Raw genomic sequence first — 112,381 nt, 5'->3', positions numbered from 1 at the left:
GGATGTGTTCGATCCGGCAACGGAGCGCCGCACATTCCGGCTGGGCATGTCGAGCGAGGTGGAACTGTTGCTTTTGCCGGATTTGACGGCGCGGCTGCGGGAGATTGCGCCCGGTATCCGTATTCTCGCCCGCAACGGGCAGGAGCAGGAAATCACGGCGATGCTGGATACGGGTGTGATCGACATGGCTGTCGGATGCACCTATTCGAAAGAGCAGCGCCACCATTGCGAACCGCTCTATTCTTCCAGCGTATTCTGCTGTTTCAACCCGGCTTTACTCGATCTGCCCAATCCCGTGGGACTGGACGCCTATGTGGCGGCCAAACATGCGGTCATATCGCAGACGGACAGCCTGCACGGCTGCATCAAGGATGCGCTGGAGCTGAGCGGATTGGAAATCGACGTCGTTGCCGCGGCGCCGGATTTTCTTTCGGTACTGGCAACGGCGCGATCTTCGGCGGTGCTGGCCACCGTGTCCTCGCGTATCGCGCTGCGTTATGCGCCGCTGCTGGGGCTGGAAATAAGCCCGGTGCCGGTGGCGTTGAACTTCCCACCCGTCGCCATGGTCTGGGCCCTGCAGACCGATGCGGATGCCGGGGCCGTGTGGCTTCGCCAGCAGATTCGCGAGGCTATGGGTCGGACGGTCGACGGTGAGGTATCGGTGATCGCGGCTTAGCAGCTTTATGCAATCTAGAAGCGCTTCTCCAGCCAGGTGATCGACTGGCCGCTGGAAAGGGGGCCAAGCGAGCCGATTTTGGTGAAGCCGTAGCGTTCATAGGTTCTCAGGGCATCCGGGTTCATCGTGTCTATATAGGCGCCCATGCAGCCGCGTTTTCTGGCTTCTTCCTCGGCCATTGCAAGCAGCTTGGGGCCCGTGCCCCGACCGCGCATGGTTTCCGGTATGAAAAGAAGCTGCACGTAAAGCCAGCCGCGGGCGGTATGGCCAACCAGACCGCCGGTAACAATGTTTTCGTCGTCACGGATGGTGATGATGAGTTCGCGTTTGTCGCTTTCGCCGAAACGGGCGAGATTATAGGCCACCAGCGGATCGCGGATGGCCTTTTCGGCTTCTGGATCCGCGACGTCGCTCAAAATGAAATTCATGGTTTCTCTCCAGACGCCGGGGTGGCGACCGCTTTCGATTTCCAATCGGAGACGGGAAAGCCCGGCGCTGCCGCCGGGCCGAAACGCCCTTACCGGCCCTCACGCCACCAGAGCGCGGAGAAGGCGAGCAGCAGGGCGGCAAGCCCGGCAAAACCGGCAAAGAGCGGCAGGGTGTTGACGCCTTTCAGCACCGTCTCGTCGGTCATGCGTATCAGCATGCGATCCTCATCGGCAACCCTGATATCGCCGCGGACGGGCAATATATCGGGCAGCGCGATACGGCCGGAACTATCGGCGACACGGTGCACGCTGCCCTTGGTGGCGTCTGCCAGCGGTTTCAGCGTTTCGGTCGTCGAAATCATCGCCTTGAATTCCGGTGCATCCACCGCGCCGACATGGACGAGGGTGGTGAAATCGCCGTTCTTGATTTCGAACAGGCCGGTTTCATCCATGCGGCGCTCGATCCTGTAAAGACCGGGCTCGGCGCTGGTGAAGGCCATGCTTTCCGTTTTGCCGGAAGGGAAACGCACGCTCGCCTGACCGGGATCGTCGCCAATGGTCTGGCGGGTGATCTGCAGGGTGCGGCCGTTGGCGCGCGCCGTCAGCGCCTCTTCTTCAAGCTCCGGCTCCTTCATCAGCCAGTGGGCGATGCGGCGGTAAAGCGCCACATGCGGGCCACCACCTTCGTAACCGCGCGCCCACAGCCAGCCCTGATCCGACAGCAGCATGGCGACACGGCCTTCGCCCTGCCGGTTCAGCACCAGCAGCGGGTCCTGTCCGTCGCCCAGCATCACGGTCTGGCCCTGCGGCGGGTCGACACTGATGGTGCGGAACCAGCGGCCCCATTGCGGCGGCTCGTTGCCCGAGCCTTCCAGCCCGCGGGTGACGGGGTGTTTCTTGCCCGCTTCCGAAAGACGGGGGTAAAAAGCGGCCTGATGCACCTGACCCGTCGGCTGCGCCGGCAGCACGGAGGCCAAAGGCGTCATGGCGATCGAATCCTGACCGGCATGTTCCGGCCCGGCGGCGATCAAAAGCGCGCCGCCCTTTTCGACATATTGGGCGATGTAATCGTAATAAAGGATCGGCAGCACGCCGCGATGCTGGTAGCGGTCGAAGATGATGAGGTCGAAATCATTGATCTTCTCAACGAACAGTTCGCGGGTCGGGAAGGCGATCAGCGAGAGTTCGTTGATGGGCGTGCCGTCCTGTTTTTCGGGCGGGCGCAGAATGGTGAAATGCACCAGATCGACCGAGGCGTCGGATTTCAGGAGGTTGCGCCAGGCGCGTTCACCGGCATGGGGTTCGCCGGAAACGAGCAGCACGCGCAGGTTTTGGCGGATGCCTTCGATCAGGTGAACGGCGCGATTATTGGCGGCCGTTACTTCGCCCGGAAGCTCGGCGACGGAAAACTCCATGACATTGTTGCCGCCGCGCGGAACCTTGAAGCTGAACGGCGTCGGCTGGCCGGGCGTGGCCTGCAGCGTGGCGATTTCTTCGCCATTCATCTTCACGGTCACTTCCGCGGAACCGCCGCCGGCGGGGCGGCCGTCATCGAAGACGCGCAGTGTCAGCTGCTGCTCTTCGTTGACGATGCCGAAGCGCGGAGCGCGGACTATTTCGATACGGCGGTCGAACTCATCGGCCTTGCCGGTGATTAACCCATGGACCGGCGCGCGGAAGCCCAGCGCCTGTTCGGCATTGGGCAAAGCGTTGGGAATATCGTGAATCTGGCCGTCGCTGAGGAAGATCGCGCCGCCGACGCGGGATGGTGAGACATCCGAGACGGCAGAGGAAAGCGCCGAGAAAAGCTGTGTCGAGGGGGAATCGCTCTCACCATTGTCGCGGACTTCCACGATGCGCGGCTCAATGCGCGGGAAGCGCGAGAGCCGGTCTTTCAGCGTCTCCAGCGCGGTATCGGTCATCTGCGGCCGCTCCTGCACGTCCTGGCTCTGCGAGCGGTCGACGATGACGGGCACGATGGTGGAGAGCGGCTCGCGCTCTTCCTGCGTCAGAAGCGGATTGGCGATGGCGGCAAGCAGGGCGGCGAGCGCCAGCCCGCGCAGCCACGCGCCGCGCACGCCGCGCCACAGGCCGATGAAGGAAAGGGCGAGGGCTGCGACTGCCAGAACGGCGATTACGATCCACGGCAGGAAGGGGGCGAAGGTCAATGTCATGTCACTGCCCCAACCGTTCGAGAAGTGCGGGAACGTGGACCTGATCGGCCTTGTAGTTGCCGGTCAGCATATACATCATGATGTTGACGCCGGAGCGGAAGGCGTGTTCGCGCTGCATCTCGTCTGGTGGCACGGTGGGCAGAACCGGCGCGCCCTGCGCATCGACGGCCCATGCGCCGGCAAAGTCATTGCCTGTTATCATGATCGGCGTCACGCCATCACCGGAGGAGGAAAGGCCCGACGTGGTCTTGGCCGCGCCCTGCCGCGATTCCACCCAGAGCGGCGAGCCGTTGTAACGACCGGGGAAATTGGTGAGCAGGTAGAAAGAGCGCGTCAGAACATGGTCTTCCGGCACGGGCTCCAAGGGCGGAATGTCGATATTGGCGAGGATCGCTTGCAGGCGTTCGCCGTTAGGGCTGGTCGCGCCGGTGTCGAGCGAAGAGAACTGGTCGCGCGTATCGAACAGTACGGTGCCGCCGGCGCGCATGTAGGCGTCGATACGCGAGATGGCGGCGCTTGAGGGCATCGGTGCCGTGGCGGAAACCGGCCAGTAGATGATGGGATAGAAGGACAATTCATCCTTGGAAATATCGAGACCGACCGGCTGGCCGGGCTCCAGCGTCGTGCGCCAGGTCAGGAATTCACTGAGACCCTGCAGGCCCTGCTCGGAAATGCGGTCGACATCGTCTTCACCGGTGCGGACATAGGCGAGATGCGTGGTGTCCAGCCGCTCGAATATCTGCTCGTCGCCGGGTTTCGGATCGTCGGCGCGCGCGTCCGTTGGCGACATGGTGGCAAAGGCGCCAAGCGCCAGAAGCAGGGTGGCGGCGGTGGCGCTGCGGGCTTTTGGCAGGCGGGCGAATGCGCCGTTCATGAAGAGCACGATCAGGCTATCGGCAATCAGCATCAGGAAGGCGGCGATGAAGAGGGCGGGGCGCAGGGATTTTGCCGTTTCGCCGATCAGCGCTTCGCTTGACGTGCCGATACCGGCGGCCGACGTGTCGAGGGGGCGCAGCGTCGCACCAGCGGCTAAGAGATTGAGAGCCACGAAACCATCCTCTGTGCCGTAAAGGCCGGGGGGATTGTCGAAACCGGTGCGGGGCGGCTGGCCGGCGCGCATTTCCAGCGGTCGGGCAGTGCCGATTTCGGCCGACAGTGCGCCTTCGGCCGTGAGCAGCCGGAAGGGCGGCAGGGCGGCCGCCGGGGCATTGGCGTTGGCGGAAGCGCCGCCCGCCTTCGACAATTGCACGATACGGCGCAGCATATCGACGAAATGGCCTGAGATCGGCAGGTCGGACCAGCTTGCTTCGGCGCTGACATGGAAGAGCACGATGCGGCCTGCCTCGACGTTACGGGTGGTGACGAGCGGCGTGCCATCGGCAAGGCTGGCCCAGGTGCGCTCAGCCAGATCCGGTGTCGGTTCGGCCAGAACCTGGCGTTTGACGAGAATGCCATCGGCCTTCGGCATGCCGGCGAAGGCGCCAAAACTCGGGAAATCGGCAAGCGGCTGCGGCTCGGCCCAGGAGAGCGCGCCGCCGAGCGCACGTTCGCCCTGCCTGAGTGTTACCGGCACCAGCGGATCGTCGGCTGGGGCCGCGGCAAGGCGCGGTCCGGCAAAACGGATCAGCGTGCCGCCGCCGGCCAGCCACCGTTGCATCGGCTCATAGGTTTCCTGCGGCAGGCGGCCGATATCAGCCATGACGATGACGGAGGGGTTGGATTGCAGGATTTCCGGGATCGCCTGCGCCAGATCGGCCTGCCGCTGCGGAATGAGATCGGCAAAAGGCTGCAGGGCGCGGCTGATATAATAAAGCGGCTGCAGCAGCGGCTGGAAATCATTGCCGGTTTCGCCGGCCAGCAGCGCCACGCGGCGGCGGCGGAAGCCGTCATCGAGAAGATGCACCGCACCCGCCGTCGAGACACCTTCGAGGGAAAGGCGGGCGAAATCGTTGCGCAGTTCGAAGGGCGCTTCCACCGTCGCCGTCGTCTCGGCCTCGCCGGGCGCGAAGCTGGCGGTGCCATTGGCGAGGATGCGGCCCTGGCTGTCCTGCGCATTCACGGTCAGCCGCGCGGCTTCGGCGGTATCCAGCCGTGAAAGCGTGACGCTCATGGCGTCGGCATTGTTGGTGGCGCCTGATATGGCGGTGATCGCCTTGCCATCGCCCTTCACGATGCGGAATTCGGCGGGCGAGAGGCTGGCAAGCGTTCTCATCGCGCTTTCATCCTGCGCACTCTGCACGCCATCGGTGATATAGGCGAGCGTGCCGGGGGGCGTACCGTTCAGCGCTTCGGTGATGGCCTCTGCCGTGCGGATACGATCGGGAACCAGCGGCTTCGGTTTTGCTGCGGCGAGCTTGTCCAGCGCCACGGCTGTCGTTCCCGGCACGGCGTCATGTTCGGCGTCGGCGGTGAAAACGATGGAAACCGGGCGCTCGGCCCGTTCGGCATCTCCGATCAGAGCTTGCGCGGTTGCCACGCGCCGCTCCCAGTCGGGCGCGGAGGCCCAGCTATTATCGACCACGAGCACCAGGGGGCCGCTGCCGGCGATGCTGCTGTTGCGCGGGTTTACCACCGGGTCCGCCAGAGCGAAAATCACGGCGGCGGCGAGCGCCATGCGCAGAAGGGTCAGCCACCACGGGCTTTTCGACGGCGTTTCCTCGCGTTTCAGCACCGTCGCCAGAATCTTCAGCGGCGGAAAGACCTCCGCCTTGGGGCGCGGCGGTGTGAGCCGCAGCAGCCACCAGATGGCGGGCAGCGCCAGAAGGCCGAAGAGGATGTAGGGGCTGGTAAACACGAAAGGCAACGCGCTCATCGATGGCCACCGCCTTGCGCGGGCGCGCCGGAAAGATACATGTGAACGGCGACGAGCGCCTCGGAAGCGAGATGATCGGTGCGGTGGAACACGAAGTTCCAGCCGAGACGGCGCAGCGATGAGGACAAGGCCTCGCGCCTTGCGAGATAGGCGCGGGTGTAGTCCTCGCGAATGGTTTCGGCGCGGCCGGACACGAGTTTTTCGCCGGTTTCCGGATCAGTGAATTCGGTGCGGCCGGAATAAGGGAAGGTTTCCTCGGCCGGATCGGCGATTTCCACCACATGGCCACGTAAGCCCCGCCGCGCGAGCGGCGAAATCCGCTCCATCACATTTTTCGCATCATCGAGAAAATCGCCGATGAGGACGATGTCGCTCGCGCCGCGGATCATGCCCGTTTCCGGCATGCCTGTCGTGAGCGGCGCATGCATGATGGCGGCGGCCAGCCGTTCGGCGGCGTTTCTGGCCGAGACCGGCTCCATGATGCCGGGGCAGCCGATGCGCTCGCCCGAGCGCGCAAGGATTTCCGCCAGCGCCAGCATCAGCACCAGCGCCCGGCTTTCCTTGGAAACGGAGCCGAGGGTGGATTTGAACATCATCGACGGCGACATGTCGGCCCAGAGCCAGATGGTGTGGGCGGCTTCCCATTCCCGGTCACGCACATAGGTATGATCGTCGCGGGCCGAGCGCCGCCAGTCGATGCGCGACAGGCTCTCGCCTTCGGCATAGGGGCGGAATTGCCAGAAATTCTCACCGATGCCGCGCTTGCGGCGGCCGTGCCAGCCGGCGGTGACGGTGTTGGCGATGCGTTTTGCCTCGACCATGCAGTCCGGCACCAGTGCGGCGCGCTGGCGCGCACGCGCCAGAACTTCGCTACCCGGCGTCTTGTCTACGATCTGGCCGATGGATGCCACATGCAGTCCTTTCGCGAACGTGCGTTCAGTTCTTCGCCTGCTCCACGAGTGCTGCGATGACATCGCGCACCGACATGCCTTCGGCGCGGGCCGCAAACGTCAGCGCCATGCGGTGTTCCAGCACCGGCTCGGCGAGCGCATAGACATCGTCCAGCGACGGTGCGAGCCTGCCTTCATAGAGCGCACGGGCGCGGGCGGTCAGCATCAGCGACTGTCCTGCGCGCGGGCCCGGGCCCCAGACAACGTGTTTGTCGGTCAATTTGTTGCCATGGCCGGGGCGGGCGGAACGGACGAGCGAAAGGATCGCGTCCACGACCTTGTCGCTGACCGGCATCTGGCGGATGAGGGCCTGAACTTCCATCAGGCGTTCGGCATCGATCACGCCGCGTGCTTCGCCAGAGGCGGTGCCTGTCGTATCGAGCAGGATCTGGCGCTCCGCGGCAAGTTCGGGATAACCGACATCCACCTGAAGCAGGAAGCGGTCGAGCTGGGCTTCGGGCAGCGGATAGGTGCCTTCCTGTTCCAGCGGGTTCTGGGTGGCCAGGACGTGGAACGGCTTCGGCAGCTCATAGGTCTGGCCGGCCATGGTGATGTGATATTCCTGCATGGCCTGCAGAAGAGCGGACTGCGTGCGCGGGCTGGCGCGGTTGATTTCATCGGCCATCAGCAATTGCGCGAAAACCGGGCCCTTGATGAAACGGAAGGAACGGCGGCCGTTTTCGTCCTGATCCATGACTTCGGAGCCGAGAATATCCGACGGCATGAGATCAGGCGTGAACTGGATGCGGTTGGCATCGAGGCCGAGCACGGTGCCGAGCGTGGTGACGAGCTTGGTCTTGGCAAGGCCGGGAACACCGACGAGCAATGCGTGGCCGCCCGAGAGGATGGCGAGAAGCGTGTTCTGCACCACTTTTTCCTGGCCGAAAATGACCTTGGAGACTTCCGTGCGGATGGCCGCAATGTCGGAAAGCGCCTTTTCGGCCGAGGCGACGATGGCCTTTTCATCGAGGGTTTCGCCGGTATTCATCACGCCCATGTCGCTCTCCTCATACCTTCGCCGCTGTCACAGTCGCATCCCGGTTTTGCTGCCCGCTGGCCGGGACGGATTTTGCGCTGCATATAGCTTATTGCTCTCTTGGCCGCTGACAAGCGCCATTCGAATGACTATGTCGTGACTTAGTATTTCCTTATCGGCAAAGCGAGACTCGAATATGGCAGCGGAGACGATAAATTCGGCAGGTGATGCGGCGGGGCTGGCGGCGATGATTTCCCGCGCCGCCGAACAGACTGGCGATGCCAAACGCGGGCCGGCCCCGGTGGAACGCTGGAATCCGCCCTTTTGCGGCGATCTCGACATGGAAATCCGCGCCGACGGCACATGGTTCTACCTCGGCACGCCCATTGGTAGGGCGCCGCTGGTGCGGCTGTTTTCCACCGTTCTACGCAAGGATGAGGACGGCAAAACCTATCTCGTAACTCCTGTGGAAAAAGTCGGCATCCGGGTCGTCGATGCGCCTTTCGTCGCCGTCGAAATGAAGGTGACCGTGGGTGAGAAGTATGGCGAGCCGCTGCTCACCTTCCGCACCAATGTCGGTGATGTGGTGGAGGCGGGGCCGGAGTATCCGCTGCGGTTTGAAATTTTCGGAGAAAACCGCGAATTGAAACCCTATCTTCTGGTGCGCGGCCGGCTGGAAGCGCTGATCTCGCGGGCGGTGATGTATGATCTCGTCGCGCTCGGTGAAGTGATCGACGTTGATGGTATCGACATGTTCGCCGTACGCTCGGGCGGGATCGTCTTTCCGGTGATGCCCGCCAATGAACTGGAACGGCTTTCGCAATGACTATGACGACAACGGGCCTCAAGGCTTTTACCGCTAGCGATTTCCGCCGCCGGGTGCTGCAGGAAGGCGAGGGCGTGGCCGAGCGCGAAAATGGCGACCATGTGCTCAATCCGGGCGTGGTTCTCTCTGGGAACGGCATCAGGCTGAAGGATGCCGCCGTGCTGGTGCCCGTTATCGATGACGGCAACGATGCGCGGGTGATCTTCACCCAGCGCACCTCCACTTTGCGCAAACATTCCGGCCAGATTTCCTTTCCGGGCGGCGGCATCGATGCCGAAGACCGCACGCCGGAGGAGGCGGCCCTGCGCGAAACGGAAGAGGAAATCGGCCTTTCCAGGTCTTTCGTGGAAACGGTGGGGCGCCTGCCGGACTATATTTCCGGGACGGGTTTTCGCATCAAGCCGGTGCTGTCGGTCGTCCGTCCCGGCTTTGACCTGACGCTTAATCCAACGGAAGTGGATGAGGTTTTCGAGGTGCCGCTATCCTTCCTGATGGACCCGGCCAATCACGGGCGCGGCAGCCGCATCTTTCAGGGGAAGGAGCGGTTTTTCTATGAAATGCCCTATGGCGAACGCTACATTTGGGGCATTACGGCGGGCATCGTCAGGACGATTTACGAGAGGTTTTATTCATGAGCAGCCTTGCCGGGCGGGACTGGTTCGAAAAACCGGCGCTGAAGCGCATCTTTGCGCTTCTGAATGCCGATGGCGGCGAGGTGCGGATCGTCGGCGGCGCGGTGCGCAATGCGCTGATGGACCTGCCGGTCGTCGATGTCGATCTGGCGACGACGCTCACCCCTGACGTGGTGGTGGCGCGGGCGAAGGCTGCGGGCATCAAGGCGGTTCCAACCGGCATCGAGCACGGCACGGTAACGCTGGTGATCGATGGCGAAGGTTTCGAGGTAACGACGCTGCGTCGTGATGTCGAGACCAATGGGCGTCATGCACAGGTGGCTTTCGGCACCGACTGGCAGACCGACGCCGAGCGGCGCGATCTCACCATCAATGCTCTTTATGCCGATGAAAAGGGCGAGATCATCGATCTTATCGATGGGCTGCCAGATATCGAAACCGGAACCGTGCGTTTCATCGGCGATGCGGCGATGCGGATTTCGGAAGATTACCTGCGGATTCTGCGCTTTTTCCGCTTTTTCGCCCACTACGGCTCCGGCCGTCCTGATGCGGACGGTCTCAGAGCAAGTGCGCGGGCCAAGGACAAGCTGGGTACCCTTTCGGCCGAACGGGTATGGAGCGAGCTGAAAAAGCTGCTTTCCGCGCACGATCCCTCCCGCGCTCTTTTATGGATGCGGCAATCGGGTGTGCTGACGGAAATTCTTCCCGAGACCGAGAAATGGGGTATCGACGCCATTCACGGGCTGGTGGCGACGGAACAGGCTCTTGGCTGGGCGGTGGACCCGATGCTGCGGCTTTCCGCCATCCTGCCGCCCGATAGGGACAGGCTGGTCGCCCTTGCCGCGCGCCTCCGGCTGTCAAAGGCCGAAGCTGCCTATCTTACCCATTGGGCTTCGGCAGCGGCGGCTGACCCCGAACTGAAGGAGACGGCGCTTGACCGGCTGCTTTACCGTCAGGGTGTCGAAGGTGTGAAGACACGGCTGAAGCTTGCGCTTGCCGCCGCCCGTGCCGATGTTTCTGCTGGCGACACGGCCATGCAGAAGGTGGCGCGGCTTTCGACCCTGCTGGCGCGGGCGGAAAAATTCCACAGGCCCGGATTCCCCCTGAGCGGCGTGGATGTGATGGCGGCAGGCGTCGAGGCTGGCCCGAAGGTGGGCGAAGTGCTGAAAAGCCTTGAGGAAAAGTGGATCGACGTCAATTTCTCCCTTGACCGGGCAGCGCTGACCGCCCGGCTGAAGGATATGCTGGAGAATTGAAGTCGCAGCAACGAAGGCGTTGCGGCTTACGCCGCATTCGCTTCGTCGCGGATGCGGGATTTGATGTTCTCGATCATGTTTTCGCGGATGACGGTTTCGCCGTGGGCCGAGCGCATGTGCTCCACCGTGCGGCGGACGACTTCAGCGTCGTCATCTGCGCGCGTATGCCAGGCACAGCCGGGCACGAGCGTTCCGCATTCAAAAAGTCTCATGGTCTTGCCTCCCTGTTTCAGCGAAGGACAGCATTGAAGTGACATGCTGTCCTTCGGTCATGAAACGAAAGTTCGCCGCTTATGTTCCAGAGCGGCGTCCTTCAACCCTGTTCGGCGCCCTATTCGGGCCCCCTATTCGGGCATTGCCCAGCACTGGAACACAGAGGATGTGCCAGCTGCCGGAATTTTTGTACGAGGCATTTCGTCATTGGCTGCCCGCCGTGCCGTTTTTTGTCCGGCAAGGGAGCGTTTCACCTGTTCGACATAAAAGGAATGGGGCAGTTCACGATCACCCGTGGCGCGCATTTCCGCTGCCAGGCGGTCGATCAGATCAGGGGTATCGATGGAATGCAGCGCTTCCTCGACGGAAGCAGAGATAGGCATGCTGTTCGAAGTAATCATGACGATAGCTCCTCCAGTACGTCTGCGGGAGGAGACTACCACTGCCTTGATTTTTCCATAAGTCCTAATTTGCGCTATTTGCGACAAAATGGCTGATGAGCGTCAAATTTGCGTGAGGTTTTTTAAGGCCAGCGCACCACCGGCGGCAGCGAGGACAGAATCGATTCAACGTTGCCGCCCGTCTTCAGGCCGAAGATCGTGCCGCGGTCATAAAGCAGGTTGAATTCCACATAGCGACCGCGGCGGATAAGCTGCTCGTCGCGGTCCTCTTCCGTCCAGTTCTGATTGAAATTGGCGCGGACGATTTTCGGATAAACGAGATTGAAGGCGCGGCCGACATCCTGCACGAAGGTGAAATTGGCGTCCCAGCCGCCTTTTTCCTCATCAGGGTGCAGCCAGTCGAAAAAGATGCCGCCGGTGCCGCGTGGTTCATTGCGGTGCTTCAGGAAGAAATACTCGTCGCACCACGTCTTGTATCGCGGGTAATCGGCAACCGGATGGCGGTTGCAGGTGATTTCGAAGGCGCGATGGAAAAGCTGGGTGTCCGGGTCCTGTTCCGTCCGCCGACGACCGAGAACCGGCGTCAGGTCCGCGCCGCCGCCGAACCAGTGGCTGGTGGTGACGACCATGCGGGTATTCATATGTACCGCGGGCACATTGGGATTGACCGGATGGGCGATGAGCGAAAGGCCGGAGGCCCAGAAGCGCGGGTCTTCTTCCGCACCCGGTATCTGCTTGCGGAACTCGGGCGAAAACTCGCCATGGACGGTGGAGGTGTGCACGCCGACCTTCTCGAAGACGCGGCCTTCCATCATCGACATCTTGCCGCCGCCGCCTTCGCCATTGTCGCGCAGCCAGTCTTTCTGCACGAAACGGCCGGGCTCCTGATCGGAAAGAGGGCCGGTAAGATCGTTTTCCAGGGTTTCGAAGGAGGCGACGATGGTGTCGCGCAGATGCTGGAACCAGGCTTCGGCTGTGGCCTTCTTGTCTTCGATGTCCTCGGGCAAGCCCTTCGGCAAGATTGGCCGTTCCATATCTTCTTTCTCCTGCGGTGAAGTCTGTTCCCGCCGCCTCTAGCAGGTGTTTGCGCCGCGCACAAATACGACTCGCCAAGGCGGCGCGCCGACACTATCTTTATCGATGTAGGTGCCAGAGGTGAATATCATGACGAAATTTGCCGGACCGCCGCCCCTTGATGGGCTGAAGCGCAGGATCGCCAATCATCGCAAGGAACACGAAAGCGCCGGCGGTGAACAAAAGCGTGACGGCATGTTCGTGCGCCAGACCTTCTGTCTCGGCCGCGAGGAAGCCCGCGCCAAGGCGCGCGAATGGTTCGACAGCTTTCCCAAAGCGGCCTATTGGACGGAAGTGGAAAGCTGGCGGCAGCTTGAAGGCGACCGCATCGAATTCACCATGCGGCGGCTTCCCTCGGCCGATTGAGTTAGGCGCGGGGTTCGGCGTAACGCAGGCGGCTTTCGATCAGCACACCGCTTTCATCCAGAATGGGATGCGCCACCGAAACGATATGGGCGTTGATCCGTTTCAGGTCGCGCAGCATGTCGAGATGCAGCGAGCTGGTCTGCATGCTTTCCGTCAGCCCGTCGCGCAGCCGCTCCAGATGCCGGTTGGAGGACTGTTTTTCGAGGCGGCGTATATCCACCTTGCTTTCCATCAACCGGCGGGCAAGCTCGAAATCGCCGGTCACAAGAATGCTCTGGGCGGCGCGCAGGTTCTCGATGGTCATGTCGAACAGGGTTTTCAGCTCCTCATAACCGTCATCGGAAAATTTGAAGCTGTTCAGCACCTTCTTGCGGATCTGCTCGCAGATGCCCTTTTCGATGATATCGCCGATATGTTCGAGATTGATCGCGTAATCGATGATCGCGATCGAACGGCGCGCTTCCTCGTCGCTTAGCCCCTTGCGCCCCAGCTGCGACAGATAGACCTTCACCTCCTGCTGACGGCGGTCGACCTTCTTTTCGAGCAGGGAGACTTCCTGAAGCGGCGCCAGATCATTGTGCTTGAAGGCGTTTTCGGCGCGGATCAGCATCCGCTCGATGCTGTCGCCGACGCTCAAGACCTCACGGGTGGCATTGGCAAGCGCGACCACCGGCATATCCAACGCCTGCTGGTCGAGGAAATTCGGGCCGTCTTCAGCCTTCGGATCGCCCGGCACCAGCTTTGCCATCAGGTCGGATATCAGGCCGGAGAATGGCCAGGCTAGGGCCGCCAGAATGACGTTGAAGATGAGGTGGGCATCGACAGGCAATTTTGCGGGCGAAAGCGGTAATTGCTGCAGGAGTTCCGCCCCATAGGAGGCGAGCGGCATGGCAATGAGGCAGCCGATGGTGCGCACGACAAGATTGCCGATGGTGATGCGCCGCGCCGAGGCGGGGCCGGAAAGCGTGGCGATAACAGGCGGAATGGCGCCGCCGAGATTGGCGCCCAGAATGAGAACGATGATGAGGCCGGTGGAAAGCGTGCCGGTGGCGGCCAGCGACAGGATGAGCACCACGACCGCGAGGCTGGAAGAGGAGACGAAGGCGAGTACGGCCGAGAAGATCAGCGCGACGGGCCATGCTCCATCAAGCAGGCCGATAAAGACGCCGAGAGCCGGCGAGGCCCGCATCGGTTCGGTCGCGCCGCTTAGGAGATGCAGCGACAGCAGCATCAGGCCGATGCCGATCAGCGCGGTTCCGCCGCCCTGTCTGGCGTTGGAACTGCCCTTTTTCAGCACGATGCCCGCAAGGATCAAAAGCGGCGACAGCCATTCCACCCCGGCCGCCACGATCCATGCGGTAACGGCGGTGCCGACATTGGCACCGAGCAGCACCACCTGCGCCATGCGCGGCTTGATGAGGTCACGCTCCGCAAAGGAGGCGACGGTGAGTGCGGTTGCCGTCGAGCTTTGCAGCGCCACCGTCGCAAAAAATCCGGAAAAGAAGGAACGGGGACCGTTCTGGGTGCCGGTGGCCAGCACGCTTCGCAGTTTCATGCCGAAAGCGCGGGTAACGCCGTCCTTGACCTGGGACAGACCGAACAGCAGCAGTGCGACTGCGCCGAGAAGGTTGACGATGACAATGGTGGATTGCATGCGACGTCTCCTCACACCCGCCGGGGCATGGTTCCGGCGAGGGCGATTTTTATTGTCCGGCTAAAGAGTATAGGAGCCTCAACGCCCCCGGTACAGGCCGGGTTGCGACAGTTTTGAAGTAAAAACGGTCAAATTTTGTATTTGCCCGAAAAATTGGCGTTAAAGATGGCGCTTACGCCCATGCCGTCTGGCGCAAAGCCTCGCCGGTGATCATCGCCGCCGACATGGCGACGTTGATGGAGCGCTGGCCCGCCACCATCGGGATGATGATTCGCTCATCCGCCTTTTCATGCACATGGTCCGGTACGCCAGCACTTTCACGGCCGAAAAGCAGGATATCATCCGTGCGGTAAGTGATGTCAGTATAGGGCAGGGCGGCCTTGGTGGAGGCGAGAACGAGCCGGCGGCCGGTGGTTGCCCGCCATTGCTCGAAACGGTCCCAGCTGACATGGCGCGTGAGCGCCGCCGCTGCAATATAATCCATGCCCGCCCGTTTCAGATTGCGGTCGGAAATATCGAAACCGGCCGGCTCGATGATGTCCACGCCGAGGCCTAGACACGCGGCCAGCCGCAGGATGGTGCCGGTATTGCCGGGAATATCGGGCTGGTAAAGGGCAATCCTGATGTCGGGCATGGACTTCTCACTGCGGTTGGAGCGTCCGTCCGATTATCACGGGCGCGGGGCGAGCGACAGGTGCGTTGGGAAAAGTCCCTCCCAGGCGTTGTTCCCGAGCGGATATTCATTCGCGTGACACACAGCGCAGCTACCCATTCACCAACACATTGTCAGGTCTGTCCGGACGATCATGAATGGTCGGGACAGGTCATTTCGAGTCGGATTTTCTGCACGCGACAACAGGAGGATTCCATGTCCGAACGGGTGAATTTCGTCCATCTGACCGATCTGCATATTGGCAATCCGCAGGTGCAGGATGATGATCTTTATTCCGAGACCTCGGCCACGCTTTCCGCGACGCTCGCGCAGATCAAGGCGCTCGTGCCGCCGCCTGAATTCATCGTCGTCAGCGGCGATTTGACCAATAGGGGCGATGCCGGCAGCTATGAAGAACTCAAGCGCCTGATGGCGCAAGCCGAACTGGATGTGCCGGTGCTCTTCGCGCTCGGCAATCACGATCGTCGCGATGGTTTTTATCCGGTGATGCTCGGTCGCCATGAGGATCTGGATGAGCCCTATGATCATGCCGAAGTCATTGCCGGCATCCACATCATCGTCATGGATACCAGCGTTCCCGGCAAGGTCGGCGGGGCTTTCGAGCCCGGGCAGATCGAATGGCTCGAGGATGAGCTGGAAAACCACCCCGAACTGCCGAAGCTGCTGGTGATGCACCATGCGCCGGCGCTTGATTTCGACCGTCCCGATGCGGAGTGGGAATCCCTCTCCTTTGACGATACCGAGGTTCTGGACGAATTGCTGTTCGAGCATGATGTCGTCGGCATTCTGGCCGGCCACATCCATTACGACCGCATGTCGCACTGGCAGGGCATTCCCGTCGTGGTCGGCATCGGCCAGCATTTCGCCACTGACCCGCTGTGGCTGCATGAGGGCGTGCGCATGTTGTCCGGCGCGTCTTTCGCCATTGGCACGATAAGGGATACGGGCCTCACCGTGACTTTTGCGCCCCAGCCTAGCGATCGCCGGGAATTGAAGCGTCATACGCAGGCCGGAATGGCCGAGCTGATTGCCGACTATGAAAACGGCGAAGCGCAGGACGCAGCCGAATAAGGCGACGTCCGCATCGTTTAACGGGCGGAGACCCTGCGGGTCATCTCCGCCCGCTCGCCGTATTGGACGCACTTGCGTGTTTTCTCGCGTATTCGGTGTCTTTCCGACTGGTCATTGCTTAATTTTTGCGCTACAAGGCCATGTCTTCAACACCAGCCAAGGGAGGTTCTCATGCCAAATGACATTCGTATTCGCCTCCCGGCCCCAGTAGTGTCGCTGCTGGCCTAGGTGTTACTCTGCGGCCCGGCCGCGTTTCCCATATTTCGACTCACCATGTGGCTGTTGCGGCCATGTTCAAAGACTTTTCCGTTCCGTCGTGAGCCATATTTGTGTCCGCTCACCATGTCACGATGGAGCGATTGATTGCCGGAGCTTGGCCTATGTTTGGCTGGTTTGAAAAACGCCTCGATCCCTTTCCCGCTTCGGCGCCCTCCGTGGCGCCAAGGAAGCTTTTGCCGTTCCTGTGGCACTATGTGAAGCCCGCATGGCCATGGCTGCTGCTGCTTGGCCTGATGTCCATGGGCATCGCCATCGCCGAAGCCATGCTCTATAAATTCCTAGGCAGTATCGTCGACTGGCTTTCCACGGCCAATCGCGAGACTTTTTTTGCCGATGAGGGCTGGCATCTGATCGTCATGGCCGGGCTGGTGCTATTCCTGCTGCCGCTGATGGGCGCGATCCATACCATGACGATGCACCAGACGCTTGCCGGCAATTTCGGCATGATCGCGCGCTGGAAGATGCATCGTTTCCTGCTGCGCCACTCCATGAACTTCTTCGCCAACGAGTTTGCCGGCCGGGTTTCGACCAAGGTGATGCAGACGGCGCTGGCGATCCGCGAAGTGGCGCTGAAGGTGATCGACGTGTTCGTCTACGCGATCAGCTTCGTCGTTTCGATGCTGTTCATGGTTGCGGCGGCGGACTGGCGGCTGGTCATTCCGCTGCTGGTCTGGCTCGGCATCTATATGGGAATTCTTGCTTATTTCGTGCCGAAACTCGGCCGGCTGGCGCAGGAACAGGCCGATGCGCGCTCGATGATGACGGGGCGGATCGTCGACAGCTACACCAACATCTCGACGATAAAGCTGTTTTCCCATGCGGGCCGCGAGGAAAGATATGCGCGCGAGGGCATGAACGTGTTTCTCGGGACCGTTCACCGCCAGATGCGCAAGATTTCCGGCTTCAACATCCTGATCGACCTCAACAATGCGGTCGTGCTGTTTTCCACTGCAACGCTCGGTCTTTATTTCTGGATGCAGGGTTCGGTCACGGCCGGTTCGGTCGCCATCGCCATCAGCCTTGCCATGCGCGTCAACGGCATGTCGCAATGGATCATGTGGGAAGTCACCTCGCTGTTCGAAAATATCGGCACGGTCTATGACGGCATGTCGATGATGACGAAGCCGCACGATATCGTCGATGTTCCCAAGGCGCCTGAGCTTGCCGCCCCGCAGGGCGCCATCCGTTACGACAACGTCCGCTTCCACTACGGCAAGAACAAGGGCGTGATCGACGGGCTGACGCTCGATATCAAGCCGGGCGAGAAGGTCGGTCTGGTCGGGCGCTCGGGCGCGGGCAAGACGACGCTGATGAACCTGCTTCTGCGCTTCTACGATCTGGAAGGCGGCAGGATCACCATCGACGGCCAGGACATCTCGAAGGTGTCTCAGGACAGCCTGCGCGAGCTGATCGGGGTGGTGACGCAGGATACCTCGCTGCTGCACCGCTCGATCCGCGACAACATCGCCTACGGCCACCCCGAGGCCACCGACGAACAGGTGATTGCGGCGGCGAAGCGGGCAAATGCCTGGGACTTCATCGAGACGCTTGTCGACATGCACGGTCGTCAGGGCCTCGATGCCCAGGTGGGTGAACGCGGTGTGAAGCTCTCCGGCGGTCAGCGCCAGCGTATCGCGATCGCCCGCGTCTTCCTCAAGAATGCGCCGATCCTGGTGCTGGACGAGGCGACATCGGCGCTCGACTCCGAAGTCGAGGCGGCGATCCAGGAGAATCTGTTCTCGCTGATGGAAGGCAAGACGGTGATTGCGATCGCCCACCGCCTTTCGACGCTGACCGAGATGGACCGGCTCATCATTCTCGACAAGGGCCGGATCGTGGAAGCGGGCAGCCATGCGGAACTGGCGGCAATGGGCGGCATTTATGCCGACCTGTGGCGGCGCCAGTCCGGCGGCTTCATCGCCGACCATGAGGCGGAAGTGGCCGCTGAGTGAGGAAAAGCGAAAGGGCGGGGAACATTCCCCGCTCTTTTTCATTTGGGCAATGTTACCGAAATATAATCTCTTCCCGCAGCCTCCGCGGCTGTTCCCGCTCCGGGAATCCGCCTATATCCGCATCATGGTTATTACCCGCATCTTCGAGTTTTTCGAGAACTGGATAAAGCCCTTCGCCCGCAAGGACGATTTGCGGCCGCCTGAAAGCACGTTCGCCTTCATCTGGTTCTATATCTCGCAGGCCAAGGCGCCCTTTTTCGCCATGCTGGTGCTGGGCGGGCTGACGGCGGCCATAGAGGCGGCGCTTTTCTGGTTCGTCGGACGTCTCGTCGATATTCTCGCCACCGTGAAGCCGGAAGAGGGCTGGGCAGGGCTGCTTGCGGCCCACGGCGGCGAGCTGGTCGGCATGCTGGTGCTGATCGGCATCGTGCGTTTTATCGTCACCATGGTGACGGCGTTGGTGGACCAGCAGATCATCACGCCCGGCTTTTACAATCTGGTGCGCTGGCAATCCTATATGCACGTGGCGCGGCAATCGCTGACCTTCTTCCAGAATGATTTTTCAGGCCGCATCGTCACCAAGGTCTGGTCGGGCGGGCAGGCGGCGGGCGATCTCGTCACTTCGCTGATGGAAAGCGTCTGGTTCGTCGGCATTTATTCGGTCTCCATGCTGTTCCTGATCGGTGGGCTGGACTGGCGGCTTGCGGTCGTCGTCCTCGTCTGGGTGGCGATCTTCTCGCTGCTGGCGCGTTATTTCGTGCCACGCATCCGCTACCATTCCAAAGAAACGGCGGAAGCCGCCTCCATGCTTTCCGGTCGCATGGTGGATGCCTATAGCAATATCCAGACGCTCCGGCTGTTCGGGCGCGATGATGCCAATGACCGCTACATGCGGCAGGGCTTCGATATTTTCCAGCATGCGACCATGACGTTCACGCGCTTCATCACCGGCGTGCGCGCTTCCATGGCGCTGCTGTCTGGCGTGATGATCACTTCCATGGCGGCGCTCTGTATCGATCTGTGGCTTTCCGGCAGGATCAGTTCGGGTGCGGTCGCCTTCACGCTGGCGCTGGTGCTGCGCCTCAACTTCCTGCTCGGACGGTTGATGACGCAGTTCAACGGCATCATGCGCAATTTCGGCACGGTGCAGAATGCCGCCGAGCTGATTTCGCAGCCGATCGGTCTCGTCGATGGGCCTGACGCGAAGGCGCTGGAGGTCAAGAAGCCGAGCATCCGTTTCGAAAATGTCAGTTTCCATTACGGGCGGGCGAACGGCGTCATCGACCATCTTAATCTCGATATCAGGGCGGGTGAAAAGGTGGGCATCGTCGGGCGCTCCGGCGCTGGAAAATCCACCCTCGTCAATCTCATCCTGCGTTTCTACGATGTCGAAAAAGGCCGTATCCTGATCGACGGTCAGGATATCGCCGGGGTGACACAGGAATCGCTGCGCGCCCATATCGGCATGGTCACGCAGGATACGTCGCTGCTGCACCGTTCTATCAGAGACAACATCATGTTCGGCCGCACCGACGCGACCGAAGCGCAATTGCAGGAGGCGACGCGCCGCGCCAAGGCGGACGACTTCATCGCAAGGCTCGAGGATCAACGTGGGCGCAAAGGGTTCGACGCGCATGTGGGCGAACGCGGCGTGAAACTTTCCGGCGGCCAGCGCCAGCGCATCGCCATTGCCCGCGTGATGCTGAAGGACGCGCCGATCCTCGTGCTCGATGAGGCGACGTCGGCCCTCGATTCGGAGGTGGAAGCGGCGATCCAGAGCAATCTGGATGAGCTGATGCAGGGCAAGACGGTTCTGGCCATCGCCCACCGCCTGTCGACCATCGCGGCTCTCGACCGACTGATCGTGATGGATCAGGGGCGCATCGTGGAACAGGGCAGCCATTCCGATCTGGTCACGCAGGGCGGTCTTTATTCGGAACTCTGGGCGCGGCAGTCGGGTGGTTTTCTCGCTGCGGACGAGGCGGCGCAGTAAGGCCTTCGACTATTTCCCGATCATGAAATCCGCCATCAGGCCATAATGATTGGAACCGAGGCTATCGGGCAGGCGGGTGATTTTCATGAGCGTTGCCGGTTCGCGGGCGAAGATGTGGTCGATGGCGATGCCGAAGCGACCGGCCTCGGTCGGCCATGTGGCGGGTTCGAAGGTGGCTTTCTTCAGGTCGTTGGCGGCGAGAAAGGCGCGCATATCGGGCGCTATGCTGGACGAGTTGAAATCTCCGGCGAGAATGAGCGGGCCGGTGACGCGAAAGAGGATTTCGCTGACTTCATCCAGTTCATCGCGATGATAATCGTCGAAATAGGGCTTGGTGATGTGGCCTGCGGCGAGCGTCAGTTCCGTGCCGTCGAGGTCGATATGGGCGATGGCAAACCGGTCGCGGCGCAGATCGCTGAGACTGTGGAAACGGCCTTCCTGCAATGGTCTTTTTGACAGGATGACCAGATCGCATCCGGATGTGCCTGTGTAACAGCCCAGCCTGTGCGGGTAGGTTTGCTGCAGACGGGGCAGAACCGATTGCAATGCCGCCGCCTCGAAGAGATAGACGGCATCCGCGCCCGATTCGAGAATTTTGTCGGCAATCGCATCCGCATTGGCGGCATTGTCCATCAAGACGTTGAAGGATAGCAGCCGAAACGGCTTTGCATCAGGCGCAGCGGTGGCGGATGTGGAAAATTCCGTCAGCATCGCCACGGCATGGATGGCGAGTGCCAGCGACCAGACCACAAGCAGAGCCGAAACCGCATCGCGCGTCAGCCAGAAGACGAGGCATGACAGCAGGATACAGGCGAGTGCGATGTGAAGCTGGAAACTGGTGACGAAGGCGAGAAGCCAGAAATCGGTGATGTAGCGCAGGCTGGCGATAAACAGAACGGCAGCCACTGCCGTGGAGACCATGCAAGAGAGCTTCGCCGTCATCCGAATCCCTGCTTTCCGAGCTCTCCCTTGAAGTCTCCTAACATGGGGCATGGATGCGCACAATGTTGCCCGCCTGCCAAGGGCGGCGAAAAAATGCGAGCCAAATCGGCCCCCTCCGGCAGAATTACGGCGGCTTTGTGTGCTTTGCTCTTGCCAAGTCGGTCAATATTTTGCGATCAAACAGAGTGACGCGGTTTCTTAATGCCGCAGTTGTGTCCAGGACGATGGGACGGAGTTTGTCCTGGATCAAATCATAGCGGGAGGACTCATGCGATTTACGGCAAAAACAGCGCAGAGGATGGTGTAGCGGTGAGCGAGCACGTAACCAATCACGACGCTTCGGGTGAACCGACCCGTCGCGATTTTCTTTACCTAGTGACGGGAATGGCGGGCGCTGTCGGTGCCGCCGCAGTTGCATGGCCTTTTATTGACCAGATGCGTCCCGATGCATCGACGCTGGCGCTCGCCTCCATCGAGGTGGATGTCACGGCGGTCGAGCCGGGCATGTCGCTCACCGTCAAGTGGCGCGGCAAGCCGATTTTCATCCGCAACCGCACGGAAAAGGAAATCGAGGAAGCCAAGGCCGTCGCTCTCGGCGATCTGAAGGATCCCGTGGCGCGCAATGCCAATGTTGCCCCCGATGCGCAGGCGACGGATATCGACCGTTCCGCCGGCGAGGGTAAGGAAAACTGGATCGTCATGATCGGTTCCTGTACCCATCTCGGTTGCGTTCCGCTCGGCCAGGCCGGCGATTTCGGCGGGTGGTTCTGTCCCTGCCATGGCTCGCACTACGATACGGCGGGCCGCATACGTAAGGGTCCGGCGCCGGAAAACCTCGCCATCCCGACATTTGCATTCACATCCGATACCGTGATCAAGATCGGATAAGGGGACAGTTATTCATGAGTGGTCATTCCAGTTATCAGCCGTCCACCGGCATCGAAAGGTGGATCGATTCGCGGCTTCCCTTGCCGCGCTTGATCTATGACAGCTTCGTTGCCTATCCTGTCCCGCGTAACCTGAACTACGCCTACACCTTCGGCGCGATGCTTTCCGTGATGCTGATCGTTCAGATCCTCACCGGTGTCGTGCTGGCCATGCATTATGCGGCCGAAACGACGGTTGCCTTCAATTCCGTCGAAAAGATCATGCGTGACGTCAACCACGGCTGGCTGCTGCGCTACATGCATGCCAATGGCGCGTCGTTCTTCTTCATCGCAGTTTACCTGCACATTGCCCGCGGCCTTTATTACGGTTCCTACAAGGCGCCGCGCGAAATCCTCTGGATTCTCGGCTGTGTGATCTATCTCCTGATGATGGCGACGGGCTTCATGGGCTACGTTCTGCCCTGGGGCCAGATGTCCTTCTGGGGCGCGACCGTCATCACCGGCTTCTTCACGGCTTTCCCGCTCGTGGGTGAATGGATCCAGCAGTTCCTGCTCGGTGGCTTTGCGGTTGATAATCCGACGCTGAACCGCTTCTTCGCGCTGCATTACCTGCTGCCCTTCATGATCGCGGGTGTCGTCGTCCTGCACATCTGGGCGCTGCATGTGACCGGCCAGACCAACCCGACCGGTGTGGAAGTGAAGAGCAAGACCGACACGGTTCCCTTCACGCCCTATGCGACGCTCAAGGATGCGCTCGGCGTTTCGGTGTTCCTCATCGCCTATGCGTGGTTCATCTTCTATATGCCGAACTTCCTCGGCCACCCTGATAACTACATCATGGCGGACCCGCTGAAGACGCCGGCGCATATCGTGCCGGAATGGTATTATCTGCCGTTCTACGCCATGCTGCGCGCCATCACCTTCAACATCTGGATCATCGATTCCAAGCTCGGCGGCGTTCTCGTCATGTTCGGCGCGATCATCGTGCTGTTCTTCCTGCCCTGGCTCGATACGTCGAAGGTTCGTTCCGCCGTCTATCGTCCCTGGTACAAGATGTTCTTCTGGCTGTTCGTGGTGAATGCCATCATGCTCGGCTGGCTGGGCTCGCGCCCGGCGGAAGGCATCTACGTCATCATGTCGCAGATCGGCACGCTTTATTACTTCGGTTTCTTCCTCGTCATCATGCCGATCCTCGGTTTGGTCGAAACGCCGCGGCGTATTCCGAATTCGATTACCGAGGCCGTTCTTGCAAAGAACGCCGCCAAGACGGGTGCCGCGCCTGCGGCCACAGAAGTCTGAGCGCGAAGGAAGGATGACGACAATGAAGAAGCTTGTAACAAGCATCGCGCTTTTCGCCGCCATCGGCTGTTCCGTCACCGTCGCTTCGGCGGCGGAGGAGAGCCATGATCTCGCCACCAAGACGGAACATGCGATTGCCGGGGGCCACTTCCCGGTCATCAAGCCCGAAGAGCAGAGCTGGTCCTTTGCCGGACCCTTCGGCAAATATGACAAGGGCCAGCTGCAGCGCGGCCTGAAGGTCTATAAGGAAGTCTGCTCCGCCTGCCATTCCATGAGCCTCGTTTCCTTCCGCACGCTGGGGGATCTCGGTTATTCGGACGAGCAGGTGAAGGCTTTCGCCGCGGAATATGAAGTCCAGGACGGTCCGAACGCCGACGGCGAAATGTATAATCGCAAGGCCGTGCCATCAGATCATTTCCCTTCGCCGTTCCCGAACCATGAGGCGGCCGCTGCCGCCAATGGTGGCGCTGCGCCGCCCGACATGTCGCTGCTCGCCAAGGCGCGCGGGGTGGAGCGCGGCTTCCCGCAATTCGTCATCGACATGATCCCGATCATCGGTGGCTATCAGGAAGGCGGCCCGGACTATATCCACGCGCTGCTGACCGGATATCAGGACCCGCCGGCCGGTGTTGAAGTGTCGGAAGGCACGCATTTCAACCCGTATTTCGTCAGCGCGGCGTCGCTGAAGATGGCGCCGCCGATCAGTGCCGATCAGGTGACCTATGACGATGGCGCGCCGCAGACCGTGGACCAATATTCCAAGGATGTCTCCGCCTTCCTGATGTGGGCCGCAGAGCCGCATCTGGAACAGCGCAAGCGCACCGGTTTCATGGTCATGGTGTTCCTGTTCATCTTCACGGCGCTGATCTATCTCACCAAGAAATCGGTCTACGCCAACAAGGAACATTGATAGGTATTCAGATGCCTGCCAATCATCGGCCCCCGCGGTCTTCCGCGGGGGCCTTTTCATGTGTTCAGGGGGAGATGGTGGAAATGACAAAAATCGCAGCGGCGGTTGCCTGTGTGGCTCCATCCGTTTTGAAGTAACGGGCGAGCCCGGCAATCCACACACCTGCTCCTGCGATATCTGCCAGCGGCATTCCGGCGCCCCCAGCCTTGCCTGGGTGGAGTTCGAGAGGGATGCGGTGACATGGACGGGAGAGGGCGGCGCGCCCTCGACTTTCCGATCCTCCGATTATTCCAGCCGGGCTTTCTGCCCGGTCTGCGGCAGCACGCTCGGCGCCATTGATGACGCACCGACCGTCGCGCTGGTCTCGGGAAGCTTCGATGACAGAGATGATGAGGCGTTGCGGCCCCTGTCGTATTCCTTCGAGGATGTCTGCCCGGCCTGGGCGCGGATCAAGGGAATGTCACCCGCGGAGTGAGCGCCGGTCCTTTTTAGTTGGTCCGCAGCCGTCAAGTTGATAGGGTAATCCGAACCTTCTGATCCACTTCCCTTGTCTTAACTGGAAATACCATGACCGTTATCGCTTCGGAGCTTTCCGCTGCCATCCGTTCCATTCCCGACTATCCGAAGCCGGGCATCATCTTCAGGGACATCACGACACTGCTCGGCAATCCACGGGCTTTCCGCCGCGCGGTGGACGAACTCGTGCAGCCCTACGCGGGAACGAAGATCGACAAGATTGCCGGCATGGAAGCACGCGGCTTCATTCTGGGCGGGGCGGTGGCGCATCAGCTGTCGGCTGGTTTCGTGCCGATCCGCAAGAAGGGCAAGCTGCCGCACACCACCGTGCGTGTCGCCTACAGCCTTGAATACGGCGTCGACGAAATGGAAATGCATGTGGACGCGGTACAGCCGGGCGAAAAGGTCATTCTGGTTGACGATCTGATTGCCACCGGCGGCACCGCTGAAGGCGCGGTCAAGCTTTTGCGGCAGATGGGTGCGGAGATCGTTTCCGCCTGTTTTGTGATCGACCTGCCCGATCTCGGAGGCCGCAAGAAGCTGGAAGATCTGGGTGTCGAGGTGCGAACGTTGGTGGAGTTTTCCGGCCATTAAGGCTGAAAGACTGATCAGGGCTGCTGCGGCAGCCCGCTTTTTTCATCCCGTCTTCCGTAAGGCGATCCAAGTCCAGCGGACGCCCAGAGCGCGGTTTCCTGCCTGAATGGAGGCGACTTCTGCCTGGCGGATCAGCGTGAAACCGAGACGGGCGGCTTCGCCTGTCGTTTCCGCCGGTGAAATGGCAAAGGCGCGGCGACCTTCGGGGGCGGGGCCGTGGCGCAGCGACATGATCAGCAAGCCGCCCGTCGCCGTCATTTCCGCAAGGCTCTCCATCGCGGCTTGCCTTGCCTCGTAGTCGACGTGGTGCCAGACGCCGCACAGGACGACCAGATCGAAGACGCCGTGCAGACGGGCTTTCGCGAGGCCGGGTAAACTGTCGTCCAGCCACGTAATCTTATCCGATGGATGTAATTGCATGCCGGGTTCGCGAAGCTCGCTGACGGGCTCGACTGCCAGAACATCGTGACCCTGCGCCGCAAACCAGGCGGCGTCGCGGCCGGTGCCGCTGCCGATATCTGCGATCCGGCACGGTGTCGACGGCAGCAGGTCGATGACGGGCGTGTAAATCTCCCGGCAGTCGAGATTATCGAATCTGGAAATCAGCTCCGGCGTTGCCGCCTCGGCATAACCCTTGAGAATATCATCCATATTGACCTGCCCGCCGTGATGCCTGCTTTGAAGCTATCGCGGCGGGGTGATATGGGCCAGCCCCTATTCGAACTCCAGCACGCCGCTGCGGAAGGTCAGCACCGTGTCTCCAGACTGGTTCACGCCCTCATTGAAGGTCGTGTTCAACCAGATGCCGGCCCTTGATTCCAATGGGCGGGTGTCGAGCAGGGTGACGAAGTAGGTGACATCGTCTCCGGCGAAGACCGGTTTTTTCCATTTGAGTTCGCGAAAGCCGGGGGAGGGGCCGAGTTTTGGCGGCTCCAGGCCCTGTTGCTTCAACCTTTTTACCTCTTTCATCCAGTGAGAGAGAAAACATTTCATCCAGCCTGCACCGGTGTGCCAGCCGGAAGCACAAAGCCCACCGAAAACGCTGTTCTTGGCTGCTTCGGCATCGAGGTGAAAAGGCTGCGGATCGAAATCGCGGGCGAAGCGAATAATGTCTTCGGCGGAAAAATGCAGCGTATCGAGGGTGACGCGTTCGCCGATCGGGGAAAGTTCTGCCAGTTTCATGCCGTAACGCCTCCATTACCGCGCATCAGGAACATGACGGTGTTTTCCCCGTGCGACACCAGAACGCCGCGCTGGTTATAAAGCTCGTGGCGTAATTTCACGAGGCCGATGCCGGGGCGCGAAGCGGAAGGGCGCTGCTCCAGCACGATGGATTTTCCCGAAAGCGTATCACCAGCCAGAACCGGTTTCTTCCAGTCGACGTAGTCGATGCCGGGGCTGCCCTGTGAGGTCGAGTCCGAGATATAGCTGTCGGCCATCATCCGCATCAGCAGGCTGCAGGTGTGCCAGCCGGAAGCGGCGAGCCCGCCGAGAATGCTCTGGCGCCCGGCCTCTTCGGACAGGTGCATGGGTTGGGGATCGAATTCACTGGCGAAAGCAACGATCTGCTCTGCGGAAATCGATTGCGGTCCAAGGGGAAATTCCTGCCCTACGGGAAAATCCTCATAGGCATAAGTCGCGACCGGCGTCATGGCGTCCTCCCTTCGCACAGTCAAGGTCGGCGCATCTAAGATGATTTTTCCCTTTACGTAAAGGTCAAATCTAGGGTGCGGTCATATTCGTGAAGAGGCGTTTGGGCGAGCGGGTGCGCCTTTCGCCTTCTCCCCGAGGGGGAGAAGGTCGCGGCAGCGGGATGAGGGGGCAAGGGTCGTGATATCAGGAGAGCTAGCCCCCTAATCCGACCCTCCGGGCCACCTTCTCCCCGGCGGGGAGAAGAAACGGTGGCGACGCGGTGCCACCCTGGACGTTAAAAGAAACGACTTGGCCTTTCCCTGCTCCGGGCCGGATCAGGTATTAAAGCGGAAGTGGATGACGTCGCCATCCTGAACCACATATTCCTTGCCTTCATCGCGGGCCTTGCCGGCTTCCTTCGCGCCGACTTCGCCCTTGAAGGCGACATAGTCGTTGTAAGCGATGGTGTTGGCGCGGATGAAGCCGCGTTCGAAATCGGAGTGGATGACGCCGGCGGCCTGCGGGGCCTTGGTGCCGCGCTCGATGGTCCAGGCGCGGCATTCCTTCGGGCCAACGGTGAAATAGGTAATGAGGTCGAGCAGCTTGTAGCCGGCGCGGATCAGGCGGTCGAGGCCCGCTTCTTCGAGGCCGAGGGCGGAGAGGAATTCCTTCGACTCTTCATCGGGAAGCTGTGCGACTTCGGATTCGATCGCCGCGGAGATGACGACGGATTCTGCGCCCTGGGCTTTCGCCATTTCGGCAACGGCCTTGGTGTGTTCGTTGCCGTCGACGGCGTCGCTTTCGGCGACGTTACAGACGTAGAGAACCGGATGCGCGGTCAGGAGGTTGAGGCCCTGAAGGATGCGCAGTTCTTCGGCATCGAGCGTGGAGAGCAGGGTGCGGACCGGCTTGCCTTCGTTCAGAAGCTTCAGCGAAGCTTCCATCAGCGGCAGCTGCGCCAGCGATTCCTTGTCCTTGCCGGTGGCGCGCTTGCGGGTCTGTTCCGTGCGGCGCTCAAGGCTTTCGAGATCGGAGAGCATCAGCTCGGTCTCGATGGTTTCGGCATCGGCCACGGGGTTGATGCGGCCTTCGACGTGGGTGATGTCATCATCCTCGAAGCAGCGCAGAACGTGAACCACGGCGTCCACTTCGCGGATATTGGCGAGGAACTGGTTGCCGAGGCCTTCGCCCTTCGATGCACCGCGTACCAGGCCGGCGATGTCGACGAAGGAGATGCGGGTAGGGATGATTTCCTTCGAGCCGGCAATGTCGGCGAGGATTTTCATGCGCGCATCCGGAACCGCCACTTCGCCGGTATTCGGCTCGATGGTGCAGAAGGGATAGTTGGCGGCTTGTGCCGCTGCCGTTTTCGTCAGCGCGTTGAAGAGAGTGGACTTGCCGACATTTGGCAATCCAACGATACCGCATTTGAAGCCCATGGCTTGAAACCTGTCCGTTTGAAAGAATTCGTTGAGGAGCCTTTTGCGGAAAGGGCAGGGCAAGGTCAAGCCCGCGGGCCGATTTGGGTGGGCAAAGCCCCTTTAATGGTGAGGAATTTCGGGCAGGCTTGCCGATGGCGTGGTTGCGGCGCAATATAAGCGGGTCAAGCGATCGATCTTTCGTCATCAACGGGGTTTCCCATGAACAACCGCGATGAGCGACAGGCACGAGCGGCCATGATGAGTGACAGTCCTGTCGATCTCAAGCCAAAACCGAAAGTCAAACCAAAGCTGGAGCGGCCGAAGCTCTACAAGGTCATTCTGCTGAATGACGACTATACGCCGCGCGATTTCGTAACCGTGGTCCTGAAGGCCATCTTCCGTATGAGCGAGGAGACCGGCCACCGGGTGATGATGACGGCGCATCGCTTCGGCAGCGCGGTTGTCGTCGTCTGCGAGCGGGATATTGCCGAGACCAAGGCCAAGGAAGCTACCGATCTCGGCAAGGAAGCGGGATTTCCGCTGATGTTCACCACCGAGCCCGAGGAGTGAGCGTTAATCCTGCCTTATCTGGAAACCCGTCTTGTTCTGCACGAAGCCGCAGCTTTCGTAAAATGCATGGACCTCCGGGCGCTGCCGGCCGGTCAGCAGCATCACCTTGTAGCAATTCGCCGCAAAAGCGACCTCGACGGCATGGCGCACGACCGCCCGGCCATATCCGCGGCCGCGACGGGTTTCCAGCGTCACCACGTTTTCGATAAGGGCATAGGGACGGGCGGCGCGCGTCAGGTTCGGAACAATCTGCAGCGTGGCGGTGGCGACCGCTTCTCCGCCTTCGGTCGCAAGAAACACGGTCAGGCCCGGCTGGGCGAGCATGGTCGCGAAAGCCGTATCTGCTTCTTCTGTCGTCATTTCCGGATCGGACGGATTGAGCGCCCGGTAAAGTTCAAGCAGTCCAGCCAGATCGCCGGCTTGGGCTTCGCGCAGGACGATGGTCTCCGAAGACATTGGTGATCTAGTCCTTCTTGCCGAACATACGCTTCAACATTTCGGCCATCGGGCCGGTTTCCGGCAGTTTTTTCGGCTGGGCGCTGTTGCGTGCCTGATGGATATGGGATTGCGCGGCGGGTTTGGCTGCCTTGGCCGGCTTCTCGGCTTCCGGCTTGCTGCCCGTGGCCAGCGCCAGCTTGTTCATCAGCTGTGAATCCTCTGCTTTCACCAGCATGGCGGCATTGTCGGCAATGGCGTCCAGAAGCGGATCGAGCCAGACGCGGTCGGCCTTGGCGAAGTCCCCGAGGACGTGACCGTGCACCCGCTCCTTGTCGCCGGGATGGCCGACGCCGAGGCGCAGACGGCGGTATTCCTTGCCGCAATGGGCGTCGAGCGATTTCAGGCCGTTGTGGCCGCCATGACCGCCGCCAGTCTTGATGCGGGCGCGGCCGGCCGGCAAATCAAGTTCATCATGAATGGCGATGATGTCTGCGGGTGCAAGCTTGAAGAAGCGCATGGCTTCGCCGACGGATTCACCCGAAAGGTTCATGTAGGTCAGCGGCTTCATCAGCAGGACCTTTTCGCCGCCGATCTCGCCTTCGGAAATCTCCGCCTTGAATTTCTTCGACCAGGGCGCAAAAGAAGGCAGGCGCTGCAGCGCATCGACGGCCATGAAGCCGATATTGTGGCGGTTTCCCGCATATTGCGCGCCGGGATTGCCGAGTCCTGCGATGATCTTCATGGGGCATGTCCGCATGTTGCCAGATGATGCTGTTGTCACCACCCCGAAATCCGCCGGCTGTCAATCTTTTTATGGATTTAGGGCTTTTTATGCAGTTTGGATGGGTCAGGGGCTGACGAGATTGTAGCGGTCGAATATCCGCTGCTGCGTTCCATCGGCGATCAGCCGGTCCAGCCGGGCCTGTAATTTTGCGATGACCTCGTCGGGCACGCTTTTGTTGCAGGCAAGCCCAAGCTGTTGCCGCGTAAACGTTATCACCTCCCTGAACGTATCGGCGGGCAGGCTTTTGAAAGTGCTTTCAGACATGGGCATCAGGTCGATGCGGCCGGCTTCCAGCTTGTGAAGCGTGATCTCGAAATCCGCACCGACATCCACCTGCGGGAAACCGAGCTTTTGCAGCAGCGCTTCAGTGTAGTCGCCACGCTGGGTTCCCACCCGATATTTCCTGGCCTCATCAAGACTGGAGGCTTCGACATTCGCCTTGCGGCGCGCCACGAGGATATTGCGGTCGATATGGATCGGCGTGACCCATTTGAACTGCTTTTCCCGCTCCGGTGTTCTCGCAGCGGCAAAGACGCAATGCATGGCCTGTGTGCTGGCCAACGCAATGGCTCGCGCCCAGGGCATGACGGCGACCTCGTAACTGGTGCCGGTATCCTCGAGCACGATCTTGAGCTGGTCGAAATAGACGCCGCGCACGCTGCCGTCGCTCGCCTGCAGATTATAGGGTGGGTAGACCTCGGTCGTCAGGAAGAGCTTGGCCGCGCTGGCCGGAGCGGCGAGAGCAAGAAAGATCAGACAAAAGCGGATCAATCCCATTGCGGCCCCCTGCCGGTTCACGCTTGCCGCGCCGCAATGCGGCTTTTCCCGGACGCGATGTCGAGGGAGGTGATCAGCCTTTCGACCGGCTGCGGGCGTGCGAAGAAATAACCCTGCCCGAAATCCGCGCCTATATCGGTCAGAAGTTCCTTCTGCTCTTCCGTCTCGACGCCCTCTGCAATGACGACACAATTCATCTTGTGCGAGATGGCCGCGATGCCTTCGACCAGCATGCGGTTTCGCTGCCTGATTTCCATCGTGTCATCACAGATCGAGCGGGTGAAGGACTGGTCGATCTTGACGATATCGACCGGGAAACGGCTGAGATAGCTGAGCGAGGAATAACCCGTGCCGAAGTCATCCAGCGCGATGCGGCAACCGAGCTGATGGATGGCATTGAGGATCGCCCGGATTTGCGGATCGTCTTTCATGATGACGGCTTCGGTGATCTCGATGACCAGTCGTCTGGGAAGAATGCCGTGGCGGTGCAGAACACCGGCGATGCGCGTCGGCAATCCCGGCTCGAACTGCAGCGGCGAAAAATTCACGGCTACATAGGTCTGTTCCATGCCCGGCAGGCGCGACAGTCTGGCGAGATTGGCGATCGACTGATCGAGAATGACATTGCCGATGCGCTGGATGGTGCCGTTTTCTTCCGCGAGGCTGACAATGGCGGCCGGAGAAAGCAGGCCCTTGTCCGGGTGGTTGAGGCGCAGCAGCGCCTCGAAACCAGCCGTCTGGCCGGTTGAAAGATCTTGAATCGGCTGGAAATAGGCCTCGAACCAGTCCTCGGAAAGCGCCTGTGCGATATCCCGCTCCAGTTCTGCATGTTCCCGGGCCCGGTCCATGATCGAGCTGTCGAAGACCTGCGAGCCGTTCTTGCCCGTCCGCTTGCGGGTATACATCGCCATGTCGGCATTCTGCAAAAGCTCTGACGCGCTGGAGGCGTGCAGGGGATAGACCGCCATGCCGATGCTGGCGCTGAGACGTATGCTGTTGTTCTCGATCTCGAAGGGCGTATCCAACATGGTGCAGATACGCTCGCAGAATTGCAGGGCGCGCTCTTCCACCTTGTCGCCGGCCAGAAGAATGGCAAATTCGTCGCCGCCAAGACGCGATGCGCTGTCCAGCGGCGTCAGCAGCGGCTCGAGCTTCAGCGTGAATTGTTTGAGAACAGCGTCGCCTGCGGCATGGCCAAGATTGTCATTGATCGCCTTGAACCGGTCGAGGTCGATGAAGAGGCAGGCGAGTTCGCTGCCGTTGCGGTCCGCATCGCGGATCTGCAGATCGAGAATGGCCTCGAAGCCCTGACGGTTGAAGAGGCCGGTCAGATGGTCGGAAATGGCCTGCTGGCGATTGCGCTTTTCCGACTGGCGCAATTCGGTCACGTCGGTCATGACGCAGAGGCATGTGCTCTGATGCGCCGCATCGCCGGAATCAAGGGCCTTTTCGAGGATGAGTGCGTCCATGACGCTGCCATCCATGCAATGGAAACGCACGGTGATGCCGCTATGCGAGGTATCGGGCAAGGGGTGCGCTGTCTTGCGCTGCTGAAACAGAAGCCGGTCATCGGGGTGGATGAGATCGGCAAAATTCAGCCCGAGTATCCGGGTACGGTCGTAGCCCGTCGCCTGCACCCAATAGTCACTGACGGCGGCGATGCGGTCGTGCCTGTCGAGTGAGAACAGCATGGCGGGCGTGCGGTTGTAGATTTCCGTCTTTCGCTCATGCGCGTTCTTGATCTCCAGCTCTTCCTTTTCGAGCTGTGTCTGCATTTCGTTGAAGCTTTTCGCCAGCCGGCCGATTTCGTCCTTCGAGCGCCAGTCGACGTGATGGCGCGAACCGAGACGCCGCGTTGCCTCTATCGCGGCCGCCAGCCGCATCAGCGGGCGGATGACCATGAAGCGATTGCCGGCGACGGCGGCAAGAACGATGGCGAGGACGGCGAGGATAAAAATCGTGATGAAGGCCAGTTCGTTGCGGCTGAGAGAGGTCAGAAGGCTGATATCGTCATAATAGACCGTGAGTTGCCCGACCGTGACGGAGCCTTTCGTGGTCTTGTAGGTCACCTCACGCGTCGTCGAGGCGGCATCCTGAATGATGTCGCTGCCGGCGGTCTGGACGATATCGAGCTGGCCGGACGTATCCTTGACCTCGACCATGCGGATCACGGGGTCGGAAACGAGGGTGCCGGTAATCTGGTTTATGGTGTCGTCATCAAGGTCCCACAGGGGGCGGGCAAGCGCCTGTGCATTGGTCGACAGCAGAATTTCAAGGTGGTTACGCTGGCTGCGAATGGCTTCGTGGTAGGAAAGCGTCAGCAAAAGCGTGAAGAGCGGGGCGACCACTGTAAGAAGTGCGCCGGAAACAATCGCGATAAAGCGACTTTCGACGGAATGAGCCATGTTCGATTGCAGCTACCCTTTGCCCCAGACTTGCTGCGCCCGTTTCGTCTGTCCGGAGAGGTTTTGCGAAGGTTTTCGGCAAGAGCCTGTTTTCCCATCCCATTTCCTCAGCCCGGCCGGTGTTCCACGACAGCGCAAGGGTATCGTTTCATGGAAGTGTTAATCGACGCTGAAACGGGTTCCGTATCATGCGTGGGCGGCAAGCTTTCTGGTTTTAAAGTTCATAAAAACTAAAAGGCCCGTTCCGAAAACGGAACGGGCCTCATTCTTCAAAGCTATCGGGCCTTGCGGCCGCCGATTATTCCTCGGAAGCTTCTTCAGTCGTTTCTTCTGCGACGCCGCCAGCCGGAGCAACGATCGTTGCGATCGTGAAGTCACGGTCGGCAATAACCGGCGTGATGTTCTTCGGCAGCTTCACATTCGAAATGTGAACGTTGTCGCCGATCTTCAGACCAGCGAGATCAACAGTGATGAATTCCGGAATGTCGTTGGCCGGGCAGTGGAATTCCACCGTGTGACGAACGATGTTCAGAACGCCGCCGATCTTGATGTCCGACTTTTCTTCGTTGACGAAGTGAACCGGAACTTCAACGTTGACGAGCGTGTTGCCCGAAACGCGCAGGAAGTCGACGTGCATGGTGAAGTCGCGGACCGGATCAAGCTGGTAATCCTTCGGGAGAACCTTGATCTTCTTGCCGTCGACGTCGATGATCGCAACCGTCGTCATGAAACCGCCAGCATGGATACGCTTGGTGACTTCGTTGGTCGACAGGGCGATGGAAATGGGGGCCTGCTTGTCACCATAGATGACAGCGGGAATCAAACCGTTGCGGCGAAGTTCACGAGAGGACCCCTTACCAACTCGTTCGCGCGCCTCGGCCTTGAGCTCATACGATTCTTTGCTCATGGCAATTCCTTTCGAGGTTATATGGAGAGTTCATGCCGAACGAAGCGGCCTGAACCGGAGAGGCCAAGGGCCATCCCGCCCGCGTTGCCTCCAAGGGTGTCTACACGGGTGCGGGCGCTATAATACAAACGGAAGCCAAAGACAAGAGTGGCCCCGTTTTCACGGGCGCCGCTTTATAATTTTATTAGTATTCACTAATTCATCCGTGTGTTGCAACTTTTAATATATGCTTATCCATCCACATAAACCGGGTGAAAACTTGGCGAATGATATGGCTGCGCAGAATTCCAATTGCGTAGATGACAATGCTCAAAGTTCTCCAGTGCCTCACCATCGATCACGACTATCGATACACCGTCGCAGCGGTCTTCGTCTGCATGCTGGGTAGTTTCGTTTCGATGCGCCTTTTTTCAAAAGCACGCTTGGCAACGGGGGTGCAGAAGGTCAACTGGCTGTTTCTGGCGGGCGTCAATGGCGGGGCGGCGATATGGACCACCCATTTCGTGGCGATGCTGGGCTATGTCGCCGCGGGTGACGTGGGATACGATCCCTATCTGACCGGGCTATCGCTTCTGATCGCCATTACCACAACGACTGCCGGCTTCGGCATTTCCGCCTATGGCGGGCGCAGCGTGCTGGTGGAAGCTGGCGGCATGATCCTCGGCCTCGGCATTGCGGCGATGCATTACACCGGCATGGCTGCCTATAATGTTCAGGGCATGATTTTCTGGGATCAGGCCTATGTCATCGCCTCGCTGGTGCTAGGGGCGGTGTTCGGCGCCATTGCGGTCAATCGCATTGCCCGGCCTCTCAACCGTTTCTGCCAATATAGCGCGGTGGCGTTTCTCATCCTCGCCATTGCCTCGATGCATTATACCGGCATGGCCTCGATGTCCTTCGCGTTTGACCCGCGCATCATCATTCCGGAAAATCTGCTGCCGCCGGCCATCATGGGCGGAGGCGCCATTGCGGTGACGCTGCTGCTTCTGGCGCTCGGGCTTTCCACTTATGTCATCGACGCCCAGTCCACCCAGCAGGCGGTTGCCCGCTATCGTCATCTTTCGCTGCACGATCCGCTGACGGGCATTCCCAACCGGGCGGCATTCATCGAGCATCTCAATCGTCGCACGCGACATGTCTCGCTGGGCGCGCATACCGCGCTTCTGTCGATCGATCTCGACCGTTTCAAGGAAATCAATGACGTGCATGGCCATGCGGCGGGCGACGCCGTGCTGCGCGCCATCGCCGACCGCGCGAGTTCCGTGCTGAAAGCCGGGGAGTTCCTGGCGCGCATGGGCGGCGATGAATTCGTGGCGATGACCCATTCCTATTATACCCGCGCCGATGGCGCGGAATTCGCCCAGCGATTGATCGAGCAGATCAGCAAGCCGGTGGAATGGAACGGGCAGACATTTTCGGTTGGCGCAAGTGTCGGCATATCGGTTCGCAATACCGGCTCCATCGATGCCGATACGCTGATGGCCCAGGCGGACGTCGCCATGTACCGGGCAAAAAGTGGTACGTCGGACACCATATGCTTTTACGACAAATCCATGGACGAGGCCGCGCGTGAGCGTAACGTGCTTGCCGTCGCCATGCGCAGCGGCCTCGCCAATAACGAGTTCGAGCTTTATTACCAGCAGCAGAACGATACCAGGAGCGGCAGCATTGTTGGTTTCGAAGCGCTTTTGCGCTGGAACCATCCGGAACGCGGCATGGTCTCCCCGACCGAATTCATTCCGATCGCGGAACAGACCGGCTTTATCGTCGAACTGGGCGAATGGGTTCTGCGAGAAGCCTGCGTGCAGGCCGCTCAGTGGAAAAAATCGCTTGCCATCGCCGTAAACGTCGCGCCGCAGCAGCTTGCGGACAATGATTTCCCTGACAAGGTTGAGAAAATTCTCGCCGAGACAGGGCTTGCGCCGGAAAGGCTCGAGCTGGAAATCACCGAAGGCAGCATTATTGCCGACCATCGCCACGCGCTCCTTACCATTCGCAAACTCAAGTCGCTCGGCGTCAAGATCGCGATGGACGACTACGGCACGGGTTATTCCTCGCTTTCGACCCTGCAGAGTTTCCCCTTCGACAAGATCAAGATCGACCGCGCCTTCATTGATGGCCTGTCGACCAACGTGCAGTCGGAGGCGATCGTTCGCTCGACGCTCATTCTGGCGCACAGCCTCAATATTCCGGTGCTTGCGGAAGGGGTCGAGACGAAGGCCCATATCGAGTTCCTGCGGCGCGAAGGCTGCCTGCAGGTGCAGGGCTTCTTCTTCGGCAAGCCCGGACCGCTGACCTCCATCGCCAATCTCGTGGACGATACGTTTCTCTCGACCGAGGATGAAACGGAAGCGAGCGCCGGCCGGCGTTATTTCAAGGCGGTCCGATAGTCTGGCGCAGCCCGCGGTTGCGCCCGGCAATGGTGGTCGCGAAATTTTTTGTTGAAACGTGAACACTTCCAGCGCACCATCGCCGAAAAGCTTTGGGAGGAGCGTATGCCGACAGACATCGCCCATGCGGAACGCGTGTATGAAACTGCGCGCCACCGTTCCGCCGCCGCAAGTTCTCCGATTGTCGCCTCCTGGCGTCGCTGCATGGTCAAACATCATCTTGCACCGGAGGAAAACCGCAAACCGATCTTTCTCAGCGAGTATGAATTCCGCCGCGCCCGTGAAAGTGCGGCCGGCCTGATTGCCGAAAGCACGGATGAACTTGACCGCATTTTCCAAAGTGTCGGCAAATCCGGCTGCTGCCTGCTTTTGACCGATGCGCAGGGTGTTGCGCTGGAAAGACGCGGTGCGGCCGGCGATGACCGAGAATTCCGAGCGCTTGGTCTCTGGTCCGGCGCGGTCTGGAGCGAGGCGAGTGTGGGCACCAACGGCATCGGCACGGCGCTCGTCGATGAGCGTTCGGTGGTGGTTTATCGCGACCAGCATTTCTTCACGTCGAATACCGAACTCTGCTGCACCACGGCGCCCATTCGTGACCATACCGGCCGGGTGACGGGCGCACTCGATATTTCCACCTGCCGCGACGATATTAACGAGATGACCTTTTCCTTCGTCACCCAGGCGGTGAAGGATGCGGCGCAGCGCATCGAGGGCAATCTTTTCCGTCGCGCCTTTCCGGGCGCGCGCATCGTTGTGGTGCCGAGTGGTTTTGGCGCGGCGCTTTCTTTGCTTGCGGTTGATCAGGACGATCTTGTGCTTGGTGCAACCCGCGCCGCACGCCTTGCGCTGAAGCTCGATGATACCCTGATCGCGCAGGGCCTGCCCGCTGCGGATATTCTGCAGGAGCAGCGCCACGACAGCGGTTCCGACCTTGCGGAAGCGGAACGCTCGGCGCTTCGGCGTGTGTTGTCTCGCACCAACGGCAACGTCACGCAAGCCGCCTCGCTGCTCGGCATCAGCCGCGCCACGCTTCATCGCAAGATGAAGAAATTCGACGTGCATTAAGGTCCAAGCGGTTGCGATCCGGCCAATCATGCCGGATCGAAGCGCCTTTGTCGCAGATGTGAGACAATGTGCGCTGCGGAACAGCGCCGCCCCTCTACCGAACAGCGCCATCTAGGCTCACCTTTCTCCCATGCGGTCCGTCGCGGATCGTTTTCATCAGGGAGGATGAAATCATGAATATTCAGGTTCAGCAGAAAGCGGGCGAAGCGCCCTTCAAGCTGAAATATGGCAATTACATCGGCGGCAAATGGGTGGAGCCGAAATCCGGCCGCTACATGGATAATCTTTCGCCGGTCACGGGCCACAAGATCTGCGAAGTTCCTCGCTCGGATGCGGCCGATATCGAGTTCGCACTGGATGCTGCCCACAAGGCAAGAGAGAAATGGGGCAAGACCAGCGTAACGGAACGCTCCAACATCCTGCTCAGGATCGCCCAGCGTATCGAGGACAATCTCGATCTCATCGCGCGGGCCGAAACCTGGGATAACGGCAAGCCACTGCGCGAGACGACCAATGCGGATATTCCGCTGACGATCGACCATTTCCGTTATTTCGCGGGCTGCATCCGTGCACAGGAAGGCACGATCGGCGAAATCGACAATGACACGGTCGCCTATCACTTCCATGAACCGCTCGGTGTCGTCGGCCAGATCATTCCGTGGAACTTCCCGATCCTGATGGCCGCGTGGAAACTTGCGCCGGCGCTTGCCGCCGGCAATTGCGTGGTGCTGAAGCCGGCCGAACAGACGCCGGCCTCCATTCTTGTCGTGATGGAACTGATCGAAGATCTGTTGCCGCCCGGCGTCCTCAACATCGTCAACGGCACGGGCCTGGAAGCCGGAAAGCCGCTGGCGCAGAGCAACCGCATCGCCAAGATCGCGTTTACCGGCTCCACCTCGGTCGGTAAGGAAATCATGCGTTATGCGGCCGACAACGTCACCAACATCACGCTGGAACTGGGCGGCAAGTCGCCGAACATCTTCTTTGCCGACGTGATGAACGAGGACGATGCCTTCCTCGACAAGGCGCTCGAAGGTTTCGCTTTCTTCGCGCTTAACCAGGGTGAGGTTTGCACATGCCCCTCACGCGCGCTGGTTCATGAATCGATCTATGACCGCTTCATGGAAAAGGCGATCAAACGCGTTCAGGCCATCAGCCAGGACGATCCGCTCAATCCGTCGACCATGCTGGGCGCGCAGGCGTCGCAGGAACAGTTCGACAAGATCATGAGTTATCTGGAGATCGGCAAGAAGGAAGGCGCCAAGGTTCTGACCGGCGGTGACCGCAAGACGCTCACGGGTGATCTGAAGGACGGTTATTACATTCAGCCGACCGTCTTTGAAGGCAACAACAAGATGCGGATTTTCCAGGAGGAAATCTTCGGTCCGGTTGTTTCCGTCACCACCTTCAAGACGGTTGAGGAAGCGCTCGAAATCGCCAATGACACGGTTTACGGTCTGGGTGCAGGCGTGTGGAGCCGCGATACGAACATTGCCTACCGGGCCGGCCGGGGCATCGAGGCGGGCCGTGTGTGGACGAACTGCTATCACGTCTATCCGGCAGGTGCCGCCTTCGGTGGTTACAAGCAGTCGGGCATCGGTCGCGAGACCCACAAGATGATGCTCGATCATTATCAGCAGACCAAGAACCTGCTCGTGTCCTATAGCCCGAACAAGGTCGGCTTCTTCTGAGTTCCTCCCCGGAAGCCGGCGACGGATCATCACGATAAAGCCGGCGTGTTCCCAGGGGCTCCGGCTCCTGGGAGCCCGGATCAGGTTTTCAGGCAAAATAAAAGGCCGGAGGTTTTGCCTCCGGCCTTTTTCGTTGCGACTTATGCCGCGTAACGCTGATCCCGCTGCCTTACGGCGGCGACGGAGAATTGCCCCACCTGTTCGGTCAGACCGTCCGCCTCGCTGGATAGCGAGAAGGCTGCGGCTGTCGTTTCCTCCACCATGGCCGCGTTCTGTTGCGTCACATGGTCGAGTTCGTTGACGGAGGCATTGATTTCGCTGAGGCGGCCGGACTGTTCGCGCGATGCGGTGGCGATTTCACCGATCTGGTCGTTGACCGACTGGATGCGCTTCTGGATCTGCTCCAGGCTTTCACCGGTCTTCAGCACCAACGCCACGCCACTTTCCACATCACCCGCAGAGGTGGCGATGAGCGTCGTGATGTCACGGGCGGCGGCTGCCGATTTCTGGGCGAGTTCGCGCACTTCCTGCGCCACAACGGCAAAGCCCTTTCCGGCTTCTCCGGCGCGCGCGGCTTCCACGCCGGCATTCAGCGCCAGCAGATTGGTCTGGAAGGCGATCTGGTCGATGACGTCGATGATCTGGCGGATCTTGGCCGACGAGGTCTCGATGCGTTCCATCGCAACGATCGCCTCTTTGACGACCGCCGTGGATTTATGGGCGTCCTGCATCGTGCCCGCCGTCGCCTCGACGGCGACATTGCAGCGCGACAAGGACAGATTGACAGCCTGCGTCATGTCTCCGAGAGCAGCGGCCGCTTCCTCAAGGGCTGCGGCCTGGCGTTCCGTGCGCCGCGACAGGTCTTCCGATGCGCTTTTCAGTTCGCCGGAGCCCGAGCGGATGGCGTTTGCGCTTTCGCCAATATTGGAGATCGTCGCTTCCAGGCCCGCCATGGAGTTGTTGAAGTCGACGCGCAGGTGATCGAGCGAAGGCACGAAGGATTTCTCGATGCGAAGATCGAGCCTGCCGGCCGCAAGATTGGCAAGACCGGTGGCAAGGGCATCGACGGCTTCTTCCAGTTCCCTGGCGCTTCTTGCCTTTTCCATCTCCCGCTGGGCGCGTTCCTCGTCCAGTTCCTCGCCTTTGCGATGGGCTTCCGTTTCCATGCGCTGCTTGTCCAGAATGCCCTGCCGGAAGGATTCCAGCGCGCGCGCCATGGTGCCTATCTCATCGCCGCGCGAAACGGCCTTGATCTCGATATTGTTCTCGCCGCCGTTCAGGCGCTCCATCAGCCCGGCAAGGCCGGTCAGCGGTTTTGTGAGACCAGCGGAAACGAAAATGCCGATCAGCGTCATGATCGCAAGCACGGCCAGTGTCGCAAGCGTCGCCCAGAAGGCGAGATCGTTGGCGGCGGCGAGAACCTTGCTCTCCTGCTGACCAATGGCCAGAAGATGTTTCTGTCCGAAGACGGAGACCGGGCGATAGGCATAGAAGATGTTGCCCGCAGGCGTCTGCGCCATCACCGTTCCGGCCTCGTTTGCGTTGGAAAGAGCCGCGAGGCTTTCGGAAACGGCGGCATCCGCGCCGCCCGAAAGAACGCCAGCCCGGCGTTTGCCGTCGGCGTTCAGAAGAACGGCGTCATCGATGGTCTTGCCGGTTTCCTCGGGCGTCACGACTGCGCCGATGCGATCGGCGGCGATGCGCATGATGACGGCGCCCTTGCGCTGCAGCTGGCCCCAGTTGGAAACGGCGAGCGGCATGCCGATCATGGCCGAATCATTTTCCCCACCGCTGAAGCCGGTGGTGCTGACGACACCGTCCTTGCCGGCCTCGATGCGGTCGAACAGCTCCTTGATCGCGGCGTTCTGCGGTTCCGTCACGCTGGTCAGGAAGTTTTTCCCCTTGGTCACGGTGTATATAATGAGGCCGCTCTTATCGATGACATAGATGTCGCTGACGCGGGTGTTGCGCCAGACGCTGGCGATGGTGGAATTGATCGTGGCATGGCGAATGGCATAAAGCAGTCGCAACCCTTCGCCGTTGAAGGAGGCGCGCTCCTCCTCGGAGACGCCGTCGCGGCGGAAAGCCTGGAGGATCGCATCCCTTTCCGTCGGCACAACTGTGGTCATCGTCTCCAGTGCCTGCGCGACCGCGGCGTTTTGCGACAGTTCGGAAATGCTCTGTTCGACGCGCAAAGTATAGGCGTCAAGCTGTTTGGACTGGTTGCTTGCAACCGTCTCGAGCCTGATTTCGCTGGCGTCGATCAGGCCCGACTTGCCCATCTCGTAGGACAACAACCCCACGGACAGGCATGAAACCAGTGTTGCGCCCGTGACGAGCGCGGCAAATTTAGCTTTTATCGACAATGATTTAGCTTTTACAGCAGTCGGATTCCCACCCGGCATCCTGTTTCCTCCCCCAAAAAAACGTGAGCGCAGGGTGACAAAAATTGCTTACGGCCGCGTTAAAAGCGCTGCGAATTGTACGATTATTTCCCGCATGCCGTGAAAAAATAACCGGCCGCCACTGAGACGTTTCCCGTAATAAAACTGCAATAGAACGGGCGCATATCGGGTGAAGTTCAACGGCTGTTCATGTTCATGCAAGCTTTTCGCGCTCCTTCTCTCGCCACTATCGATGATGTCTGCGGACTGAATGCGGACGGATATGACGGAGCCAGCGTGAGACCAAGGCCGGATTTCGCCGTTGTCGTGCCGATGCACAATGAGGAAGCGAGCGTCGAAACGCTCGTGGCGGAGATCGTTGCTGCCTGCCAGCCGGTTGGCGCCTTCGAGATCGTGGTGGTGGACGACGCATCTTCCGACGGCACGGTCAAGGCAGTGCTTGCGCTCGGTGACCGTTATCCGATGCTGCGGCTCGTCCGGCACGACCGCCAGGGCGGGCAATCGGCGGCGATCCATAGCGGCGTGCAGGCGGCGCGTGCGCCTGTTATCTGCATGCTTGATGGAGATGGTCAAAACCCGCCGGACAATCTGCCGGCACTTCTCGCACCGCTTCTCTCAGCCAGCGCCCCGAGCCGGCTTGGCCTCGTGGCCGGCCAGCGCGTCGGCCGGCGTGATACGCTTGGAAAACGCCTTTCCTCCCGCTTCGCCAACGGGCTTCGGGCGCGGATATTGAAGGACGGCACGCGCGATACAGGCTGCGGTCTCAAGGCCTTCCGCCGCGACGCCTATCTCGCTTTGCCCTATTTCGATCATCACCACCGCTATTTCCCGGCGCTGTTCAGTCGCGACGGCTGGCAGGTCGCCCATGTCGACGTCACACACCGGGCGCGGCTGCACGGAAATTCCCATTACACCAATATTGGCCGCGCGCTTGTCGGTATCCACGATCTGATCGGTGTCGCCTGGTTGTTGCGTCGGCGCAAGCGGTCAAGCTGGGCTGAAACTTTCAAAACGGAGACATTGCCGTGAATGCACCGGCTTTATGGTCCATGCTGCATGTGAACAGCTGGAAGGAATTTCTGTGGGTCTGCACCGGCTTCATGGGCCAGATGCTGTTCACCATGCGTTTTCTGGTTCAATGGATTTCCTCTGAACGGGCGAACCGCTCGGTCATTCCCGTGGCCTTCTGGTATTTTTCCGTTATCGGCGGTCTGGTGCTTTTGTCCTACGCCATCTGGCGGCGTGATCCGGTCTTTATTATCGGGCAGGCCTCCGGCCTCTTCATCTATGCCCGAAATCTCTGGTTGATTCATGCAGAACGCCGCCAGCATGCATGACGCGGCGACCCTGCCTTATGCGCAGGCAGGCGATGAGCGCCGATGGCTGACATTTGCGTTTTCAGCGATTGTCCTCGTAACCGCCCTGCGCGTCCTTGGTCTGGTCTTCAACCGCACCGACCTTTTTGTCGATGAGGCGCAATATTGGCTTTGGGGCCGCGAAATGGCGCTCGGCGCCTATTCCAAGCCGCCGCTGATCGGCTGGCTCATTCGCGCGGCGACCATTCTGGGGGGTGGCGAGGGCACGTTTCAGGTTCGGCTGGCCGCGCCCGTGGTGCATGGCGTGGCGGCGGCGGCGATCCTTGTGCTGGGCCGTATGATCTACGATGTCAGGCTGGGCTCGCTGGCTGCGGTGATCTATCTGACCTTGCCGGCCGTGACGCTCGGCAGCCTGCTGATCTCGACCGATACGCCGATGATGCTGTTCATCGCGTTGTCGATGATCTCCGTGCGCAAGCTTGCGCTCGTCCGCGGCGAGGGCAGGCCGGCGTTGGGCTGGAGCATCGCTCTCGGTCTCTCTTTCGGCCTCGGGCTGATGTCGAAATATGCGATGATCTATTTTCTGCCCTGCTTCATCGCCGCCGGCTGGCTTTGCGAGGCATGGCGCATCCGGCTGCGTGACGCGGCGATTGCGGCACTGGTCTGCGTTGCCGTCATCGCGCCCAATCTGTGGTGGAACGCTGCGCATGATTTCATGACCGCACGCCACACGGCTGACAATGCGAACTGGCACGGCGTCCAGCTGAAGATCGGCTCCGCGCTGGAGTTCTTCTTCTTGCAGGCAGGCGTGGTCGGACCATTCGTTTTCGTTGGCATGATTGTCGCGACGATCCGCGCAAGGACCGGTGAAGCCCGGGCGCTGGTCGTGCTTTCGGTGCCGATCGTTCTGCTGATCACCGCGCAGGGTTTGATGTCGCGGGCGCTCGCCAACTGGGCGGTCGGAGCCTATGCGGCCGGCGTGCTTCTGGCGACGCCGGTGCTGGCGTCGCGGCGCTGGCTCACCGTGTCCACCCTCGTGCTTGGCGGCGTCGTGGCTGTTGTGCTGCCGCTGATGACCATTGCCGGAACGCAATTGCGCCTGCCCAAAGGTGAACTGGCGATGGCGCGGTATCTCGGGCGCGCCGAGCTGGTGTCGACCGGCCTGTCACGGGCGCGCGAGGCGGGGGCGGACGCCATCGTCGCCAATGATCGTTCGATACTGGCCGAGCTTTTTTATCAATTGCGGGACGAAAAACAGGTGCTGACACGGGCATTGCCCGAAACCGGCGTACCCTCCAGCCACTACGCGCTTCTTTATCCGCTGAGAGCTGGCGAGGCGAAAAATCCCCTGTTCCTGGCAAGCGCGGATGGCCTGCCGGCCTGCCTTGCCGGCGAGACGCCGGTTGCGCGCTGGACCGCCGGGCCGGGTTTCCTCGAGGGCAGGGAAATCGGCCTCTGGCGCCTGCTACCGCAATGCATGCCGGAGGGCAGCAATGGATAATGATCTTTCGCATATGCGGATCACGATCTGGCTGACACTCGCCACATTGGCGCTCGTCATCCTGTTTGCGACTTTCCCCTCCATCGATCTCAGGTTCTCCGCGCTGTTTTTCTCTCCCGTCGAGCAGCCATGGTCCGGCCGTGAACCGTTTCCCGAATGGCTGCGAGATACGCTGCGCGAAGGTACGGAGCTTGCCACTCTTCTGGCTTTCGTGATCCTTGTCGGCAATCTGCGGCTGGGTCCGCTGCAGAGAACCGGATGGCGCGTCTGGGCCTTCCTGTGCGGACCCGTGATCCTCTGCGCCGGTCTTCTCGTCAATGGCGTGCTGAAGGCGACCATCGGTCGTGCGCGCCCGTTCAGCATTACCGAATTCGGCGGGCAGCAACTTTTCACGCCGCCTTTCCAGTTCAGCACGCAATGTTATTCAAACTGCTCGTTTTCCTCAGGTGAAACCGCCTTGATCGCCAGTTTCTTTCTGCCGCTCTGCGTGCTCGTCTGGCCCCGGCTGCAATGGCCCGGACGGTTCATGATGGGAAGCATTGCCGTCGGCATGATCATCCTCATGTCCGGTTTGCGCATTGCGGCCGGTGGGCATTTCCTCAGCGATGTGGTGATGTCCATCCTGTTTTCCGCCCTGACGACCCTGTTTCTCTACCGGGTGCTGGCGGTAAACCGCCACCGTCACCTGTTCACGGGTAATGCCGTCTCGGCCGATACGGTCAGCATCTGGCGCAATGGTCGCCATGCCGTCCTGACCCGGGTTCGGCGCTGGTGGCCGAAAATCAAGGCCGCCGCCTCCCGTCTGCAACGGCCCCCGGATGCGGGTGCGGCCTCGTCTTAAGCGGGAGGTCGGGGCGCTGCATCAATGCGATGAATGGCGAAGAACGCCAGACACTCCTGCATCATCCTCGGGCTTGTCTCGAGAATCTGCAATCTAATGATTTTAGTCAAGATGATTGAAGCTTCGGCGCAGGGCCTAGGATGACGCCGAGAGAATGTTAGCCCGATCGCAGCCTGCCCGGAAATTAAACCGGGCAGCAGCAGGCAGCGCTAAGGGCGATTGGCGAAGTTCTTTAGTCGAACAGGCCGGAAACCGACTGTTCCTGCGCGGTGCGGTTGATTGCCTCGCCGAGCAGGCCTGCGGTGCTGACCACGCGGATATTATGCGCGGACTGGACACCGGTGGTCGGCTGGATGCTGTCGGTGATGACGAGTTCGCGCAGCTTCGAGGAAGCCACACGCGCAACCGCGCCGCCGGAAAGCACGCCGTGGGTGATATAGGCGGTGACGCTGGTCGCACCCTTTTTCAGCAGGGCTTCCGCGGCGTTGCAGAGCGTGCCGCCGGAATCGACGATATCGTCAATGAGAATGCAGTCCTTGCCGGAGACATCGCCGATGACGTTCATGACTTCGGATTCGCCCGGACGGTCACGGCGCTTGTCAACGATGGCCAGAAGACAGTCGAGACGTTTGGCGAGTGCGCGGGCGCGGACCACGCCGCCGACATCTGGTGAAACGACCATGACATTGTTGGTGTCGTAATGGTCCTTCACGTCGCGGGCGAGAATTGGTGCTGCGAAGAGATTGTCGGTGGGGATATCGAAGAAGCCCTGAATCTGGCCGGCATGAAGATCGAGGGTGAGAACGCGGTCGGCGCCGGCTTCGGTAATCAGATTGGCAACAAGCTTGGCGGAAATCGGGGTGCGGGGGCCGGCCTTGCGGTCCTGGCGGGCGTAACCGAAATAGGGCAGCACCGCCGTGATGCGCTTGGCCGAGGAGCGGCGCATGGCATCGATCATGATGAGCAGTTCCATCAGGTGATCATTTGCCGGGAAAGAGGTGGACTGGACGATAAAAACGTCCTCACCACGCACATTTTCGCTGATTTCTACGAATATTTCCTGGTCAGCAAACCGCTTTACAGTGGCATTTCCGAGAGGAACATTAAGATACTTGCAGATCGCTTCGGCAAGGTGCCGGTTCGAATTGCCTGCGAAAACCTTCATTGCGGCCGCCTGTTTCCATGCCATCGCCTTGCGTCACGGGGCTCAATCCACCGTAACCAAGCGTCGTTCAAGGGGAGGAACATCCGGCTGAAAAGCCTTTGCCGGATACGCCTTGTTGCCATGCGCGCCTTAATAGCGCTGTTGCTTCCGATTGCAAGAGGACTCCGCGCTTTCGCAATGATTTTCGTGAAATCTCTGTGACTTCTCCCGTCGATTCACCTCATCCGCGTTGAGATTGCTTCCATGACGAATAATCGTTGAGTGTTTTTGCAGCGATATCCTGCATGACCCTGTCGGTCACGGCGGCCCATGGATCGCTGCCTTTTGCCGCCACCGCCTCCTGTCCCTGCAGGCGATGCAGCCGCACGCCATTGGCGTCGAGAATGTCCCAGACGTACACGATATTGACCTTGCCGCCATCGGCAAAGGCGGAGAAATATCCCTTCAGGATATTTTCGGCCGAATTGTCGTTTGAGGCGCGGATGGTCAACCCCTTCGCCCGCGCTTCGGCCCCGAGCTGACGCGATAGCGGCGTCACCGCCTGAACGGGTGCGCCGATGATGGGCAGGAAGCGGATCGAGTTTGCCGAGGAGGCGGGCGCAAGTGACGCCGTCTGCTGCGAGGGGGCGGATTGCGCGGTTGCGGCGGGCTGGGCTGCGGTCTGGTTCTGGCGAAGCGGTTCGCCATACTGGCTGCCATTGGACAGCGCCTGTGCCTGCGCCTGCAACGAGTTTTGCGGTGCATAGGCGGGAACGGATGTCGCGGTTGCCGGGGTGCCGGTGGGGGCGCGGTCGGCGGCGGCCGCCATCTGGTCGAGATCGCCCTGCGTTACCGGCGTCGATTGCGAGGCGTTATGGCCGACATCCACCTGCGGTGTCAGCGCTTCCGTCGTGTTGCAGCCTGACAGGGCCAGGACAAGCGCTGGAACAATGACGGCCAGACAAAGGGGGGTGTACCCCGTCCGGCTCATGCGATTTTCCCTCTCATGTTCCGCTCCTTCTTGCCCAAGGTGGCGCAATGTAAGGGCGGTTTTCCCGCTCTGTCAAACCCGGTGGCGATTTAAGCTGTGAGAAGATCGAGGTTGTGGCGCGAGAGTGGCTCCGGCGCGCCGTCGGTGGTCAGATAGGTCTGGCCAAGTGTCATGGCCGTGCCGGAATCGGAATCCATCACGATCATATGCACGAACAGCGTCATGTCGGCGGTGATTTCCTGCGGATTGCCGGCGTGGAACATCTGATGCTCCATCCAGGAGGGCGAGAAACGCGCACCCAGCGAATAACCGCAGGAGTTCAGCCGGTGGCGGGTCAATCCGCGTTCGTCCATGACGCGGGCATGGACGTCGAAGACATCGCCAAAAGTCTTGCCGGGGTGGAGCACTTCTTCGATGGCGGTGAGGTTTTGCAAGCAGGCGCTGTAAAGCTCCTTCTGGCGGAAATCCTGTTCGCCGATCACCACCGTGCGCATCATGGCGGCATGGTAGTGGGCGCTGACGCCAGCCCATTCGAGCGTCAGCTGATCCTTGGCGTCGAGCCTGCGACGGCCTGCTTTGTAACGGCAGAGCAGCGCATCCGCGCCGGAGCCGATGATGAATTCATTGGCGGGATAATCGCCGCCGCCGACCAGCACCGCGCCCTGCATCGCCGCCAGGATCGCGGCTTCGTCCGCGCCGGGCTTGATCAGCGGTAAAGCCGCGTCCAGCGCATCGTCGGCCAGTTGGCCTGCCTTGCGCGCATAGGCGATCTCGGCGGGGCTTTTGACGAGCCTGAGCGTGCTGACGAGATAGGAGGCGTCGCTCATCTGGCAGAAGCTGGCGAGCTGGTTGTCCAGCAGCCGGGCGACACGGCCGGTCATGCCATGGGTGTCGTACTCCACCCCGATCTTTGCGCCGAGCAGGTCGAGATCGCTCAGCAGGTTCTTCAGGTCGAGTGTCGGGTCGGCATTTGGCCGATCGACCCAGATGAGGATATTTTCGACGATGGAGGTATTGCGGGCCTGCCGCAGATCCGCTGAACGGGTCAGCAGCGTCATGGAGCCGTCCGACTTGACCACCAGCGTCTGGAAGAAGCAGTAGCCGAAAGTGTCATAGCCGGTCAGCCAATACATGCTTTCCTGCGCGAAAAGCAGCAGCGCGTCCAGCTTCTCGTCGGCCATTTTCGCGAGCAGCCGCTCGCGACGGGCATCGAATTCCGAAAGCTCGAAATGCAGGGCCATATCAGTCCTCCAGAATTGCGATTGCGGAAATCTGCCGGCCATAATCGGGTTCGGCGCGGTGGGTCGTGCGGCGATAGGAATAGAACCGCTCTTCGTCCGGATAAGTGCAGAGGCCGAGATTTTCCGCCTTCACGCCGGCGTTGGTCAGGCGGTCGATGGTGAATTGCTTGAGGTCGAACAGGGCGTGGCCCTGTTTCTCCGTCTCGGCGAAATAATCCGCATAGGTCGGATCGATATCGGTGAAGCGCGCCACATATTCCGGCCCGACCTCATAATTGCTCTGGCTGATGGAAGGCCCGAGCGAGGCAGCGATGCGCTCGCGGCTGGCGCCGAGCTTCGTCATGGTCTCGATGGTATTTTCAAGCACGCCGAAGAGCGCGCCCTTCCAGCCGGCATGGGCGGCACCCACGACACCCGCTTCCACGTCGGCAAACAGGATCGGGCCGCAATCGGCGCTCAGCACGCCCAGCACGAAACCCGGCGTTGCCGTCACCATGGCGTCCGCCTGCGGGCGGCTGCCGTCATAGGTGTCATCGACCACGAGGACATCGGGGGAATGGACCTGATGCACGGTGGCGAGGCGGCCTGAGGGCAGGCCGAACCATTGCGTCACGCGCCGGCGGTTTTCCTGCACCTTTTCGGGTTCATCCTGGGAGCCGAGGCCGACATTGAGGCCCTGATAAAGCCCTTCCGAGACGCCGCCCTGCCGTGTGAAGAAACCGTGGCGGACACGGTTTTCACCTGACGCGGCGAGCAGGGGGGACTGGAGCGGGAGCGGCAGCGTTGCGTTCTGCATGGTGCGGGAGTTCCTTGGAGAATATCGCTGTTGGCCAGTGAGCTACGGTTAAGCGAGATGTTTCCGGTTGCCGCGGCGTTGCGCGGCGCGTGTGATGCAGTGTGCCTGCTTCGTGTGTCGCGGCGATGTTGGCCCAGAGGTTGTTGCGCTGTCAATCCACCGCGCGAAACGGCAGAAGATGAAGCGCGGGACTTGAAACGGCGATGACCTTGAAAAGTTCCCCCATCTTGCCGGCGCCTTCACCGGCGAGGCGATTGACCGCTTCGGCAATTTCAAGCGTCTGGTCGGGCGTCGCCTTCGCCGCAAGCGCGCCTGCTCTTTCCTTGAGGCCGAGGCCATACAGAAAATCGCCCTGTCGCAGCGCGCCGTTGACATGCACGCCGGTCGCTTCGGCTGTTTTCACAAGGCTTTCGAAATCGACATGGCTGGTGAGATCGGCTTCGCCGGGATGCGCAAGCGCCGGGTCGAAGGCGTGGTTGCGCATGGCCTGCAGCGTGTCGCCATAACCGGCGACCAGATGGCCGTAATCAATGGCGAGCGCCGTGCCGCCATGGGCGGACAGGCGCTGGCAGATTGCGGTCATCACGGCTTCGCGGGCCGGTGCAATCTCGAATATGGCGCCGAGCGGCTGCTGTTCGGGCTGCGGCGGCAGCAGGGACGGGTCTATGCTGGCAAGACCCGTCGAGAAGACGAGTTCGTCATTGGCATCGAGGCTGACCACGCGCTCGCGGAAACCCTGCGGCGTCCTGACGAATTGCCGGATCGGAATGGCATCAAAGAGTTCGTTGGCGACAAGCAGCAGGAAACCATCCGGCACGTCGTCGAAACTGTCATGCCATGTCAGCCTGTCCGCATGTTCGGCCAGCGTTTCTTTCTGGATGGTGGAAAGGCGGGGGCTGGTTTCGACCAGATGCACCCGCATCGTCTCATAAAGCGGCGGCGCGATGCGGCGGATGACGCGCAGCATATCCGACATCATGGTGCCGCGGCCGGGGCCGATTTCCACCAGTTGCGTTTGTGCGGGCGCGCCATGCCGTTGCCAGGCATGCACCACGAAGACCCCGAGCATTTCGCCGAAAAGCTGGCTGACCTCTGGCGCGGTGATGAAATCACCCGAACGGCCGAAGGGTTCGCGACTCTTGTAATAACCGTGTTCAGGATCGGCGAGGCAGAGCGAAAAATAGTCGGTAACGCTGAGCGGACCATTGAGCCGGATAAGTGATTTGATACGTTGCGCAAGCGGTGTCGTCATGGGCAATCATACCGCTTAGGCGCTTTTTGTCGCGCTGCGCGCCCGCAGGACCGCCCAGAGGCCGAGAGCGAACATCGGGGTGGAGAGCACCATGCCCATTGTCAGCCAGTTGCCGGCGAGATAACCGATCTGGGCGTCCGGCTCGCGGAAAAATTCCACGAAGATGCGTGACAGCGCGTAACCGCAGACGAAGATGCCGGTGACGGTGCCGGGCGTCTTCAGCGCCCTGAAGGCGTAGATGGCGATTGCCAGGATGATGACGAGCACGAGCCCTTCGAGGCCCGCTTCATAAAGCTGGCTCGGGTGCCGCGCAAAGGGGCCGCCCGTCGGGAACACGACCGCCCATGGCACGTCGGCAATGCGGCCCCACAATTCACCATTGATGAAATTGGCGATGCGCCCGAACAGCAGGCCGATGGGCGCGACGGCGGCGACGACGTCGAACATGCTCCAGACCGGAATACCGTTCTTGCGGGCGAAGAGGATCATGGCGATGGTCGTGCCGATCAGGCCGCCATGGAACGACATGCCGCCATTCCAGATCTCGAGCGCCCTGATGGGGTTGGCGGCCACGGCTGCCATATCGTAAAACAGGATGTAACCGATGCGCCCGCCGAGTACGATGCCGCCGGCCGCCCAGAGGATGAAATCATCAAGATGCTGCGCCGAGACGGGCGACACATCGTTCGGCCACAGGCGATCCGTGCGGGCGAGGCGGCGGGCGTAAAACCAGCCGAGCATGATGCCGGCAACATAGGCAATGCCGTACCAGTGGATCGAGAGCGGGCCGAGGGACAGCGCCACCGGATCGATATTGGGGAAGGGCATGATGGCGAGTTGGGTGGGAGCGGCTAACAATCCGTATATTCCGTCATCGTTGCTGGGCGGACAACGGAACGATCCATTGCCTCAAGAGGGGCCGGGCGATGATGCTCACCGGTCTCCCTGACGCCAAGGAAAATGGCGATTGCGGTGGCGGCGGTCAAGGTGATTCTTCAAGCTGCTGCTTAAGATACCGAAGGCCACGCAAGCTCTTGCGATTTTTCGATTTCGCTTGCAAGGCGGCGGTGGAGTGCCTACCTGAAGACTATCAACAGCGGGCAAGACGATGCCCCTGAACCGACGAAGGACAAGCGCCATGAGCACGACAGGCACCAATCGTTTTCTGGATGAATTCGCCAAGCTGATGACCGACGCGGCCGGCGCGGCGCAGGGCGTGCGCAAGGAAGCCGAAGCGGCTTTTCATGCCCAGGCGGATCGCTGGCTGAACAGTCTGGACGTTGTCCGCCGCGAGGAATTCGATGCGGTTCGCGAAATGGCCATTCAGGCGCGTGATGAAAACGATGCGCTGCGCGCCCGTATCGAGGCCCTGGAAGCGAAGCTTTCGGCCGCCAAGGACTGATTTTCTAGCGCCTTTTCTGACGGGTCCCGGATCGCTTGCGATTCCGGGACTTTTTATTTGCGGCTCATAGCGTCCGAAATGACTCCCGGTTGTTAAAAAAACGGGCCTCGGACGCGAATTTTTTGGGCCTGTGGACACTTCCAAAAAACGCAGTCGGCAGAGTCGCTTATGTATCTCGCCTGAGGTGATGGGGGAGAAGATATCCACTGTTCAAAAAGCAAAAATGGCGGGGAAGGGGTGGCAGCAGGACTCGGCCATTATACACTGATTTTAAATGATGATTCGAAAAGACCTGGTAAGCTCCAGACAGGGTGAATGCGTAATTCTGGTGGTGTCGGGCAATCGTCTCAAATGTTTATCCCGGTTTGTATGTGCGTTTTGTGCCCGGCGTTCAAAACAGGACATCCCTACCGGCTGAGAAGGTGCCGCATGAGTCTGATAGAATTTGAAATTGAGCGTCAGTCCAATCCCGTGGACATGATCGAGATTGTCGCTGCCTCGAACGACTGGTCTTTCGAGCGCTCCGGTGAAGACGAGATCGCCATGACTGTCGCTGGTCACTGGGCGGACTATCACGTCTCCTTTTCATGGATGGAAGAATTCGAGGCGCTGCATCTGGCCTGCGCCTTCGATATCAAGGTGCCGGACCAGCGCGTCAACGAAGTCATTCGTCTGCTCTCGCAGGTTAATGGTCAGGTGCTGATGGGTCATTTCGATCTGTGGCGGCAGGAAGACGTGGTGATCTTCCGCCAGTCCCTGCTTCTGGCCGGCGGCGCCGAACCGAACAACCAGCAGGTTGAAGTGCTGCTTTCCAGCGCGCTTGAGGCCTGCGAGCAATATTACCAGGCATTCCAGTTCGTCGTCTGGTCGGGGCTGGATGCGAAAAGTGCAATCGAAGCGGTCATGTTTGAGACCGTGGGAGAAGCGTAACATGGTGTACAAGGCTTCCGGGCCTCTCGTCCTCGTTGGCGCCGGCAATATGGGCGGCGCCATGCTTTCAGGCTGGCTGAAAAAGGGTGTGCCGGGATCGCAGGTCATCGTCATCGACCCGCGCCCTTCCGACGCCATGCGCACGACGATTGCGGAAGCCGGCGCCACCCATGCCGAAAGCGTGCCTGGGGGCGTGAAGGCCGGCATTCTTTTCGTGGCGGTGAAGCCGCAGATGATGGAAGCCGTGCTGCCGTCGCTGAAGCCTCTGCTGGGCCCGGAAACGGTTGTGGTCTCCATCGCGGCGGGCACCACCATTGCCACCTTCGTTTCGCATTTCGGTTCGGTTGCCGCTGTGCGGGCCATGCCCAACACGCCGGCCATGGTCGGCCGCGGCGTGACGGGGGCCTATGCCAACGACCTGGTGACGCCCGAGCTTAAAACCGTTGTGGACGGGTTGCTGAAGGTCAGCGGTCCGGTTGAATGGGTGGATGCCGAAAGCGATATCGACGCGGTGACTGCGGTTTCGGGTAGTGGCCCTGCCTATGTCTTTTATCTCGTGGAATGCATGGCCGAGGCTGGGCGCAAGGCCGGCCTGCCGGCGGATGTCGCCATGCGTCTGGCGCGTGAAACCGTGGCCGGTGCTGGCGAACTCCTGCACCAGTCTTCCGACGAGGCGGCGCGCCTGCGCCAGAATGTGACCTCGCCGGGCGGCACAACAGCTGCGGCGCTGTCCGTGCTGATGGCTGAGGACGGCATGCAGCCCCTGTTCGACAGGGCGGTCGCTGCCGCGAAAACGCGCGCCGAAGAGCTGGCGGGCTGAAGGGGCGAGCGATGGGCGGTGAAATTTCCTATGCCGATTTCGAGAAGGTCGATATCCGCGTCGGCACCATTGTCGAAGCAGAACCTTTTCCCGAAGCGCGCAAGCCGGCCTTCAAGGTGAAGATCGATTTCGGGCCGGACATCGGCATCAAGAAATCCTCGGCGCAGATCACGGTGCATTATACGCCGGAAAGTCTTGTCGGGCGGCAGGTTCTGGGCGTAGTGAATTTTCCGCCGCGCCAGATCGGCCCTTTCCAGTCCGAAGTGCTGACGCTAGGTTTTGCCGATGCCAATGGCGATATCGTGCTTGCCGCGGTTGAGCGGCCGGTGCCGAACGGCGAGAAGATGTGCTGACCGGCGCTATGCCGCTAAGCCGGAATTTTGACGATTACCCGCAATCCGCCCATCGGGCTTTCATCCAGCGATACGTCGCCGCCATGGCTGCGGGCGATGTCGCGGACGATGGAGAGGCCAAGGCCCGTGCCCGAGGCATTGAGGTTGCGCGCCTCGTCCAGCCGGAAGAACGGCTTGAACACATCCTCGCGTGAGATTTCCGGAATGCCCGGGCCATCATCGTCAAAGGTCATGATGATGGAGCGTGGCGCCTTGCGGATATCGACGTGGAGATTGCCGGCGTAACGCCGCGCATTTTCGGCGAGATTGGCGACGAGCCGTGAAAGCGCGTTCGGTCGCGCGATGATCCGCTCGATATTATAGAGCTCGTAGCTGAATTTCTTGCCGTGCAGTTCGAAATCATGGCCGATTTTTTCGAGAAGGGCTGGAAGCTCCAGCGTGCCGACATCCTCTTCGACATCGGTGCGGGCAAAGGTCAGATAGGCCTCCAGCATAGACTGCATGTCCTCGACATCCTTGTCGAGCCCCTCGAGATCGGGATTGTCGCCGGCGAGCGCGAGTTGCAGCTTGAAGCGGGTGAGGATGGTGCGCAGATCATGGCTGACGCCGTTCAGCATGGCGGTGCGCTGCTCCATCTGTCGCTCGATACGCTCGCGCATCAATATGAAGGCGAGGCCTGCGCGCCGCACTTCGTCCGCGCCGCGCGGGGAGTAGGCGGTAATCTTCTGGCCTCTGCCAAAGTTCTCGGCCGCCTTGGCAAGCGCTTCGATGGGCTTGATCTGGCCGCGCAGGAACAGGATGGAGATGGCGATCAGCACCAGCGATGCGCCCACCATCCAGACAAGGAAGATATGCGTGTTGGAGGCATAGGCCGCGCTGCGGCTGGTAAAGACGCGCAGGGTCTTGTCTTCCAGCTGGACGCGGATTTCGACCAGCGAGCCGTTGCCATAGGTATCGATCCAGAACGGCCTGCCGATCTGCTGCGTCAACTGATCCGCCAGAATCCTGTCGAGGATCGAAAACAGCGGCTCAGGTCTCGGAGCAGGCAAATCCGCCTTCGGTTCGATATAGACGCTCAGAGCCAGCTTGTCGCGGGCGATGCGGATGACGCGCTGATAGTCATCTTCCTCGGGGTCCGTCTGCAGAAGCTCGATGATTGCGGCGATATCGCGCGTCACGGCAGAGGAGAGGCGTTCGGTCACCAATTGCCAATGGCGTTCCATGAAGACTGCCGCGACCACGCCCTGAAGCAAAATCATCGGCAGGATGATGATGAGCAGGGATCGGGTGTAAAGGCCGGTGGGCAGCCAGTGGCGCAACCATCTGCCGGAAAGGCGCCAGGCCTTGGCCACGCCGCTTTTTTTGACCGTGCTCAGAAAATCGAGGCTCGCCATGGCCGTGCGTTCGCCTTTCCTTTGGTGCTCGTCAGTCCACGCTCAGGCGGTAACCGATGCCGCGCACCGTTTGCAGATAGACAGGATTGGCAGGGTCGTCCTCGATCTTGCGGCGAAGACGGTTGATCTGCACGTCGATGGTTCTTTCGCCCACTTCCGATTCCGCTTCCACCAGTTCGTGGCGTGGAATGGTGTCGCCGGCGCGCAGTGCGAAAAGCAGCATGATCTCCTGTTCGCGATCCGTCAGGCGGATCGTTTCGGGGCCGCGCCGCAATTCCTTCTTCGGAATGGAGAAACTGTAGGGACCAAACATGATCTGTTCGATCTTGGGCGTATCTGGCGAGGTGTTGCGCCGCAGGATATTGTTGATGCGCAGGACAAGTTCGCGCGGATCGAAGGGCTTGGCGAGATAGTCGTCCGCGCCCGCTTCCAGCCCGGCAATGCGGGAGTCCGCCTCCGAACGGGCGGTCAGAAGAATAACCGGTACGGATTTATCCTCGTTCAGCGAGCGGGTCAGCGAAAGCCCGTTTTCGCCCGGCATCATCACGTCGAGGATGAGCAGATCGAAGCGGATGCCTATCATTTTACGCCGTGCTTCGGCCGCATCGGCTGCCACGGAGATGCGGTAACCCTTGTCGCCAAGGAAGCGCTGCAGGAGATCGCGAATGCGGGCGTCGTCGTCGACGACCAGGAGATGGGCCGCATCGTCATCCGCCGGCGGTCGTTTTGTCGGAGCTTGCGCCATCGTCACTCGCCTTCCACGGTTGTCGGGCTGCGCATCTGCGCCAGGAATTTGCGCACGCAGGCGCGGGCGTCAGGCCCGAGCCCTTCCAGCGCCCGGTCGATGCGGCGCGATTGCGGCTCGCTCAGCGCCAGCGCCAGTTCGCGGCCCGTCAGCGTCGGATAAAGCCTGCGCTGGCGACGGTCTTCCGGGCCTGCCATCTGACGGATGTAACCGTCGTCGATCAGTTGCTTGAGCACGCGGGCAAGGCTCTGCTTGGTGATCTGCAACGTGTCGAGCAAATCCGCCACCGTCATGCCCGGCTGCCGGCTGACGAAATAGACCACCCGATGATGCGCCCGGCCATATTCCAGCTTCGACAGAATGACATCGGGATCGGAGACGAAATCGCGATAGGCGAAAAACAGCGCCTCGATCGTGTCGAAGTCGATCTTGCCGTCATCCACCTTCGGAAGTGCCGGTGTCTGTCTGGCGGCTGCGGTTTTGAGCGATTGCGGTGGCACTGCGGTTCCTTCATATTCTGCGGCTGACATACGTCGATGCGCCAATATTCTGTAAACATAGCCGAAAATGCGTCCGCTCGGGAGAATGCCGCGATCATTTTCTGTTGCGGTGGATAATATGCTGCGGGTGCCGGTGCAACTGGAATCCTGAGTGGCCTTTACCGGAAATAGAAAAGAGCGCGGAAAGCCCGCGCTCTTCATTTGTTTCATGTCGCCCGATGGGCGATTTGCCCGGCAGAAACCTCTACTGATAAACGTAGACGATCCGCCGCGTCGAAGGTTCGACGAGAACCGGCACATCGTTCACCCGGACATAACGATACTGGTAGTCGGGGATTTCGACGAGACGTGTATCTGACGGCAATACACTACCGACAGCTATGTCGCCGTCATAAGTCACGGTATCCGCTGGATGCTCGTCAATATAGGTCATCACCGATTGCGGCGGGTCCACCTCGCCAACGCGACCGAGGTTTGGATCGCCGGGATTGGGTTCGGCCTGTACGCTCGAGGTCTTTTCATAGGTGACCACCGGCACGCTGAGGTCCGAGCGGCGCTGTTCGAGAATGACCGGAGAGCCCTCATACATGACATTCAGATAATCCGCATGAGCCCAGCCGCGCAGACCGTTGACTTCGATGCGGCACCAGCTGCTGCCTTCCATGCAGCCATCCAGAACCGCATTGCTGCCGCGGGTGGCCAGCCCTACTTCGGGATAGTCTTCACCGGGCCCTGAGCGAACGGAAATATCCGATGCTGTCGTGGCGACCATGGCGGCGTTCGCGTAACCAGCCATCAGGGCGAAGGCGCCGCCAGCCATGAGCATTTTAAGCGTCTTGTCCATGTGTCTCACTCCTTTTCAAGACTGGAGCTAGAACGTCGCAGCCATCAGGGCGTTCCACATTTTTCGCCGGCAATTCCCGCCACGTGCGGAGGACTTCTTGTTATCGCGCTGTATTTCATGGTTATTTTTAGAATGGGTGGGTCGCTGAAAGCGGGTGTCATTTCCGCCGCCATTGTGCCGCAGGCGGTCGCGGGCTATAGGAGGCGCAACCTTTCAGACAGGAGATGCAGGATATGGGAAAGTTGCAGGCGGGCATTATTCCGGTCACGCCATTCGAGCAGAATTGCACCATCCTGTTCGATCAGGACACCAAGGAGGGCGTCGTCGTTGATCCCGGCGGGGATGTGGACGTCATTCTTCAGGTCGTTGCTGAAAACGGCATCACGCTCAAGGAAATCTGGCTGACGCACGGGCATCTCGACCACGCCGGCGGCGCTGACGAACTGCGCGAGAAGCTCTCTTTGCCGGTGATCGGGCCGCATGAGGACGACCGGCCGCTGCTCGAGAGGATCGAGGTGCAGGCCGAAAAATACGGTATCAGCGGTTTGAAGAATGTCGTGCCCGACAAATGGCTGAAGGATGGCGACAAGGTGTCCTTCGGAGACCACGTCTTCGAGGTCTATCATTGCCCGGGCCACGCACCCGGCCATGTCATCTACTACAACCGCGACCAGCAATTCGCCCATGTCGGCGACGTCTTGTTTTCGGGATCGGTTGGGCGCACGGACCTGCCGGGCGGAAACCACGAACAATTGATGGCGTCCATTCGCGACAAGCTGCTGCCGCTCGGCGATGATGTCGGCTTCATCTGCGGCCATGGCCCCGGCGGGCGGCTGGGCGACGAGCGGCGTAACAATCCCTATCTCAAGGGTATCTGAGGTCCCGGCGATTTACGCCTATGGACGGCACAAAAAAACCCGGCATTCCTGCCGGGCTTCAACTAGAAAAGAAAGCCGTTTTAGGGTCAGCCAGCAATCTGCAGATTGACTGCCTTCGGGCCCTTGCCGCGACGATCCGGTTCCGTGTCGAAGCTCACTTTCTGATTTTCTGAAAGTCCGGACAGGCCGGAAGCCTGTACAGCAGAGATGTGAACAAAGATATCAGCGCCACCATTGTCTGGCTTGATGAAGCCGAAGCCTTTGTCTGTATTGAAGAATTTTACGGTGCCAGTTTCGGCCATGCATCAGGTCCTTTTCGCTCTGCCCGCGTTCAGCTACAGGCAGCATTACAGTTTTGCCCCGCGTGGGCGTTGGCAGGCAGTTTTTGACTATTGAGAAAATGGACCTTCGCAGCGGGAAGTAATGGCGTTCTCATCCACCGTTTTTCGTCCCACCGCCCGAGGTTTATAGCGTCCCCAGTGCGCAAATTTATAGGCCTTCCCATGCTCGCAAATTGCCCGAACCGCGGTAGAGTGATGCGTTTATCAAAAATTGGCAAGCAAAAGTTTTCACGGGCTTTTTGTCAGATAAAAAACCTGCGGTAGAATAACATCGCGCAATCGCATATTTTTTCTGCAGGGGCGACAATTGATGAAATAATTGCCGTTTGCCGCAGGATTTCACGGCAAAATTTGAATGCCGTACCCCGCATTTATGGCGGAATAAGAAAAATAAGTTCTTTTTGCGTCAGGCCGCTCCGGCCATGGGTTTTTGCCGTTTGCGCGTCAGTTCCGGCACCAGTTCGACGATCAGGATCGCGACGAATATGATCAGGCAGCCGATGTAGCCGGCGCCCGAAATGGTTTCTTTGAGGAAAATCGAGGCCAGCAAAGCGCCGAAAAGCGCCTCCGAAGACAGGAATATCGCAGCCTGCGGGGCCGTGGTGTAACGCTGGCCGATGACCTGCAGCACGAAGGCGAGGCCGGAGGAGACGAGGCCGACATAGAGGATTTCCGCGAGCGAAGCCTCGATGGAGGCCATGCTGATCGGTTCGAACACGACACCGATCATGCAACTAAGAAGGGAGCAAACGGCGAACTGGGTGCAGGAAAGCGCCAGCGGCCTTCCGCTTTCGGAAACGAAGCGTCCGGCCAGCGTGATCTGGATCGCCCAGAAGAAGGCGCAGATGATGCTGAGAATATCACCCGTTGTCAGCGTCTCGAAGGCGCCGCCGGAGAGCAGGAATATGCCGCCCAGCATCATCAGCGCGCATGGCCAGACGATCCAGTGGGGATGACGCCGGTAAAGCACGACGGCAATCACGGGCACGAAGATGACGTAGAGCCCGGTCAGGAAGCTGGAATTGGTGACGGTCGTGGTCAGGAGCCCGACCTGCTGGGTGGTGGCGCCGCCGAACAGGGCGAGGCCCACGAGAATGAAACTGCCGATTTCGCGCCGGCGCGGCGGCGATTTCAGCGACCGTGTTTCCATGAGCGCGAAGGGCAGCACGGCGATGGCGGCAATGGCGAAACGCAGACCGACGAACCAGAACGGGCCGATCGAGGCCATGGCGGAGGATTGCGCGACAAAGCCGCCTCCCCAGATTGCTGCGGCGAGCAGAAGCAGCATATTGGCCTGAATACGCGTCATTGTTGGCACCAGCAGAGCAGGGCCGAGAGATCATTCAGTCACGGCCGTGGCAAACAGGGGATTTCTGGAATGTCGATCCGGCGACGCGGACGACTGTTCCCGGGTGCTTTAGCAGCAACATGCCGAGGCCGCAAGTCGAGGGGGGAGGCCGCTTATTTGTAGCGGCGGGCCTCGTCCTTCAGGCTGCGCCGGGTGAGCGTCAGGCCGCCAATGCCGAGGCCGATGAAGGCTGCGGCTGACAGGACGATGAGCAGGATGTGAGGGCCGGCCTTCGTGGTTGCCGCTACCTGAGGGATGGCGGAGGTGTGCAGGGTGTCGATCGCCTGAGCAGCCGCATTGGCCGAGGTTGCGATGCCGGCGGCCATGGTGACGATGACAAGAAAAGCCGCAACGGCCATCCAGAGGGAAAACAGCGTTCTCTGCGCCCTTAACCTTTCAACGGAAGTCCGATCGTTGGTAAACATGGCTGTCGCCTCTTGTCCCTGTTCTTAAAGGATAAAAGAGGCTTCGAAATGGACGGCTTGGAGACCGAATTCTGGCGTTCCGCAGCATTTATTGCGGCAATATTGTGGCAAAGCCTGATATGGCGTCCTTTTGGCCGGATATGACGTCAGAGGCCGCGTTTTCCGAAGGTCCTGACCTGGCGCAGAGGATGCGGATCGACCGGGCGGTCTTCCCTTGAAAATGCGGGTGGTGCAGCGTTTCTCTCCGCCCTTGACGGGGCGAAATATTCACTGCCGAGTTCCGGGAAACGTGCGTCGAAACTGGTCGGGGCAAGTTCGGGCTTCGCCAGCACGTAACCCTGCATGAGCAGGACGCCGAGTTCCTCGCAAAGATCGACTTGCCAGCCTGTTTCCAGCCCTTCGAAGACCGGCTCAATCCCATCGTCGCGGAACTGGTGGACGATGACGCGCAGAAGGGCGGCGCCCGCCGAATTCTGCATGAAATCGCGCACCCAGCCCGCTTCGAATTTCACATAATCCGGCTTGATGAGTTTTACCCGGTCGATGTCGGAATCGCCGGCGCCATAGTCATCAAGCGCCACGCGAAAGCCGATATCGTGCATGTGGTAAGCGAAGTCCGCGACCATCTGTGTGTCGGAGGCCTTTTTCTCGGAGATTTCGCAGACGATGCGATCCGCCGTCATGCCGGCCTCGTGGGCGGCAAGCCGCATGCGCTCTACTTCCTGGCGCATCTTGGCCGGCGTCTGGAACAGGCCCGGATGGAAGTTGACGAAGATGCGGGCGCGGGAACGGTTGAGCCTGCCGGTGTTGAGAATATGGATCGTGCGCAGGATGCTGTCGATATTTTCGATGTCTTCCGGCGCGACCAGCGAGAAAAATTCGCCCGGCGTCACCGGCTCGCCATTGCGGTGGGGACGCACCAGACCCTCGAAGGAATCGATGTCGAGCACCCCGCTCATCGTGCGGCGGAAAATGGGCTGCAGTGCCGATTTCAGGTTAAAGGTGCGATAGGCCGTGGACCATGTGCCATCGACCTCGCGGACAAGACTGGAAAAGATGCTTTTGAGCGCCATTTTTCAACCAGCTATAGAGACACGACCTCTAGGCTCGCGAATGTAGCGTATCAAGCGTTACTTCCGGGTTAAGGAAGGTTAAATTCTCTGCAGCGGCACATAAGCCGGCTTTTGACCTTGAAAGAAGGCCTGTCTTTCGACATAGAAAATGCCGCAGATGACAAGTTTTCCAACCTCTGCTGATGTCAACCCCAATAGGACCGATTAAAAATGGCCTTCCTTGCCGACATTCTCTCCCGCGTAAAGCCATCCGCCACCATCGCTGTTACCCAGAAAGCCCGTGAGCTGAAAGCGAAGGGCCGCGATGTGATCAGCCTTGGCGCCGGCGAGCCGGATTTCGATACGCCCGAAAATATCAAGGAAGCGGCCATCGACGCCATCAAGCGCGGTGAAACGAAATACACGCCTGTTTCCGGCATTCCGGAACTGCGCAAGGCCATTGCCGACAAGTTCAAGCGTGAAAACGGCCTGGACTACAAGCCGGAGCAGACGATTGTCGGCACGGGCGGCAAGCAGATCCTCTTCAACGCCTTCATGGCCACGCTGAACCCGGGTGATGAAGTCGTCATTCCAGCGCCTTACTGGGTGAGCTACCCGGAAATGGTGGCGATCTGCGGTGGTACGCCGGTTTTTGTCGACACGACGCTGGAAGACAATTTCAAGCTGAAGCCGGAAGCGCTGGAAAAGGCGATCACGCCGAAGACCAAGTGGTTCGTTTTCAACTCGCCTTCCAACCCGTCGGGTGCTGCTTATTCCCATGACGAGCTGAAGGCGCTGACCGACGTTCTCGTCAAGCATCCGCATGTATGGGTTCTGACGGACGACATGTATGAGCACCTGACCTATGGCGACTTCAAATTTGTCACCCCGGTCGAGGTAGAGCCTTCGCTCTACGACCGTACGCTGACGATGAACGGCGTCTCCAAGGCCTATGCCATGACCGGCTGGCGTATCGGCTACGCAGCCGGCCCGCTGCCGCTCATCAAGGCCATGGACATGATCCAGGGTCAGCAGACCTCGGGCGCGAGTTCCATCGCACAGTGGGCAGCTGTCGAAGCGCTGAACGGCACGCAGGATTTCATTCCGACCAACAAGAAGATTTTCGAAGGTCGTCGTGATCTCGTCGTCTCCATGCTCAACCAGGCCAAGGGCATCAATTGCCCGGCACCGGAAGGCGCGTTCTACGTCTATCCGTCCTGCGCCGGCATGATCGGCAAGACCGCGCCGTCGGGCAACGTCATCGAGTCGGACGTGGATTTCGTCTCCGAGCTTCTGGAAGCCGAAGGCGTCGCCGTCGTGCAGGGATCGGCTTTCGGCCTCGGCCCGAACTTCCGCATTTCCTACGCCACGTCGGAAGCGCTCTTGGAAGAAGCCTGCAAGCGCATCCAGCGCTTCTGCGCCGATTGCCGCTGATCGGTTGATACAGTCTTGAAGGAAGCCCGGCAGCGATGCCGGGTTTTTTTTGTTTTCAAAGTCCCGCAAGCTCTCTCCGTCATGCTCGGGCCTGTCCCGAGCATCTGCAACGTCCAGATTTATTTGGACGTGCTTAGATCCTTGGGACAAGCCCAAGGATGATGTCGTGTGGGAGGGCAGTGTTGTCATCACCCTCAGCCCGGCAGCCTGCCGGGCTTTTCTTTCGGCTAAAGCCCGAGAAACAGCAGCATGATGAAGGTGGCGAAGAGGATGAAATGCGTCATTCCCTCGATCGCGTTGGTTTCACCGTCATTGAGGTTGATGGCGGCGGCGATGAGGGTGATGAAGACCATGACGGTCTGAACCGGCGTCATGGCCATGATGAAGGGCTGGCCGGTATAGAGCGCGATGCCCTCCATGACAGGCACGGTCAGGATAACAGTCGAGAGCGATGCGCCCATGGCGATATTGACCACGGCCTGCATGCGGTTGCGCAATGCGGAGCGGAGCGCGGTGAGGATTTCCGGTGATGCCGAGATTGTTGCCACCACGACCGCCATCAGTGCGGGCGGTGCGCTGGTGCCCTCGAGGCTTTCGCTCAGGAAGGTCGACATGAATTCCGCCAGCACGCCGATCAGCACCACGCCGGCGATGATGAGGCCGATGGAAAGCGGAACGCTGCCTTCGTCTTCCTCCTCGGCATGACCGTGTGACGGCTGGCCGGCCGGATGCGCCTTGCGGGGATAGGCGTAGCTGAAGAAATAGCTGTGAGGGCCAACCTGCATTTTGAGGAAGAGCGCATAAAGCGCGATCATCGCGACGATGGTGAAGGCGGAATAGACGTGCCAGCTCCGCTCTGGAATGAACTCCGGCACGATCATCGAAATACCCATGGCCGTGAGGATCATCACGCCATAGGTCTTGCCGGAATCGTCATTATAGGGCTGCTCGCCATGGCGGAGGCCACCGAGCAGGGCGGCGAGGCCCAGAATGCCGTTGATGTCGATCATGACGGCGGAATAGATCGTATCGCGCACGAGGGTGGGTGAACTGGATTCGCTCATGATGATGGCGAGGATCAGCACTTCCACGGCGACCGCCGAGAGGGTGAGGATCATCGTTCCATAGGGATCGCCGACCTTGGCGGCGAGGATTTCGGCGTGGTGGGCGACCCGCATCGAGATGAGAACGATCAGTCCGATCAGCAAGATTGCGGCAATGAGCGCCGCCGTTTTTCCGGCTTCGAATATGGCATGCTCGGTCATATAGGCGATGATTGCCGCCGGTATCGCGAGAAGCAGCAGCCGCTCCTGTTTCAGAATAGAACCCGCCATTGATTTCCCTTCCCCTGTCAGACCCAGGCTGTGACGTATCGTCCGTGAGATCAAGCAGGATTTGCGCTTGAATGCTTTTGGTAGGATAGTGGTGTTGCAGGACATGCTGCTCATGCCGCGCTGTCCCATTGGGTGCAATGCTTGAAACGCGGTTGTGGTTGCCATGTCGCCTACCGAGACAGGAGGACCATGCATGACCAAAGTGGTGTATGAAATCGTCGAACATGACGGAGGCTTCGCCTACCGCATGAACGGCGCTTATTCCGAAACATTTCCTACCTATGCCGATGCGGTCGAGGCCGCGCGCATCGTTGCCGCCGAACAACAGGTGGGAGGCGATGACGAGGAAATCAGCTATCAGGATGAGAGCGGCCACTGGCATGAGGAATATAGCCAGGGCGGCGATCGGCCGGAAGCCGAGGTGGTCGACAAGACGTCACAGCCGGCCAGACCGTTTTGATGAGCGAGTTTTGCGGTATCGATGCTGGACTGGCGCTAGCGCCGTTTCGGCGGAGCACCCGGATCGGTTTCTTTGAGATGACCCTTGAGGCCTTCCACGAGGGCGCTGAAGACGGCACGGCATCGCGGTGAAGTCTTGAGATTTTCATGCATCGCGACCCAGGTGTGGAGCGGGATGTCGATTTTCGGAAGCACCTGCACAAGCCGAGGGTCCTTGCGCGCCAGACCGATCTGACAGACGCCGATGCCCGCGCTGGCGCGGATCATGGCAAGCTGGGCGAGGTTGCTGTCGGCGCGGATTTCGAAGGAAATTTCCTCAATATCGGGTATTTCAGGATCGAGCGAGCGCATCCGCTGGATGGCCGCCCGGATGAAAGGCGTCTTGCGGTCGAAGCCGACCATGCGGTGATGGTTCAAATCTTCCATGCTCTTCGGAGCGCCGGCTCTCGCGAGATAGTCGCGCGTCGCGTGAAATCCCAGACGGAAATTACCGATGTAACGCATGACGATCGCATCCTGCTGCGGTTCGGTCATGCGAATGGCGATATCGGCCTCACGCCGCAAAAGGTCTTCCAGCGTATCGGAAAGCGAAAGCTCGATTTCAAGCCGCGGGTGCACCTCCTGCATGGCCGTGATGATCGGCGGCAGCATTTCCACGCCGATGATATCAGAGGCGCTGATGCGCACGGTGCCTTCGATCTTGCCGACCTCACCGGAGGCCGCGCGCATGAGGGCTGCGGTCGTCGCCGCCAGATTTTCCGCATAGGGACGGAGCGCAAGCGCTGCTTCCGTCGGCATCAATCCATGGGGCGAACGAATGAACAGCGGAAAACCGACGGCTTCTTCCAGAGCGCCGATGTGGCGTCCCGCCGTCGGCTGGGTGATGCCGAGTTCGCGCGCGGCGGCGGAAAGCGAACCGTCGCTCAGCACGCTGAGGAAGGTGCGATAAAAATCCCAGCTGATGTCACGGCTTCTGGTCATAAGATTTTGTATAGCTGATCAACTAATTTCGATAATTTTGTATATCGCAGAACGGAACGATACTCCAGCCCACAAGAAGGAGTACGGCGATGATATATGAAAACAACGCGGATACAGCGGCGAATGACCGGCCTCTCGCCCTGATTTTGGGGGTGAATGGCGGTGTCGGCAGCCAGGTCTCCAGGATGCTGCAGCAACGTGGCTGGCGGGTGAGGGCGATGACACGCCAGCAAACAGCGTCCCGGACCACTGGTGATATCGAGTTCGTAACCGGAGACGCCATGAACCGGCAGGACGTTCTGGACGCGGCAAGGGATGCGCGGCTGATCGTCCATGCGGTTAACCCTCCCGGATATCGCAACTGGGACAGGCAGGTATTGCCGATGCTGGACAACACCATCGCCGCCGCCGAGGCCTGCGGGGCGAGGATCGTCTTTCCGGGCAGCGTCTATAATTTCGGCCCGGATGCTTTTCCCCTCATGACGGAAGAGAGCCCGCAAAAGCCCTTTACCCGCAAGGGCACGCTGCGTGTGGAAATGGAGCGGCGGCTGAAAATGGCGTCGATGCGTGGTGTGCCGGTGCTGATTGTCCGGGCGGGGGATTTCTTTGGGCCGGATGCGAGAAATAACTGGTTTTCGCAGATGCTGGTAAGGCCGGGAAAGCCGGTCCGCAGCGTCCAGAATCCCGCCGCCCCTCATGCGGGGCATCAATGGGCCTATCTGCCTGACGTGGCGGAGACGATTGGCCGGCTGCTGGCCCGGGCAGGCGAGCTTCCGGCTTTCGCCGTCTATCACATGGAAGGTTTCTGGGATTTCGATGGGCTGCAGCTGATTGACGCGATCGAGCGGGTTGTGGGGCATCCGGTCAAGCGGCGGCGGCTATTCTGGCCGGGGATCAAATTGGCCGCGCCTTTCGTTCCCCTGTTCCGCGAAGTGCTTGAAATGCAATATCTCTGGCAGATGCCGATCCGGATGAGCAATCGCAAGCTGACGGATTTCCTTGGAACGGAACCCAAAACACCGATCGATGTCGCGGTATCCGCGACATTGGCGAGCCTCGGCTGCCTTGAGCAGAGGCAGGACCCGACGAGCCTTCCTCATCCGGCGGATGCCGGGGGCAGGGTGTGATGGCGACGGCTGCGAATGGAATGTCGGCTCGGCGTCGCCTGTTTGCCGTAATTTCGGCAAGCGTGCCGGTGCTGATCTTCGCGCAGGTGCTGCTGGCCGGGCTGTCGCTCTATTATGATGGATCGCTGCTTTCGCTGCACAAGGGGCTCGGTTTCCTGATCGCCGTTCCGATCCTGTCGCTGATGGTCCTCGCTCTGCGATATGACGAGCTGCGGCCTAACCTTGCCCGCGCGCTGGTCCTGCTCGGTCTTTATTGTCTTCAGGTGGCGCTGATGAGCATCGGCCGGGAAACGGGCAATGGCTTTCTGCAGGCGCTGCATGTGCCCAACGCCTTCGTCATGGGCGCGTTTTCCGATTTTGCCGCACGGCAGGCGCGAAGCCTGCGCTGAAAGAAATACGCCGCACCGCTCTCAAGCAGTGCGGCGTATTTGCTTGGTCCTTTATCAGGCGAGCGCCGGATAGTCGGTATAACCCTCGGCTCCGCCGCCATAGAAGGTCGGCTGGTTCGGCTCGTTGAGCGGCGCATCGTTTTTCAGGCGGCGCACCAGATCCGGATTGGCGATGAATGCCTTGCCGAAGGCCACGGCATCGACTTTGCCGCTTTCGACGGCTTCGATGGCGCTCTCGCGGTTGTAACCATTATTGGCGATCCACAGGCCCTTGCCGCCGGCATTGCGATAGGCGGCCTTGAAGGCTGCGTAATCGAAAGGCTTGTCGCCCTGCTTGAAATCGCGCGGACCGCCGGTTGCGCCTTCAACCACATGGATGAAGGCGAGATTGCGCTTGCCGAGCTGATCCGCCACGTAATTGTAGAGCGGCTGCGGGTCGGCCTCGAAAATATCGTTGGCGGGGGTAACGGGGGAAAGGCGGATGCCGGTGCGGCCCGCGCCAATCTCTTCCGCCACCGCATCGACAACTTCCAGCAGGAAGCGGGCGCGGTTTTCGATCGAGCCGCCATACTCATCCGTGCGCTGGTTGGTGCTGGATTTCAGGAACTGCTCGATCAGGTAGCCATTGGCGGCATGGATTTCGACGCCGTCGAAACCGGCCTCCAGAGCCGCGCGTGCGCCGCTGCGGTAATCCTCGAGGATGAGGCCGATATCGTCGATGGTGAGCGCGCGGGGCTCTGAGGTTTCGGCAAAGGCGCCGGTGCCGTCATCATTGATGATATAGGTCTTCGACTTGGCGGGAATGGCGGAAGGAGCAACCGGCTGACCGCCATGCGGCTGCAGCGAGGTGTGGGAAATGCGGCCCACATGCCAGATTTGCGCGACGATCTTGCCGCCGGCTGAATGCACGCCATCGGTGACCTGTTTCCAGCCTTCGATCGCTTCCCGCTTGTAGAGACCCGGAACGTCCGCATAACCCTGACCCTGCTGGGAAATCGGCGTGCCTTCGGTGACGATCAGCCCGGCTGTGGCGCGCTGCTCGTAATAGGTGGCGTTGAGATTGTTGGGAATTGCGCCCGGCGAGCGGTTGCGGGTGAGGGGGGCCATGACGATACGGTTGGCGAGTGCGATATCGCCGGCCTGTGCCGGTTCGAAAAGACTGGTCATGCGACTTCACTTTCTGGTCGGTTGGCGAAATTGCGCGGCAGGCGCGCTATCCGGGTCGGGTGCCGGATCGAAACCTGCGTTGCGGTTCCTGTCCGGCACCCCGGGGCTCAAAGCTTGGGAGGCTCAGAGATTGGCTTGCAGATAATTGCGGAAAGCGTCGATGGTTTCCTCGTTGCGCTCAAAAAACACCCATTGTCCGACCTTTTTCGACCTGATGAGGCCGGCTGTCTGCAACACCGCCAGATGCGACGAGACGGTGGATTGCGACAGGCCGCTGATCTGAAACTGGTTGGCGCACACCCCCATGCTGAGCGGGTGCTCCTGACAGAAGTGACTTTCCGGGCGCTTCAGCCATTCCAGAAATTTCAGCCTTGCAGGGTGCGAAAGAGCCTTGAGGATTTCCTCCGGGTTCATCTGGGTTTCTTTAATATCTGACATGAACGATATTTATATCGATCATTTTCGATATACAAGTCACGTCTCTGTGAGGACCGTGGGGAGTGGGCAGGCGGTTCCAAAAAAGAAGGCCGCTGGATGTCTCCGCGGCCTGACAAGTTTGAAGGTCAAAACCTCCAGAGGGGAACAGCTGTCGCGTGCCTTGGGCGAGCGTGACAGCCAACTAAAATATGGGAGCGGCAATAATGCAAAACAAGGTTGCATCATGCGATATTTCGCCAATTTGGAGAAAATTCTTGCAGGTAAAAAAAGAGGGCCGCCGGATAGATCCAGGGCCCTTTAAGTGTGAAGGTCAAAAACCTCCAGAGGGGAACAGCTGATGCGGTGGAACTGGGAGGAAAAGCCACCGTGTGCATCAGCTGAGAGCGATATGGTGCTTTTTTGTGCACGAAACAACTCTTTTTTGTGCAGGTCAGGCATGCGTACCACGCAGCCCTCGATATTTCCGGTATATTTTATGTGCAATGCTGCCGGAGAGCGCAAGCATTCCGCTCACGCAACGCTTTGCGTAAGCTGTTGAAATTAAAGCGCGATAGCCAAGTGCCGGCTATTTTAACGTCAGAAGTTCCAGTTCCGCGCCTTGGCGACGATGAAGTCGCGGAAGGCTTTCAGCTTTGCAGCGTTTTTCATCTCGTCGGGATAGCAGAAGTAGGTATCGAATGACGGAATATCTGCGGCAAGCGACAGCTGGATGAGCCCGGGATCGCGCCCGACGATATAGTCGGGCAAACAGGCGATGCCGATTCCCAGCAGGCAGGCGCGCTTGATCGATGTCTGGCTGTTGATCTGCAGATGCGGCGTGCGCGTATTGTCGGAAGACCGTCCGGCATTTTCCAGCCAGTTGACATCAAGGAGATAGTTGGGCGCCGGCTCGCCGAAAGAGATGATGCGGTGGTTGTCGAGATCCTCGATCGACTGCGGCTCTCCGTGACGGTTGATGTAGGACGGCGCGGCATAGACGTGCATATGCACCGTGAACAGCTTGCGCTGGATGAGGTCCGACTGCTGCGGCTGGCGCAGGCGGATGGCGCAATCGGCGTGGCGCATGTTCACGTCCAGCTCCTCATTGTCGAGGATGAGCTGGATCGACATTTCCGGGTAGAGCTGCAGGAACTCCTGCACCTTGTCCGTCAGCCAGCCCTGGCCGAGACCGACGGTCGTCGTCACGCGCAGCTTGCCGCTCGGCTTCTCCGTCGTCTCCGTCAGTTGCATCTTGACGGTTTCGAGCTTCAGCAGCACGTCATGGGCGGTGCGATAAAGCAGCTCGCCCTGTTCGGTGAGGATCAGGCCTCGGGCGTGGCGATGGAACAGCTTGACGCCGACATCCTGTTCCAGCGCGCTGACCTGACGGCTGATGGCCGACTGGGACAAATGCAGCTTGTCGGCAGCATGGGTGAAAGACCCTGCTTCGGCTGCGGCATGAAAAATGCGCAGTTTATCCCAGTCCAATGGCATTGCCATGCCTATCCTGCCTTTCGGTTATTCCGCTGCTACCGCGAGCGGTTGTTGCGCGGTGAGGTACCGTTCTGCTTCGAGGGCGGCCATGCAGCCCATGCCGGCGGCGGTGATTGCCTGGCGGTAGATGTCGTCGGTGACGTCGCCGGCGGCGAAAATGCCCTCAACATCGGTTGCGGTGGAATCGGGTGCGGTCCACATATAGCCGTTGTCCTTGAGCTTCACCTTGCCTTTGAACAGTTCAACCGCCGGCGCGTGGCCGATGGCGACGAAGACGCCGTCGATCGGCGTGTCGCTGATCGCGCCGGTCTTGGTGTCACGCAACCTCACGCCCGAGACGGAGGGCGGCATTGGCGGCTTGGCGGGAGCGCCGGTGATTTCGGCGATTTCCGTGTTCCACAGGATCTTGACGTTTTCCTTCGCGAACAGCCGTTCCTGAAGGATTTTTTCCGAGCGGAAGCTGTCGCGGCGGTGCACGACGGTCACAGATTTAGCGATATGGGCGAGATAGAGCGCTTCCTCCACGGCGGAGTTACCGCCGCCGACCACGATCACATCCTTGTTGCGATAGAAGAAGCCGTCGCAGGTGGCGCAGGCGGAAACGCCGAAGCCCTGGAAATGCTGTTCGCTCTCGATACCCAGCCACTTGGCCTTGGCGCCGGTTGCGATGATCAGCGTGTCGGCGGTCCAGACCTGACCGGAATCGGTCTTGACCACGAAAGGCCGTACATTGGTTTCAACTTCGGTGACGAGGTCACTGACGATTTCCGCACCCACATGGGTCGCCTGCTTCAGCATCTGATCCATCAGCCAAGGGCCCTGGATCGGATCGGCAAAGCCCGGATAGTTCTCGACATCGGTGGTGATCATCAGCTGGCCGCCCTGTTCCATGCCGGCAATCAGCACGGGTTTCAGCATTGCGCGGGCCGCGTAGATCGCCGCGGTATAACCGGCGGGACCAGAGCCAATGATCAATACCTTGGTATGGCGGGCAGACATGGAAACATTCCTTTTTACGGTAGCGGGGCCTTTCAGCAGCAAGACCTTCCAGCCGCAACACGGCGGACAGGCCACAACCCCTTCATTGCCCGGTATTTAAGGTTGTCTAGTGTCTTTATTCAAGGGCAGCCTTGCGTTACCAACAAGGCAGTTGTGGATGCGCGCGCAATTTTGTGACCGGGCGGCGGCATAATGTTGCGAATCCCGCGCCGAATAGTACAAGGAAGTTCTCCAGCTTAACGAGGTACTGCTCCGTGACCAGCGTCGAACTCGATGCCATCGATCTCAAAATCCTGCGCGAATTGCAGCGCGACGGGCGCATGACCAATGTGGAACTGGCCGAAAGGGTCGGTATTTCCGCGCCGCCGTGCCTCAGGCGGGTCCGCAAGCTGGAGGAGGCGGGCGTGATCGAGGGTTATCACGCCATGTTGAACGCCCCGAAGCTCGGTTTCGACCTCGTCGCCTTCTGCATGATCGGTCTCAAGCGCCAGTCGGACAGCAATCTGAAGGCTTTTGCGGCGGCAACCGCCGGCTGGTCGCTGGTGCGGCAGGCCTGGATGGTGTCGGGCGAAAGCGACTTCCTGCTGCATTGCGTCGCCAAGAACCTGACGGAATTTCAGGATTTCGTCATCGAGGTTCTGACCGCGGACGAAAATGTCGATACGGTGCGCACCATGCTCACCATCCGTCAGGTCAAGCGCGTCGGTCTGGTGGAAATCTGATCGGCCGGCTTTTTGTCGGCTTCGGGGGCATTACCCCCGCCGCAACGCCTCATAGACTTCGCCGAGACTTGTCGCTTCTTTTTCCAGCGGAAAAGTGCTGCGCACATGCGCAAGTCCGGCACTTGCGTGGGCTTTGGCCAGAGCAGGATCGGCGAGATAGGTCTTTATCGCGTCTCTCAGCGAGGCATAGTCACCCGCATCGACAACCGCCCCGGTCTCGCCCGTGACAATCATTTCCTCGTAAGCGCCGGCATTACTGGCGACAACGGCCGTCTCGGAGGCCATGGCTTCGAGCGGTGTCAGGCCGAAACCTTCATTGCGGGATGGGGCGACATAGAGCGTCAGCCGCCGGTACCAGGGCTTGATGTCGTCAACTTCGCCCTGAAATACGATGCGGTCGGCAAGGCCGGCTGCGGCGACATCGGCCTTGAGCGCATCACCGAAGGCCTTGTGTTCCGCCGTGACGCGGCCGGACACTACGGCTGTCCATTGCGGATGGTTGGGCAGAAGTTCGATCATGGCGCGCACGAATAGATCGGTGCCCTTCTGGTGGCGCACGCGTCCGAAACAGCCGATCAGATATTGGCCCGGCAGGCCGGTTGCCGCGATCGTATCTTCCGGACCGGTGGCCGGGTGGAAAAGGTCGGTATCGACGCCATGCATGACGACGCGATGGGGCACTTCCAGGAACGAGCCGGAGCGGGCGTTGGTCGCAACCACGGCATCCATCTTCGAAATCAGAAAACGGGTATAGGCGGAATGCCGCCTCTGTGCCGCGGAGGTAAAGAGCAGCTTCACCTTCATGCGCAGCACATCACGCATCAGAAGACCCGGCAACATTTCGAGATTGCGGCGGGCATGCCAGATGCGCGGGCTGCCGACAGGGCCATTCTGCCAGAGCCGCCACAGATCGCGGAAGCGCACATGCGGCAGATGCGGTGGCAGGCCGGGGCCGATGGTGGCCACCTTCTGTCCCAGCCGGTTCTGCACCGGTATCAGCTGGACGATGGTGGAGGTGACGCCGGAGAGCCTGCGCTTGAAGTTCGGCGCAAGCACCTGCACATCTTTCAGACTGACGTGGGACAAGATGGGCTTCCGTCTCTGCGGCTGGTTTGGAGATTCAATACGTCAAAAAACAATGCGCCCGCGTGGGGCGCATTGCACGTCGGGGCAATCAGCCCCACTGTACCGCGAGAATCTCGTAGCCCTTGGCGCCGCCGGGCGCGTTGACCTCGATGCTGTCGCCGACTTCCTTGCCGATCAGGGCGCGGGCAATCGGCGAGGAGATGGAGATGCGGCCAGCCTTCACATCGGCTTCCTGGTCGCCGACGATCTGGTAGGTTCGTTCCTCGTCGCTATCTTCGTCGATCAGCTTGACGGTGGCGCCGAACTTGATCTTGGAACCGGACATCTTGGACAGGTCGATGACTTCCGCGCGTGCGGTCAGGTCTTCGAGTTCGGTGATGCGGCCTTCATTGTGGCTCTGGGCTTCCTTGGCAGCATGGTACTCGGCGTTTTCCGAAAGGTCGCCATGGGCGCGCGCTTCCGCAATTGCCTCGATGATACGGGGACGCTCCTCCTGCTGGCGAAAGCGCAGCTCCTCCTGCAGCTTGACGAATCCACCCTGAGTCATCGGTACTTTTTCTACCATTTTTTTATCCTTCGCATTCCGGTCGCTTTACTTGCAGACACAAAAAGAAACAGGTTCCGGAGAGGAACTCCGGAACCATGCCAAAATCATAACTGAGCCGACTATATCAGAAGACGACAGCGAAATGCCAGCAAATTTGAGGTGTGAGTATTTCCTCATTCAATCAAAGGCTTGACTGCCATTATTGACATTCTTCAATGGAACATATAGTGAACATTGCTATGAAGAAGTCGATCAGGCAACGGCTGGCCATTCTCTCCGACGCGGCGAAATATGATGCCTCCTGCGCATCGAGCGGCACGACAAAACGTAACTCCGCAGCGTCAGGCGGTCTGGGTTCCACGGAAGGGTCGGGCATCTGCCATGCCTATGCGCCGGATGGGCGCTGCATTTCGCTCCTGAAAATTCTGCTGACCAATTTCTGCATCTATGATTGCGCCTATTGCATCAACCGCTCTTCCAGCAATGTCGAGCGAGCGCGGTTTACGCCAGAAGAAGTGGTTTGGCTGACGCTGGAGTTTTATCGGCGCAACTATATCGAGGGGCTGTTCCTGTCCTCCGGCATCATCCGCTCCTCCGATCACACGATGGAAGAGATGGTGCGCGTGGCGCGTGAACTGCGCGTTACCCATGGTTTTCGCGGCTATATCCACCTGAAATCCATTCCCGAAGCGTCGCCCAGGCTGATCGAGGAGGCGGGGCTTTATGCGGATCGTCTTTCGATCAATATCGAATTGCCGACCGATAACAGCATTGGCCGTTTCGCGCCGGAAAAGCAGCCCGCCAATATTCGCCGCTCCATGGCCGATATCCGTTTGAAGATCGAGGAGGCGGGGGAGCCGACCGTCCGGACACGCAAGACCAAGCGCTTTGCGCCGGCCGGTCAGAGCACGCAGATGATCGTGGGGGCCGATGGCGCAGACGATAGCACCATTCTCTCCACCAGCGCCCGGCTTTATGGCAGCTACGGTTTGCGGCGCGTTTATTATTCGGCCTTCAGCCCCATTCCGGATTCGTCGAAGAACCTGCCGCTCATCAAGCCGCCGCTCATGCGTGAACACCGGCTTTATCAGGCCGACTGGCTGTATCGCTTTTATGGCTTCGACATCGGTGAGATAACCGCGATCGGGGGCGATGGCATGCTCGATCTCGATATCGACCCGAAGCTCGCCTGGGCGCTGAAGCATCGCGAGCGTTTCCCTGTGAACGTCAACGTGGCGGATCGGGAAATGCTGCTGCGCGTGCCCGGTTTCGGCACGAAGACGGTCGCATCCATCCTGTCGTCGCGACGGTTCCGGCGGTTGCGGCTGGAGGATATTGCCCGCTTTGGTGTTTCCCTGAAAAAGGTGAAGGCCTTCATCGTCGCAGAGGGCTGGACGCCGGGCAAGCTGACCGAGCGACCGGATTTGCGGGCGATGTTTGCGCCGCAGCCCGAGCAATTATCGCTCCTGTGATGTACGGCCCGGTTCTGGAAGGGCGGGGTGATTTCGGCGAGTGGCGCGATGCCGCCCGCGCGGCGCTTGCCGCCGATATTCGACCCGAGATGATTGACTGGCGGTTGCGGGATGACGGGGCAGGGCTGTTGGATTTTGCCGGCGAGCCCTTGCCGGCGGCCGGTTCTGGGTCCGGGCAGGTTTCCGTTCCAGCCTCGTTCGTGGCGCTGGCGCAGGCCGTCATCTGTCATGGCGATCCCGGGCGTTTTGCTCTGCTTTACCGGCTGTTGTGGCGGCTGAGGCAGGATCGCGCACTGTTGCAGTTCAAGTCCGATCCGGATGTTTCAGAGGTCCGGCTGCTTGAGAAATCCGTCAGACGCGATTGTCACAAGATGACCGCTTTTGTCCGTTTCAAGGAAGTGCCCTTGCCTCAGGGGCAGGGCGGGCGGCGGCGGTTTATTGCCTGGTTCGAGCCTGACCATTTCATCGTCGAGCGCACGGCCGCGTTTTTCCAGCGGCGGTTTACCGACATGGACTGGCTGATCGCCACGCCGAAGGGCTCTGCACGGTGGGACGGAAACGCGCTGGAGACATCGCGGGAAGCGGCGGAAAAGCCTGATCTGACGGACGAGACGGATGAACTCTGGCGGACCTATTATGCCAATATATTCAATCCGGCCCGCCTGAAGATCAAAGCCATGACGGCGGAGATGCCAAAGAAATACTGGAAGAACCTGCCGGAAGCCGATCTCATTCCCGGTCTGGTTCTCGGAGCAGAGGCGCGGGTGCTGGAGATGGCCGCCAAAGCGGCAAGCCAGCCGCAGCCGTTTCACCACCGCCTGCAGGCTGCGGCCGCTGCACGGGAGACGCCGCAACCGGCGCCGGATGGTACGCTCGCGTCGCTGGCGCGGGAGGCGGGCCATTGCACCCGCTGCCCCCTGCATTGCAACGCCACGCAGACGGTTTTCGGCTCTGGCCCGGAAGATGCGAACATCATGATCGTGGGCGAGCAGCCGGGCGATCACGAGGATCTCGCCGGCAAACCTTTCGTCGGCCCGGCCGGCCAGCTCTTTGACCGGACTCTCGCCCAAATCGGCATCGAACGCAAAAAGCTTTACGTCACCAATGCCGTCAAGCACTTCAAATACGAAACGCGCGGCAAACGGCGCATTCATCAGCGTCCGAATGCGGGCGAAGTGGAGCAATGCCGCTGGTGGCTCAATCAGGAAATCGCGCTTGTTCGGCCAAAACTGATCGTTGCCATGGGCGCAACGGCGCTTTATGCGCTGACCGGCGGCAAGGAAAAGGTCACGGAGATACGGGGGGGTCCTTTACCAATGGAGGAGGGCCGGACGCTTTTTGTCACCGTGCACCCGTCCTATCTGCTGCGCCTTGTCGATACGCAGGCGAAAGAGGCGGAAATGGCAAAATTCACAAAGGATATGCAGTTTATTAGAGCGTTCGAATAGATTTCCATCTGCGATTGGAGATTTATTTCAATAGGCGAATATTAACTTACAGTAGTATAATTTATGGATTATTTATATGTTATTTTTATTAAAATTTTATACTTAATATTATAATTAAGTCCTCCGAATTTATATGGACAAATCATGTTGGGTGAGCTCGACCTTACGACAGTCATATTGATGCAAAAGTGTTCCTACATCGTTGGGCTTTTGAGTTTTATCTACCTGAAAATGACCAATCGCGATTTGCGCGGTCCCATTCCTCTCGCGGCGGGTTTTGCGACGATGGCGATTGGCTCCACGCTTGCCGGTTACGGAGAATGGGGAATATTGTCGCCGGCTTTATGGCAACTGGGCAGTGTCGTTTTTGGTGTTGTCGGTTATGCGCTGATCTGGCTCGGTTTGAAGACGTTGAGCGATGGACGCGCCGTCGACCGGCGAATCCTATCCTTTGTATGTTTTATCGCCGCGCTGACGATGGTCGTCGCGCATCAGGTGGCGGACAATAATGCGCTTCGCGCGGCGCTCTTCAATGGCTGCGCGTCGCTGGCCTATATCGCCGGGGCGTTGGTGCTTTTTGCCGGATGGCGCAGGGAGCCGCTGCTTTCCCGTCTGGCGCTGGGTGCGATTACTGGCGTCTCCGGTCTCATTTCGCTGGCGGTGATGAAAAGCGTGCTTTTTCCCGGCTATGCCACCCTCAATCTGGTCAATGCGTTTTTCTTCATCATCATGCTGAACTTCGCGATCGCCCTGTTCGTGATGATGCTGGTTGCCGAGCGGTCGGAACGGAAATTGCTGGTTCTTGCCAATACGGACCCCCTGACCGGCGTTAAGAACCGGCGCTTCTTCTTCCAGACCATGCCCGCGACGCCTCATCCCGCCGACGCGGCCATGTTGCTCGATATCGATCACTTCAAGTCGATCAACGACCGTTTCGGCCACGCCGTCGGCGATAGCGTGCTGCAGGAAGTGGCAAAGCGCATTGGCGGTAGCATTCGTGGTGGGGATGTGCTGGCGCGTTACGGTGGTGAGGAATTCATCATCTATCTGCCTGGCGCCGGCGTTCACAAGGCCTGCATGATCGGCGAACGTATTCGCGATGCGATTGCGGTCAGCGAGGTCGACTGCGGCGGTCTGCGTGTCGGAGTGACGATCAGCATCGGCGTTGCCGCCACCGGCGACATGCGCTGCGATCTCCAGACGCTTGCCGAAATGGCGGATCGTGCGCTTTACCGCGCGAAGACCGAAGGGCGCAATTGCGTTCGCGAGGCGATGGCCGCCTAGGGGCATCCTCGTTTCTGCGGCTGACAGCTTGCGGTTCAGCCTCTTGGCGCGCTCGTATCCATCGCGGCGCGATGCCGTAAGGCTTCTTTCAGCAATATCTCGATCTGGGCATTGATGCTGCGCAGTTCATCGCTCGCGGTGTGGCGGATTTGATTCAATATCGCGGGTTCGATCCGCAGCGGAAAAGCCACGCGCTCCGGGCCTGGCGGACGTCCAGCCATGAGTTAACCCTGCAGCTTCAAGTTCAGGGAAATGATGCGACCGATGGCGGAAGCGGATTTTTCAGGCGTAGGAAAAGACATCATGGGCCTCGCGTGGGATGATGTCTTTTTGCTACCCGAAACGGATTGCAGCGGGATTACGCAATGCAAAACGCCGCGGACATGGGGATCCGCGGCGTTTTGGTTTCAATCTTGCGGGCTTCTCCCGCAGAAAGCTTAGTTGAAGTAGCTCTGCAGCGGCTTCACTTCCAGATTGCCGGCCTTCAGCGCCTTGATGGCAAGGGCTGCTGCTTCCGCACCGGCCATCGTCGTGTAGTAAGGCACCTTCTGCATCAGCGTCGCGCGGCGCAGCGACTTCGAGTCAGAGATCGCCTTGTTGCTGTCGGTGGTGTTGACGACCAGCTGGACCTGACGGTTGCGGATGGCGTCTTCGATATGCGGACGACCTTCCTGCACCTTGTTGATCTTTTCGGCATTGATGCCCTGTTCAGCAAGGAAACGCTGGGTGCCGCCGGTTGCGAGAACCTTGAAGCCGCTTTCCACCAGAATGCGGATGGCCGGCAGAACGCCTTCCTTGTCGTCGTCACGCACGGAAACGAAGACCGTGCCGGAGCGGGGCAGATCGACGCCGGCGCCGAGCTGGCTCTTGGCGAAGGCCAGCGCGAAATCCGTGTCGAGGCCGATGACTTCACCGGTCGAGCGCATTTCCGGTCCGAGCAGGATGTCGACGCCCGGGAAGCGCGCGAAGGGGAATACGGCTTCCTTGACGGCAATGTGCTTCAGGTTGCGCGGATCAGGCTTTTGGCCATAGGCGGCAATCGCCGCATCAAGCTTCTCGCCGGCCATGACGCGGGCAGCGATCTTGGCGATCGGCGCACCGATGGTTTTTGCAACGAAGGGCACCGTGCGCGAGGCGCGCGGGTTGACTTCGAGAACGTAGATCGTGCCGTCCTTGATAGCGTATTGAACGTTCATCAGGCCACCGACGTTGAGCGCCTTTGCAAGCGCCGTCGTCTGGCGTTCCAGCTCGTCGAGGGTTTCCTTGCTCAGCGAACGGGAAGGCAGCGAGCAGGCCGAGTCGCCCGAGTGGATACCGGCTTCTTCGATGTGCTCCATGATGCCCGACACGAAGACGTTTTCGCCGTCGCACAGTGCATCGACGTCGACCTCGACGGCGTTGGTCAGGTAGCTGTCGAACAGAAGCGGGTTCTTGCCGAGCAGGGTGTTGATCTGGCCGGTCTTGTCGTTCGGGTAACGCTGCTTGATGTCTTCTGGCACTAGGCCCGGAACCGTATCGAGCAGATAGGTCTGGAGCTGGCCTTCCGAATGGATGATCTGCATGGCGCGGCCACCCAGAACATAGGAAGGACGCACGACCAGCGGGAAGCCGATTTCCGAAGCGACGAGGCGCGCCTGTTCAACCGAATAGGCGATGCCGTTGTTCGGCTGGGCGAGGTCGAGCTTCATCAGCAGCTTCTGGAAGCGGTCGCGGTCTTCGGCAAGGTCGATCATGTCAGGCGCGGTGCCGAGGATCGGGATACCGTTCTTTTCCAGCGCTTCGGCCAGCTTCAGCGGCGTCTGGCCACCGAACTGCACGATGACGCCGACCAGTTCGCCCCTTTCCTGTTCGGCGCGCATGATCTCGATCACGTCTTCGGCCGTCAGCGGTTCGAAATAGAGGCGGTCGGAGGTGTCGTAGTCGGTAGAAACCGTTTCCGGGTTGCAGTTGATCATGATCGCTTCGAAGCCTGCATCCTTCAGCGCGAAGGCGGCATGGCAGCAGCAATAGTCGAACTCGATGCCCTGGCCGATACGGTTCGGACCGCCGCCGAGGATGACGACCTTCTTGCGGTCGGAAACCTGCGCTTCAGAGCGGGCGGCGCCGACGAAGGGGATTTCATAGGTCGAATACATGTAGGCGGTAGGCGAGGCGAATTCTGCCGCGCAGGTATCGATGCGCTTGAAGACCGGGCGAACATTGAGGCTGTTGCGCAGTTCGGCCACTTCCTTCGGGCGCTTGCCCGTCAGAATTGCCAGGCGGGCGTCGGAAAAGCCCATGGCTTTGAGCATGCGCAGGTTCTCTGCGTCCTGCGGCAGGCCTTGCTCACGAACACGGGCTTCCATGTCCACAATTGCCTTGAACTGGGCGATGAACCAGGGATCGATCTTCGAGTTTTCGTGGACTTCTTCTTCCGTCATTCCCATGCGCAGCGCCTGGGCGACCATGCGCAGGCGATCCGGCGTCGGTGTGCCGATGGCGGCGCGGATGGCGTTCTTGGAGCCTTCGCCCTCTTCAAAGCCGGGGATTTCGATTTCATCGAGACCGGTGAGGCCAGTCTCCATGCCGCGCAGCGCCTTCTGAAGCGATTCTGCGAAAGTGCGGCCGATGGCCATGACTTCACCGACGGACTTCATGGCCGTTGTGAGGATCGGCGAGGCGCCCGGGAACTTCTCAAAGGCGAAACGCGGGATCTTGGTGACGACGTAGTCGATCGACGGTTCGAACGAGGCAGGCGTCGCGCCGCCGGTGATATCGTTTTCCAGCTCGTCGAGCGTATAGCCGATGGCGAGCTTGGCGGCGATCTTGGCGATCGGGAAGCCGGTTGCCTTGGAGGCGAGAGCGGACGAGCGCGAAACGCGCGGGTTCATTTCGATGACGACGAGGCGGCCGTCTTTCGGGTTGACGGCGAACTGCACGTTCGAGCCGCCGGTTTCCACGCCGATCTCACGCAGCACCGCAATCGAGGCGTTGCGCATGATCTGATATTCCTTGTCGGTCAGCGTCAGCGCCGGCGCAACCGTGATCGAGTCGCCCGTGTGGACGCCCATCGGATCGATGTTTTCGATGGAGCAGATGATGATGCAATTGTCCGCGGTGTCGCGGACCACTTCCATCTCATATTCCTTCCAGCCGAGAACCGATTCTTCGACCAGAACTTCTGTCGTCGGCGAAGCGTCGAGGCCGCCGGAGACGATGTCGAAGAATTCCGAGCGGTTATAGGCAATGCCGCCGCCGGTGCCGCCGAGCGTGAAGGACGGGCGGATGATGGCGGGCAGACCGACATGGTCGATGGCCTGGGCGGCGATTGCCATGGCGTGCGCCATATAACGCTGCTTGCGGTCGGTTTCGCCGAGGTTCCACTGGTTTTCGAGGTCGTCCAGCGCCTTGTCGAGATCGGGGCCGGAAAGCTTGCCCTTCAGTTCAGTGCGGGCGGCTTCGTGCTTCTTGCGGTCGGCGTCCTTGATTTCGGTCGCATTGGCGAGCATGGACTTCGGCGTTTCGAGGCCGATGCGGGCCATCGCCTCGCGGAAGAGGGCGCGGTCTTCGGCCATGTCGATGGCTTCGGGCTTCGCGCCGATCATTTCCACATTGTAGCGGTCGAGAACGCCCATGCGCTTGAGAGAAAGCGCGGTGTTGAGCGCGGTCTGGCCGCCCATGGTCGGCAGAAGCGCGTCCGGGCGCTCCTTGGCGATGATCTTGGCGACAACTTCAGGCGTGATCGGCTCAACGTAAGTGGCGTCGGCAAGGCCGGGGTCGGTCATGATGGTGGCCGGGTTGGAGTTGACCAGAATGACCCGGTAACCTTCTTCCTTCAGCGCCTTGCAGGCCTGCGTGCCGGAATAGTCGAATTCACATGCCTGACCGATGACGATCGGTCCCGCGCCGATGATGAGGATGGACTTGATATCTTGGCGCTTCGGCATGGGCTCTCTCGTTCCGCTTTTTGGTTGCGCAAAACACCAGCCAGGGTGAAGGATCACCGGCCGGGGCGCGCAATTCAAAGTTTTCAGGCTAGAAGCGGCTTATAGGCAAATGTTTTTGAGAACGGAACCCCATAAATTCCGGAATCGACAGAAACTCTTAACGGGCTGGGGCAAGGGCCGCAAAACGGGCCTGCACCGCTGCATTATAAGAGCGGCTGACGGGGATTTCCGAACCGTCCCTTGTCATGAGAAGCAGACGGCCCGCCTGTTTACGCAGCGCGACGACATCGGCATCGGCGATCCAGTGCGACCGGTGTACCTGCAAGCCCTGCGTCTCGCCAATCTCTTTCAGAGCATCGGCAAAACGCAGCAGAACGAGCTGACGCCCGCGCGTGGTGACGATCTGCGTATAATGGTCCTGCACCGAAAGCCGCAGCAATTCTCCGCGCTTTTGCGGTGGCAGCCGCTCCAGCAGCGGCGCGACGCCTTTCACCTCACGCTTGGTATCATCGTCTGTGTCCGTAACGGCGTTGGCCGTTGTTTCGAGCGACTGGCCGGTGGTGAGATAACTCAGCAGGCAGAAGATGGCACAGAGAGGCAGGGCCGACAGGCTGCTTTCTAAAAAGGGGCCGAAACCCATTTCCTTGCCTGAAAAGACCCGGTTCGTGATGGTAAGCAGGAGCCCGATCGGCAGGGCGGCCGTCAGCGAGCCGATCATCATGCGCGTCAGCATGTTTTCGATGCTACCGGCGAGGATGCTGTTGGCGATGATGGAAAAGGATATCGCGAATGTCCAGGCGCCGGCCTGAATGATTGTCCAGTAAAGCAGCCGGTCGGCGAAACTCATGGTTTCGCTCGTGCCGAAAGGCCCGGTCACGATGAAGATCGACAGCACGGCGAGAAATGTCAGCCACAGCCTGCGCGATTGCAGGACGGCGTGCATTTCACGAAGCGTGGATTGCAGATACGGGTGATCCACGAAGTTTTCCTGCGGTTGGCGTCAATCCGTTTTTCTTGAGCGCATGTTTTGCCGAAATTGCCGGTGATTTCAACCGAGCCGAAACAGCAACCATGTCATTCCAGCCATTGTTAGACGCACCGCTCGCCGTGCAATTCCATGTCGCCACCGTCGTGCCCGCAGCCATTCTCGGCGCCTTCATCTTCCTGCGCCCCAAGGGAACCGCCATCCACCGGCTGCTCGGCAAGATCTGGGTGATGCTGATGGTCACGACTTCCGTTTCGACGTTCTTCATCCATGAATTAAGGGTGTTTTACGGTTTCAGCCCGATCCATCTGCTCTCCGCCTTCACCCTCTATGGCTGTCTGCAATCGGTCTATTTCGCGCGACGCGGCGATATCAGACGTCATATGCGCATCATGCAGAGCGTTTATCTCGGCGGCATCGTTGTTGCCGGAGGTTTCACCTTCGTTCCCGGTCGCCTCATGCATGAGGTTGCTTTTGGTGATGGCAAAGCCGGTTTTGCGGCCCTTTCCGCCGGCGCTCTCGTGTTCGCCGTCCTGTTTCTGACCGTATTGAAACAAAGACGCAGAGCCGCTTGAGAGACTCCGTTCGCCGCCTCTGCTTTCTTCCGGAACAAGATGTATTATAGTGCCGTTATATGGCAGCTTGTTAAGGCGGTATCCGCCGGGAGAATAGCATGGAATGGAGAGGGCGCCGCCAGTCGGACAATATCGAGGATCGGCGTGGCATGTCGGCGGGATCGGGGCCAGGCGGTAACGATCCTTTTTCCCGTGGCGGAATGCGCGTGCCGATCGGGCGTCGCGGTGGCGGCATCGGTATCGGCGGCATTGTAGTCATCCTGCTGATCAGCTGGGTGCTTGGCATCAACCCGCTGACGCTGCTTACGGGTGGCGACATCTCGATGGACGGCGGTGGCACGACGCAACAATCCGGCACCCAGCAATCCGGCACACGCCCGCAGGGCGAATCGTCGGACGAGACGACGGCTTTCGTGCGCACCGTGCTGGCTGAGACGGAAGATACCTGGAGCGGCATCTTCCAGTCCGCCGGGGAGACCTATCAGAAACCGACGCTGGTTCTGTTCTCCGGGCAGGTGTCATCCGCCTGTGGTTATGCCTCTGCCGCCAGCGGCCCGTTCTATTGCCCGGGTGACCGCAAGGTCTATCTCGACACCAGTTTCTTCAATGAACTGGACAAGCGTTTCGGTGCGGCCGGCGATTTCGCACAGGCTTACGTGATTGCACATGAGGTGGGCCACCACATCCAGAACCTGACCGGCGTTCTGCCGGAATTCAACCGCCGCCGCCAGTCCATGAGCCAGGTGGACGCGAACAAGATGTCGGTGCGAGTCGAGCTTCAGGCTGATTGTTATGCCGGCATCTGGGGCAAGTTTACCGAACAGAAGGGCATTCTCGAAACCGGCGACCTCGAGGAAGCGCTTAATGCCGCCCACCAGATTGGCGACGATACGCTGCAGAAGCAGACTCAAGGCTATGTTGTGCCTGACAGTTTCAACCACGGCACCTCGGCACAGCGCGCGGAATGGTTCAAGCGCGGTTTCCAGAGCGGCCGTGTCGAGGATTGCGATACGTTCTCGGCGAATATCTAAGGAGAGGGGGCTTTTCAGCCCCCTTTTCATTCAACGCATCAAAAGCGCTACGGCATACATGCCGAGGGCGAAGATGGTATGGGCCACGAGGTTGAGGACGCGAACCTTCGTGGGGTTCGGCGTTTTCGATGCGGCCCAGCCAATGCCGAGACCCGGCTGCAGCAGGAACCAGCCCGCGCCCACCGTTATGATGCCGATGATCCACGGCTCAATGAAGGACGGGTTTGCAAACCACGCGGCCGGGACCACCAGCGCAAGAATGATGCCATAGAGAATGCCGACGGCGTAATGCGAAATCCAGCCGACCGCGAGCTCATGCTCGTAAGGTGCCGCCGTGGCGATGCTGTCGTGAAATATCCTGCCCTTCGGCACATGCCAGAACCAGCGGCCGACCGGCGCCCAGTTGGGGGCGGACTGGCCAAAAAACCGGTGCAGTATGATTGCCCATATGTCCATAAACACGGTACCGCCAATGCCCATGGCAATGCCGCGCCAAATCAAATCCAGCATAGATCCCTCCGCAAATCATGATCGATCAAGCTCTAGCGGATCGGGCCGGTAGAGAGAACCGGGTATCGTTCGCGCGGCAAATAAAAATGGCCGGATCGCTCCGGCCATGAAAGAGGTTGAAACCTCTCCTCCGTCATGCCGGTCCCCGGAACAAGCCCGAGGATGATCCGGCATCCAGCCACGGCGCGTCTGCGCCGTGGGGAATGAGTCTTTCGCGATCAAGGACTTGATCGCGCTGGACCCCGGATCAAGTCCGGGGTGACGGCGTTTGTATGCTTTGCCTCCGCCAAACGATCAGGCGGTTCCTTAAGCAGCACGCCCATATTCCGCCTGCCGCCGCGTGGCCGTGGCGAGCTGGAACTGTGCGAGCAGATCGTTAAGCGCCGCCGCTTCGGACGCCAGCCCATGACTTGCCGCCGTCTGTTCCTCGACCATCGCGGCATTCTGCTGCGTGCCCTGATCGATGGTGTTGATGGCGGTGTTGATTTCCTGAAGCCCGGTCGACTGCTCGCGCGACGAGGTCACGATGGCGTCGATATGACGGTTGATCTCCTGCACTTCGCGGACGATGGTTTCCAGCGCCTTGCCGGCATTGCCGACGAGATCGACGCCGGACTGCACCTGCGATGTCGAGGCGTTGATCAGCGTCTTGATTTCCTTCGCGGCATTGGCGGAGCGCTGGGCAAGCTCGCGCACTTCCTGTGCGACGACGGCAAAACCCTTGCCCGCCTCACCGGCGCGGGCGGCTTCCACACCGGCATTCAGCGCAAGCAGGTTGGTCTGGAAGGCGATCTCGTCGATCACGCCGATGATGTTGCTGATCTCCGACGATGACTTTTCAATGCCTTCCATGGCGCGCACGGCATCTTCCACGATGACGCCTGATTGTTCGGCATTGTTGCGGGCGCGATCGACCAGACGGCCGACTTCTTCCGCACGGCGGGCGGAATCCTTCACCGTCGTGGTGATTTCCTCAAGCGCCGCCGCCGTTTCTTCCACGGAGGCTGCCTGCTGTTCGGTGCGCCGTGCGAGATCATCCGCCGACTGGCGAATTTCTCCGGCGCCGGCATCGATGGCGCGGGCATTCTGGCCGACGGTGCTGAGCGCTGCGTTCAGCTTGGCGACGGAATTGTTGAAATCGTCGCGCAGGCGGTCGATGCGGGTCACGAAGGGCGTGTCGATGCGATAGTTGAGATCGCCGTTCGAAAGATGAGCCAGTCCCTTGGCAAGCGAATCGACCGCGAACTGGATGTCCGCCGCGTCTTTTGCCGCCAGTCTCTCGCGGTCGCTGCGTTCCTGTTCGGAAAGCGTGCGGTTCTGCTCGGCATCGCCTTCGAGGCGCAGACGTTCCATGGCGTTCGACCGGAACACGGCAACCGCTGCCGCCATCGAGCCGATCTGGTCGGTGCGCTCCTGACCGGGAATGGCGACATCGAGATTGCCGGCTGCAAGGCCTTCCATGGCCGAGGTCATCTGCGTGACGGGGCGGACGATGAAGCGTGAAAGGACGGTTGCGAGAAGTCCGATCATGATCGTGGCTGCGAGGATCGTGGCGATGGTTGCCGCCAACCGGAACTGGCCGATTGCGCTGTAGGCAACATCGGAATCGACGACGAAACCGAGATACCAGTCAACCGAGGGCAGGCCGGCGACCGGAATGAAGCTGGTGATCTTGCCCTTGCCGTCGATCTCGGTCTGGTAAATGGCGGAGGAAATAGCCGGTGTGTCGACCTTGAAGAGGTCGGCCAGCGGCTTGTCGACGAATTTCGGATCGGGATGGATGAGGATCTTGCCATCCTTGCTGACGAGGAAAGCGTATCCATCCGTGCCGGCATCCACCGACTTGATCATCTTCACCAGCGAATCCAGCGAGAAGTCACTGCCCGTCACGCCGGCAAGCTTGCCATCGATGGAAACGGGAATGGCGGCGGTGATGATGAGGCCGCCGGTCGATGCATCATTATAGGGTTCGGTCAGGACGGTCTTGCCGGCTTTCACCGCATCCAGATACCACGGGCGTTTGCGAGGATCATAACCCTCAGGCAGTGGTGTTTTCGGGAAGGTGGTGAAGCTGCCGGTGTCGGCATTGCCGAAATAGGTCGACATGAACTGGGCGGTGAGAACGTCGTTTTCCAGAAACCGCAGCTTGGCCTCGTCATCAGGTAGCTTGGCGAGCGTCTTTGCCACCGTTTCGGTCAGCATGATACGGCCATTCAGCCAGTTGGCGATGCTTTGCGCGGCCTGCTTGCCGGAAGAATCGATATTCTCCGCCACCGCTTCCGTCGTGACCCGGTGCTGAAGACTGTCGATGTAGAAAGAGAAACCGGCAAAGGCGGCGACGACAAGTGACGACGCCGCAACGAGAATGCGCGTCATGAGATTGGTTTTTTTGGGCAAGCTACACGTCCTTGAAACCGGGTGAACCCGTTCGGCTCATCTTGGAAAATGGTGGGAAAGACATGCCTCAAAGGCGGGAATATTCTGCGTCATGCAGCTTGTGGTTTAGAAGAACTACGCGATATTCTAATAAGTAAAGCGAAATGGTAAAATTCAGCTAAATTTGTCTTATGTCAGTCGGGCTCGGCCGCGGCGCGCCAGATTGCCGTTTTGCGTAAATTTTGATCATCGATCTGCAAAGGTTGCGTGCAGGAAGGGAATATTTTATTCATCACCATGCTGCCGTTGCGCAATTCGCGGGCAACGGCCAAGGTTCAGGTGAATTACAATGTCTTCGTCGGTTGTTGCAGGAACCGTTCCGTCCGGATCGGGGTCGTGGTTTTCGCATTTCAAGGCTACGCTTGTGCTGGGAATTCCGCTCATCGGCGCTCAGCTCGCGCAGCTTGGCATCCACACCACTGACATGATCATCGTCGGCCAGCTTGGCGCCGAAAAACTGGCGGCCATGGTGCTGGCCGGGCAGTTCTTCTTTGTCGTCTTCATTTTCGGCTCTGGTTTTTCCGTCGCCGTGGTGCCGATGGTGGCGCAGGCCTACGGGCAGGGTGATGCGACGGCGGCCCGTCGCTCACTTCGCATGGGCATGTGGGTGGCGATTGCCTATTGGTTGCTTGCCCTGCCGATCTTCTTTAATGCGGAGCGCATTCTCGTTTCGCTCGGGCAGAACCCCAATGTTGCGGCGCTGACCGGGCATTATCTCGCCATCGCCAAGTTCGGCCTCCTGCCGGCGCTATTGTTTTACGTGCTGCGCAGTCTCGTCAGCGCCATCGGGCGTGCGGGCATCATTCTTTATGTCACCATCATCATGCTCGTGATGAACGGCGTGCTGGCCTATATGCTGGTATTCGGCCATTTCGGATTGCCGGCGATGGGCATGAATGGTGCGGCTGTCGTTGCCGTCATCGTCAATGCCTTCAGCTTCATTTTCATCGTCGCCTATGTGCAGACGCGCGAGGAAACGAGGAAATACGAGCTGTTCGTGCGCTTCTGGCGGCCGGACTGGCACGCGCTTTTTGAAGTGCTGCGGCTTGGTCTGCCGATCAGCATCACCATTCTCGCCGAAGTGACGCTGTTTGCCGCCGCCTCGATCCTGATGGGGCAAATCGGCACCGTGCAGCTTGCGGCGCATGGCATTGCCTTGCAGCTTGCTTCCATCGCCTTCATGATCCCGCTCGGCCTGTCGCAGGCGGCGACCGTGCGGGTGGGCATCGCCCGCGGTCAGGGCGATTTCAAGAATCTCATCCGCGCCGCCATCATGATTTATGCGATCGCCTGCGGTATTGCGATTTGCGGTGGCATCCTGTTTGCGGCCGTGCCGGAATTTCTGGCGAAGTGGTTCCTGGATGCGAAATTGCCCGAGGCGGCGGAAGTGCTTGCCTATGCCAGCAGCCTCGTGGTGATCGCCGGTATCTTCCAGCTGGTCGACGGCATTCAGGCTGTGACGGCAGGTCTGCTGCGCGGATTGAAGGATGCGCGCATTCCGGCGATGCTGGCGCTGATTTCCTATTGGCCGATCGGGTTGGCGCTTGCCTGGATCATGGCTTTTCCGCTCGGCTTTGGCGGACGCGGCGTCTGGTTCGGTTTCGTGATCGGTCTTTCGACGGCGGCTGTTCTGCTCACCATTCGCTTCGTGCTTCTGGTGAAGCGTGAAATGCAAACGGCCCGCTGAAAAGCGGGCCGCATAATCTTTCCTGATCTCCGGAGGTATCAGCGCTCGGCGAGCGCTGCCTCACCCTTGTTCTCGCGCAGCAGGTTGACGAAGCGGCGGAAGAGGTAATGGCTGTCCTGCGGGCCGGGCGATGCTTCCGGATGGTGCTGGACGGAGAAGACCGGCTTGCCGACGATGCGCAGGCCGCAATTGGTGCCGTCGAACAGCGAGATATGGGTCTCTTCGACGCCTTCGGGCAGCGACTTGGTATCGACCGCAAAACCGTGGTTCATGGAGACGATTTCCACCTTGCCTGTCGTGAAGTCCTTGACCGGATGGTTCGCGCCGTGGTGGCCCTGATGCATCTTTTCGGTCTTGGCGCCGACGGCGAGGCCGAGCATCTGGTGACCAAGGCAGATGCCGAAGATCGGCAGATCGCTTTTGATGAGGTTCTGGATAACAGGCACGGCATATTCGCCCGTCGCGGCCGGGTCTCCCGGGCCGTTGGACAGGAACACGCCATCCGGCTTCAGCGCCAGGATGTCTTCGGCCGAAGTCTGGGCAGGAACGACGGTGACCTTGCAATCCAGACCGGCAAAGAGGCGCAGGATGTTGCGCTTGACGCCGAAATCGACGCAGACGACGTGATACTTGGCATCGGCTTCACCGAGCGTGCCGTAACCCTTGTTCCAGACCCAGGGGGTTTCAGTCCAGGTGGAGGACTGGCCGGAGGTCGCTTCGATGGCGAGATCGAGACCAACGAGGCCGCTCCACGCCTTGGCTTCCGCCTTCAGCGCTTCGATGTCGAAGACACCGTTCGGGTCATGGGCGATGACAGCGTTCGGCGCGCCGTTTTCGCGAATCCATGCCGTCAGCGCGCGCGTGTCGATGCCGCAAAGGCCGATGACGCCGCGGGCCTTCAGCCAGGCATCCAGATGCTTGGCGGCGCGGAAGTTCGAGGGATCGGTGATGTCGGCCTTGAAGATGACGCCGACAGCGCCGCGGCGGGCGGCAGGCGTCAGGTCTTCAATGTCTTCCTCATTGGTGCCGACATTGCCGATATGCGGGAAGGTGAAGGTGACGATCTGGCCGAGATAGGAAGGGTCGGTGAGGATTTCCTCGTAACCCGTGAGCGCCGTGTTGAAGCAGACTTCGGCCTGAACCTTGCCGGTTGCGCCGATGCCTGTTCCCTCGATCACTGTGCCATCGGCAAGAACAAGCATTGCGGTCGGTTTGCGGGTAGTCCAGGGCGCTGTCTCGGTCATCTCGTTCCGTTTCTGCCGCTTCGCACCCCGCCTCTTGAAAGGCAGGGGGTAAGGGGCCATTTTTGTCGCAGGCTTCGTGACATAAAGGGGCGCGCGATAAAGCTCGCGTTCCGACCCTTCGTTAAAATCTCGTGCAGGTGCCGGAAAATAACGAAAGCAGCCCAAGCGGTCAACCGCAGGTCTAAGATTTACGCGGATTTAAGCTGTCGTAGATTCAATGGCTTATGCAATTGATTTGCTTGAGCGTGTTTGCTCGTTTATGTCGTTGCGAAAAATAAGGCGGAAAGTTTGCCGGTCAGGAAGCTGCGGAACGGGCTTTCCCAAGGAGAAGAAAAATGCTGCGCGACGTGTTCGCTAATACTTTGAAAGATGCGCTGAAGGCTCGTGACGCCCGACGTACATCGACCGTGCGTCTCATCCAGACGGCCATCAAGGATCGCGATATCGCCAATCGCGGCGTGGGCAAGGACCCCGTCAGCGATGAAGATATCATGCAGATCCTGACCAAGATGGTAAAGCAGCGGGAAGAATCCGCCACCATCTACGAAGGTGCCGGCCGTCCCGAGCTTGCCGCTCAGGAGCGCGAGGAAATCGTCATCATCAAGGAATTCATGCCGGAAGAAATCCCGGCCGAGAAGGTGCGCGAACTCTGCCAGGCCGTCATCACGGAGACCGGCGCTTCCGGTCTGCGCGACATGGGCAAGTGCATGAATGCGCTGAAAGAGCGTTATCCGGGCCAGATCGACTTCGCGAAAGCCTCCGGTGTCGTCAAGGATTTGCTGAAGTAATTTTCGGTGCTCCGAAAAAGTAAAGGCAGGGCAGATGTGGGCTGCCCTGCCTTTTTTCTGTCGACGAAAACGCATTCCGGCGGATCAGAATGCTCTCAAGCGCAGGCGTTTTTTCGGGGGACGTGCCTGCGGGCGTCGGCAGATTTCTGCGAAAATTCATCGCTCTGTCTGTAAGTATGTTTTTACATCGCGGCTGCGCGGCACTCAAATTACAAAAACATAATTTTTGGTGAGGTTGCGGCGCCACAAATTTGCCCGAAGCAGGCGCAAAGGACGTTGCCACGCTTAGCCCTGCCGCTTTTTCTGCTCATGCACATAGTGGCGCAGGACGGCATTCATGCGGGTCTGATAACCTTTCCCGGTGGCCTTGAAGAAATCCACGACATCCTGATCGACGCGAATGGAAATTGACTGTTTGGGAGTAGGGAAAACCACTTCGGCCTTCGACCAGTCGATATCCTCAAAGCCGGCCCAGTCGGGATCGTCGCGCGTGGCGCGGTCAATATCCTCGTCGGTCAGGGCATCGACGCGTTTCCAGTCCGTTCGGTCGTCGCCCTTGGCGATCTTCTTTTGGATTTCATCCAGGGAATAGCTGACGGTAGGTTCTTCGCTCATTTTGTCTCGCCGCTCTTGCCGATATGATCCGGCACACGTCTCCACGCATCGTATACACAATTGCGATCAATGTGTCCGTTTCCGGACATATGGCCAGAACCCGGCTCTCTCCGTTTTGGTCAGATCTCTTTTCCAGATGGGGCATCGACAGAACTTTTGCCGCTCTCAGAAAGTCGATCCCGTGTTTCTCGATATTGATCAACCGCTTGTTTTCATCCATTCAAAGGAGATGAAATCCTTCATCACGATTTCCATGCGCTGCCTACAACTGATGTCAGTTCATAGGCACTCATGCACCGAGTATGTATATACACTCGTATATTCTTCTGTATATACACCAATGTCAATGCCGCCTGTGAATAGTGGGTATTGTTTATCTCTCCATTTTGTATTGCCGCTCTTATGCGCTTATATGAAAGACTGGCCTCGAACAGGTAACCCATGCGCTTTTCCAATTCTTTCCTCGATGAGATACGCGACCGCGTGCACATCTCCGATGTGATCGGCCGACGTGTGTCCTGGGACAAGAAGAAGACCAACACGTCGCGTGGGGATTATTGGGCCTGCTGCCCGTTCCATGGCGAGAAAAGCCCGAGCTTTCACTGCGAGGACCGTAAGGGCCGCTACCATTGCTTTGGCTGTGGTGTTTCGGGCGACCATTTCCGTTTTCTGACGGAGCTTGAGGGGCTGAGTTTTCCGGAGGCCGTGCAGCAGATCGCCGATATGGCCGGCATTTCCATGCCGCAGCCCGATCCGCAGGCGGAAAAGCGCGAGCGCGAGCGGACCTCGCTGCAGGACGTCATGGAAATGGCGACGCTGTTCTTTCAGGACCAGTTGCAGACCGCGCTTGGCGCGCGGGCGCGGGCTTACCTGCGCGATCGAGGGTTGACCGGGCGCACCATCGAGACGTTCCGGCTGGGTTATGCGCCTGATAGCCGTAATGCGCTGAAGGAGCACCTGGCAAGCAAGGGCGTGTCGAAGGAACAGATGGAAGCCTGCGGACTGGTGGTGCATGAAAACGTACCGGTCTCCTATGACCGGTTTCGCGACCGCATCATGTTCCCGATCCTGTCCTCGCGGGAAAAGGTGATCGCTTTCGGCGGTCGCGCCATGGCTTCGGATGCGGTGGCGAAATATCTGAACTCCAACGAGACCGAGCTCTTTCACAAGGGCAATGTCCTCTACAATTTTGCCCGCGCCCGGCGTGCGTCGCAGGCGGCAGGCGGTTCTGTCATTGCCGTCGAAGGTTATATGGACGTCATCGCGCTTTATCAGGCGGGTGTCGAAAATGCCGTCGCGCCGCTCGGCACGGCGCTGACGGAAAGCCAGCTCGATCTCCTCTGGAAGATGTCGCCGCAGCCTGTTCTCTGCTTCGATGGCGATGGCGCCGGCATTCGCGCCGCCAACCGTGCAGCCGATCTCGCCTTGCCGCATATCAAGCCGGATCGGTCGGTCAGCTTTGCGCTGCTGCCCGATGGCAAGGATCCGGACGATCTCGTGCGGCTGGAGGGGCGCGCGCCGTTCGACCGGGTGCTTTCGGAAGCCAAGCCGCTTGCCGCGATGATCTGGAGCCGGGAGACCTCGGGCGTCACGTTCGATACGCCTGAAAAACGGGCGCAGCTTGAAAGCCGTCTGCGCCAGATCGTTGCCGTGATTGCCGACGAGACGGTGCGCCGCTTTTACCAGCAGGATATGCGCGACAGGCTGAATGGCTTTTTCCAGCCCCGTTTTCAGTCTGGTGGCTCGCAGGGCGGGAATTTCCGCCGCGAAGGCGGTCAGGGCACTGGTCGCGGTTTCCAGCGCAATGCGCCGGGGCGGGGCGGGGCGATGGCCGCACCGGCCAGCAGCATTTCCGACCGGCTGACGCAATCCGGTCTTGTCAGGGGGCATCAGACCAAGCCGTCTCTCAGGGAAAGCGTTCTCGCCATCACCATCGTCAATCACCCCGAGCTGCTGCTGGAGGAATATGACGAGATCGCTGCTATCGATTACGAGAACCGCGATCTGCAGCGGCTGTGGTCGACGGTGTTGACCTACGCGGCCGAGAGTGCGGCGGATATATCGCGGGCAGGGCTGATCGACCGGTTGTCGCAGCAGGGTTTCGAGCCGCTTTTGAAAACCATGGATCAGCAGGTGCGTAATGCCCGCCTGTGGACGGCGACCGAACAGGCGGCGATGGAGGATGCGCGCGAAGGCTATGTGCAGGCTCTTTCACTGCACAAGAGAACCAAATCCCTGCTCTGGCAGAAACGGGAGCTGGAGCGGGAAATCGCCGAGGCGACCGATGATGAGCGTGGCACGCTTCTGGTGCGGGCGATTGCCGAGGTCCAGCTGGAAATCGGCCGCATGGAAAACCAGGAAGCGATCATCGATGGTTTCGGGGTCATGTCCGGCCGGGTGAAGGGGCCGGCTGTTGGCCATGGCTGATGATGGTCGGCAGAATTGAAAGGTGTTTGGGGTTGCCTTTTGCGGCAAGCGTCCTAAATAGGGGATAGTTTGGTGATAACCCGCAAAATGCGGCTCTTTTTAAGAATTTCCGTGTCTGTCTCGCCCGCAAAGGCTTGACGGGGCGGGAAATAGCGGGAATCACCATTTCAGGAAAAGTAAGGTGGAATGAGCCTTGGCGGATAGAAATTGCATGAGCAAGCATTTCCGGGTGCACTGTCTTTGCATTCTGCCTGAGGCTGCCGTGGTTAATCGGCAATTAAAGATCACTCCGTTAGGTGTCTGACAGTGATTCGCGGCAAACCGCTGGATGCTCAAGGGGCGGACGGCGATGCGGCGGAACAGGTGTTAGCGTCAGGGAAAGCGACGAGATAGATGGCAACCAAAGTCAAAGAAAACGAAGAAGCAGAAAACGAACGCGACGGTGCGACGGACGGCCCGCTTCTCGACCTTTCGGATGACGCGGTCAAGAAAATGATCAAGGCCGCCAAGAAGCGCGGCTATGTGACGATGGACGAGCTGAATTCCGTCCTGCCGTCCGAAGAGGTGACTTCCGAGCAGATCGAAGACACGATGGCGATGCTGTCCGACATGGGCATCAATGTCATCGAGGACGAGGATGCCGAGGAAGCAACCGCAAGCGACGACGACAGCGATTCCGACGGCGAAGAGTCCGAAGGTGGCGAACTCGCCCCCTCCGGCGGAACCGCGCTTGCGACCGCAAAGAAGAAAGAACCGACCGACCGTACCGATGACCCGGTGCGCATGTATCTGCGCGAAATGGGTTCCGTCGAGCTTCTGTCGCGCGAGGGCGAAATCGCCATCGCCAAGCGTATCGAGGCCGGCCGCGAAACGATGATTTCGGGCCTTTGCGAAAGCCCGCTGACGTTCCAGGCGCTGATCATCTGGCGCGACGAACTGAATGAGGGCACGACGCTTCTGCGCGAGATCATCGATCTCGAAACGACCTATTCCGGTCCGGAAGCCAAGGCGGCTCCCCAGTTCCAGAGCCCGGAAAAGATCGAGGCTGACCGCAAGGCCGCCGAAGAGAAGGAAAAGACCCGCAAGCTGCGTGCGCCGACCGGTGACGAAGATGTGACTGATGTGGGCGGCGATGGCCTTCCGCCGGAAGAGGAAGAAGAGGACGACGACGAGTCCAATCTTTCGCTTGCCGCGATGGAAGCCGAACTGCGTCCGCAGGTCATGGAAACGCTCGACACCATTGCCGATACCTATAAGAAGCTGCGCAAGCTTCAGGATCAGCAGGTCGAGGCGCGTCTTGCCTGCACCGGCACCCTGTCTTCCGGTCAGGAGCGTCGTTACAAGGAACTGAAGGATCAGCTGATCACGGCCGTCAAGTCGCTGTCGTTGAACCAGAACCGTATCGACAGCCTTGTCGAGCAGCTTTACGATATTTCGAAGCGCCTGATGCAGAACGAAGGCCGTCTGCTGCGCCTTGCCGAATCCTACGGCGTCAAGCGCGACAGCTTCCTCGAGCAGTATCACGGTGCGGAACTCGATCCGAACTGGATGAAGTCGATCGCCAATCTGGCCGCCCGCGGCTGGAAGGAATTTGCCCGCGAGGAAAGCAACACGATCCGGGAAATCCGCCAGGAAATCCAGAACCTCTCCACGGAAACCGGCATTTCCATCGCCGAATTCCGCCGCATCGTTTCGATGGTGCAGAAGGGTGAGCGCGAAGCGCGTATCGCCAAGAAGGAGATGGTCGAGGCCAACCTGCGTCTCGTGATCTCGATTGCGAAGAAATACACTAACCGTGGTCTTCAGTTCCTCGATCTCATTCAGGAAGGCAATATCGGCCTGATGAAGGCGGTCGACAAATTCGAATATCGCCGCGGTTACAAGTTCTCGACCTATGCGACCTGGTGGATCAGGCAGGCGATCACCCGCTCGATCGCCGACCAGGCGCGCACCATCCGTATTCCGGTGCACATGATCGAGACGATCAACAAGATCGTTCGTACCTCGCGCCAGATGCTGCACGAGATCGGCCGCGAGCCGACCCCGGAGGAACTGGCCGAGAAGCTGGCCATGCCGCTTGAGAAGGTGCGCAAGGTTCTGAAGATCGCCAAGGAGCCGATCTCGCTCGAAACCCCCGTGGGTGACGAAGAGGATTCGCATCTCGGCGACTTCATCGAGGACAAGAATGCGCTGCTGCCGATCGACGCCGCCATTCAGGCGAACCTGCGCGAGACGACGACCCGCGTATTGGCTTCGTTGACGCCGCGTGAAGAACGTGTTCTGCGCATGCGCTTCGGTATCGGCATGAACACCGACCATACGCTGGAAGAAGTCGGCCAGCAGTTCTCGGTTACCCGCGAACGTATCCGTCAGATCGAAGCGAAGGCGCTGCGCAAGCTGAAGCATCCGAGCCGCTCCAGAAAGCTCCGCAGCTTCCTCGACAGCTAAGCTTTTGCTTCCTTTAAAATTGAACCCGGTCAGTCACCTCTGGCCGGGTTTTTTGTTTCCCGCACTGGCGAACTCTGCGACAAGCCTTATGTGTGAAAACAGGCATTCCGCTTTTATTGGAAATGCTCCGGTTCGATTTGGTTCGATGAGATGCAACAGGTTTCGGCAGGCAGATGGCGGTGGAAGGGATGGGCTGTGCCCGTCTCCGTTCTCCTGCATCTTGCCGTTGTTGCGATCTTCCTTTTCGAACTGCCCGAGCGGATAGTCGAACCGCAGGAGCCGGAGAGCATCAGCGTCGATTTGGTGCCGCCGCCCGAGGAGAAAAAGGCGGAAGAGGCGCCGCCACCGGGTGAAGAGAAGGCGAAAGAGGAAAAGCCGCAACCTCCGCCACCACCGCCGGCCCCACCGGCGGAAGAGGCAAAACCTTTGCCGCAGCCGCAGGCGACGTTGCCGGCCATCGCCATGAGGCCTGAGGAAATGCAGGCGGATCGCGAGGACAAGCCGGGAAAGGCGGAAGAAGCGGAAAAGACCGAGCCTTCCGAGGAGCCCGCAAGCCAGCCTGAAAAGCCCGCGCCGCCCGCCGCCAACCGCGATCTTCAGGCTTCCGCCGCGCAGGGGGAAATCGCGGTTTCACCTATCAAGGAAGAATCGCAGCCGGATCAGCCGCCAGTGCCGCAGGCAAAGCCGGTTGAGGAAAAGCCTGCGGAGGTGGCGGAAGAGAAGCCCGCGAAACTTCCGGCGGCCAAAAGCTTATTGTCGTCTGCTGTGTTAACTCCAGCGCAGCGACGGCAGATTTTTGGCGATCTACCGCCCCGTCGTCGCATCGTGCAACTTTGTCAGGCGGAAGCATTGGCCCAAATAAGAGAGGTTTATACGGCCACCCGAGGCATGTACGGCTTTTCCGACACCGGTGGACGCATATCCGGCAATCTACTTGACGCTACCGGAGGTGCATTCAACGTCGGCGACGTCTGGCGCGATGTCACGTTTCAATGTGAGGTGGATGTCGAGAATTACGCGGTGACGGCCTTCAGATTTAAAATAGGTGATGTCATTACGGCGGCTGAAGCAAAGAAACGAGGTTTCACGGGGCGGTAGCAGACCATTTGTCCCTCGCGAGGGTAAGTGAAACAAAGGTTCCATTCGTCGATTCCATCCCTTCTCCCTCATTCCTGTGCTTGTCACAGGAATCCAGCCGGCGCGCGTCCGCGCGGCGAAGAACGTCCTTTCAGCCCAAGGACTTGGGCTGGCTGGATCTCTGTGACAAGCACAGAGATGAGGGAGGGAAGTGCGCTGCAAAACGGCCTCCCTATACACCAGCCGGGAAGCATCGTGTCGTACTCCATGTGGCTGCAAGGGGTGCGTGCTTAGAGAGCTACCTCACACCCGCTCCGTATCACCCACCAGTAGCCCAATGCCCGCCATCAGCGCATCCTCATCATAGGGCTTGCGGATAACCGGCACATTGCCGAATTCATCCGGCACCATGCTGCCATCCGCATAGCCGGTGGCGAAGAGGAACGGGACGCCGCGGCGGTGAAGTTCTCTCGCGACCGGGATCGAGGTGTCTGAGCCGAGATTGATGTCGAGAATGGCCACGTCAGGCACATAGCTCTTCAGCTTTTCAATCGCCATTGCCGACGAGGTTGCCGTTTCTATGGTCTTGATGCCGTTATCCTCCAGCATGTTCTCGACATCCATGGCGATCAGCATCTGATCTTCAACGAGTAATACTTTCAACGGCTCCTCCCGGTTATAGCGTCTGGGCTGTGGTGCGGTTTCATCCTCGGTTTGCGCGCTGGATGCGACCGTCGCCGATGAGACGTGACGGGCGGGCAGGAAAATTTCCGCCTCCAGCCCATCAGGCAAATAACGCATTGTGCTGCGCCCGCCGAGATCGTAGGGGATGCTGCGGCTGATGAGCGCCGTGCCGAAACCGGCGCGCGACGGGGTGGGCAGTTTGGTGGGCAGGATTTCGCGCCACCCAATCTCGCAATCGCGGTTTTCGCTGATCTGCCAGCGCACATGCAATTGCCCGCCATTTTGCGAAAGCGCGCCGTATTTGGCGGCATTCGTCGCCAGTTCATGCAGAACCAGCGCCATCACCGAGAAGGCGCGTGAATCGAGCGTGACCTGAGGCCCCTCAAGTTTCACCGTCGTTTCCGGCGAGCGATGGGGCGACAATTCGGCGTCCAGAAGATCGCGAAGCGCGCCGCCGCCTTCACCGCGTATGATCTGGTCATGAGCAAAGGACAGAGCCTGAATGCGGCCCTTCAGCGCGGTGACATATTCCTGCAGGGTCTTGCCCTCCTGCGAGGGATTGCCGACCAGCGATTTGATGATGGCCAGAACATTCTTGACGCGGTGGTTGAGTTCCTCGTTCAGCATGCGCTGGCGCACTTCGGCGCGTTCCCTTTCGCCCGCCATCAGCTCGCTGTGATGGAATGCGACCTCGACCAGCGCAATTCTGGCGGCTTCGGCGATTTCCCGGTCGGCTTCCGACCAGGGCTGCGCCTGCAGACGCACCGTCTCTTTCCAGATCGCAAAGCTTTTGCGCGGCGTGAGACGATCCCCCATCGGGCCGGTCTCATAGGATTTTTCCGGATTGCCGGCCCAGTTCAGGTTCTGCACGATCTCCTTGCGGAAAAACAGGAGATAGTCGTTCTTTACCTGCGAGAGTGGAATGGCGAGCATTCCGGCCGCGGTGCCGGCGTAGATTTCCGCTTCCGGGATCGCCTGTGACAGCGCATGGGTCGCCCAGACCTTGCCTTCGGAAGCCGAGGCGACGAAACGCGCCAGCCTTGGAATGGCGTCATGCGGCGGCGTTGCGCCATGGCAGTGCCAGTTGTTTCCCACCCACAGGCCAACGCCGTCACACGGCATCAGATCGGCAAAATCCTGGAAACTGTCGATCAGCAGTTCTTCAATATTGGCGTGATGCGCGGCAAGCCGCAGGAAACGGTCGAGCGCGGCATGGGCGTGGTTGACGGTATCGAGCCTGCGCTTCTGTTTCAGGACCTGCAGATGCATGGAGAAAAATTCCCCGAACATTTCCGCGGCGATCCGGACCGGCATGGTCAGCACGCGCGGGGAATAGTGATGACAGGCGATGAGGCCCCACAGAGCCCCGTCGACAATCACCGAAATGGACATGGAAGCGCCGACACCCATGTTGCGGAGATATTCGCAATGGATGGGCGAGACGCTGCGCAGATGCGCGAAGGACAGATCGAGCGGCTCGCCGGATGCATCGACGGCCGGCAGGACGGGAACGCGGGCGCCGCTGGCATCGGAGATAATGCGAAGCGTGTTCTTGAGATAGAGCGCACGGGCCTGCTGCGGGATGTCGCTGGCGGGGAAATATTGCCCGAGAAAGCTTTCCAGTTCCGGCTGCTTCGCCTCCGACACGACCTTGCCGGCGCCATCTTCCTCGAAACGGTAGATCATCACCCGGTCGTAACCGAGCGTCGCCTTTACCAGCCGCGTCGTTCTGGAAATCAGGCTTTCGAGGCTGTCCGCCTCGCGGATGCGGTCCACCATCTTGCGCGCCGTGCCGAGCGGCTGCGTTTCGCTGCCGGAGGGTTCGAATTCGATGATCGTTGTGGACTTGTAGCGGTGAAGCGAAATATCGAAGCTGCGGCCGTCGCTCATTTCCATGGCCGGCAGCATGGCGGGACGCGTGGTTCTGCCGGTGACGGTCAGCGCATTGCGAAGATCGTGGACGAGTTTTTTACCGAGCACGTCCTCGGCGGTTTTGCCATTGATATCGCCGTCAATGCCCAGCAGTTCGCGGCAGTTTTCGGAATGCCGCACCACCATGCGCATGGCGTTATCGCAGGCGATGAGACAGCCATGCGGTTGAATATAGCCTGGGATGTGGATGGGTTCGCGGTCGCAATTGGTCAGGTCGACTTGATAGTCACTGGGTGCCATGAATCAGTCTTTCGCACCCTGTGTCTGTCTGTGCCGAAGATAATCTGGTTGTCGTGAGATGGGAAAGCCTGAATAGTCCATTCTGATAGTGCCAACCCTTCCCCGATTTTTGCAACTGTGACGCCGGTTTTCCGTTGTGCTTTTATGAGCCGCCGTCATGCGATTGTCGTATCCGTGATGTCATCGGATACAATTTGACATGTTGCAACGTTGGCAGCGTCGATTTTGTTCCAAATTATTTGAAGGAAAAATTGTGCCGCAGAAGAAGATGATCGTCCCCACCCATGGACAGGGCCTTTACGAGTTCACATCCGAGGCCAGGGCATTCGTCAATCATGCCGGGGTGGAGGAAGGCCTGCTGACAATCTTCGTCAGGCACACATCCTGCTCGCTGCTCATTCAGGAAAATGCCGATCCCGATGTGCGGCGTGATCTCACGGTGTTTTTCTCCCGGCTCGTGCCGCCTTCCGATGATCCTTCCATGCGCTGGATCATCCACACCCTTGAAGGCTCCGACGATATGCCCGCCCATATCAAATCGGCGCTGACCACGGTTTCCATCGGTGTGCCGATCAGCGACGGCAGGCTTGTGCTCGGCACCTGGCAGGGCCTTTATCTTTTCGAACATCGCGACCAGCCGCATCGGCGGGAAATCGTGCTGCATATCTCGCCGTGATGTCTGGATCCGGATTGATGTATTGCGCGTTAACCTCTCTGAACGCCTGCTGAACATTCGGTTCTGCTGATATTCAGACGGGCGGGTCTAGGGTCTCGTCAATCGCCGGGGGATGTTCCCCTGTCGGCAAAGAAACAAACGGAGTGAAGTTCATGTTCAGCACCTTTGCAAAAGCCGGCCTGGCTACCCTCATAGCCCTCGGTGGAATTTCCTTTACGGCGCCAGCGGCTTCCGCAGGCTCGGATGTCCAGTTCAGAGTTCAGGTTCAGGACGGCTATGGTCATCGTCCCGGCTGGGGCCGTCCGGACCGCCCGCGCCGCGGCTGCTCGGTTTCGCTTGCGGAAGAAAAGGCAAGCCGCATGGGTCTTCGCCGTGCCCGCGTGGTTGATGTATCGCCGCGCCGGGTCGTGGTGGCAGGCTTTGACCGTCGCGGCCGTGATCGTATCGTTTTCGCCAATGAGCGCGGTTGCCCGGTGATCCGGCGCTAACAGCGGCCAGTCTTATCGATCTGCTGATATCCCCGTCGGGCAGAACGATTAAAAAATGCCCCTCGCTTGTCCGGAAAGGCAGGCGAGGGGCATTTCGTTTTGCATCATGCCAATGGCTGAATTCAGGATGGGGGAAGAGCGGCACAGGAGTGCCGCCCGCCGCCGATCTTACTGCTCGAGAGCGAAGGTGACGTTGACCACCACGCTGTAGCTGTTCTCACCCGACGCGATCGGCACGCTGTCGGCTTCCTTCATCATCGAAGCACGCATCATGCCCGCCGGTACCGGCATCGGGCGCTGCGAGTTTTCGCTGATCTGAATGACACGGCCGAGCTTCACGCCAGCCGCTTCCGTCAGCGTCTTTGCCTTGGCGAGAGCATCGGCGACGGCCTGCTTGCGGGCCTCGGTCACCGTCGCTTCGGGCTTGTCATTGGTGAAGGTGATGTCGCCGCCCTGGTTGATGCCGAGCTTGACGGAGGTATCGAGGATCGTGCCGAGCTTCTTGAGGTCGCGCACCCGCACGGTCAGGCCATTGGACACCTGATAGCCGGTGATCTCGGGCGCAACATAGACGCCGTCCTTGGGTTCATAGTGCTTGTAGAGCGGCTGCACGGAGAAATTGCTGGTCTGCAGGTCGCGGTCTTCAATGGCGGCCTCTTTCAGCGCTTTCAGAACGTCGGCGAGCGCCTTGGAATTTTCGGTAAGAGCCGCAGCCGCGGTCTCCGCCTGCTTGACGACGCTGAAGGACAGGATCGCCATATCAGGGGCAATGGCCGCCTGGCCTTCACCGGAAACACTGATGGTGGCTTCGCGCGGGGAAGCCTCCTGCGCAGACGCCTGGGCGGCAAGCGGCATCATGGCAGCTGCGGTCATTGCGGTGAGTGCGAAAAGGCGGGCCGTTTTTGTCTTCATGGTGTTTCCTCGTTGATTGAGTCCCTTTGAAGGGTATTGCCTTAGATTGTGTAGCTAATACGGCGGCGCTGTTTTGGGAAAGCATCAATGGCTTGTCGGGCTCAAAAAATTACGTTAGAGCGTGACCACCGGATTCGAACCATTGCGAAGCCGGTGTTTCGGACGGCTTTTTTCCGAAAGGGGCCTGTAGCTCAATGGTTAGAGCCGGCGGCTCATAACCGCTTGGTTGGGGGTTCGAGTCCCTCCGGGCCCACCATTTACCCATCCCCATGCGTCTCAGTACATTCATGAACATCATGAAATACCTTGGTTTTCAGGTGTTTGTGTCCTCATTCGTCTCAATACGTTGCCGTGCATCCAGTCGGACTGTGTGGCATCAAACATGGTACAAGAAAAGCAATACCACAGGAGAGTTTCATGAGCCTCACCGACATGAAGTGCCGAAATGCCAAACCAGCAGAGAAAGATTACAAGCTGAGTGACTCTGGTCGGCTGTATCTATTTGTCAGGACGAGCGGTTCAAAACTGTGGCGCATGAATTATGTGTTCGATGGTAAACAGAAAACTCTGTCTATCGGCACCTATCCGACAGTATCGCTCGCCGAAGCACGTGCTGCTCGAGACGTTGCGAAAGAAAAGCTTCAACAGGGCCTCGACCCAATGGGTAAAAGCGACGTGCCCGAGGACCGAAAATTCAAGGCGATTGCGAAAGCGTGGTTCGCGGCAAACGCGGCGGGGTGGGTCACGTCGTACTCGGTGCGAATATGGGCCCGTCTTGAGGATGATATCTTTCCTGCGTTCGCAGAAAGAGACGTGGACACCATTGAGCCGGTAGAGCTTCTCCAGGCGTTGCGGAAGATCGAAGACCGCGGAGCTATCGAAATGGCGAAACGCGTGCGGCAAACAGTCAGCAATGTTTTTAAGTATGCGATAGCAGAAGGGAAAACAAAGAACGATCCGGCTGCGCTTCTGGTAAACGCAATGAAAGCTAACCCGCCTGCGCAGCACCGCTCCGCGCTCAGGGAAGAAGACCTGCCTGTCTTCTTTAATCGTCTGAAGGTCTACGACGGCGAAGCTCAAACCCGACTGGCGATCGAGGTGGTTGTCCACACGTTTGTTCGGACGCACGAAATAAGGATGGCCGAATGGTCGGAGTTCGATTTCAAAGGGAAGCTGTGGCGGATTCCAGAGGCACACATGAAGATGCGAAAAGAGCATCTGGTGCCACTGACCGATCACGTAATTGAGTTGTTGCTTCAATTGAAGGAGATTTCAAAAGGTAACCGCTTGGTGGTGCCAGGTGGGACCGGTCTAAAACCGATCAGTGAAAATACGATGCTCTTTGGCCTGTATCGTATGGGCTATCATTCGAAAGCGACAATCCATGGATTTCGCTCGACAGCCAGTACAATCCTGAACGAAAGCGGACTGTGGCGAGAGGACAGCATCGAACGCCAACTGGCACACGTGCCCAAAGACGAGGTGCGCGCAGCCTACAACGCAGCCCTATATCTACCTGAGCGGATTAAAATGATGAACTGGTACACTGATCGACTGCTGGCGTTGTCAAAGAAGGTCACAAATAGACTCGATTTGCTCGACGGGCTTCTGTGATGTCATATGCCTGCGCAGAAACTCGATCACCTCGGGGCCTGTGTAAAAAACTTTGATTTCCACGTCGACTTCTGCGAACCGTTTGATCTCGCCGCTTTGGCCTGCGGAAAGCCCGCCACCTTTTCGCTTGCGAGCGGCGGGCTTTTTCATCTCGATGAGGAACAGCTTGCCGTATCCTGCGAAGAGGCGATCGGGGCAGCCCACGCGACCTTGGTACTGGATTTTGCGGACGATCCAGCCATTGTTTTCGGCCCATGCTACAGCGTCCAGTTCTTCGTTCTTCTCGATTTTTCGCGTAGTGAAATCGAAGTCGGGTAGGGGTTTCATCTCTTGAACCTCACAACGTGGACAGGCTTCTCGATTAACCGAGCGTAGTTGACCGTGTAACGGGTGCCGGGTGACCTGCCGTCCCAAAAAGCAACTAGTCTGTCGCACGCCTCTGCTATCTGTCGGTCTCTCCGATGATAGCCACCGGGCTTGCCGTCGGGCAGGAAGATCAGGGTGTCGACACCAGTCAATTCAGCCCACCATTCAGCAAACGTGTCCGCTCCGAGCGGGCAGCCTCCGCTGATGATCAGGGAAGGTCTGTAGAGGGGGATGGTCCGGCAGAGCAGGGGGAAATCTCGGAAGGTCCGGCTGCCGATAACTGCGAGCCGTGTCATGCTGCAACCATCCATGTGCGCAAGACTGTTTCGCGATTAGCTTTAGTGAGACGGATGCGCTTCAATTTCGGCGGCTTTGGACCGTAGAAACCGAGATCGCTAAGGATGCTCTCGGTTTCCTCGATGTAGCGCCGATAATCGATGTCCTCCGGAAAATCGTCGGGCAGGCGCATGCACTCTGCGGCGCCGTCGGTTTTCGGGATTTTCTTGAAATTGCCGGTCGTTTCATGGGGCACGGTGTCATAGATCGCGTCGCCATCGAGCGACCAATAATATCGGATCGCCTTGCCGAGATACTGCCCGCGCCATGTTGCGCCGTTGGCGGCTTTGATCACGGTGACGAACTGGCGGATGTCGCGGCAGGCCCTGATGGTTTCCTCAATCGGCGTGCCGTGCTTGATGCGAGCCAACGCGGCGTCGGAGCAGATTGTCATCTGCGGGTTTTTCATCAACTGACCGCGCACCGGATCGAAGTCGGACTTGTCGGGATTCCACGGGTTGCCGAGCGGTCCCTTGCGCTTATGCTTGCCGTCCATCTTGATCGCAAAGTAGCTGTTGACAGACTGGTTATAGATGGCCTTGTACTCGCCGAATTCGAGGTCGAAACCGGTGTCGGCTTCCCACTGAGCGCAGACCTGCTGTAGAACCGACGGCTTCAGGCGGTCTTTCACCATCCCGTCGTACATCTCGCGTGGGCACTGGAAGAGCACGCCATCGGTGTTTCCGCTGACTACGTTGATGCCGGCTTCCAGAGCGCGTTCGACTAGCATCAGAATGGCGAGCTGGCAGGTCAGTGTTACCGACAGGAGTAGATGTGGTGCATAGAGGATGCTGTATCGGCTACCGAGCTTTCCGTAGACACCGTTCAACTGGATTTTGCCGCCTTTGTCCTTGACTTTGCATTCTTCGAGTTCCCGGTTCAGGGCGGCGATGCGGTCAGGGTCATTGACCTTGGATAGTTCTTCTTCGATTTCCTTGGCGCGCTTCTTTGCCGCCAGGCGTTCTCTGCGAATGCCGTCATAGGCTTCGAGGAATTCCGGGCCTAGTGAGCGAGGATAGAGCCCGAGCATGAGGATGGCAGCCGGATACTGGGACGCTACGTCGGCATCGATGAGGATGTGGGTGTCAGTCGAGAAGGTCGCCCGGTTGGACTCGGTAGTGTGAATGCCTCCGATGCCGAACTGATACGTCTCCGTTCCGAGCTTGATCTGAGCAGCTTCGGTCGCCATCCATTTCGGTGAGGCTGTCTTACCGTCGGATTTGACGACGAATTCAGTTTCGCGGACGCGCTCGAGCAGTTCCTGTAGAGCCGGCGTCCTGAAAGAAACCCAGTCGGGAACCGGGTATTTGAAGGTAGTTCCGGGTTTCGTCTCGACCTTTTTAACCTTGCGGCCGGTGATCTCTTCGACGCGCGTCTTTACGATCGCTTCGCCGATCTGGCTGTCCGACTTGGACATGAAATTGCGATTGTAGACCGCTCCCAAGGCGCGACGCAGTTCCATTGGTTCGCGCAGGGCGTTCCAGAGATTGTGCGTGGCATCAAGATCGGAGTGGAGGCAGTAATTGGCGACGATGTCCATCTGCTCGTGGGTCAGACGCATGTCAGGAGGGAAAGGTAGGTCTTGTAACTGTTTGCCCATCATTCGGCCGTTGAGCGACTTCAAGCTGGCGAATGCGTTGGGTTGCGGCTCGGAAAGGTCGATGTGGAGTTTCTTGACCTCAAACGGGATATTTATTCCGAGAAATTCTTCAGCTTCCCACCATTGGATGTTGCCCTCGATCAGCCGATCACTTGCACGTTTGAGGTGGGCGTTGGTGACGTGCTCCTGCAACGAGTACCAGATCATTGGAACGTCGTAAGATAAGCTTCTGTAACCAACCGTGGTGTGCTTTTTCAGAACGGAGCGAACATATCTCCGATCATAGTTTGATGAGCGCGAACTGAGTTCGACGCCGACGCGCTTGCCGTCTTCCTCGCGCTTGAAGCCGATGTAAAAGAAGTCATGGTAGCACTCGATGTCGGTAAAAATCACACTCATGCAGCGTCGTCTCGATTAATGATGATGCCCGATTTGACCCTCGGAGCCGGGGCACTGGTGGCGGGCTTTAGCCGCCGACTGCATGGCGACCTCCATTTGTCCGGTTTCATCGAACAGCGTTCGGCTGATGAAATTACTCATAACGACTCTTGAATTTCACGTAAAGAGTGAATATCACTTTATGAGAGACGAATGGAGACGCAAATGAACGACAGCCTTATGAGGGTGACCGATGTGTCGAAGGTGACGACCTTATCCCGCGCCGAGATTTATCGCCGTGTGAAGGCCGGCACATTCCCCGCACAGACGCGGATCTCGCATCGGTTTTCAGCCTGGAACAGACGAGACGTGGAGCAGTGGATCGCAAAGACGACCCGACGGCCGAATGTCGATCTCTCAGACCTGCTGGTGTAAGCCATGGTCGATCTCAGCGATTTGATGGGCGGAGAACCGGCTGGCCGCCCGCGGGGCAGGCCTACCAAGGCCGAGGCTGAGGCCCGGCTCCAGAAGCAGATGCAGGAAGACCTCCCGCATTACACCGAGTTCCGCAAGCCCGTCGGCGTGATGTTCATCGCGAACGTGGTCGGCAAGCAGCCGAAGCAAATTCAGAAGAGACTGGAAAAGTGTCCGGTGGCGAAATGGGCCACCCACGGCGGCAAGCAGGTGCCGTTCTACGATTTCATGACCGCTATGTCCTACCTCGTGCCGCCGCGCGGGAGCATCGAGGACTGGTTCGCCCAACAGAATGCTGCCAGCCTGCCGCCCTATGTCAACAAGATGTGGTGGGACTCTGCTCACCAACGGAACCGAGTGATGCTCGCTTCGGGTGATCTTTGGCACACGGAAGACGTAATGCTCGTTCTCGGACGCGTCGCCATGATGATCCGCCAGGACGTGAAGATGTGGATCGAAGACCTGCCCGAGAAGGAGTTGCTCAGCAACAAGCAGTATGGCGCCTTGGTCGACGCCACAAATCGGCTTGTCGACGAAATCCGCAAGACGCTCGTAGAGATGCCTCGCGAAACCCTGTCCATGACCGCACACATCAAGAGTGAACTGGATAGCAGCGGTCGGATGATTGACGATGCTGACAGGCCTGCGGGAGATGAAGAGTGAATTCACCGCTTCCGGGGGATACTATCGTAGTCTGGTTCTCGAATGGCGCCGCCAGTGCCGTTGCGGCGTGGGAGACAGTCCGTCGTTACGGCGCAATTTGCGACGTTCAGATTGTGAATAACCCGATAGCCGAAGAAGATGAAGATAATCTTCGATTCCAGAGTGATGTGTCACAGTGGCTTGGTCAGCCGATTATACTGCACGGAAACCCTGAGTATCCGTCGAATTCAGCGGTCGACATATGGGAAAAACGGAAAGCAATGGTGTTCCCAAAAGGGGCGCCGTGTACCGTTCACGGGAAAAAAGAAGCCCGACAGGACTACGAACAGCATAATAGAGTTGATTGGCATGTCTTTGGCTTCACCGCTGACGAAAGGGACCGCCATGCGCGCTTTATAATGACAGAGCGCGAGAACGTTTTACCCGTCCTGATTGACGCGAATTACACTAAAGACGATTGTGCTTCGCTGCTGCATTTCTTCCGAATAGCGCTGCCTCGGATATATAGCCTTGGCTTTCCCAATGCCAACTGTATTGGCTGCGTGAAGGCTACCAGCCCTACGTATTGGAACCTCGTCCGTCGCGTCTTTCCTGATATTTTCGCCGCTCGCGCTCAGCAATCTCGACGCCTTGGCGTCCGGCTAGTTCGTTACAAAGGTGAACGAATTTTCCTTGACGAACTGCCTGCCGACGCCGTCGGTCGCCCCCTTAAAACGATGCGCATTGAATGCGGAATTGTGTGTGAAGAGGATCCGACGGGTGATCGGGACGAATACTTCAATCTCACAGAATGGTTGTTGGCCGCATGAATTCACCGCTCCGCCAAATCCGGCCACCCACGATCGATGAGTTAATTGACTCCGTGCGCTATAAGACCGTTGAAGACATCATAGCGTCAGCCTTCGACGATATGAAGCCTTCCAACCGGATGACCGTGACCGAGGCCGGGCAAAAGTTCTCGCGCGTGGGCAGTGGGGGCGGTTACAGCAAGCCGTGGTCACTTGAGAAGACGCCGTATCTCAAGAAGCCGCAGGATGTGCTCACGTCGCTTGATTACACCGGTATGGTTTTCGTCGGTCCGGCTCGAACCGGTAAGACGTTGATGGGTCTCAATTGGATCACACACACGGTTAAAACCGACCCTGCCGACATGCTCTATGTCCACATGGACCGAGAAAACGCGCGCAAGTGGTCAAAGGGTGACCTGGAACGATATTTGTTAGCGTCGACCGATGTGCGTGCCGAGCAGTTAACGTCCCGCCAGCACGACAACACGTTCGACAAAGCTTTCAAGAGCGGGATGAGGTTCCTCTTAACGTATCCCACCGCATCGAACCTGTCAGGCATTACCGTGCCACGGGTCATGTTCATAGACTATGACCGTATGGACGACGATGTTGACGGTGAAGGTAATCCGTTCGACCTCGGTGCCATGCGAACAACGACGTTCAAACGCTTCGGTATGACCGTCGCCGAATCTTCGCCTAACCCGAACAAGGAAATCGAAAACCCGCGATGGATGCCGGCTTCGCCGCACGAAGCTCCGCCGATCCGAGGAATCTTTGAACTCCACAACCGGGGCGACCGTCAGCGCTGGCAGTGGTGTTGCCCGCAATGCAACGATTGGTTTGAGCCTGATTTCAAGCTTCTTCGTTGGGAGAGCGACGATCCCATGGAAGCGCGAGAGAGCACGACCATGATCTGCCCACATGGCTGTATAATTGAGCCTAGATGGAAAGATGAAATGAACAGCTTTGGTGACTGGATTCGCGAGGGGGAATTCATCCGACCGGGCTCGGACAAACACATCGATGTCAGACCCGGTATGAAGGTCACAAGGTCTTCGATCGCATCTTTTTGGCTAAAAGGCCCTGCGGCTGCCTATCAGGATTGGGGCCAACTGGTTGAAAAAGAACTTCGGGCGTTGAAGGCTCTTGAGGATACCGGTGACGATGGCCCCCTACGGAAGACGAGAACCACTGACCAAGGTGGTTTCTACATCCCGCAGGCACGCCTGTCCGATTTCGCGCCAGAACTGCTGAAAGCCAAGGGTGAAGACTGGGGGTCGACACCAGAGGAACCGCTTGTTCCTGAAGGCGTGCGTTATCTTGTCGCCACGGTCGATATCCAGAAGAGCGCGTTTGTCGTTCAGGTCTTGGGATACACGGCCGACGGTGATCGCGTTGTCGTCGACATGTTCAAGGTTCGCCTGTCGAACCGCCGCAATGCGAACGCCGATCGTCTGCCTATCGATCCTGCTGCATTCGGCGAGGACTGGGATGTCCTGATTCCAGAGGTGATGAACAAGACCTATGAGCTGGGGGACGGAAGTGGCCGGCGCATGGCGATCCGCGCAACCGCCTCCGACTCGGGTGGCGCGGAAGGGGTTACCGCCCATGCGTATAATTTTTGGCGCCGGTTGAAGGCGAAACAGGATGGGTCGCATCGCCGTTTCATCCTGGTGAAGGGTGAGGCTTCCAAGTCGAAACCGTTGGCGCGGACTGAATGGCCAGACTCGTCGCAGAAAGGCCCGCTTGCCATCGCACGCGGTGACGTGCCCGTGGTCATGCTCAATTCCAACAAGCTCAAGGACGCCGTCTCGTTGCTGATGTCCCGGCGAATCGCTGACGAGGGTGTCGACGGCGGCATGCTGCGATTCCCTGACTGGGCGGAGGATTGGTATTTCGTGCAGCTTACCTCGGAAACACGCACGGCCAAGGGATGGCTGAACACGCGGAAGAAGCGCAACGAAGCATTCGACCTGACCTACTATGCCGAGGGTATTTCGTTGAAGCCGATCGAGAAGAACGTGCCCTATACACACTTCGGTTTCGACCGCATCGACTGGAAAAACCCGCCGTCTTGGGCGGAAGAGTGGGATCGCAACGACCTCGTTTCAGGCGGTCAGGTTGATGACGATCCTCCTCCAGTTAAACCCACCGGACTTAACGCACTGGCGGAGCTTGCAAAAAAATTAGCATAAAAATCACATCAAGATTGACTTTCACTTTTTGAGTGCATATTTGTCACGTAACGACAACGCTTGAAAAGAAAGGAGGCCTTGATGAACTTGCTCGTTAACGTGGTTGAAATTGCTTTGTTTATGCATTTTCGCCCGCTGCGGTTATTACGACGCCTGTGATAGGCGGTACACGGAAATGGTTTATAAAATTCCAACTTAATATTGTAATTAAGAATGAACGGCGGTATTACTCACCCTGCAAGAGCGCATTGCGGGGTGACAAATGGCGACGAACGCCGAATTGCAGGTTTGGTTACGAGAGGCTCAAAAAGCCCTCCACGAGCTATTGACCGGCAAAGGCGTCGCCGAGGTTCGTGATAGCAACGGCGAGTCCGTCCGCTACACGATGGCAAACATCTCCCGCCTTCGTCAGTACATCGAAGACCTCAAAGCTCAAATCGCTGGACAGCCGACAACTCCGCATCGTGTCATGAGGCCGACGTGGGGATGAGGGCGGCTGTTGATCTTTCAGACCTGATCGGAACTGCCGCTGATGTCTCCACAGCGGTTGCCGATGCGGTGCAACCGCCCGGTGCTACGGCGGCAGCATCGGGCGGTGTCGCTTATGATGGTGCATCGAAAGTCGACCGTCTTGCACGCTGGCAGCCCGCCATTCGCTCGGCCGACGCCGAAATTCTCCCTGAGAAAACCAATCTTGATGCCCGGTCGCGCGATACGATTCGCAATGATGCGTTCGTGTCTGGTGGCGCTGACATCTACCGCGACTCAATCGT

106 protein-coding genes and 1 tRNA gene (2 of these 107 running past the window's edge) are annotated in these 112,381 nt (G+C 59.5%); 51 read left to right on the top strand and 56 right to left on the bottom strand.

Annotated features, from left to right (window positions below; genetic code table 11):
- A protein-coding gene (locus V6S97_RS07065; protein WP_004430180.1) for a LysR substrate-binding domain-containing protein crosses the window boundary here: on the top strand, nt 1–676 show its 3' portion. It extends 278 nt beyond the left edge of the window; the window shows 676 of its 954 coding nt (coding positions 279–954); its start codon lies beyond the left edge, outside the window; its stop codon occupies nt 674–676.
- Between the two features lie 14 nt (nt 677–690).
- Here the strand turns inward: V6S97_RS07065 and V6S97_RS07060 are convergent, their stop codons facing one another.
- The 5 genes from V6S97_RS07060 to V6S97_RS07040 form a co-directional block, all read right to left on the bottom strand.
- Nucleotides 691–1,104, bottom strand: coding sequence for a GNAT family N-acetyltransferase (locus tag V6S97_RS07060; RefSeq protein WP_004430183.1), 414 nt, complete (start codon nt 1,102–1,104; stop codon nt 691–693).
- Between the two features lie 89 nt (nt 1,105–1,193).
- A complete protein-coding gene (locus V6S97_RS07055; RefSeq protein ID WP_004430185.1) occupies nt 1,194–3,278 on the bottom strand; it encodes a hypothetical protein in 2,085 nt (694 codons plus the stop codon).
- Nucleotide 3,279: 1 nt separating this feature from the next.
- Nucleotides 3,280–6,090, bottom strand: a complete 2,811-nt coding sequence (locus V6S97_RS07050; RefSeq protein WP_004430189.1) for a DUF4159 domain-containing protein — start codon at nt 6,088–6,090, stop codon at nt 3,280–3,282.
- Nucleotides 6,087–7,001, bottom strand: coding sequence for a DUF58 domain-containing protein (locus V6S97_RS07045; RefSeq protein ID WP_004430192.1), 915 nt, complete (start codon nt 6,999–7,001; stop codon nt 6,087–6,089). The genes V6S97_RS07050 and V6S97_RS07045 overlap by 4 nt, the downstream gene beginning before the upstream one ends.
- Nucleotides 7,002–7,026: 25 nt before the next feature.
- Nucleotides 7,027–8,037: an AAA family ATPase gene (locus tag V6S97_RS07040; protein WP_004430195.1), complete on the bottom strand. Its 1,011-nt coding sequence runs from the start codon at nt 8,035–8,037 to the stop codon at nt 7,027–7,029.
- A 175-nt stretch (nt 8,038–8,212) separates the two neighbouring features.
- On the opposite strand from V6S97_RS07040, the gene V6S97_RS07035 reads away from it, so the two are divergent.
- From V6S97_RS07035 to V6S97_RS07025, 3 genes are read left to right on the top strand one after another with little or no spacing between them, the layout of a single operon-like run.
- Nucleotides 8,213–8,842 (top strand): DUF1285 domain-containing protein, encoded by a 630-nt coding sequence (locus V6S97_RS07035; protein WP_334426426.1) that lies wholly within the window; start codon nt 8,213–8,215, stop codon nt 8,840–8,842.
- A complete protein-coding gene (locus V6S97_RS07030) occupies nt 8,839–9,477 on the top strand; it encodes an NUDIX hydrolase (protein WP_004430201.1) in 639 nt (212 codons plus the stop codon). The genes V6S97_RS07035 and V6S97_RS07030 overlap by 4 nt, the downstream gene beginning before the upstream one ends.
- Entirely contained in the window at nt 9,474–10,730 is a 1,257-nt protein-coding gene (locus V6S97_RS07025; RefSeq protein ID WP_004430203.1) for a CCA tRNA nucleotidyltransferase, read from the top strand. Before V6S97_RS07030 ends, V6S97_RS07025 begins: the two co-directional genes overlap by 4 nt.
- Nucleotides 10,731–10,756: 26 nt before the next feature.
- Here the strand turns inward: V6S97_RS07025 and V6S97_RS07020 are convergent, their stop codons facing one another.
- From V6S97_RS07020 to hemF, 3 genes are all read right to left on the bottom strand, one after another.
- Complete coding sequence (locus tag V6S97_RS07020; RefSeq protein ID WP_003523091.1) at nt 10,757–10,942, bottom strand: DUF1059 domain-containing protein; 186 nt, start codon at nt 10,940–10,942, stop codon at nt 10,757–10,759.
- A 132-nt stretch (nt 10,943–11,074) separates the two neighbouring features.
- The gene (locus V6S97_RS07015) at nt 11,075–11,344 is read right to left on the bottom strand and encodes a hypothetical protein (protein WP_004430213.1); all 270 of its coding nucleotides are present in this window, start codon (nt 11,342–11,344) and stop codon (nt 11,075–11,077) included.
- Between the two features lie 122 nt (nt 11,345–11,466).
- Nucleotides 11,467–12,378 (bottom strand): oxygen-dependent coproporphyrinogen oxidase, encoded by a 912-nt coding sequence (gene hemF, locus V6S97_RS07010; RefSeq protein WP_004430216.1) that lies wholly within the window; start codon nt 12,376–12,378, stop codon nt 11,467–11,469.
- Between the two features lie 130 nt (nt 12,379–12,508).
- Between hemF and V6S97_RS07005 the strand changes: the two genes are divergently transcribed.
- Nucleotides 12,509–12,784: a hypothetical protein gene (locus tag V6S97_RS07005; protein ID WP_334426425.1), complete on the top strand. Its 276-nt coding sequence runs from the start codon at nt 12,509–12,511 to the stop codon at nt 12,782–12,784.
- Nucleotide 12,785: 1 nt separating this feature from the next.
- On the opposite strand, the gene V6S97_RS07000 is transcribed toward V6S97_RS07005, so the two are convergent.
- Both V6S97_RS07000 and V6S97_RS06995 read right to left on the bottom strand, forming a co-directional pair.
- On the bottom strand, nt 12,786–14,438 hold the full coding sequence (locus tag V6S97_RS07000; protein ID WP_112355861.1) for a Na/Pi cotransporter family protein: 1,653 nt from the start codon (nt 14,436–14,438) through the stop codon (nt 12,786–12,788).
- A gap of 172 nt (nt 14,439–14,610) precedes the next feature.
- Entirely contained in the window at nt 14,611–15,072 is a 462-nt protein-coding gene (locus V6S97_RS06995; protein ID WP_223568046.1) for a tRNA (cytidine(34)-2'-O)-methyltransferase, read from the bottom strand.
- 234 nt (nt 15,073–15,306) lie between these two features.
- Between V6S97_RS06995 and V6S97_RS06990 the strand changes: the two genes are divergently transcribed.
- From V6S97_RS06990 to V6S97_RS06980, 3 genes are all read left to right on the top strand, one after another.
- Nucleotides 15,307–16,182, top strand: coding sequence for a phosphodiesterase (locus V6S97_RS06990; RefSeq protein WP_334426424.1), 876 nt, complete (start codon nt 15,307–15,309; stop codon nt 16,180–16,182).
- A gap of 380 nt (nt 16,183–16,562) precedes the next feature.
- A complete protein-coding gene (locus V6S97_RS06985) occupies nt 16,563–18,413 on the top strand; it encodes an ABC transporter ATP-binding protein (protein ID WP_020808684.1) in 1,851 nt (616 codons plus the stop codon).
- Nucleotides 18,388–20,406 carry an ABC transporter ATP-binding protein gene (locus tag V6S97_RS06980; RefSeq protein WP_442886016.1) on the top strand — a complete coding sequence of 673 codons (2,019 nt, stop codon included), beginning with the start codon at nt 18,388–18,390 and terminating at the stop codon, nt 20,404–20,406. The genes V6S97_RS06985 and V6S97_RS06980 overlap by 26 nt, the downstream gene beginning before the upstream one ends.
- Nucleotides 20,407–20,415: 9 nt before the next feature.
- Here V6S97_RS06980 and V6S97_RS06975 read toward each other — a convergent pair whose 3' ends face one another.
- Nucleotides 20,416–21,348 (bottom strand): endonuclease/exonuclease/phosphatase family protein, encoded by a 933-nt coding sequence (locus tag V6S97_RS06975; protein ID WP_334426423.1) that lies wholly within the window; start codon nt 21,346–21,348, stop codon nt 20,416–20,418.
- A gap of 309 nt (nt 21,349–21,657) precedes the next feature.
- On the opposite strand from V6S97_RS06975, the gene petA reads away from it, so the two are divergent.
- The 5 genes from petA (at nt 21,658) to V6S97_RS06950 (ending at nt 25,554) form a co-directional block, all read left to right on the top strand.
- The gene (gene petA / locus V6S97_RS06970) at nt 21,658–22,236 is read left to right on the top strand and encodes a ubiquinol-cytochrome c reductase iron-sulfur subunit (protein ID WP_035212667.1); all 579 of its coding nucleotides are present in this window, start codon (nt 21,658–21,660) and stop codon (nt 22,234–22,236) included.
- 14 nt (nt 22,237–22,250) lie between these two features.
- Nucleotides 22,251–23,534 (top strand): cytochrome b, encoded by a 1,284-nt coding sequence (locus V6S97_RS06965; protein ID WP_004430245.1) that lies wholly within the window; start codon nt 22,251–22,253, stop codon nt 23,532–23,534.
- A 22-nt stretch (nt 23,535–23,556) separates the two neighbouring features.
- A complete protein-coding gene (locus tag V6S97_RS06960; RefSeq protein ID WP_004430247.1) occupies nt 23,557–24,444 on the top strand; it encodes a cytochrome c1 in 888 nt (295 codons plus the stop codon).
- A gap of 58 nt (nt 24,445–24,502) precedes the next feature.
- Nucleotides 24,503–24,919 (top strand): GFA family protein, encoded by a 417-nt coding sequence (locus tag V6S97_RS06955; protein WP_334426421.1) that lies wholly within the window; start codon nt 24,503–24,505, stop codon nt 24,917–24,919.
- 92 nt (nt 24,920–25,011) lie between these two features.
- Nucleotides 25,012–25,554 (top strand): adenine phosphoribosyltransferase, encoded by a 543-nt coding sequence (locus V6S97_RS06950; RefSeq protein WP_003494623.1) that lies wholly within the window; start codon nt 25,012–25,014, stop codon nt 25,552–25,554.
- A 42-nt stretch (nt 25,555–25,596) separates the two neighbouring features.
- Here the strand turns inward: V6S97_RS06950 and V6S97_RS06945 are convergent, their stop codons facing one another.
- From V6S97_RS06945 to ychF, 4 genes are all read right to left on the bottom strand, one after another.
- Nucleotides 25,597–26,205, bottom strand: a complete 609-nt coding sequence (locus V6S97_RS06945; RefSeq protein ID WP_004430255.1) for a class I SAM-dependent methyltransferase — start codon at nt 26,203–26,205, stop codon at nt 25,597–25,599.
- Between the two features lie 63 nt (nt 26,206–26,268).
- Nucleotides 26,269–26,736, bottom strand: a complete 468-nt coding sequence (locus V6S97_RS06940; protein ID WP_004430258.1) for a MaoC family dehydratase — start codon at nt 26,734–26,736, stop codon at nt 26,269–26,271.
- A complete protein-coding gene (locus V6S97_RS06935) occupies nt 26,733–27,206 on the bottom strand; it encodes a MaoC family dehydratase (protein WP_004430261.1) in 474 nt (157 codons plus the stop codon). The genes V6S97_RS06940 and V6S97_RS06935 overlap by 4 nt, the downstream gene beginning before the upstream one ends.
- 315 nt (nt 27,207–27,521) lie before the next feature.
- Nucleotides 27,522–28,625 carry a redox-regulated ATPase YchF gene (gene ychF / locus V6S97_RS06930; protein ID WP_004430264.1) on the bottom strand — a complete coding sequence of 368 codons (1,104 nt, stop codon included), beginning with the start codon at nt 28,623–28,625 and terminating at the stop codon, nt 27,522–27,524.
- Between the two features lie 240 nt (nt 28,626–28,865).
- On the opposite strand from ychF, the gene clpS reads away from it, so the two are divergent.
- Nucleotides 28,866–29,177, top strand: a complete 312-nt coding sequence (clpS, locus tag V6S97_RS06925; RefSeq protein ID WP_026363868.1) for an ATP-dependent Clp protease adapter ClpS — start codon at nt 28,866–28,868, stop codon at nt 29,175–29,177.
- A 3-nt stretch (nt 29,178–29,180) separates the two neighbouring features.
- Here clpS and V6S97_RS06920 read toward each other — a convergent pair whose 3' ends face one another.
- From V6S97_RS06920 to V6S97_RS06900, 5 genes are all read right to left on the bottom strand, one after another.
- Entirely contained in the window at nt 29,181–29,633 is a 453-nt protein-coding gene (locus tag V6S97_RS06920) for a GNAT family N-acetyltransferase (RefSeq protein ID WP_004430273.1), read from the bottom strand.
- Nucleotides 29,634–29,640: 7 nt separating this feature from the next.
- Nucleotides 29,641–30,357: an aminoacyl-tRNA hydrolase gene (gene pth, locus V6S97_RS06915; protein ID WP_020011362.1), complete on the bottom strand. Its 717-nt coding sequence runs from the start codon at nt 30,355–30,357 to the stop codon at nt 29,641–29,643.
- Nucleotides 30,358–30,462: 105 nt separating this feature from the next.
- Complete coding sequence (locus V6S97_RS06910) at nt 30,463–31,176, bottom strand: substrate-binding periplasmic protein (protein ID WP_004430279.1); 714 nt, start codon at nt 31,174–31,176, stop codon at nt 30,463–30,465.
- A 17-nt stretch (nt 31,177–31,193) separates the two neighbouring features.
- The gene (locus V6S97_RS06905; RefSeq protein WP_080866332.1) at nt 31,194–33,581 is read right to left on the bottom strand and encodes an EAL domain-containing protein; all 2,388 of its coding nucleotides are present in this window, start codon (nt 33,579–33,581) and stop codon (nt 31,194–31,196) included.
- Nucleotides 33,582–33,879: 298 nt separating this feature from the next.
- A complete protein-coding gene (locus tag V6S97_RS06900; protein ID WP_004430287.1) occupies nt 33,880–34,488 on the bottom strand; it encodes a 50S ribosomal protein L25/general stress protein Ctc in 609 nt (202 codons plus the stop codon).
- A 305-nt stretch (nt 34,489–34,793) separates the two neighbouring features.
- On the opposite strand from V6S97_RS06900, the gene V6S97_RS06895 reads away from it, so the two are divergent.
- From V6S97_RS06895 to adh, 3 genes are all read left to right on the top strand, one after another.
- Nucleotides 34,794–36,878, top strand: coding sequence for a putative bifunctional diguanylate cyclase/phosphodiesterase (locus V6S97_RS06895; protein WP_111784855.1), 2,085 nt, complete (start codon nt 34,794–34,796; stop codon nt 36,876–36,878).
- A gap of 105 nt (nt 36,879–36,983) precedes the next feature.
- Nucleotides 36,984–37,943: a helix-turn-helix domain-containing protein gene (locus tag V6S97_RS06890; protein ID WP_060725261.1), complete on the top strand. Its 960-nt coding sequence runs from the start codon at nt 36,984–36,986 to the stop codon at nt 37,941–37,943.
- A 173-nt stretch (nt 37,944–38,116) separates the two neighbouring features.
- Entirely contained in the window at nt 38,117–39,634 is a 1,518-nt protein-coding gene (gene adh, locus V6S97_RS06885; RefSeq protein ID WP_004430297.1) for an aldehyde dehydrogenase, read from the top strand.
- Between the two features lie 140 nt (nt 39,635–39,774).
- Here the strand turns inward: adh and V6S97_RS06880 are convergent, their stop codons facing one another.
- Entirely contained in the window at nt 39,775–42,039 is a 2,265-nt protein-coding gene (locus V6S97_RS06880) for a methyl-accepting chemotaxis protein (RefSeq protein ID WP_129564917.1), read from the bottom strand.
- Between the two features lie 189 nt (nt 42,040–42,228).
- On the opposite strand from V6S97_RS06880, the gene V6S97_RS06875 reads away from it, so the two are divergent.
- Genes V6S97_RS06875 through V6S97_RS06860 form a run of 4 tightly spaced genes read left to right on the top strand, consistent with a single transcriptional unit; the run spans nt 42,229 to nt 45,697 of the window.
- Nucleotides 42,229–43,068, top strand: a complete 840-nt coding sequence (locus V6S97_RS06875) for a glycosyltransferase family 2 protein (RefSeq protein WP_099086021.1) — start codon at nt 42,229–42,231, stop codon at nt 43,066–43,068.
- Between the two features lie 20 nt (nt 43,069–43,088).
- Nucleotides 43,089–43,376 carry a lipid-A-disaccharide synthase N-terminal domain-containing protein gene (locus V6S97_RS06870; RefSeq protein WP_020011353.1) on the top strand — a complete coding sequence of 96 codons (288 nt, stop codon included), beginning with the start codon at nt 43,089–43,091 and terminating at the stop codon, nt 43,374–43,376.
- A complete protein-coding gene (locus V6S97_RS06865; RefSeq protein WP_334426419.1) occupies nt 43,351–44,856 on the top strand; it encodes an ArnT family glycosyltransferase in 1,506 nt (501 codons plus the stop codon). Before V6S97_RS06870 ends, V6S97_RS06865 begins: the two co-directional genes overlap by 26 nt.
- Nucleotides 44,849–45,697, top strand: coding sequence for a phosphatase PAP2 family protein (locus tag V6S97_RS06860; protein WP_334426418.1), 849 nt, complete (start codon nt 44,849–44,851; stop codon nt 45,695–45,697). The genes V6S97_RS06865 and V6S97_RS06860 overlap by 8 nt, the downstream gene beginning before the upstream one ends.
- A gap of 232 nt (nt 45,698–45,929) precedes the next feature.
- On the opposite strand, the gene V6S97_RS06855 is transcribed toward V6S97_RS06860, so the two are convergent.
- From V6S97_RS06855 to lgt, 6 genes are all read right to left on the bottom strand, one after another.
- A complete protein-coding gene (locus tag V6S97_RS06855) occupies nt 45,930–46,862 on the bottom strand; it encodes a ribose-phosphate pyrophosphokinase (RefSeq protein WP_003522877.1) in 933 nt (310 codons plus the stop codon).
- A gap of 220 nt (nt 46,863–47,082) precedes the next feature.
- A complete protein-coding gene (locus V6S97_RS06850) occupies nt 47,083–47,832 on the bottom strand; it encodes a hypothetical protein (RefSeq protein WP_112295307.1) in 750 nt (249 codons plus the stop codon).
- Between the two features lie 89 nt (nt 47,833–47,921).
- Nucleotides 47,922–49,073, bottom strand: coding sequence for a M24 family metallopeptidase (locus V6S97_RS06845; RefSeq protein WP_112295308.1), 1,152 nt, complete (start codon nt 49,071–49,073; stop codon nt 47,922–47,924).
- Nucleotide 49,074: 1 nt separating this feature from the next.
- On the bottom strand, nt 49,075–49,869 hold the full coding sequence (gene pgeF, locus V6S97_RS06840) for a peptidoglycan editing factor PgeF (RefSeq protein ID WP_334426417.1): 795 nt from the start codon (nt 49,867–49,869) through the stop codon (nt 49,075–49,077).
- A 151-nt stretch (nt 49,870–50,020) separates the two neighbouring features.
- The gene (locus V6S97_RS06835) at nt 50,021–51,121 is read right to left on the bottom strand and encodes a class I SAM-dependent methyltransferase (RefSeq protein WP_004430340.1); all 1,101 of its coding nucleotides are present in this window, start codon (nt 51,119–51,121) and stop codon (nt 50,021–50,023) included.
- Nucleotides 51,122–51,136: 15 nt separating this feature from the next.
- Entirely contained in the window at nt 51,137–51,949 is an 813-nt protein-coding gene (lgt, locus tag V6S97_RS06830; RefSeq protein WP_162691840.1) for a prolipoprotein diacylglyceryl transferase, read from the bottom strand.
- Between the two features lie 310 nt (nt 51,950–52,259).
- Here lgt and V6S97_RS06825 point away from each other — a divergent pair, with 310 nt between their 5' ends.
- The 4 genes from V6S97_RS06825 to V6S97_RS06810 all read left to right on the top strand — a co-directional run bounded on the left by V6S97_RS06825 (nt 52,260) and on the right by V6S97_RS06810 (nt 54,626).
- Nucleotides 52,260–52,523 (top strand): accessory factor UbiK family protein, encoded by a 264-nt coding sequence (locus V6S97_RS06825; RefSeq protein ID WP_003522871.1) that lies wholly within the window; start codon nt 52,260–52,262, stop codon nt 52,521–52,523.
- Nucleotides 52,524–52,952: 429 nt separating this feature from the next.
- The gene (locus tag V6S97_RS06820) at nt 52,953–53,453 is read left to right on the top strand and encodes a YbjN domain-containing protein (RefSeq protein WP_003522870.1); all 501 of its coding nucleotides are present in this window, start codon (nt 52,953–52,955) and stop codon (nt 53,451–53,453) included.
- A gap of 1 nt (nt 53,454) precedes the next feature.
- Nucleotides 53,455–54,273, top strand: a complete 819-nt coding sequence (gene proC / locus V6S97_RS06815) for a pyrroline-5-carboxylate reductase (RefSeq protein ID WP_060727431.1) — start codon at nt 53,455–53,457, stop codon at nt 54,271–54,273.
- A gap of 11 nt (nt 54,274–54,284) precedes the next feature.
- The gene (locus tag V6S97_RS06810; RefSeq protein WP_334426415.1) at nt 54,285–54,626 is read left to right on the top strand and encodes a tRNA-binding protein; all 342 of its coding nucleotides are present in this window, start codon (nt 54,285–54,287) and stop codon (nt 54,624–54,626) included.
- A gap of 14 nt (nt 54,627–54,640) precedes the next feature.
- On the opposite strand, the gene V6S97_RS06805 is transcribed toward V6S97_RS06810, so the two are convergent.
- From V6S97_RS06805 to V6S97_RS06790, 4 genes are all read right to left on the bottom strand, one after another.
- Entirely contained in the window at nt 54,641–56,020 is a 1,380-nt protein-coding gene (locus tag V6S97_RS06805; protein ID WP_099086026.1) for an ATP-binding protein, read from the bottom strand.
- A gap of 31 nt (nt 56,021–56,051) precedes the next feature.
- Entirely contained in the window at nt 56,052–56,765 is a 714-nt protein-coding gene (locus V6S97_RS06800; protein WP_334426414.1) for a response regulator transcription factor, read from the bottom strand.
- A gap of 2 nt (nt 56,766–56,767) precedes the next feature.
- Nucleotides 56,768–57,295, bottom strand: coding sequence for a MarR family winged helix-turn-helix transcriptional regulator (locus V6S97_RS06795; protein ID WP_020011340.1), 528 nt, complete (start codon nt 57,293–57,295; stop codon nt 56,768–56,770).
- A 214-nt stretch (nt 57,296–57,509) separates the two neighbouring features.
- Nucleotides 57,510–58,109 (bottom strand): DUF1236 domain-containing protein, encoded by a 600-nt coding sequence (locus tag V6S97_RS06790; RefSeq protein ID WP_004430356.1) that lies wholly within the window; start codon nt 58,107–58,109, stop codon nt 57,510–57,512.
- A gap of 233 nt (nt 58,110–58,342) precedes the next feature.
- Between V6S97_RS06790 and V6S97_RS06785 the strand changes: the two genes are divergently transcribed.
- Nucleotides 58,343–58,987 carry an MBL fold metallo-hydrolase gene (locus tag V6S97_RS06785; RefSeq protein ID WP_004430357.1) on the top strand — a complete coding sequence of 215 codons (645 nt, stop codon included), beginning with the start codon at nt 58,343–58,345 and terminating at the stop codon, nt 58,985–58,987.
- A gap of 86 nt (nt 58,988–59,073) precedes the next feature.
- Here V6S97_RS06785 and V6S97_RS06780 read toward each other — a convergent pair whose 3' ends face one another.
- The 4 genes from V6S97_RS06780 to V6S97_RS06765 form a co-directional block, all read right to left on the bottom strand.
- Nucleotides 59,074–59,289 (bottom strand): cold-shock protein, encoded by a 216-nt coding sequence (locus V6S97_RS06780; protein WP_003494703.1) that lies wholly within the window; start codon nt 59,287–59,289, stop codon nt 59,074–59,076.
- Between the two features lie 445 nt (nt 59,290–59,734).
- Complete coding sequence (locus V6S97_RS06775) at nt 59,735–60,637, bottom strand: DMT family transporter (RefSeq protein WP_060725141.1); 903 nt, start codon at nt 60,635–60,637, stop codon at nt 59,735–59,737.
- 152 nt (nt 60,638–60,789) lie between these two features.
- Nucleotides 60,790–61,101 carry a hypothetical protein gene (locus V6S97_RS06770; RefSeq protein ID WP_080868451.1) on the bottom strand — a complete coding sequence of 104 codons (312 nt, stop codon included), beginning with the start codon at nt 61,099–61,101 and terminating at the stop codon, nt 60,790–60,792.
- A gap of 146 nt (nt 61,102–61,247) precedes the next feature.
- Nucleotides 61,248–62,174, bottom strand: a complete 927-nt coding sequence (locus tag V6S97_RS06765) for an EAL domain-containing protein (RefSeq protein ID WP_111793463.1) — start codon at nt 62,172–62,174, stop codon at nt 61,248–61,250.
- 210 nt (nt 62,175–62,384) lie between these two features.
- Here V6S97_RS06765 and V6S97_RS06760 point away from each other — a divergent pair, with 210 nt between their 5' ends.
- The gene (locus V6S97_RS06760; RefSeq protein ID WP_334426412.1) at nt 62,385–63,587 is read left to right on the top strand and encodes a pyridoxal phosphate-dependent aminotransferase; all 1,203 of its coding nucleotides are present in this window, start codon (nt 62,385–62,387) and stop codon (nt 63,585–63,587) included.
- A gap of 227 nt (nt 63,588–63,814) precedes the next feature.
- Here V6S97_RS06760 and V6S97_RS06755 read toward each other — a convergent pair whose 3' ends face one another.
- Complete coding sequence (locus tag V6S97_RS06755; RefSeq protein ID WP_087744659.1) at nt 63,815–64,921, bottom strand: calcium:proton antiporter; 1,107 nt, start codon at nt 64,919–64,921, stop codon at nt 63,815–63,817.
- Nucleotides 64,922–65,114: 193 nt separating this feature from the next.
- Here V6S97_RS06755 and V6S97_RS06750 point away from each other — a divergent pair, with 193 nt between their 5' ends.
- Nucleotides 65,115–65,381 (top strand): DUF2188 domain-containing protein, encoded by a 267-nt coding sequence (locus V6S97_RS06750; protein ID WP_004430396.1) that lies wholly within the window; start codon nt 65,115–65,117, stop codon nt 65,379–65,381.
- 35 nt (nt 65,382–65,416) lie between these two features.
- Here V6S97_RS06750 and V6S97_RS06745 read toward each other — a convergent pair whose 3' ends face one another.
- Nucleotides 65,417–66,361, bottom strand: a complete 945-nt coding sequence (locus tag V6S97_RS06745; RefSeq protein WP_004430398.1) for a LysR family transcriptional regulator — start codon at nt 66,359–66,361, stop codon at nt 65,417–65,419.
- Nucleotides 66,362–66,450: 89 nt separating this feature from the next.
- Between V6S97_RS06745 and V6S97_RS06740 the strand changes: the two genes are divergently transcribed.
- Both V6S97_RS06740 and V6S97_RS06735 read left to right on the top strand, forming a co-directional pair.
- Nucleotides 66,451–67,488, top strand: coding sequence for an NAD-dependent epimerase/dehydratase family protein (locus tag V6S97_RS06740; RefSeq protein WP_334426411.1), 1,038 nt, complete (start codon nt 66,451–66,453; stop codon nt 67,486–67,488).
- On the top strand, nt 67,488–67,877 hold the full coding sequence (locus tag V6S97_RS06735; protein ID WP_004430402.1) for a DUF6220 domain-containing protein: 390 nt from the start codon (nt 67,488–67,490) through the stop codon (nt 67,875–67,877). Before V6S97_RS06740 ends, V6S97_RS06735 begins: the two co-directional genes overlap by 1 nt.
- Before the next feature lie 54 nt (nt 67,878–67,931).
- On the opposite strand, the gene V6S97_RS06730 is transcribed toward V6S97_RS06735, so the two are convergent.
- The 4 genes from V6S97_RS06730 to trxB form a co-directional block, all read right to left on the bottom strand.
- Entirely contained in the window at nt 67,932–69,044 is a 1,113-nt protein-coding gene (locus tag V6S97_RS06730) for an alkene reductase (RefSeq protein WP_060725136.1), read from the bottom strand.
- A 123-nt stretch (nt 69,045–69,167) separates the two neighbouring features.
- Entirely contained in the window at nt 69,168–69,458 is a 291-nt protein-coding gene (locus V6S97_RS06725; RefSeq protein ID WP_004430405.1) for an ArsR/SmtB family transcription factor, read from the bottom strand.
- A gap of 600 nt (nt 69,459–70,058) precedes the next feature.
- Nucleotides 70,059–70,955 carry a LysR family transcriptional regulator VtlR gene (locus V6S97_RS06720; protein ID WP_020011327.1) on the bottom strand — a complete coding sequence of 299 codons (897 nt, stop codon included), beginning with the start codon at nt 70,953–70,955 and terminating at the stop codon, nt 70,059–70,061.
- A 24-nt stretch (nt 70,956–70,979) separates the two neighbouring features.
- The gene (trxB, locus tag V6S97_RS06715; protein WP_004430412.1) at nt 70,980–71,954 is read right to left on the bottom strand and encodes a thioredoxin-disulfide reductase; all 975 of its coding nucleotides are present in this window, start codon (nt 71,952–71,954) and stop codon (nt 70,980–70,982) included.
- Nucleotides 71,955–72,208: 254 nt separating this feature from the next.
- Here trxB and V6S97_RS06710 point away from each other — a divergent pair, with 254 nt between their 5' ends.
- Nucleotides 72,209–72,676, top strand: a complete 468-nt coding sequence (locus V6S97_RS06710) for an Lrp/AsnC family transcriptional regulator (protein ID WP_004430414.1) — start codon at nt 72,209–72,211, stop codon at nt 72,674–72,676.
- Nucleotides 72,677–72,706: 30 nt separating this feature from the next.
- On the opposite strand, the gene V6S97_RS06705 is transcribed toward V6S97_RS06710, so the two are convergent.
- Nucleotides 72,707–73,762, bottom strand: a complete 1,056-nt coding sequence (locus V6S97_RS06705; protein WP_334426409.1) for a glycosyltransferase family 4 protein — start codon at nt 73,760–73,762, stop codon at nt 72,707–72,709.
- An 88-nt stretch (nt 73,763–73,850) separates the two neighbouring features.
- Nucleotides 73,851–74,327 carry a transcription elongation factor GreA gene (gene greA / locus V6S97_RS06700; RefSeq protein WP_004430419.1) on the bottom strand — a complete coding sequence of 159 codons (477 nt, stop codon included), beginning with the start codon at nt 74,325–74,327 and terminating at the stop codon, nt 73,851–73,853.
- A gap of 221 nt (nt 74,328–74,548) precedes the next feature.
- Between greA and V6S97_RS06695 the strand changes: the two genes are divergently transcribed.
- The 3 genes from V6S97_RS06695 (at nt 74,549) to V6S97_RS06685 (ending at nt 78,513) form a co-directional block, all read left to right on the top strand.
- Nucleotides 74,549–75,781: a putative DNA modification/repair radical SAM protein gene (locus tag V6S97_RS06695; RefSeq protein WP_334426570.1), complete on the top strand. Its 1,233-nt coding sequence runs from the start codon at nt 74,549–74,551 to the stop codon at nt 75,779–75,781.
- Nucleotides 75,781–77,229 (top strand): UdgX family uracil-DNA binding protein, encoded by a 1,449-nt coding sequence (locus tag V6S97_RS06690; RefSeq protein WP_334426407.1) that lies wholly within the window; start codon nt 75,781–75,783, stop codon nt 77,227–77,229. Before V6S97_RS06695 ends, V6S97_RS06690 begins: the two co-directional genes overlap by 1 nt.
- A 144-nt stretch (nt 77,230–77,373) precedes the next feature.
- A complete protein-coding gene (locus tag V6S97_RS06685) occupies nt 77,374–78,513 on the top strand; it encodes a GGDEF domain-containing protein (RefSeq protein WP_334426406.1) in 1,140 nt (379 codons plus the stop codon).
- A gap of 35 nt (nt 78,514–78,548) precedes the next feature.
- Here the strand turns inward: V6S97_RS06685 and V6S97_RS06680 are convergent, their stop codons facing one another.
- The 3 genes from V6S97_RS06680 to V6S97_RS06670 all read right to left on the bottom strand — a co-directional run bounded on the left by V6S97_RS06680 (nt 78,549) and on the right by V6S97_RS06670 (nt 83,418).
- On the bottom strand, nt 78,549–78,734 hold the full coding sequence (locus V6S97_RS06680) for a hypothetical protein (RefSeq protein WP_035212676.1): 186 nt from the start codon (nt 78,732–78,734) through the stop codon (nt 78,549–78,551).
- 216 nt (nt 78,735–78,950) lie between these two features.
- Nucleotides 78,951–82,439 carry a carbamoyl-phosphate synthase large subunit gene (gene carB, locus V6S97_RS06675; RefSeq protein WP_334426405.1) on the bottom strand — a complete coding sequence of 1,163 codons (3,489 nt, stop codon included), beginning with the start codon at nt 82,437–82,439 and terminating at the stop codon, nt 78,951–78,953.
- Nucleotides 82,440–82,596: 157 nt separating this feature from the next.
- On the bottom strand, nt 82,597–83,418 hold the full coding sequence (locus V6S97_RS06670) for a LytTR family DNA-binding domain-containing protein (protein ID WP_004430439.1): 822 nt from the start codon (nt 83,416–83,418) through the stop codon (nt 82,597–82,599).
- A 92-nt stretch (nt 83,419–83,510) separates the two neighbouring features.
- Here V6S97_RS06670 and V6S97_RS06665 point away from each other — a divergent pair, with 92 nt between their 5' ends.
- Together V6S97_RS06665 and ypfJ are read left to right on the top strand one after the other, a co-directional pair.
- Entirely contained in the window at nt 83,511–83,999 is a 489-nt protein-coding gene (locus tag V6S97_RS06665; RefSeq protein ID WP_004430441.1) for a DUF2306 domain-containing protein, read from the top strand.
- A gap of 98 nt (nt 84,000–84,097) precedes the next feature.
- Nucleotides 84,098–85,030 (top strand): KPN_02809 family neutral zinc metallopeptidase, encoded by a 933-nt coding sequence (ypfJ, locus tag V6S97_RS06660; protein ID WP_004430442.1) that lies wholly within the window; start codon nt 84,098–84,100, stop codon nt 85,028–85,030.
- A 30-nt stretch (nt 85,031–85,060) separates the two neighbouring features.
- On the opposite strand, the gene V6S97_RS06655 is transcribed toward ypfJ, so the two are convergent.
- Both V6S97_RS06655 and mcpU read right to left on the bottom strand, forming a co-directional pair.
- Complete coding sequence (locus tag V6S97_RS06655) at nt 85,061–85,540, bottom strand: DUF2938 domain-containing protein (RefSeq protein ID WP_004430443.1); 480 nt, start codon at nt 85,538–85,540, stop codon at nt 85,061–85,063.
- Between the two features lie 306 nt (nt 85,541–85,846).
- Nucleotides 85,847–87,937: a methyl-accepting chemotaxis protein McpU gene (gene mcpU, locus V6S97_RS06650; protein WP_004430444.1), complete on the bottom strand. Its 2,091-nt coding sequence runs from the start codon at nt 87,935–87,937 to the stop codon at nt 85,847–85,849.
- A gap of 328 nt (nt 87,938–88,265) precedes the next feature.
- Between mcpU and V6S97_RS06645 the strand changes: the two genes are divergently transcribed.
- Complete coding sequence (locus tag V6S97_RS06645) at nt 88,266–89,663, top strand: MATE family efflux transporter (protein ID WP_020808732.1); 1,398 nt, start codon at nt 88,266–88,268, stop codon at nt 89,661–89,663.
- Between the two features lie 38 nt (nt 89,664–89,701).
- On the opposite strand, the gene carA is transcribed toward V6S97_RS06645, so the two are convergent.
- On the bottom strand, nt 89,702–90,907 hold the full coding sequence (gene carA, locus V6S97_RS06640; protein ID WP_004430447.1) for a glutamine-hydrolyzing carbamoyl-phosphate synthase small subunit: 1,206 nt from the start codon (nt 90,905–90,907) through the stop codon (nt 89,702–89,704).
- A 335-nt stretch (nt 90,908–91,242) separates the two neighbouring features.
- On the opposite strand from carA, the gene V6S97_RS06635 reads away from it, so the two are divergent.
- On the top strand, nt 91,243–91,695 hold the full coding sequence (locus V6S97_RS06635) for a GatB/YqeY domain-containing protein (protein ID WP_004430448.1): 453 nt from the start codon (nt 91,243–91,245) through the stop codon (nt 91,693–91,695).
- A 285-nt stretch (nt 91,696–91,980) separates the two neighbouring features.
- Here V6S97_RS06635 and V6S97_RS06630 read toward each other — a convergent pair whose 3' ends face one another.
- Nucleotides 91,981–92,310 carry a BrnA antitoxin family protein gene (locus tag V6S97_RS06630; RefSeq protein ID WP_004430450.1) on the bottom strand — a complete coding sequence of 110 codons (330 nt, stop codon included), beginning with the start codon at nt 92,308–92,310 and terminating at the stop codon, nt 91,981–91,983.
- Nucleotides 92,273–92,530 carry a BrnT family toxin gene (locus V6S97_RS06625; RefSeq protein WP_004430452.1) on the bottom strand — a complete coding sequence of 86 codons (258 nt, stop codon included), beginning with the start codon at nt 92,528–92,530 and terminating at the stop codon, nt 92,273–92,275. The genes V6S97_RS06630 and V6S97_RS06625 overlap by 38 nt, the downstream gene beginning before the upstream one ends.
- A 221-nt stretch (nt 92,531–92,751) precedes the next feature.
- Between V6S97_RS06625 and dnaG the strand changes: the two genes are divergently transcribed.
- The 3 genes from dnaG (at nt 92,752) to V6S97_RS06610 (ending at nt 98,283) form a co-directional block, all read left to right on the top strand.
- Nucleotides 92,752–94,737, top strand: a complete 1,986-nt coding sequence (gene dnaG / locus V6S97_RS06620) for a DNA primase (protein ID WP_080866316.1) — start codon at nt 92,752–92,754, stop codon at nt 94,735–94,737.
- 393 nt (nt 94,738–95,130) lie between these two features.
- Nucleotides 95,131–97,185, top strand: a complete 2,055-nt coding sequence (gene rpoD / locus V6S97_RS06615) for an RNA polymerase sigma factor RpoD (RefSeq protein ID WP_003494761.1) — start codon at nt 95,131–95,133, stop codon at nt 97,183–97,185.
- A 195-nt stretch (nt 97,186–97,380) separates the two neighbouring features.
- Complete coding sequence (locus V6S97_RS06610; RefSeq protein WP_334426403.1) at nt 97,381–98,283, top strand: DUF930 domain-containing protein; 903 nt, start codon at nt 97,381–97,383, stop codon at nt 98,281–98,283.
- Between the two features lie 282 nt (nt 98,284–98,565).
- Here V6S97_RS06610 and V6S97_RS06605 read toward each other — a convergent pair whose 3' ends face one another.
- A complete protein-coding gene (locus V6S97_RS06605) occupies nt 98,566–101,118 on the bottom strand; it encodes an HWE histidine kinase domain-containing protein (protein WP_112978168.1) in 2,553 nt (850 codons plus the stop codon).
- 253 nt (nt 101,119–101,371) lie between these two features.
- On the opposite strand from V6S97_RS06605, the gene V6S97_RS06600 reads away from it, so the two are divergent.
- Together V6S97_RS06600 and V6S97_RS06595 are read left to right on the top strand one after the other, a co-directional pair.
- Nucleotides 101,372–101,794: a secondary thiamine-phosphate synthase enzyme YjbQ gene (locus tag V6S97_RS06600; protein WP_004430462.1), complete on the top strand. Its 423-nt coding sequence runs from the start codon at nt 101,372–101,374 to the stop codon at nt 101,792–101,794.
- Between the two features lie 152 nt (nt 101,795–101,946).
- A complete protein-coding gene (locus tag V6S97_RS06595; RefSeq protein WP_004430463.1) occupies nt 101,947–102,282 on the top strand; it encodes a hypothetical protein in 336 nt (111 codons plus the stop codon).
- Between the two features lie 168 nt (nt 102,283–102,450).
- Here V6S97_RS06595 and V6S97_RS06590 read toward each other — a convergent pair whose 3' ends face one another.
- On the bottom strand, nt 102,451–103,194 hold the full coding sequence (locus V6S97_RS06590; RefSeq protein WP_334426402.1) for an SIMPL domain-containing protein: 744 nt from the start codon (nt 103,192–103,194) through the stop codon (nt 102,451–102,453).
- A gap of 180 nt (nt 103,195–103,374) precedes the next feature.
- Between V6S97_RS06590 and V6S97_RS06585 the strand changes: the two genes are divergently transcribed.
- Nucleotides 103,375–103,450, top strand: a tRNA-Ile gene (locus V6S97_RS06585).
- A 161-nt stretch (nt 103,451–103,611) separates the two neighbouring features.
- Nucleotides 103,612–104,808, top strand: a complete 1,197-nt coding sequence (locus V6S97_RS06580) for a tyrosine-type recombinase/integrase (protein WP_334426401.1) — start codon at nt 103,612–103,614, stop codon at nt 104,806–104,808.
- Here V6S97_RS06580 and V6S97_RS06575 read toward each other — a convergent pair.
- Genes V6S97_RS06575 through V6S97_RS06570 form a run of 3 tightly spaced genes read right to left on the bottom strand, consistent with a single transcriptional unit; the run spans nt 104,761 to nt 107,509 of the window.
- On the bottom strand, nt 104,761–105,135 hold the full coding sequence (locus V6S97_RS06575; RefSeq protein WP_334426400.1) for a hypothetical protein: 375 nt from the start codon (nt 105,133–105,135) through the stop codon (nt 104,761–104,763). The two genes, V6S97_RS06580 and V6S97_RS06575, sit on opposite strands and share 48 nt — an antisense overlap.
- Nucleotides 105,132–105,470, bottom strand: coding sequence for an SLOG family protein (locus V6S97_RS29175; RefSeq protein ID WP_442886013.1), 339 nt, complete (start codon nt 105,468–105,470; stop codon nt 105,132–105,134). Before V6S97_RS29175 ends, V6S97_RS06575 begins: the two co-directional genes overlap by 4 nt.
- On the bottom strand, nt 105,467–107,509 hold the full coding sequence (locus tag V6S97_RS06570) for a hypothetical protein (protein WP_334426399.1): 2,043 nt from the start codon (nt 107,507–107,509) through the stop codon (nt 105,467–105,469). The genes V6S97_RS29175 and V6S97_RS06570 overlap by 4 nt, the downstream gene beginning before the upstream one ends.
- A gap of 204 nt (nt 107,510–107,713) precedes the next feature.
- Here V6S97_RS06570 and V6S97_RS06565 point away from each other — a divergent pair, with 204 nt between their 5' ends.
- From V6S97_RS06565 to V6S97_RS06540, 6 genes are all read left to right on the top strand, one after another.
- Nucleotides 107,714–107,923 carry a helix-turn-helix transcriptional regulator gene (locus V6S97_RS06565; protein WP_210316676.1) on the top strand — a complete coding sequence of 70 codons (210 nt, stop codon included), beginning with the start codon at nt 107,714–107,716 and terminating at the stop codon, nt 107,921–107,923.
- A 3-nt stretch (nt 107,924–107,926) separates the two neighbouring features.
- Nucleotides 107,927–108,625: a hypothetical protein gene (locus V6S97_RS06560; protein ID WP_334426398.1), complete on the top strand. Its 699-nt coding sequence runs from the start codon at nt 107,927–107,929 to the stop codon at nt 108,623–108,625.
- A complete protein-coding gene (locus tag V6S97_RS06555; protein ID WP_334426397.1) occupies nt 108,622–109,434 on the top strand; it encodes a hypothetical protein in 813 nt (270 codons plus the stop codon). The genes V6S97_RS06560 and V6S97_RS06555 overlap by 4 nt, the downstream gene beginning before the upstream one ends.
- Nucleotides 109,431–111,608, top strand: a complete 2,178-nt coding sequence (locus tag V6S97_RS06550) for a terminase gpA endonuclease subunit (protein ID WP_334426396.1) — start codon at nt 109,431–109,433, stop codon at nt 111,606–111,608. The genes V6S97_RS06555 and V6S97_RS06550 overlap by 4 nt, the downstream gene beginning before the upstream one ends.
- A 262-nt stretch (nt 111,609–111,870) precedes the next feature.
- Entirely contained in the window at nt 111,871–112,098 is a 228-nt protein-coding gene (gpW, locus tag V6S97_RS06545; RefSeq protein WP_187772398.1) for a gpW family head-tail joining protein, read from the top strand.
- Nucleotides 112,095–112,381, top strand: the 5' end (the start) of a protein-coding gene (locus tag V6S97_RS06540) for a phage portal protein (protein WP_334426395.1). It continues 1,405 nt past the right edge of the window; 287 of the gene's 1,692 nt are visible here — the first part of the coding sequence; the start codon lies at nt 112,095–112,097; its stop codon lies off the right edge, out of view. Before gpW ends, V6S97_RS06540 begins: the two co-directional genes overlap by 4 nt.

This window comes from Agrobacterium sp. CCNWLW155 (assembly GCF_036888815.1).
Taxonomy (GTDB): Bacteria; Pseudomonadota; Alphaproteobacteria; order Rhizobiales; family Rhizobiaceae; genus Agrobacterium; species Agrobacterium radiobacter.
The sequence above is the reverse complement of the archived record's forward strand: the minus strand, read 5'-3'. Positions and strand labels throughout refer to the sequence as shown.

What these genes read in the sequence shown, in the direction of transcription:
- V6S97_RS06860 (WP_334426418.1), top strand. Translation starts at nt 44,849, where the DNA reads ATGGATAATGATCTTTCGCATATGCGGATCACGATCTGGCTGACACTC.
- V6S97_RS07000 (WP_112355861.1), bottom strand. Translation starts at nt 14,438, where the DNA reads ATGCAATCCACCATTGTCATCGTCAACCTTCTCGGCGCAGTCGCACTG.
- V6S97_RS07025 (WP_004430203.1), top strand. Translation starts at nt 9,474, where the DNA reads ATGAGCAGCCTTGCCGGGCGGGACTGGTTCGAAAAACCGGCGCTGAAG.
- V6S97_RS07035 (WP_334426426.1), top strand. Translation starts at nt 8,213, where the DNA reads ATGGCAGCGGAGACGATAAATTCGGCAGGTGATGCGGCGGGGCTGGCG.
- V6S97_RS06755 (WP_087744659.1), bottom strand. Translation starts at nt 64,921, where the DNA reads ATGGCGGGTTCTATTCTGAAACAGGAGCGGCTGCTGCTTCTCGCGATA.
- V6S97_RS06665 (WP_004430441.1), top strand. Translation starts at nt 83,511, where the DNA reads ATGTCATTCCAGCCATTGTTAGACGCACCGCTCGCCGTGCAATTCCAT.
- dnaG (WP_080866316.1), top strand. Translation starts at nt 92,752, where the DNA reads ATGCGCTTTTCCAATTCTTTCCTCGATGAGATACGCGACCGCGTGCAC.
- clpS (WP_026363868.1), top strand. Translation starts at nt 28,866, where the DNA reads ATGAGTGACAGTCCTGTCGATCTCAAGCCAAAACCGAAAGTCAAACCA.
- V6S97_RS06980 (WP_442886016.1), top strand. Translation starts at nt 18,388, where the DNA reads ATGAGGCGGAAGTGGCCGCTGAGTGAGGAAAAGCGAAAGGGCGGGGAA.
- V6S97_RS07055 (WP_004430185.1), bottom strand. Translation starts at nt 3,278, where the DNA reads ATGACATTGACCTTCGCCCCCTTCCTGCCGTGGATCGTAATCGCCGTT.
- V6S97_RS06565 (WP_210316676.1), top strand. Translation starts at nt 107,714, where the DNA reads ATGAACGACAGCCTTATGAGGGTGACCGATGTGTCGAAGGTGACGACC.
- V6S97_RS06945 (WP_004430255.1), bottom strand. Translation starts at nt 26,205, where the DNA reads ATGGATGATATTCTCAAGGGTTATGCCGAGGCGGCAACGCCGGAGCTG.
- V6S97_RS06795 (WP_020011340.1), bottom strand. Translation starts at nt 57,295, where the DNA reads ATGTCAGCCGCAGAATATGAAGGAACCGCAGTGCCACCGCAATCGCTC.
- V6S97_RS06740 (WP_334426411.1), top strand. Translation starts at nt 66,451, where the DNA reads ATGATATATGAAAACAACGCGGATACAGCGGCGAATGACCGGCCTCTC.
- V6S97_RS06940 (WP_004430258.1), bottom strand. Translation starts at nt 26,736, where the DNA reads ATGAAACTGGCAGAACTTTCCCCGATCGGCGAACGCGTCACCCTCGAT.
- V6S97_RS06645 (WP_020808732.1), top strand. Translation starts at nt 88,266, where the DNA reads ATGTCTTCGTCGGTTGTTGCAGGAACCGTTCCGTCCGGATCGGGGTCG.
- V6S97_RS06605 (WP_112978168.1), bottom strand. Translation starts at nt 101,118, where the DNA reads ATGGCACCCAGTGACTATCAAGTCGACCTGACCAATTGCGACCGCGAA.
- V6S97_RS06720 (WP_020011327.1), bottom strand. Translation starts at nt 70,955, where the DNA reads ATGCCATTGGACTGGGATAAACTGCGCATTTTTCATGCCGCAGCCGAA.
- V6S97_RS06765 (WP_111793463.1), bottom strand. Translation starts at nt 62,174, where the DNA reads ATGGCGCTCAAAAGCATCTTTTCCAGTCTTGTCCGCGAGGTCGATGGC.
- V6S97_RS07015 (WP_004430213.1), bottom strand. Translation starts at nt 11,344, where the DNA reads ATGATTACTTCGAACAGCATGCCTATCTCTGCTTCCGTCGAGGAAGCG.
- V6S97_RS06685 (WP_334426406.1), top strand. Translation starts at nt 77,374, where the DNA reads ATGTTGGGTGAGCTCGACCTTACGACAGTCATATTGATGCAAAAGTGT.
- V6S97_RS06920 (WP_004430273.1), bottom strand. Translation starts at nt 29,633, where the DNA reads ATGTCTTCGGAGACCATCGTCCTGCGCGAAGCCCAAGCCGGCGATCTG.
- carA (WP_004430447.1), bottom strand. Translation starts at nt 90,907, where the DNA reads ATGACCGAGACAGCGCCCTGGACTACCCGCAAACCGACCGCAATGCTT.
- V6S97_RS06955 (WP_334426421.1), top strand. Translation starts at nt 24,503, where the DNA reads ATGTGTTCAGGGGGAGATGGTGGAAATGACAAAAATCGCAGCGGCGGT.
- pth (WP_020011362.1), bottom strand. Translation starts at nt 30,357, where the DNA reads ATGAAGATCATCGCAGGACTCGGCAATCCCGGCGCGCAATATGCGGGA.
- V6S97_RS06985 (WP_020808684.1), top strand. Translation starts at nt 16,563, where the DNA reads ATGTTTGGCTGGTTTGAAAAACGCCTCGATCCCTTTCCCGCTTCGGCG.
- V6S97_RS06965 (WP_004430245.1), top strand. Translation starts at nt 22,251, where the DNA reads ATGAGTGGTCATTCCAGTTATCAGCCGTCCACCGGCATCGAAAGGTGG.
- V6S97_RS07005 (WP_334426425.1), top strand. Translation starts at nt 12,509, where the DNA reads ATGACGAAATTTGCCGGACCGCCGCCCCTTGATGGGCTGAAGCGCAGG.
- V6S97_RS06695 (WP_334426570.1), top strand. Translation starts at nt 74,549, where the DNA reads ATGAAGAAGTCGATCAGGCAACGGCTGGCCATTCTCTCCGACGCGGCG.
- lgt (WP_162691840.1), bottom strand. Translation starts at nt 51,949, where the DNA reads ATGCCCTTCCCCAATATCGATCCGGTGGCGCTGTCCCTCGGCCCGCTC.
- V6S97_RS06775 (WP_060725141.1), bottom strand. Translation starts at nt 60,637, where the DNA reads ATGACGCGTATTCAGGCCAATATGCTGCTTCTGCTCGCCGCAGCAATC.
- V6S97_RS06770 (WP_080868451.1), bottom strand. Translation starts at nt 61,101, where the DNA reads ATGTTTACCAACGATCGGACTTCCGTTGAAAGGTTAAGGGCGCAGAGA.
- V6S97_RS06950 (WP_003494623.1), top strand. Translation starts at nt 25,012, where the DNA reads ATGACCGTTATCGCTTCGGAGCTTTCCGCTGCCATCCGTTCCATTCCC.
- V6S97_RS06905 (WP_080866332.1), bottom strand. Translation starts at nt 33,581, where the DNA reads ATGGCTCATTCCGTCGAAAGTCGCTTTATCGCGATTGTTTCCGGCGCA.
- ychF (WP_004430264.1), bottom strand. Translation starts at nt 28,625, where the DNA reads ATGGGCTTCAAATGCGGTATCGTTGGATTGCCAAATGTCGGCAAGTCC.
- V6S97_RS06975 (WP_334426423.1), bottom strand. Translation starts at nt 21,348, where the DNA reads ATGACGGCGAAGCTCTCTTGCATGGTCTCCACGGCAGTGGCTGCCGTT.
- V6S97_RS06805 (WP_099086026.1), bottom strand. Translation starts at nt 56,020, where the DNA reads ATGGCGAGCCTCGATTTTCTGAGCACGGTCAAAAAAAGCGGCGTGGCC.
- V6S97_RS06790 (WP_004430356.1), bottom strand. Translation starts at nt 58,109, where the DNA reads ATGGACAAGACGCTTAAAATGCTCATGGCTGGCGGCGCCTTCGCCCTG.
- V6S97_RS06595 (WP_004430463.1), top strand. Translation starts at nt 101,947, where the DNA reads ATGTTCAGCACCTTTGCAAAAGCCGGCCTGGCTACCCTCATAGCCCTC.
- V6S97_RS07040 (WP_004430195.1), bottom strand. Translation starts at nt 8,037, where the DNA reads ATGGGCGTGATGAATACCGGCGAAACCCTCGATGAAAAGGCCATCGTC.
- rpoD (WP_003494761.1), top strand. Translation starts at nt 95,131, where the DNA reads ATGGCAACCAAAGTCAAAGAAAACGAAGAAGCAGAAAACGAACGCGAC.
- V6S97_RS06890 (WP_060725261.1), top strand. Translation starts at nt 36,984, where the DNA reads ATGCCGACAGACATCGCCCATGCGGAACGCGTGTATGAAACTGCGCGC.
- V6S97_RS06865 (WP_334426419.1), top strand. Translation starts at nt 43,351, where the DNA reads ATGCAGAACGCCGCCAGCATGCATGACGCGGCGACCCTGCCTTATGCG.
- V6S97_RS07030 (WP_004430201.1), top strand. Translation starts at nt 8,839, where the DNA reads ATGACTATGACGACAACGGGCCTCAAGGCTTTTACCGCTAGCGATTTC.
- V6S97_RS29175 (WP_442886013.1), bottom strand. Translation starts at nt 105,470, where the DNA reads ATGACACGGCTCGCAGTTATCGGCAGCCGGACCTTCCGAGATTTCCCC.
- V6S97_RS06550 (WP_334426396.1), top strand. Translation starts at nt 109,431, where the DNA reads ATGAATTCACCGCTCCGCCAAATCCGGCCACCCACGATCGATGAGTTA.
- carB (WP_334426405.1), bottom strand. Translation starts at nt 82,439, where the DNA reads ATGCCGAAGCGCCAAGATATCAAGTCCATCCTCATCATCGGCGCGGGA.
- ypfJ (WP_004430442.1), top strand. Translation starts at nt 84,098, where the DNA reads ATGGAATGGAGAGGGCGCCGCCAGTCGGACAATATCGAGGATCGGCGT.
- trxB (WP_004430412.1), bottom strand. Translation starts at nt 71,954, where the DNA reads ATGTCTGCCCGCCATACCAAGGTATTGATCATTGGCTCTGGTCCCGCC.
- V6S97_RS06850 (WP_112295307.1), bottom strand. Translation starts at nt 47,832, where the DNA reads ATGAGCCGGACGGGGTACACCCCCCTTTGTCTGGCCGTCATTGTTCCA.
- V6S97_RS06750 (WP_004430396.1), top strand. Translation starts at nt 65,115, where the DNA reads ATGACCAAAGTGGTGTATGAAATCGTCGAACATGACGGAGGCTTCGCC.
- V6S97_RS06680 (WP_035212676.1), bottom strand. Translation starts at nt 78,734, where the DNA reads ATGGCTGGACGTCCGCCAGGCCCGGAGCGCGTGGCTTTTCCGCTGCGG.
- V6S97_RS06895 (WP_111784855.1), top strand. Translation starts at nt 34,794, where the DNA reads ATGCTCAAAGTTCTCCAGTGCCTCACCATCGATCACGACTATCGATAC.
- V6S97_RS06630 (WP_004430450.1), bottom strand. Translation starts at nt 92,310, where the DNA reads ATGAGCGAAGAACCTACCGTCAGCTATTCCCTGGATGAAATCCAAAAG.
- V6S97_RS06825 (WP_003522871.1), top strand. Translation starts at nt 52,260, where the DNA reads ATGAGCACGACAGGCACCAATCGTTTTCTGGATGAATTCGCCAAGCTG.
- V6S97_RS06845 (WP_112295308.1), bottom strand. Translation starts at nt 49,073, where the DNA reads ATGGCCCTGCATTTCGAGCTTTCGGAATTCGATGCCCGTCGCGAGCGG.
- V6S97_RS06575 (WP_334426400.1), bottom strand. Translation starts at nt 105,135, where the DNA reads ATGAAACCCCTACCCGACTTCGATTTCACTACGCGAAAAATCGAGAAG.
- V6S97_RS06590 (WP_334426402.1), bottom strand. Translation starts at nt 103,194, where the DNA reads ATGAAGACAAAAACGGCCCGCCTTTTCGCACTCACCGCAATGACCGCA.
- greA (WP_004430419.1), bottom strand. Translation starts at nt 74,327, where the DNA reads ATGGTAGAAAAAGTACCGATGACTCAGGGTGGATTCGTCAAGCTGCAG.
- V6S97_RS07050 (WP_004430189.1), bottom strand. Translation starts at nt 6,090, where the DNA reads ATGAGCGCGTTGCCTTTCGTGTTTACCAGCCCCTACATCCTCTTCGGC.
- V6S97_RS06910 (WP_004430279.1), bottom strand. Translation starts at nt 31,176, where the DNA reads ATGGGATTGATCCGCTTTTGTCTGATCTTTCTTGCTCTCGCCGCTCCG.
- V6S97_RS06760 (WP_334426412.1), top strand. Translation starts at nt 62,385, where the DNA reads ATGGCCTTCCTTGCCGACATTCTCTCCCGCGTAAAGCCATCCGCCACC.
- V6S97_RS06690 (WP_334426407.1), top strand. Translation starts at nt 75,781, where the DNA reads ATGTACGGCCCGGTTCTGGAAGGGCGGGGTGATTTCGGCGAGTGGCGC.
- proC (WP_060727431.1), top strand. Translation starts at nt 53,455, where the DNA reads ATGGTGTACAAGGCTTCCGGGCCTCTCGTCCTCGTTGGCGCCGGCAAT.
- V6S97_RS06625 (WP_004430452.1), bottom strand. Translation starts at nt 92,530, where the DNA reads ATGGATGAAAACAAGCGGTTGATCAATATCGAGAAACACGGGATCGAC.
- V6S97_RS07060 (WP_004430183.1), bottom strand. Translation starts at nt 1,104, where the DNA reads ATGAATTTCATTTTGAGCGACGTCGCGGATCCAGAAGCCGAAAAGGCC.
- V6S97_RS06735 (WP_004430402.1), top strand. Translation starts at nt 67,488, where the DNA reads ATGGCGACGGCTGCGAATGGAATGTCGGCTCGGCGTCGCCTGTTTGCC.
- V6S97_RS06780 (WP_003494703.1), bottom strand. Translation starts at nt 59,289, where the DNA reads ATGGCCGAAACTGGCACCGTAAAATTCTTCAATACAGACAAAGGCTTC.
- gpW (WP_187772398.1), top strand. Translation starts at nt 111,871, where the DNA reads ATGGCGACGAACGCCGAATTGCAGGTTTGGTTACGAGAGGCTCAAAAA.
- pgeF (WP_334426417.1), bottom strand. Translation starts at nt 49,869, where the DNA reads ATGCAGAACGCAACGCTGCCGCTCCCGCTCCAGTCCCCCCTGCTCGCC.
- V6S97_RS06990 (WP_334426424.1), top strand. Translation starts at nt 15,307, where the DNA reads ATGTCCGAACGGGTGAATTTCGTCCATCTGACCGATCTGCATATTGGC.
- V6S97_RS06655 (WP_004430443.1), bottom strand. Translation starts at nt 85,540, where the DNA reads ATGCTGGATTTGATTTGGCGCGGCATTGCCATGGGCATTGGCGGTACC.
- hemF (WP_004430216.1), bottom strand. Translation starts at nt 12,378, where the DNA reads ATGGAACGGCCAATCTTGCCGAAGGGCTTGCCCGAGGACATCGAAGAC.
- adh (WP_004430297.1), top strand. Translation starts at nt 38,117, where the DNA reads ATGAATATTCAGGTTCAGCAGAAAGCGGGCGAAGCGCCCTTCAAGCTG.
- V6S97_RS06580 (WP_334426401.1), top strand. Translation starts at nt 103,612, where the DNA reads ATGAGCCTCACCGACATGAAGTGCCGAAATGCCAAACCAGCAGAGAAA.
- V6S97_RS06880 (WP_129564917.1), bottom strand. Translation starts at nt 42,039, where the DNA reads ATGCCGGGTGGGAATCCGACTGCTGTAAAAGCTAAATCATTGTCGATA.
- V6S97_RS06800 (WP_334426414.1), bottom strand. Translation starts at nt 56,765, where the DNA reads ATGGCGCAAGCTCCGACAAAACGACCGCCGGCGGATGACGATGCGGCC.
- V6S97_RS07020 (WP_003523091.1), bottom strand. Translation starts at nt 10,942, where the DNA reads ATGAGACTTTTTGAATGCGGAACGCTCGTGCCCGGCTGTGCCTGGCAT.
- V6S97_RS06745 (WP_004430398.1), bottom strand. Translation starts at nt 66,361, where the DNA reads ATGACCAGAAGCCGTGACATCAGCTGGGATTTTTATCGCACCTTCCTC.
- V6S97_RS06725 (WP_004430405.1), bottom strand. Translation starts at nt 69,458, where the DNA reads ATGAACCCGGAGGAAATCCTCAAGGCTCTTTCGCACCCTGCAAGGCTG.
- V6S97_RS06835 (WP_004430340.1), bottom strand. Translation starts at nt 51,121, where the DNA reads ATGACGACACCGCTTGCGCAACGTATCAAATCACTTATCCGGCTCAAT.
- V6S97_RS06995 (WP_223568046.1), bottom strand. Translation starts at nt 15,072, where the DNA reads ATGCCCGACATCAGGATTGCCCTTTACCAGCCCGATATTCCCGGCAAT.
- V6S97_RS06560 (WP_334426398.1), top strand. Translation starts at nt 107,927, where the DNA reads ATGGTCGATCTCAGCGATTTGATGGGCGGAGAACCGGCTGGCCGCCCG.
- V6S97_RS06810 (WP_334426415.1), top strand. Translation starts at nt 54,285, where the DNA reads ATGGGCGGTGAAATTTCCTATGCCGATTTCGAGAAGGTCGATATCCGC.
- V6S97_RS06820 (WP_003522870.1), top strand. Translation starts at nt 52,953, where the DNA reads ATGAGTCTGATAGAATTTGAAATTGAGCGTCAGTCCAATCCCGTGGAC.
- V6S97_RS06960 (WP_004430247.1), top strand. Translation starts at nt 23,557, where the DNA reads ATGAAGAAGCTTGTAACAAGCATCGCGCTTTTCGCCGCCATCGGCTGT.
- V6S97_RS06570 (WP_334426399.1), bottom strand. Translation starts at nt 107,509, where the DNA reads ATGAGTGTGATTTTTACCGACATCGAGTGCTACCATGACTTCTTTTAC.
- V6S97_RS06900 (WP_004430287.1), bottom strand. Translation starts at nt 34,488, where the DNA reads ATGAGCAAAGAATCGTATGAGCTCAAGGCCGAGGCGCGCGAACGAGTT.
- V6S97_RS06870 (WP_020011353.1), top strand. Translation starts at nt 43,089, where the DNA reads ATGCTGCATGTGAACAGCTGGAAGGAATTTCTGTGGGTCTGCACCGGC.
- V6S97_RS06855 (WP_003522877.1), bottom strand. Translation starts at nt 46,862, where the DNA reads ATGAAGGTTTTCGCAGGCAATTCGAACCGGCACCTTGCCGAAGCGATC.
- V6S97_RS06730 (WP_060725136.1), bottom strand. Translation starts at nt 69,044, where the DNA reads ATGACCAGTCTTTTCGAACCGGCACAGGCCGGCGATATCGCACTCGCC.
- V6S97_RS06785 (WP_004430357.1), top strand. Translation starts at nt 58,343, where the DNA reads ATGGGAAAGTTGCAGGCGGGCATTATTCCGGTCACGCCATTCGAGCAG.
- V6S97_RS06935 (WP_004430261.1), bottom strand. Translation starts at nt 27,206, where the DNA reads ATGACGCCGGTCGCGACTTATGCCTATGAGGATTTTCCCGTAGGGCAG.
- V6S97_RS06635 (WP_004430448.1), top strand. Translation starts at nt 91,243, where the DNA reads ATGCTGCGCGACGTGTTCGCTAATACTTTGAAAGATGCGCTGAAGGCT.
- V6S97_RS06875 (WP_099086021.1), top strand. Translation starts at nt 42,229, where the DNA reads ATGTTCATGCAAGCTTTTCGCGCTCCTTCTCTCGCCACTATCGATGAT.